We start from the raw sequence: 101405 nt of genomic DNA on the forward strand, positions 1-101405 counted from the left end.
AAGATCGCAGGGCTCACGGCGGACCATTAGCCTGTAGGTAACCAATCCACGAATAACAGAGTGGCCACATGCCGGGAACTGTTAAATCAAAGCTCTTTCCAGATGCTGTCAAGAAAATACAAATGTGACATGCCGGGAGATGAAACTTTCTTGTAATCGCCTCTTGACAACGGTCACTTCATAACAGGCTTTGCGGGGGATTCGTGCACCAAGTCCACGGCGGCCGCGTCTTGAAACAACCCGCAGACTTGGTGCAAAGCGAACGGAAGAACAAGGCCTTGCGGGGATTCGTGCACCAAGTCCACGGCGGCCGCGCCTTGAAACAACCCGCAGACTTGGTGCAAAGGGAACGGAAGAACAAGGCCTTGCGGGGATTCGTGCACCAAGTCCACGGCGGCCGCGCCTTGAAACAACCCGCAGACTTGGTGCAAAGGGAACGGAGGAACAAGGCCTTGCGAGGATTCGTGCACCAAGTCCCCAGCGACCCCACGCCGAAAATGGCCTGAGACTTGGTGCAAAGCGAACGGAGGAACAAGGCCTTGCGGGGATTCGTGCACCAAGTCCCCCACGGCGGCCGCCGTCTAATCCTACAAAAGACCCCCTGCATTTCTGCAGGGGGGGCTTCCGAACATCATTCAATTCCGACGGACCCAAGTTCGTCCCGGATGATTAATAATTCTTGTAATCTCCGTCGTTCAGAGCTCTCAGTGCACCCAGAGCCAGAGCCTTCATCTCTTCTTCGCCCGGGATACGGATGATCGGAGCAATCTTTCCTACGTAGGAAGTGATTTCCTCGCAGAAACGTTCACTGTAAGCCATTCCGCCGGTGTAAACGATAGCGTCTACATCGAAACGCAGAACAGCTGCCATAGCACCGATATCCTTTGCCAGCTGATAAGCGATTGCCTTGAATGCGCCCATGCACTCTTCATCGTGCTCATCAAATGCCTTGTTCTCAACGGTACGGAAATCCTTGGTTCCGGTGTAGGAGAATACGCCGGCTTCACGGCCGATGATTCTCTTTACTTCATCCTTGGTCTTTCCGGAGTAGCACAGATTTACCAGTGCGTTTGCCGGCAGGCTTCCGCCTCTGTCCATACCCATAGCACCCTCGTCCTTAACGTTGTTCAGGTCTACGGTCTTGCCATGCTTGTGTGCAGCAACGGATACGCCGCCACCCAGATGAACACCGATGATGTTCAGCTCTTCATATGGCTTTCCAATCTGCTTTGCCGCTTCACGGCAAACAGCCTTCTGATTCAGTGCATGCCAGAAACTCTGTCTTTCCATGCCCTTCAGACCGGAGTAACGAGCAACGTCTTCCAGTTCGTCAACGGCAACCGGGTCAACAAAGAATGCCGGGATGCCAACTTTGTCTGCCAGTTCCTTGGAAATGTAGGAACCCAGGTTTGCTGCGTGCTCACCGTAAGGCGGGTTCTTGATGTCCTCGATTACTGCATCAGTTACCTTATAAGTACCGGATGGGATGTGCTTGAGCAGTCCGCCTCTTCCGCAGATTGCATCAAAATCTTCCAGCTTAAAGCCCTTCTCTTCCAGAGTCTTCATGATGATGTCACGACGGAACGGCATCTGATCAACGATCTTTTCGTGCTTGTCCATTTCTGCAGCATCGTGATCGATACCAACGCGCATTACCTCGTTCTCATCCTCATAAACTGCGATCTTAGTGGATGTCGCACCAGGGTTGATTACCAGAATTCTTTTCATTCGTAAAATTTCTCCTTTCACCTTGTGAAAAATAGTGTTTCGTTTAATCCCTTACCCTTCTCCAGACGTTATTATATTATTATTCTTCGTCATTCGCAAGTGTTTCTAATGTAGCAATGAGCTGACCCGACTTGACGCTATCCGCTTCCTTTACATACATCTTCTCGATGACGCCGTCTCTCAGGGCCAGTACGTTGGTCTCCATCTTCATGGCTTCGATAACCGCAATCGGTTCACCCTTCTTCACTTTGTCTCCGGCTTTGGCGATGACCTTGACAATGGTGCCCGGGATATTGGCGCCGATTTCGTCCGGATCGTCCTCGCTGGCGAACTGAATCGCACTGCCCGCCATTACGGAAGTGGTAAGTGCCTGCTTATCCTTCACAGAAATCACTCTGCGATTTCCGTTGATGGTAAAGGTCAGGTCTCTCATTCCTTCCGCATTCGGTGCGCTGACATCTTCCAGGGTGATAACCATAGTCTTTCCTTCGGTCAGCGTAATCTCTGCCGTCTGACCCAATGCGATTCCGTGGAAGTATACATCGGAACCCATATTCCGGAAGTTGCCCTTCTTCTTCAGGTCTTTGACGTAATCGTCGAATACCTTGCTGTACATCGCATAGCTGAGCTGCTGCTGATCCGTTCCTTCCAGACCCAGGTCCTCTACAATATGACGCTTAAATTCTTCGTAATCGTCATCTTCCAGCAATTCGCCCGGTCTGCAGGTGATCGGCTCTCTGCCCTTCAGCACAACCTTCTGCAGATCTTCCGGGAATCCGCCTTCCGGCTGACCGATCATTCCCTCGAAGTAGGAAACAACAGAATCCGGGAAGTCGAAATCGACACCCTTTTCGACGATGTTCTCCGGTGTCAAATCGTTTCGAATCATGAAGATCGCCATATCGCCCACCACCTTGGAGGACGGAGTAACCTTGATGATATCTCCGAACATCTGGTTTACCTTCACGTACATATCTTTTACATCGTCGAAACGATGTCCGATACCAAAGCTTTCTACCTGAGGTTTCAGATTGGAGTACTGTCCTCCCGGAATCTCCAGACGGTAAATCTCTGCAGTGGTCGACTTCAGGTCGGATTCGAACTGACTGTATACCGGACGAACGTCTATCCAGTAATCGGAAATTCTCTGCAGGCCTCTCTGATCCATACCGGTATCCCGATCCGAGCTTTCCAGCGCAGCAACGATGGAATTCAGTGCCGGCTGTGAGGTAAGTCCGGACATACTGTTGAATGCGGCATCCGCAATATCCAATCCGGCAGAAGCAGCCATCAGAACCGTTGCCACACCGTTTCCGGATGTGTCGTGGGTGTGCAGGTGAATCGGAACAGTCACTTCGTTCTTCAGTGCACGTACCAATTTCTCCGCAGCCACCGGCTTCAGCAGACCGGACATATCCTTGATTGCGATGATATGCGCACCTCTCTTCTCCAGTTCCTTCGCCATGTTTACATAGTACTTCAGGTTGTACTTCTCTCTGGATTCATCCAGGATATCTCCGGTGTAGCACATGGAGGCTTCCGCAATCTTACCCTGATTCAGGGTCTCATCGATAGCGATTTCCATGCCCTTAATCCAGTTCAGGGAGTCGAAGATACGGAATACATCGATTCCGGACTTCGCGGACTGACGGATGAACTTCCGAATGGTGTTATCCGGATAGTTCCGGTATCCTACCGCATTCGCACCGCGGAACAGCATCTGGAACATAACATCCGGAATCTCTTCACGCAGGGTTTCCAGTCTTTCCCACGGATCTTCGCCCAAGAAACGCATCGCTACGTCGAAGGTCGCGCCGCCCCACATTTCGAAGGAGAAGAAATCCTTCCCGTAAGTGGCCATTGCCGGTGCAATCTTCACCAAATCCTTGGTTCTCATTCGAGTGGCAATCAGTGACTGCTGTGCATCTCGGAACGATGTATCCGTCAGCAGCAGCTTCTTCTGATTCAGCGCCCAATCCGCAACCGCCTTCGGGCCCTTCTCGTCCAGCAGCTGCTTCGTTCCGCGGAAAGAAGGAATCTGACTCTTATCTACCTTCGGAACCACCGGAACGTTATAGTCCATTCTGTGGCCCTTCGTTTCGTTTACATACTTGTCACCCAGGAATTCCAGAACCTGCAGCTCTCTGTTGGTTACCGCACGGATGTTCAGCAGTTCCGGATTGTCGTTGATGAATCCGGTGTTGCAGTTTCCGGCACGGAATGTCGGGTGGTTCAGCACGTTCAGGAGGAATCCGATGTTGGTCTTTACGCCTTCGATACGCATCTCCGTCAGCGCACGAACCGCCTTGTTGACGGTGTCGTTAAAACTACGAGCGTGCGAACATACTTTTACCAGCAAGCTGTCGTAGTACGGGGAGATTACCGATCCGGTAAAACCATTTCCGCCGTCCAGACGAATTCCGAATCCCGCTGCGGAACGGTACTCCGTGATGGTACCGGTATCCGGTGCAAAGTTGTTGGCCGGATCCTCAGTGGTGATACGGCACTGGATGGCATAACCGTTCATGGTAACGTCCTTCTGGGACTTGATGTTGATTCTCTCGGAATCCAGGGCATAACCCTCGGCAATCAGAATCATATCCTGAACGATATCGATGCCCGTTACCAGCTCCGAAACCGTATGCTCTACCTGAACACGGGTGTTCATTTCGATGAAGTAGTGCTGACCGCTCTTGTCCAGCAGGAACTCGCAAGTTCCGGCACTGCGGTAATCCACTGCTTTTGCCAGCTTGATGGCATCATTGCAGATGGCTTCTCTCTGCGCGTCGGACAGGCAGAGCGCCGGTGTGAACTCGATGACCTTCTGGTGTCTTCTCTGTACGGAGCAATCTCTCTCATAAAGGTGTACCAGGTTGCCGTACTTATCGCCCAGCACCTGAACCTCAATATGCTTCGGCTCTTCCAGGTATTTCTCGATAAAAATATCTCCGTTGCCGAATGCTTTTACCGCTTCGTTATGGGCACTGCGGAACTGCGGAATCAGTTCTTCGCTGCTGCGAACGATTCTCATTCCTCTTCCACCGCCTCCGGCAGCCGCCTTCAGCATTACCGGATAGCCGCACTTCTCTGCAAATTCCAGCGCTTCATCCTCGGAAGAGATGGCCTTATCCACGCCCGGAATGGTGGGAACGCCAACGCTTTCCGCTACCAGCTTGGACTGGATTTTATCGCCCAGCGCGTTCATCATCTCATGTGTCGGTCCGATGAATTCGATGCCGCTCTTCTCGCAGGCTTCCGCGAAACCGGCATTTTCCGCTAAGAATCCATAACCCGGGTGAATGGCATCGCAGCCCTTTGCCTTTGCTAAACGGATAATTTCGTCAATATCCAGATACGCATCGATTGGGCTCTTTCCTTTGCCGATTTCGTAGGATTCGTCCGCCTTGGTGCGGAACAGGGAATTCTTGTCCTCTTCCGAATAAATCGCAACAGAACGGATTCCCAGCTCACGGCAAGCTCGAATAATACGAATTGCAATTTCACCACGGTTTGCTACCAAAACCTTTTTAAATTGCTTAATTCTTCCCATTTTTGTTTTCCTCACTAACTTTAACCGATGATAATTTATTAATAAAACCAATCCATTATAGCATATTAATAAATAATAAGGCAATTCCCTATTTCCATAATTATATTTTATCGGTTTGCCCGTCTTCTTTCCAGCTCGTTCAGATATTTCTTCCGGAGACGGATATCGTCCGGCGTTACCTCTACCAACTCATCGTCGTTGATGAATTCCAGCGCTTCTTCCAGTGAGAATACTCTCGGTGGGGTCAGCTTGATGGTATCGTCACTGCCGGCCGCACGCATATTGGAGACTCTCTTTGCCTTGCATGGATTTACCACCATGTCATCGTTTCGGGCATTCATTCCGACAATCATTCCCTCATACACGTGAGTACCCGGTTCTACGAACATCTGGACCCGCTCCTGAATATTGAAAATCGCATACGGGGTGCAGTTTCCCTCTTCCTGAGCGATTGCCACACCGTTCACACGCTGCGGGATTTCCCCTTTATAAGGCTCAAATCCTTCGAACCGGCGAACCATGGTTCCTTCACCGTGGGTATCGTTGATGAACTCACTCCGGTAACCCATGAGTCCGCGGGTCGGTGCCAAATATTCGATTCGGGAATATCCGTTGCCTTCGCTCATCATCTGCGTCATCATACCCTTTCGAATATTCAACTTGGAGATGACGGTGCCGGAATATTCATCCGGTACGCTGATAACCACTTCTTCCACCGGCTCCAGCTTCTCGCCGTTTTCACCGGTCTTGAAGATAACCTCCGGCTTAGACACGCCCAGCTCATATCCTTCTCTTCTCATGTTCTCGATGAGAATGGACAGATGCAGCTCTCCTCGGCCGGATACCTTGAAGGAATCCGTGGAATCCGTCTCCTCTACCACCAGACCCACATTGACTTCCAGCTCCTTGTCCAGACGTTCCCGGATGTGACGGCTGGTAACGTATTTACCGGACTGTCCGGCAAACGGAGAGGAGTTGACCATGAAGTTCATGGACAGGGTCGGCTCTTCGATGTTGATCATCTCCATGGCTTCCGGATGGTCCGGTGCGCAGATGGTCTCGCCAATGGAAATATCCGAGATACCGGATACGACCACGATATCGCCGCATTCCGCTTCTGCTACCGGCATTCTCTGGAGACCCCGGTAGACGAAGACCTGGTTGATTTTATTTTTTGAAATGGTACCGTCTTCCTTGCAAACCGCAACCTGCTGGGCTTCCTTCAGTGTGCCTCTGGTGATGCGGCCGATTCCCAGTCTGCCGATATAATCATCGTACGCCAAGGAACAAATCTGCAGCTGCAGCGGCTCTTCTCTCTTGTCCGGGAACGGCTCCACGTGGTTGACGATGGTCTCCAGCAGCGGCTCGATGTTCAGGTCGCCGTAACCCTTCGGGCTCTTCTTAATTTTGCCGGCGCCCTCTCCGATGACCACTTCATCCGCATCGGAAGGCTCTCTGACCGCGATACCCTGTCTGGCAATACCGTAAAGAATTGGGAAGTCCAGCTGATCGTCATTGGCTTCCAGATCCATGAACAGCTCATATACTTCGTCCACGACTTCGTCGATTCGCGCATCCTTCTTGTCGATTTTGTTGATGAACAGAATCGGGTTCAGGCCCTGTTCGAGAGACTTGTTCAGCACGAAACGGGTCTGCGGCATCGGACCCTCGCTGGAGTCCACCAGGAGGATAACGGTATCTACGGTTTTCATAATACGCTCTACCTCAGAACTGAAGTCCGCGTGTCCCGGGGTGTCGACGATATTGATTTTGTAATCCTTGTACATGATGGAACAGTTCTTGGAATAAATGGTAATTCCACGTTCTCTTTCGATGGCATCGCTGTCCATGACGCAGTCCACTACTTGTTCGTTGTCTCTAAATATGTGAGACTGTGCCAGAAGTGCATCTACCAGAGTGGATTTTCCGGCATCAACGTGAGCGATAACGGCAATATTAATTATTTTTTCTTTTTCTTTCATTAGAAAATTCTCCTTCTTCTATTCGTCAGATGATAATCATTTTCTACAGTACGGCAGAAGGTCTTCAAATCCCTCGCCACCTGTTCGGTACGTTTTCGAGCATGACCGATTACCATGGTATTTCCTTCCGCCTTTTCCTCATAGAATTCCGCGCCCTTAGCACCGATCCACCGGAATTTTCTCGCCCACAGCTCCTCCTGAGAGAATGCCAGGGCGTACGGAAGCATTTCATAATAATAGTCCGGATGAAGCAGCCCAGCTTTCGCCATCTCGACACCATTCGCCTGACCGATGAAATTCTTCATACACAGAAGCCGTGTAACCAGCTCTGCATTTCCTTTTCCGCGCTTCTTCATCAGCAATGTGAGAACCAGCGCTGCCAAGCCACACAAGAGTGCCGCTGCTCCCACCAACAGGCTGCCGCCTTGCATGTAGAATCGAATGCCGCCGAATGCAATTACGCCGGCGTAAACGGCAAACAGAATCATCATGCTGGTGCGATAGGAACTTCGATCCATATCATATCTTCTGTCATACCGAATATTAATCGCAATCAGAATCAATGCGATGATTCCCGTCGGAGCCAGGAAATCCGTCACGCCGATTTCCTGATAGCTGAACAGCCGCGTCAGAACGCACACGCCGCCCATGCAGGCGGAGAGGAGCAAGATGCTCAGGACCCGCAACCCCTTGGAAATTCCGGTGCAGGCTTTCATGTTCGGTGCATTGAATCCGTTCTCAATGCTGACACCGATATTCTTCCGCACCGCACGAAGTCTCGGGTGCACCATCTTCGGTTCCAGCGGTCTTCCTTCGTACACATCTTCAAAAAGAATATTGTATGCCGTCCGGATGTACCGCTCTTCGTCCTTTGGTTCTGCCAGCGGAACCAGCGTATACTTTTTTGGTCGATATTCCACAATCTTGAGATACCCCTTGGTTGCCAGGTACACAATCAGCACTGCGATATCCCGAATCCGAGTGTGCCCGTAGAACAGGTACCCAATATCCGCCGGGGTCACGCCTTCAATTGGATGCATTTCCACCGTCTTTCCCACCTTCGGATCTCTTCCGCCGATGAACCAGAACAGGAAAATCAGAAGCAAGGTGATGGACAGAAGGATGATGCTCATCTGCACCGTCCAGGAATTATCCAATGCGCCCTGCCAGTAGCCATTCTTCTGCTGTGCCTTGAAGGTGATGCCGAAGTTAGCCGGCAGATGGGTTCCGGTCATGTGGAGCGTTCCGTCTTTCATCTTATACTTCAGCGTGTTCTGCACGTTCTGTGCGCCGTACTGGCCGCCGTAGTACTGCAGGTCCGACAGATCAAAGTCGGATGGGAATACCAACGTCAGATTCAGTTTCTGAATCGGCACTTTCCAGTTGGTCGGAAGCGCGTCGTACAGAAACATGTCGTATTTTTTGTTTTCATCCTTGTATTCCTGAATCAGATAGCGGACGGAGAACAAGTTCTCCCCTTCCGCAAACTTGTTGTCTTTGGTATCCGGTTTCAGCTGAATGTAGTAATTGCTGTTAGCATCTTTCATCGCTTGTCCGGTACAGCCGACGGTCTTTACATCCGTCAGGGAATACTTTCCCGTCGGAAGATTTACCTTTACGGAGCTCAGCCCCTTCGGTGCATTCACCCGCAGCTTCAGCGTCACTTCGTACTCGTGGGATTTCAGAATTTGAGTCTCCTGGTTATATTCCAAGAGCTCATACCCCTCCGATTTCGCATCCCCGTATATTGGGATAGCAATATTCAAAAATACCAAGCAAAAGAAGGCAAGCACCATGGCCACCTGCATATAATTTCGGATACTTCTTTTCAGAGTGCTCATATTTTTTCTCCTTAGACAATAATCGTATTATTATACAACATTTGAGCATTCTTATCAAATGAACGGCTATACGTCTTCCAAAAAGAACACGTTCTTGTGCTTGATAACCGCAATCGGGTATTGTAGAATAATTTTATAAATTGTTGGGAAAATACGGTCAATCCCAACGGAACCAAAAGGGGAACAAACAGAATGAAACGAACAGATTATATTTCTTGGGATGAATACTTCATGGGGGTTTCCCTGCTGGCAGCAAAGCGCAGCAAAGACCCCAACACACAGGTGGGTGCCTGCATCGTGAACCAGGACCACATCATCATTTCCACCGGATACAACGGTTTTCCAAAGAATTGCTCCGACGATGTTTTTCCATGGGAACGCACCGGTAAAGACACCAAGTACGCCTACGTCGTCCATGCGGAACTCAACGCCATTCTCAATTCCGGCGGCCAGTCGCTGAAGGGGGCCTCTCTCTACGTATCCCTCTTCCCTTGCAATGAGTGCACCAAAGCCATCATTCAGTCCGGCATCCGGGAAATCGTCTATCTCAGCGACAAGTACGCAGATTCCGATGCCACTCTGGCTTCCAAAACCATGCTCCGTGCAGCGGGTGTGCAGATGCGTCAGCTGAAGCCCCACACGGAACAAATCGTCCTGGACTTCCGGGTGGACAAATAGAATCCGCACCAATAAGATTCAACCAAAATAAGATCATATTTCAGTTGTAAATACAATCACGCAGAAAGGAAGGTTATATTATTATGAAATTGATTGTCGTTGGACCAAGAGGCAAAATGGGAAAATTCATCACCGAAATCGCTTCTCAGCGGGAAGGCATTGAAATCGTTGCAGGCGTCGGCCCTGTAGGAAGGGATTACATCGGCAAGGACATCGGTGAAGTGGCGATGCTGGGCAAAACCATCGGTGCGCCGGTGGTCGATGATCTGGAGTCCGTCATCGATAATTGCAACGTTATCATCGATTTCTCTACCGTGGAGATGGGTATGCGCAGTTTGGCTGCCGCAAGAGCTCACGGCAAGGCGCTGATCTGCGGCTCTACCGGCTTCACCCCGGATCAGGTAAAAGAATTCCACGACGCGGCCGCCGATATTCCGGTAATGCTGGCAGCCAACACCTCCAAGCTGGTAAACATCATGTTCAAGCTGATTCAGGAAGCGGCAGAGCTGTCCGGCGATGTGGACGTGGAAATCCTGGATATGCACGATAATACAAAACTGGATGCGCCAAGCGGCACCGCGAAGGAAATCGGTGAGATTGTGGCCGATGCCCGCGGCGTCTCCCTGGAAGAGGAAGCGGTATACGGACGCTGCGGAGTCAGCCCTCGCCGGCACGGAAACATCGGTTTCCATTCCCTGCGCGGCGGAGACATTCCGAGCAGCCACACCACCTACTTCGTGGGAACCAGCGAACGCCTGGAGATCACCCACCACTCCGGCAGCTTCAAGTCCTTTGCAGCCGGTGCAGTAGATGCAGCGGAGTTCATTCAGGACAAGCCAAAGGGCTTCTACACCATTAAGGAAGCATTTGGACTGTAAAAGCGTTAAGGAAACTTTCGGACTGTAAAAGTGTTAAGGAACAAAACCTGCACCGGTCAGCAATGTCAAGTTGTTGCTGACCGGTGCAGGTTTTTCATTTTTAGACGCTTGTTTGAAAACTAGAATTTTCCAAGCGAGATACCATTGGACTACCCCTCAACCCTATTCCGGTTTCGCAAAAGTCTCAATCACGTGATAGGCCGCCCGGATGCCGTCGCAGGCTGCGGAGGTAATTCCGCCCGCATAGCCTGCGCCTTCACCGGCCGGATAGATTCCGCGGATTTCACTCTGCCCACCTTCATCCCGGAGGATTCGAACTGGGGAAGAGCTTCGGGTTTCCACACTCTTGATTTTAGCGTCCGGCAAATCATAGCCCTTAATCTTGCGGGCAAAATGAGGTACCGCTTCCCGCAGTCCTTCCACCGCAAAATCCGGAAGGGATTCCGTGACAAAGCGGCTGTTTCCCGTGCCGGTCAAAAACTCCTCCATGGTGCACTCCGGTGCCCGGAAAATCTCTCCGTGTTCTTCCAGCCCTTTCTCATACGCCAGCCGCTCGTATTTCTCCTGGAAACGAACGCCCGCCAGCACATCGTCGGACTCAAAATCCGATGTGCGCACATCGCAGAGAATACCGCTGTTGGCGGTGCCGCTGTCCCGCTTGCTGTTGCTCATTCCGTTCACACAAAGTTCCTTTTCCCGGGTGGAGCAGACGATGACTTCGCCGCCGGGGCACATGCAGAAGGAATAGACCCCTCTGCCGTTGGAGGCGCGGTAGGATACTTTGTAGTCCGCCGGGGGAAGTCGCCGCTCCTCTCCGTACTGGGCCCGGTCAATCAGGACCTGCGGGTGTTCCATTCGAACTCCGATGGAGAGCGGCTTCTGCTCCATCGGCAGTTTTTTCTCGTAAATCATTTCGAAGGTATCCCGGGCGCTGTGACCGATTGCCAGAATCAGCGCATCGGTCACAAACTCTTCCCGGTTTCCTTCATCGTTCACCAGCAACGCGCCGGTGAGCCGGCCCTCTTCTGTCTGAAGGGACTCCAGACGGGTTCCGAACCGCACTTCGCCGCCCAGAGAAAGAATTTTGTGGCGAATATTTACAATCACTTCCCGAAGCACATCGGTGCCGATATGAGGGCGGTGTTCGTACAGAATTGCCGGGTTGGCGCCGGCCTCCGCAAAGACCTCCAGCACTTCCCGAATGTGCCCGTTCTTAATTCCGCTGGTGAGCTTTCCGTCCGAAAAAGTCCCGGCGCCCCCTTCTCCGAACAGCACGTTGGATTCCGGATTCAGCAATCCCTTCTGCCGAAAGGCTTCCACATCCGCCACCCGTTCCTCCATGGCCTGTCCTCGCTCAATAACCACCGGCCGGTATCCCTTCTCCGCTAATTTCAATGCGGCAAAAATCCCGCAGGGCCCGAAGCCCACGATCAACGGCCGTCCCTGAAGCTTTTGGGTTCCGGATACCGGTTCTGCCGGTCGTTCCTCCCCCACTTCCTGAAGATTTTTGTTCTTACGCCGAACGGGTTTTCGGGTAAAAAAATCCACCGTATAGACCAGACGGATGTCTGACTTGTTCCGGGCATCGATAGACTCCCGACGGATGTCGTATTTCTGAATCACATCCGAAGAAATTCCCAGCATCTTCACGATTCGCCCCGGGATTCGGTTCTTGGGTTCTCCGATGGCTAATTTTATCTGATTCACTCTATAATGATACATTCTCTATATCCCCTTCTATCTTCCATTCATCCTACACTTTCCCCCGGCATCCCTTCCGGCGGCGCTGCCGGTTAGCCAGGCGTGATTCAAATTGTATCCGCCGCACGGGCCGTCATAGTCTTGCAGTTCCCCGGCGATGTACAACCCCGGGCAGAGCTTGGACTCTCCGGTTTTTTCATCCAATTCCGAAAGTACCACGCCGCCGGATGTGCACTGCGCTTCCTTCCATCCCCGTACCCCGGTGGGATGAAACGCCAGCCCATGCACCTGAGCACAGATGGTACGGCATTCCGCTTTCGTCAGTTCCCCGATGGTCTTGGCCGTGTCGATTTCGGATCTCGCCAAGACGTAGGCGGCCAACTTTTCCTTCAAAACAGAGGTGAGAAGCCATCCCACGTTCAGCTCCGGCGTGCGCACTTTCCGGTCCGCGATGTATTCCATCAAATTCCGTTCCGGGCACAGGTCGACTTCGATTCGAAAATCATCGATGCCCCTTCCCGGCTTAAACCGCATGTACCGAGTCATGTTGAAGACACAGATTCCGGAAATCCCGAAGGACGTGAACTGAATCTCTCCCGACTCTTCAAAAACCTTCTTCCAGTCTTCTCCCCGGTGCTCTTTCAGCGTGACCGTTCCTTTGGCACGGGTTCCCCCAATTAAATTGCAGCCGTCTCCCTTGCACTCCACCGGTGTGAGGATGGGAACCGGTGCCGTCACCGTATGTCCCAAATTCCGCATCATTTTATATCCGTCCCCTGTGGTTCCGTAACGCGGGCCGGCTTTTCCGCCGACCGCTGCGATGACCTTGGATGCAGTGATGCGCTTCGTGGAGTCGGCAGTTTCCACCGTCAGGAGAAAATCGGACGTTTCCGGACGCGGCGAAATTTCTTTTATGATGGTGTCGGTCCAAAGAGATACCCCCCGGGTCTTCATCTCCATCGTCAGGAGGTCCGCCACGTCCCCGGCGGATTCGGAGTAGGGGTACATGAGGCCGGAATCCAGCGTCCGAATCGCAATACCCCATTTCTCCAGAAGCTGCACCGCCTGCCGGCTGTTCTTCGCTTTTTCGTTGGAAATATTGCATCGTCCGTTGCCCGTGGCGCGGATTTTCCGCCCCGGCCGGTCGTTCTTCTCCACTACCAGGATTCGAGCCGCCGGATTCACCTCCGCCGCCTCCAGGGCCGCTGCCATGCCGGATGCGCCGGCGCCGATAATGCAAATGTCAAATGATTTTTTCATAGTATCGTCCGTTTCTACTTCAAAAGGCGCAAGCCCCATGGGTGACTCACGCCTTTCGTTTTCATTCCCGCTTCCCGTAAAAACAGGATTCACCGATGCTGTTTTTACCGGCAATGCCGCATTCTATTTGTAAGCTTCTGCCGCCTTCTTCAGCACCTCTGCCCGGTCCGTGTTCTCCCAGCGAACGCCCAGTTTGGTCCGGCCGAAGTGTCCGTAAGCCGCTAGCTGTCTGTATTGCGGGCGCAGGAGATCCAATGTCTTAATGATGGCACCCGGTCTCATGTCGAAGTGCTCACGAACGATCTTTACGATGTCCTCGTCGGAGATGATTCCGGTTCCGTAGGTATTCACGTAGACGGATACCGGCTCCGCTACGCCGATGGCGTATGCCAGCTCGATTTCCACCTTGCGCGCCAGTCCGGCTGCCACGATGTTCTTTGCAATGTAACGAGCCATGTACGCACCGCTGCGGTCCACCTTCGTCGGGTCCTTTCCGGAGAACGCACCGCCGCCGTGGCTGGCATATCCGCCGTATGTATCCACGATGATTTTACGGCCGGTAAGACCGGAGTCGCCCTTCGGTCCGCCGATAACAAAGCGTCCGGTCGGATTCACGAAGTACTTGGTATCCTCGTCGATGTATTCCATCGGCAGAACCGGTTTTACCACGTACTCAATCATATCCTTCCGGATCTGCTCCAGGGATACGTCCGGGTCGTGCTGTGTGGAAATAACCACGGTGTCAATTCGAACCACGCGGTCGTCATCATATTCTACGGTAACCTGGGTCTTTCCGTCCGGACGGAGGTAGCTCAGAGTTCCGTCTTTCCGAACCTTTGCCAGCTGCAGCGCCAACATATGAGCCAGTGCAATCGGCATCGGCATCAGTTCTTCGGTTTCGTCGCAGGCAAAACCGAACATCATGCCCTGGTCTCCGGCGCCGGTAAGAGCGTCCTCATCACTGCTCTTTCCTTCTTTCACTTCCAATGCCTCGTCTACACCCTGTGCGATGTCCGGGGACTGCTCTTCAATCGCAACCAGAACGGCACAAGTGTTTCCATCGAAGCATACATCGCTGCAGTCGTAACCGATATCGGTAACCACCTTCCGAACAATGCCTTCTACATCGGCGGTGCAGGTGGTGGAAATCTCACCGAATACCATTACGAAACCGGTCTTTACCACGGTCTCGCATGCAACGTGTGCCCGAGGGTCTTCTTTCAGAATCGCATCCAGGATGGCATCGGAAATCTGGTCGCAGACTTTATCCGGATGTCCTTCGGTAACGGATTCAGAGGTAAAAAGCTTTTTCATCACAATCTCCTTTGTATCTCCTGAATATTTGTCATGGGTCCAAATATCCGTATGTTCAGTAATAATGGATAAAAAAAAACGCTCTCCAAACAAAGAGAGCTTCCACTCTCCTTATCTTCCAGATTCCGCCGGTTCTCCGGGGAACTGTGGGATTTGGCACCTTCGACTGTTATTGCCGAGGTTGCCGCGAGTTCATCGGGCCCATTCCCTACCTCGCTCGTAATAAGGATTAGTCTATGGTCATTATAATCATTTATGCCGGTATGTCAAGGGAATTCCCCCTGCTTTTTATTGATACTTTCTTTGAGAATAGTGTATAATAGCATAATATGCAAAATGATATAAGAAAGGGTTTAAAAAGCCAATGAATGAACTATATGCGGTGGAAGGAAAACAATCCTTCCTCTACAATCATTTCAAAGACTGCAAATGGGACAGCTGTGTGGCCACAGACACCCGCCTTATGGGCGTTATCGCCATGAAAATTACCTGGAAATCCGGACGCAGCAAAATTTACCAGATTCTGCATCTGGATTTTTCCGAATACGGCATCGACGATTACCTGGAATACTTCACCGACCCGACCATGGCGGAGGTGAGCATGCTCCACAGTCGGTACGAGTGTCAGGAACAGTGGAAGCGAGTCTCCGAAAGTCTGGGAGGCAGAGAAATCTCCATCTCCCTTGGAGCGGCCGTTCGACTGATTGAAATGGTCATCGAAACCAATAAGGGATACTTCCACTACCACGATGTGGACATTCAGGAGTTCCGTAGGGATACGCTAAAAAGAATTCGCCTCATGCTGGAGGCAGCCAAAGAAGATTCGGAATACGAAGAGTGGACACCAGAAGAGGCCACCCGAGCAGTCTGCCTCAAAAACGTCTCCATGTACGAAACCATCAACTACTTCGTCATGCGGATGTGCGATAAAGATTACATCGGCGCTTCGGTGCTCTCCACGATGACACCGGAAATGCTTCAGAGCATTCCGAAATGGCAGTACCGAATGATGACCTTGATTCACAACCGAACAACAAAGGGAAAGGCGCCCGGAGAATTCTTCTGCACCTCTCAAATGGAAGCCGATGACGGATACTTCTACGCACGCTTGATTCTCCGGCTGGACATGACGAAGGGAAAGCGGATGGCGTTGGTATCTTCGATGGAATGTACCTATTTCAATCGTTTCTCGGAAATCGAGATGGCAATGCAGATGCGGCGTCCGGAATACGTTTCCGCGTACAAGATTGTCAAAGATCCGGAGCACTTCGACCTGGACCGCTCCATGATGGCATCGGATTCACAGATTTCCCCGGTTCCCAACGGGATTCTCTATCTTCTGTACAACAACGACAATACCCACGTGGACACGTCAAACTATTACATGAACAACGACGTATACGGTGCATATCTGATTACCCGTGCCGACGAACTGGTCATCATGAGCTCGGAAGTGATGAAAATTTCTTCCATGGAAATGGATCTCGCAGCGACCTTCATTTCCGGAAATCTGGAACTCACCGGAAGGTACAAATTCGACTCTCAGGTGTTCCAGACATTCTGCGAAATGCCTGGAGCCACCTTTGAGGATATTCTCCGGTAAACACTTATCAACACTTTGTAAAGTGCTTGATTTCAAGGGATACGATTTTTTCCACAGGATTCGGAAAAATTGTATACAATTTATTGCACATTGGCATGTTGGAAACTTTATATATTTTTATTTCCTTGTATTTCAAATGTTTCACATGTTTCACACTATTTCTAATGAAAAGTTTTCCACAATTTAGACGATATTAATCCGTTATTTTCTTCTCTCCACAGAAGAAAACGGATGCAGGAGGTTATTATGACAACAGAAAAATATTATCAGCACGACGTCGACTGCCACGAGCTGAACGGCCGAATTGAAGCGATTCAAAATGACGGCAAAAGCACCCGGATTATCATGGACCGAACCGTTTTCTTCCCTACGGGCGGAGGTCAGCCTTGCGACACAGGTACAATTGTGACCCCGGACGGCACATCCGTTTCCGTCGTCGATGTTCAGGAAGATAAGGAAAGCGGAATTATTTCTCACACCATCGAGATTGACCCCTCCGAGACTGATGCCCTGCAGGTCGGCATGACCGTCACCCAGAAACTGAACGAAGACCGCCGCCGCGTAAATACCCAGCGCCATACCGGCGAGCATATTCTCACCGGTGCGTTCATTCAGCTCTTCGGCGGAGCCAACAAAGGATTCCACATGGGCGGAGAATACGTTACCATCGATATGGACTACGACGGAAAGAAGCTGACGGAAGAGCAGGTTCGGGCCGCAGAAAAACTGGCCAACGAAGTAATCTGGGCAAACCTTCCGGTGACCGTATCCACCTTCCCGAACCGGGAAGAAGCTTCTGTCATGCCAACCCGGAAACCGGTCACCCAAGACGGTGAAATTACCATCGTCACCATCGGCGATTTGGCATCCCCGCACGACTGCGTCGCTTGCTGCGGCACCCACTTCCACCGCACCGGTGAAGTGGGACTGATCCGGATTCACAAATTCGAACCCAATAAGGGAATGAACCGCATCTATTTCGAATGCGGCGACCGAGCATTGGAAAGCATGCAGTCCGACGATACACTTCTCCGCTCCGTTCAGGAACGCTTCTCCGCCGGCAGCCACGACCTGCTTCAGAAGATGGATATTCGGGATGAAAAAGAAGCCGAGCTCCGTCAAGACTGCACCGGCCTTCGCCAGTACTACCGGGATCGGGAGATGGCGCGAATCACCTCCCTGCTCCATCGGGACACGCCGGACTTCTATCAAGATTCTTTTACTCTGGTATCCCCGGACGACCTGCTAAAGCTCGGTTTTGCCATCATGGAAGATGAGGCCGCACCGGCCCTCATGGCGCTGGTACACCGGCCCAGCCATACCGTCCTGCTCTTCTCCGACGGAAGCCGAAACTGCGGCGCCCTGGTAAAAGAACATGCGAAATCCTTAGGCGGCCGAGGCGGCGGCAGACCGGATCAGGCCCGGGCGCTGATGCCGAACGAAGATGCTGTGGAGAAATTCATCGAATCGTTAAAGGAATAACGCCAAAGCTCTTATGAATTCATTCCAATTGTGGTATAATAATTCTAACTAAAGGATAGGAGGTCATCGCTATGACACAGAATAAAATCATCGTAACCATCGGTCGCCAGTTCGGTAGCGGCGGACACGAAGTGGGCCGCAGACTGGCGTCGGAACTGGGTATTTCATTCTACGATCACGAATTTGTAGATATGGCCGTGAAGAAAACCGGTTTTCACGCAGACTACGTGAAGGATAATGAAGAGAAAGCTCCGGATTTCGTTTCCGGCGCCATGTTCTCCGGAATGGAAATGTATCAGCCATCTCCATACGACCGCATTCAGGCCGAGGAGTACAAGCTAATTCGAGATATCGCCTCTAAAGAAAGCTGTGTCATCGTGGGCCGAGCTGCGGACTACATCCTCAGCGATCAGTCCCATGTCAGCATCTTCCTGTTCGCACCGATGGAAGATCGGGTAAAGCGTAAAATGGCCCTGCTAAAGCCGGAAGATGCGGCGAAGATGACTCCGTCATCCATGGAAAAAATCGTAAAACAGATGGACAAACAGCGGAAGAGATACTACGAATACTACACGGATATGAAGTGGGGTGCTCGAGATTCCTACGACCTTCTGATCAACACCAGCCAGTCCGGCATTGACGGTGCGGTAAAGATTATCCGCACCTACATCGATGAATGCCGCGGCGAAAGCATCATGCCGAATTAATTGAAGTAAAGTTTGGACATATAATTAAGCAGGAGACTAACCACTAGATGTTAGTCTCCTGCTCATTTTTTTCAATTCTAAGCATACGATATCCAATACCAATATGAGTCTGTATGTAATGCACCCCATTTTTCTCAGGTTCCAGTTTTTTTCGAAGCGTTGCCATAAAAACCCGAAGTGAGGCAACATCGTTTTCCGAACACCGCCCCCAAATCTGCTGGGTAATATACGTATGCGTCAGGACCTTTCCCACATTACGGGACAGGAGGCAGAGCAGTTTATATTCAATGGGGGTCAAATGCAGTTCTTCTCCCTTCAGATATGTGCAGCCGGCCGTATAATCTATTTCTAATTCACCATTTTCAAAAACCGAAGTCTCTACCTTTTCCCCCGCCTGTGTTATGGCAAGCCTTCTTTGTGTGACACGGATACGTGCAAGTAATTCCTCCACAGAGAATGGTTTTGTAATATAATCATCAGCGCCTGCATCCAGAGCCTCTATTTTGTCCGTATCCTCACTTCTGGCGCTGATTACAATAATCGGCATGTTGGACCAGGTACGTACTTTCTTTATTACCTCCACTCCTTCCATATCCGGAAGGCCGAGATCCAGCAGAACAATATCCGGATTGTGGGAGGAAGCCTCCAAAATAGCCGAAGATCCGTTTTCTGCCGCAAGGTACTTATAGTCATGTGTTTTTAATGCAGTGACAATCAGGCTTCGTATGGGTCTGTCATCCTCCACCACAAGAATTACTGTCTTATTCATTTAATGTCACCTCGCTTAATGGTAAAGTAAAAGTAAAATTGCATCCATGCGGATCACGGTCCGTCAGAATCAGTGTTCCGTCATGTGCTTCTATAATAGAGAGGCAAAGTGCCAAACCAAGTCCCAGACTCCGATGGCTATCCGCCACCGTTGTTTTCCCTGTATAAAACATCTCAAAAATATGCGGCTTCATTTCTTTCGGAATTCCGGGGCCGTTATCTTCCACGCTTATCTGCGCTTTCCCACCGGATTTCTTTGCCCGAATACTGATTACAGAACCCGGCGGAGTATACTTTATGGCATTATCTATTAAATTCACTAGAACCTGTATAATAAGGCGGACGTCCATACATGCAAGAACCAGCTCTTCACAATCTACCACAATTTTATAATCATCATGTTTCCTGCTGATATGCCGAAGTGCCTCTGCAATCACCTCATCCAAAAGCTGATCTGTGAACTTAAATTTCAGTCTTCCATCATTCAGTCTGGTAATGGAAAGCAGGTTCTCCACAACTCCGATTAGCCATACTGAATCATCATAGATATCAGTATAAATCTGATTCTTTGTAACTCCATCCAGGCGGTCGCTATTGTTAAGAAGCATATCTGCATTGCCGGAAATGGAGCAGAGGGGAGTCCGAAGATCATGAGAGATTGCCCGAAGAAGATCTGCACGGAGCTGCTCATTTTTGGCCAAAACTGCATTTTTCTCTTTTTCAATAGCATTTCGTGCATTCTCCATGGCAAGCGCACACTCATTTATCACAGAAAGCAGGATACTGTATTCAAAAGAATCCTGCTTTTCCTTTTGCATCGGTATCCCAATTACGCCATAAACATTATTCCCGCTTCGGATTGCAAGATATAAACATTTGGCCTGGGGAAAATGTTGTGTGGATGCACCGGCACGCCGCCTGTTTTCATAGACCCATCGAGCCACATTCTGCTCTTCTTGTGTTAAAAAATCTTCAGTATCTTCTTTTTCCCCGGGGAAAAGTTTCCCCTCTGATAAAGTTCCATCTTTCACAATATATGCTGTAATACTGCGGTTTAATAAACGAATCAGCTGTGTACAGGTAACTCCAAGAATCTCCGTTTCTCCTTTTTCCCTTTGCAGTAGGCAGTCTGTGTCAAACAGAACTTGTGTACGAAAGGCAAGCTGTGCGGAAAGTTTTGCATGTGCTTTCAGCTTTGCTGCAAGTGTTCCGGTAAGCACGGACGAAATAAGCATGATAAGAAATGTTACCGGATATCCTACCGCATACGTCTGAAAAGACATTCTCGGCTCTGTGAGAAAAAAACAAAATAAGAACACGCTTAAAAATGATCCGGCTATGCTGCAAAGATATCCATCTGTCACAATTGAAGTAAGTAAAACCCCAAAAATGTATATAGTTACGATATTTATATCCGCAAAATTCAGCTTTTGGAATAACAAACCGATTAAAGTGCATACTGCAAATATTAAAGCTGTCAGGAAATAGTCTTTTGCAGATGGTTTCTCCGTAGCTCCTGTAACGGACCGTTTCGAATAAGTTTTATTTTTTTCCGCATCCTGAATAAGATGGATATCAATGTCCGGTACAATTTTAATTAACTTTTCCGTCAGAGTGGATTTGCTGAAAAAGTGATTTCGTCCGGCATTGCTTTGTCCGATAACAATCATTGTAACATGAGAAAGTCTGGCATACTCCGCAATCTGCATGGGCACGTTTTCCCCATGGGTCATTACGATTTCTGCCCCTAGATTTTCCGCATACCGGATATGTTCTTCCAGCTTTTCCTTATCCATGGCTTCTGCTTTTGTACCGGCCTGCACATACAGAGCTGTAAAACGAGCCTGCAGCGCATTAGCCATCTTTGCCGCGGCAGCTATTATTTTTAAGTTCGAGGGTGCTGCAGACAGACAGACAAGGATATGGTCGTCCGCCTTTTGAGTATCATCTTCCATTTTCTGATTCATCTTGACTATCCCCTTTTTCTGCTGTTTGGAAATTATATCATGCGACTGTGTTATGGTCAAAATGCGGTCTGCCTCTTTGTATTGACTTTTACACTCAGGAACCTCTTTGTTCGTCACTCCGGCAGTTTAATTATATACGGACGCACTTCTGAAGTGCCTTGTATTCTCCCAGTACCAGCAATTTGTCCGTCTCTGTAAAAGTTGTATCCGTGGAAATTGCAGCATTGAATGTTCTTTCACCCTTTACCGCCAGGATATTAATGTTGTAACGTTTCCTTATATCCAGCTCACCTATTGTCTTTCCAACCCATCTTGCCGGTACTTCTACCTCAAAGATTGCATGAGATGCATCCACCTCCATATAGTCAAGGATATGGTCATCCGTGTACCGGATAGCGGCCCATTTTGCAACCTGTTTTTCGGGATAGACCACTTTGTCGGCACCATTGCGTAAAAGAAATTCTTCCTGGACACCACGCTCCGCCCTGGAGATTATCAGTTTTGCTCCCAACTTTTTTAGAAGTAACGTTGTTTCAAGGGAATTCTGGAAACTTCCCCCAATGGTCACAAAACAGATATCATAGTTGCCAATCCCAAGGGATTGTAAAAATTCTGCATTCGTGCTGTCACCGATCTGTGCATTGGTCACAAATGGCAACACTTTGTTCACCCTTTCTTCATTCCAGTCAACCGCCATAATTTCATGTCCCATTTGGCTTAACTGCACAGCAATATTTTTTCCAAACCTTCCAAGTCCAACAAGCAATACGTTCTTCATAATTCTTTCTCCTTCTTATCCAACTATAATCTTCTCCATAGGCAGCTTTGCATTCCAATTGTTTCCTCCGGAAAACACCGCATAAATTAATGTTAGACCGCCCACACGTCCCAAATACATCAATATAATCAGCACAGTTTGTGAAAAAACATGAAGCCTCGGGGTAAGCCCCAGGGTCAGCCCTACCGTGTCTACAGCAGAAGCCGCTTCATACAGACAATCCAGAAGCGGAAAACCTTCATATACACTGATTGCGATTCCGCCACAAAAAAACAGGATAAAATAAAGCATCGCTATCGTTGCTGCATTTTTTATCACATTATATTCCAATCTTCGTCCAAAAGCCCCTACATTTTCCTGACTTCGAAATGTGGCAATTGCATTTAAAATAAGCACCGCAAAGGTTGTCGTTTTCATTCCACCGGCTGTAGAACCCGGCGAACCACCGACCAGCATCAACAGAATCATAACCGTTTGTGACGCCGCACTCATATCTGAAATATTTATCGTATTAAATCCTGCGGTTCTTGTCGTTACCGATTGGAACAACGCAGCTAACAAGCGTTTCCCTGCGGATAAATCATTCAAATCACAGACGAAGAAAAAAATGGTAGGAAATAGAATCAGACCTGCAGAAGTTATCAGAATAATCTTGCTTTGCATACGGTAACGTTGAAAGTTCAGTTTATTCGTATAAATATCATCCCAGGTGAGGAAACCAATTCCCCCTACAATAATCAACAGCATAATTACAACATTTACAAGGACATTTCCGGAATACCCGATTAAGGAAGGAAATGGATCGTCGGCCGTTCCCAGAATATCAAACCCGGCATTACAAAAAGCAGAGATTGAATGAAAGACTGCCATCCAGATTCCTTTTCCACCATATTCCGGTAAAAAAACCGGCAGTAACAACAGCGCCCCTGCCGCTTCCATCAGAAATGTCCCCTTTATAATAAATCTCGTTAATCTGACAATTCCGCCAACTTTAGGCGCTGATATCGCATCCTGCATGGTGCTTCTTTTCATAAGAGATATTCTTTCTCCGGAAAGAAGGGAAAAAGATGCTGCCACTGTTATCACGCCGAGCCCACCAATTTGTATAAGTGCAAGAATAATCGTCTGTCCTGCCATGGACCAGTAGCTTCCGGTATCCTTCAGCACAAGACCTGTCACACATACTGCCGAAGTGGCTGTAAAAAGGGCCTCATGAAATGGAGTTGGTACTTTATCCAAAGTGGAACATGGAAGCATCAGCAAAACGGTTCCCAAAAGTATCACTCCTGCAAACCCCAGAATTATTAACTGAAATGATGTTAGATGCTTTTTCTTATATGTTTTTTTTGGCATAAACGATCAGAACTCCTTATTATTGATTCTAAAATAATGCTGCCTTTGAATTCTTTTTATTATATACAGTTGCTTTCAAAGATGGTATAAGAGTCTCTGTTTCTGTATTAAGATTCTATAAAGGTTCAATCTAAAATAAGGAATTATTCCCGGAAAAAGCCACTATCTTGGCACACATGAAGAGTCCCGGGACGCTTTCTCGTCCCGGGACTCTTCCGATGTAACTTACCCGATTCAAATTACTCTGCTTCCGGAATCGGTTCTTCTTCCCTGAATACCGGTTCTTCTCTCTTTTCTTCCTCCGTCTCCGGTTCCACCGGGTCGTCCGGCGATTCATTCGATGCGAAGACGGATTCTCCGGATAACTCTGCCTCGAAACCCGTTTCTCGCGGGACGGGTTTCGGTACTCTTTGTGATGCCGGCTTCAATGCCTGTGCCAGCATCCGTTCCAGTCGTTCCGCTTCTCCTCGGGTCAGTGTCACACCCTTTGCCATCTTCTCATGATTGGGAGCCCAATCGCGAATGTCCATCTTCGGGGGATTTCCGTTCCAGGAAATTAGATTCAGTTCTTTAGTCCAACCTTTCGGCGATGTGGACAGATTCCCGTAATGTCGCTCAATTTTGTACTCAAATGATGCCATTTCTATTCCTCCTATTCGATACTTGATACACAACCATTTGATGGTTAAATTATATCTTCTCTGTTATGGAGGCGCAAATTTCATACGACATGCTTTTAAACCGAAATCCCCCTTTTGCGGGACAGAAACGGCAAAACATAAACTTTCGAAAAATTATTTTTCCGCAAGTCGGGAAACATTGGTAAACGCCTTGTAAATGGCCCGTATAGCATTCTTGTAATCCGATTCGTTGACGCCAATCTGCATGCTGATTCGCTCCGCACCGTGATCGGCGAAGCGGAGGTTGATGTGCTCATTGGCCAGGGCTTCAAAAATCCGGAGGGATACGGAAACGGTTTTGCTGATGTTCCGTCCCACCACTGCGATGGTAGCCAGGCCGGTGGATACATCGATATCCTCTGCACCGGTCAGCTCATGAAGTTCCTGAATCACCTGCTCCTCGCAATCCCGGAAGGAAGAAGCGTTTACCACCAAGGAGACAGAATCCAGCGCAATCTGTTCTGCCGAAATCTCCAGTCCGTGGTTTCGGAAAATCTCATCGATTCTGGACTTCATCGCCGAATCCTCCGTCAGGCGCTCCCGCTCAATCAAGACGGAGCAGTAGCCGGTCTTTCCGGAAATGCCGGAGACATCCAGCACCGTCTGATAGAAATCTGCATTCTTTACAATCAGAGTGCCCGGCTTCTTCGGCTCCGATGTGGAGCGGATATTGATCGGAATGCCCCTTCTTCTGGCCGGTGCCACCGCATCCTCATGCAGCACTTCCGCACCGCACAGGGAAAGCTCCCGCAGCTCCCGGTAATTGATGACCGGTACGCTCAGCGGATTCCTTACCACCTTCGGGTCGGCCATGAGCATTCCCGGCACATCCGTCCAGTTCTCATAGAGATCCGCTTTTACCGCCTCTGCCACCAGAGAACCGGTAATGTCCGAACCGCCCCGAGAGAAGGTGTAAGTTCTGCCGTCCTCGGTTCGGCCGTAGAATCCCGGAATCACCGCATGCTCCCGATCCTTCAGCACTTCTGCAATCCGGTTCCGAGTGGCTTCCAGATTCAGGGTGCCGTCGTTATGGAAGAGAATCAGCTCTTCTCCATCTACGAAATCATATCCCAAGTACTCCGCCAGCAGCTGTGCACAGAGGTACTCGCCGCGGCTCGCCAGGTACGGAAGCGGATTGCCGCCACTCTCCCGGATTTCCCGGAAATCTTCGCGAATCCGATTGATTTTTGCGGAAATATCCACTGCGAGATCCAGATCCTCGGCAATTCGGCAGTAGCGGTCTGAAATGAGCTTCACATTCTCATCGAATTTCTCCGGCTTCTTCGCAGCCTCAATCAGCAGATCCGTTACTTTTACCGTATTTTCCGCACTGCGGCCGGCCGCGGAAGCCACGATGTATTTTCGAGCCGAATCCTCCTGGACGATGGACTTCACCTGACGGAATTTCTCCGTGTCGGCAAGGGAAGTTCCGCCGAATTTCGCCACGGTGAGATCCGAATTGTTCTTCAGCACCGGTGCCAAATCCTCGTTGTCGATCATATGAATATCGTACGGTGTGGACTGATATACGAAATAGTTGATCCAGTTGGAATAGATCAGGTTCGCGCAAGAACGCCATTTGACGATTGGTGTCCGGGTATCGTCATCATCCGGGAAGTAGTGATCCGGTACATCCGGATTCAGTCCCGCATTCTTATCCCGGACGTATTCCTTCAGCAGCGTGTTCCAGTCGTATTCCGAGTGGCCGGTTACGAAGATCTGACGGTCGTTCGTGGATTTTACGCAGAACACCCCCGCTTCTTCGGAAGATGCCAGCACCTTCAGCTCCGGCACCGCTTCGATGTCTTCCCGGTACACGGTGGTATTCCGAGAATGAGGTACATAGAATTCATCGTCAAAGCCGCGGAACAGCATGCCGTGCTTCTGATCCAGATGATGCAGGTACACGCCGGACAGCTTCTTCGGCAGCATGTGCTTCTGAATACCGTAATGGTAGTACAATCCGGCCTGGGCACCCCAGCAGATGTGGAACGTGCTGTGGACGTGGGTTTTGCTCCACTCCATAATCTCGCATAGCTCTTCCCAATAATCCACTTCTTCGAATTCCATCTTTTCCACCGGTGCGCCGGTGATGATCATCCCGTCGAAGTATTCGTCCTGTATTTCGCTAAAGGTCTTATAGAACGCAATCATATGCTCCTGAGACACGTTGTGAGCCTTGTGTGTCGCCGTCTGCAGCAGCTCCAGCTCAATCTGCAGCGGAGTATTTCCCAGCAGGCGCGCCAGCTGTGTCTCCGTATCGATCTTTGTCGGCATCAGGTTCAGCAGCAGAATGTGCAGCGGACGGACGTCCTGGGTCATCGCCCGGGTATCCGTCATCACGAATACGTTTTCCTTTGTCAGCGTATCTATCGCCGGAAGATCGTTCGGTACTTTAATAGGCATAATTTAATCTCCTTTTACTCTAGTCTTTGTTCAATAATATTCCATCCGCGCTGTTTTATCAACACGAAATTTATTTACAGACGGGCGGCGATGCAGCACCAGTCTCCTTTTTCTGCAGTTTCCAGTACGGTAAAACCAAGTTCTTCCAATGCTTGCACAACCGACACCTCTTGCTCCACTAAAATGCCGGAGGTAACGTATCGGCCGCCCGGAAGCATGTGCTTCGGAATATCCGGACTGAGGCGAAGCACCAGATGGGTCAGCAGATTGGCCACCACCACGTCCGCTTGGAAATCCACCCCTTCCGTCAAATCTCCCATTTGGAAGCGGGCGATGTCCATCACGCCGTTCCGTTCGCCGTTTTCTTCCGATGCGGTGACCGCTTCGTCGTCGATATCGATGCCCAGCACCCGGGATGCACCCAGGCGCGCCGCGATGATGGACAGGATGCCGCTTCCGCAGCCCACATCCAGCACCGTCTCACCCGGCTCCAGGTATTTCTCCATCAGCAATGTGGTGAGGGCGGTGGTTTCATGGGTTCCCGTTCCAAAGGCCATACCCGGATCGATGGAAATTACCACTTCCTCGTCCGATGCCGGTTCGTATTCCTCCCAGCTCGGGCAGACCACGATGTGTTCCGTAATCTTTGTGGGCTTGAAGTAGGCCTTCCACTTGTCCTTCCATTCCTCATCTCCCCGAAGGGTCAGCCTTATCTTGCCGCTTCCCAGTGAGTCCGCATTTAAATTCTCTCCGTATACGCCGGAAGCCAAGCGGTTCCGAACCGCCGGCATCCAATCCTGAAGCTTTCGGCGAATCGCCTCCGCTTCCTCCAAGGTTTCGGTGTATACGGTTACCGTGGCGCTGCGGTCCTTCCGTGCCAGTATTTCCTCCCGGTCCACGTACTCGGTACCCCAGGCCTCATCCATCATCTGTATGTCCAGATTGGGGTCGTCTACTGCGAACTGGGTGATGCCCAGTTCCGTCAATTCGTTTTCCACCAGTTCCACACCGGGCCCGGCGGTTTCAATTTGAAGTTCGTAGTAATTCACTTAACGGTTTTCCTCCTTCTCGGAATTTCTTTCCCGAATGGCTTCCCGAAGCATTCGGATTTCCGCGCCATATCCCTGCAGATCCTTCTGCGGGGTTTCCAAAATACACGGAAGCCCCTGCAGTGCCGGATGACAGAGAATCTTTACCATTCCCTCTTTTCCGATGGCTCCCTCTCCAATCCGGGCGTGCCGGTCTTTGTGGGCCCCCAGCGGATTCATGCTGTCGTTGATGTGAAGCGCTTTCAGCTTCGACAGCCCGATGCACCGATCGAATTCCTCCAGCACCTCATCCAGATGGTTCACGATATCGTATCCCCCATCGTTTACGTGACAGGTGTCCAGGCAAACACCCACATGATCGCTCAGATTCACTTGCCGAATAATTTCTGCCAATTCCTCAAAGCGGCCTCCGATCTCGCTGCCCTTTCCCGCCATGGTCTCCAGGAGTACGGTGGTCTTCTGTTCCTCCCAAAGCATTTCGTTCAGGGTGTCGGAAATCATCCGAATTCCATTCTCTGCGCCCTGCCCCACATGGCTGCCGGGATGAAAGTTATAATAATTTCCCGGGAGAAGTTCCATCTTCTCCAGATCCTCTTTCATGCACATCCGGGCAAATTCCCGAACACGCTCGTCCTTGGAACAGGCATTCATGGTATAGGGTGCGTGCGCCACCAGCTTTCCGAATCCGTTCTGCGCCATGATTTTCCGAAGCTTTGCCGCATCTTCCGGATCTGCCTTTTTGCTTTTACCCCCTCGAGGATTTCGTGTAAAAAAAGCAAAGGTATCCGCCTCGATCTCCAGTGCCCGCTTTCCCATTTCTTCAAAACCACCTGCCGAGGACAGATGGCATCCGATATATACGCTCATTTTTTATTCTCCTTTTTTAATACCTTATATATTAGCATTTCTGATGGAATTCTGTAAAGACACATTGCATGATGAGAAAAAAATTTGTAAAATTTAAGAAGATTGAAATCAGGAGGAATGGAATGATACATCAGAATTCACGGACAGCACGGGTAATGGGCTCGGAAGCATTGGAAACCCTGGCACAGAAGCACGTTGCCATTTTCGGCGTGGGCGGTGTCGGCGGCTACGTAGCGGAGGCACTGGCCAGAAGCGGCGTGGGCACCATCGAGATCATCGATAATGACGATATTTCCTTGACCAATCTGAATCGCCAGATTATCGCCACCCGGAGCACCGTGGGGCAAGTCAAAGTTACCGCCATGGCAAATCGAATTCGGGATATCAATCCGGACATTCAAGTGATTGCCCACCGCACCTTCTACATGCCGGAACAGGCCGAGCATTTCGATTTCAGCGCCTTCGATTACGTTATCGATGCCATCGACACGGTGACCGCCAAGCTGGACATCATCCGCCGCTGCTGCGAACTGGGAACACCCATTATCTCCGCCATGGGATGCGGAAACCGTTTCGATCCCACCAAGCTGGTGGTTACGGATATTTACAAAACCCAGATGGATCCGCTGGCGAAAGTCATTCGCCGGGAACTCCGAAAGGATGGCATCCGAAAACTGAAAGTGGTCTATTCCACGGAGGCCCCGATTCCGCCCTACGAGGATGAGGAGGAAACCACTCGCCGCAACCTTCCCGGTTCTACCCCGTTCGTACCGGCAGCCGCCGGACTAATCATCGCATCGGAGGTGGTACGGGAACTCACCGGATTCGACCCTTCGGATCGTCTCCGAGGCGGACGCCAGAAGTAATGGAATCCGACCTTCGTCTGTGCTAAAATGAATTATATTGTTATTTGAAAAGAGGCGTAGTAATGAACGATAGAAAATATCTCAACAACGAGTGGAAATTCACGGAGGATGCGGAAACCGATGCCACCGTGTCGGTTCGAATTCCCCACACATGCAAAGAGTTTCCCTATCACTATTTCAATGAATCCAAGTGCCAGATGCGCTGCAAATACGAGCGCCCCCTGTTCATCCTGGATGAGTGGAAAGGCAAAACCCTCCTTCTCACCTTTGAAGGTGCCGCACACAACGCCGAGGTGTTCATCAACGATGAGCCGGTATACGAACATCGCTGCGGATATACTGCTTTTACCATTGATATCACCAACCACGTGGAATACGGTAAAAGCAACCGCATCCGTGTCATTTTGGACACCCGGGAAAGCCTGAATATTCCGCCATTCGGAGAGCATTCGGACTTCCTGGCCTACGGCGGCATCTATCGGGACGTGTACCTGGATGTCAAGGAAAAGATGCACATTCAGGACGTGTATGTACGCACCCATTTTCCAAAGGGTCGGGCGCAGGCCATCAGCCGGGTGAAGGTTGCCAACCCGGAACCGGCGGTGCAGATTCGTCAGGGAATTCGCATGCACGGATCCGATAACGACTATACAGATGTGGGCTACGTATCCGCCACGAAAGGAACCATGGCTTTCTCCATGGGAAGCATCCGGCGCTGGGAACCGGATGACCCGGTTCTGTACGATCTTCGGACGGAACTGCTGGCAGAAGGGAAAGTCGTGGACACCGTGATTACCCGGGTGGGATTCCGAGAAGCGGAATTCCGCAAAGACGGCTTCTATCTGAACGGAAAGAAAATCAAGCTTCGGGGGCTCTGCCGGTCGCAGGCTTTCCCATACGTTGGTTATGCCATGCCGGATTCCATGCAGATTGAGGATGCGAATATTCTGAAGAACGAACTGGGGGTGAACGCTGTTCGGGCGGCAAATTACCCGCAGTCTCCGGCCTTCCTGAATCGCTGCGACGAGCTGGGTCTTCTGGTTATCTGTGAAATCCCGGGCTCCCGCTACATCGGCAATATCAAATGGAAAAATCAGGAACTGCAGAACACGAAGGAGATGATTCTTCAAAACCGGAACCACCCTTCCATCATCCTGTGGAGCATTCGAGTGGGCGAATCGGAAGAAGACGACGACTTCAATCGGCGAATCTCCGGGCTGGCACGCAAGCTGGATCCGGATCGGGCGACGACCGGCGTCCACCGGAAACCGAAAGAACACATGGCAGAAGATGTGTATGCCTATAACGATTTTGCCGCAGGTCTGAATGGCGCTGCCTGCCGCCGGAAATCCGACGTCGTTTCGGACATGGAGAAGCCGTACCTGATTTCGGCCTTTGGCGGTGTTTCCTATCCGGCAAAATCCGGCGATGATGAAGCGCGCCGACTGGGTCAGGCCCTGCTGTATTCCAACGTCCTTCACGACGTGGAGCAGCACGTGGATGTTCTGGGCAGTTTTGGCTGGAACATGACGGATTACAATGCCCATCAGAATTACGGCAGCGGGGACCGCATCTGCTATCACGGCGTGATGGATATGTTCCGGAACCCGAAGTTGGCAGCCGCAGCCTATCAGATCTACCGGGACGAGGTACCGGTACTGGAGCTGTCCTCTTCCCTCTCCTTTGGAGAAAATCCGATGCATTCTCTGGGGGATGTGTACGCATACACCAACGCGGATGTTCTCCGCACGTATCGTAACGGAGAACCGATTCAAGAATATGAAGTAGCCAAGGGAATGCCGGTTCGAATCGATGATTTTATCGGAAACTGTTTAGAAGCGGAATCTGATTTTACCGAGGAGCAGCGGAAGGAAATTCGAAACCAATTGAATCACAAAGCCTGCACCGGCAGCTTTATGGAAGTTCGTGAGAAGAAAGGGTTCTTTGGCGGAAAGAAGACCGAAAGCGTGGACGAAAGTACATTGAACCGTCTCTACGAAAAGTACATTCTGGGAAATACCGGTCTGGTTCCGGAGTACCGCTTTGACGGTGTGAAGGACGGCCGAGTTGTGTCCAGCATTACCCGCGTTCCGATGAAGATGCACGACCTGGAAATCCGAGTATCGGCAACGGAGCTTCGCGAGGGCAAGACCTACGATGTGGCTTCCGTTCGCTTCCGGGCACTGGACGAGAACGGGAACATCCTGCCGTATGCCAACAATCCGCTGGCACTGAAAGCGGAAGGCAGCATCGATCTTATCGGTCCGAAATTCATCACCCTTCAGGGCGGCATGGGAGGAACCTATGTGCGCACCAACGGAAAGATGGGCATGGGAAAACTGATGATTAGCGGGCTTCAGAATCTTCACGGAAATCCGAAGGATCACCGCGGGGACGGCACGCCGTACAACAACCTGAACGGCGGCCGAGGCTACGAACTGATTTTCCATGTGAAGTAGCAAGCGAGCATTCCGCACCGGGAGCGATTATCGGTGTTCAAAAGGACACGTTATCGGCTCCCGGTGTTTTTGTGTTTTTTTGCACAGTAGAGATGGCATCCGGCCGGGCGGCATGGTGCCGTAATCCGGATGGCATGGCCGGACGATTTGGTGCCACGAAGCCGGATGGGCTTCCGGCGTCACGGGCGTGGTGCCTCACCGCCCGCTATCCCTTGTTTCTTCGTCGCCGGGCACCACGCTCCCTGCTTGAATCGGGGTTCGAGGCCGGACGACGTGGTGCCTCACCGCTCGCGAGCCCTTGTTTCTTCGTCGAGGGGCACCACGTCGGATGGGCGAATCGGAGCATGGGGACGAACGGCGTGGTGCCTCACCGCCCGCAAACCCTTGTTTCTTCGTCGAGGGGCACCACGTCGGATGGGCGAATCAGGGCACGGGGACGGATAGCGTGGTGCCTCACCGCCCGCTATCCCTTGTTTCTTCGTCGCCGGGCACCACGTCGCATAGGCTAATCAGGGCACGGGGACGGATAGCGTGGTGCCTCACCGCCCGCTATCCCTTGTTTCTTCGTCGCCGGGCACCACGTCGGATGGGCGAATCAGAGCACGGGGACGGGCGGCGTGGTGCCTCACCGCCCGCTATCCCTTGTTTCTTCGTCGAGGGGCACCACGTCGGATGGGCGAATCGGAGCATGGGGACGAACGGCGTGGTGCCTCACCGCCCGCTAGCCCTTGTTTCTTCGTCGCCGGGCACCACGCCCCCGATTTCCTCCAACCGAACAATTCCGGGAACCCGCCCCGGGTTCCCGGAATTCCCATCTATGCTCTGCTCTGCTGAATTTTCCAAAAAATAAAAATGGAGCGGAAGACGAGATTCGAACTCGCGACCCTCGCCTTGGCAAGGCGATGCTCTACCCCTGAGCCACTTCCGCAACATTTATTATATGATATCACTTTTCATTCTTCCTGTCAACGTTTTTTAGTATTATTTTTCAAATTTTCCGACGTTCCGGAATGCTGACAGGCATCCGCCCGGACGAAGCTATCGGCGGGCGGACGCACATGATAAATTATCGAAGCTCAGATCCGGTGGCAGATGCCCGCACTCTCTCTATTTATCGAATCTGAGCATCGCTTCGAATTTCCAGTCCGTCTTCTGTCACCTTGCACGGCAGTTCCAGGATTTGAACGCCGGCAGCCTTGGCTTCCGTCAGGGCTTCTCCGAATTCCGGATGGGTTTCCACGTTGGGCAGCACCTTCGTCACTTTAGGCATGGAAATGACGAAGGCCAGCATGGCATGGTACCCTTCGCCGGCAGCTTTTATCAGTTCGTGCAGATGTTTTACGCCGCGCAGAGTCGGAGCATCCGGAAAATAGCCGATTCCTTCTTTTTCCAGAGTGCACCCTTTAACCTCCAGAAGATAGCGTTCCGAAGTATTTTGTGCAGCTTTCATCCGTTCCATATAGAAATCCATTCGGGAGTTTCCGTAGGTGTACTCCGGGTGAATCACATCGAAGCCCTGTGCTGACAGCCACTCCTTCATCACCTGATTGGGCGCCTGACTGTCGATATTCACAAGACCCAGGGACTCCTTGTACACCGCCACCAGGTCATAGGCGGTTTTGCGGTTGGGATTATCCGAATGGTTCAGGATGACGCGGCTTCCCGGAAGGAGCAGTTCCCGGCAGCGCCCGGTGTTTTTCACATGCACCGTCTCCGGATGCCCGTTAATCTCCACATGGGCTACAAATCGATTGGGCCGGTCGATGAATTTCCCTTCTGCAATATCCGGATATCTCATTCTCTGCTTCCTTTCTTCACCGGCAATACAATCCGGTAGAACAATCCGTGTGTTCCTCGGCTGCCGGTAAATTCACTCACCGCAAGGGCGGTCTCTTTCTCATTCAAAATGGAAATCGCACCTCCGTGGGCTTCTACAATTCGCTGAGCCACGCTCAGACCCAGACCGGTCCCCTGACCGTTGCTCCGGGACGGCTCCGCTACCACGAAGGGGTCCAGCAGCACCGACTTCATCTGCTCCGGAATGCCCGGACCGTTGTCGCCGATATGGATGATGATGTTTTTTCCGTCGGCGGATTTCATCAGACGGACGAACAGGGTGGTGCCCTTCGGCGTGTATTTGACCGAATTGCTGATGATGTTCTCCCACACCCGATTCAGCTGATGATGGTCGAAGGCGGTTCGAATGTTCTCCTCCGGAATGTCCGCTTCCATGGAATACCCTTGAATATTCAATTCCTGATATCTGCCGGCGATGTATTCCCGCAGGTACTCCGCCAGATTTCCCTCCGTCATGGTATAGGCGAAATCCGGATGCTCCAGCATGCTGAAGTCGCTCAGGCTGCTGATCAGATTTGTCATGGTATCCACTCGTTCCTCGATAATCGCCAGGTAACGGTCCCGGTCCTCCGGCGGTACCAAACCGTCCCGAATCGCGTCCACATATCCTCGAATTACCGTAATCGGCGTCTTCAGATCGTGTGAAATGCCGCTTAGCATCTGCTGCTTTTGATTCCGGAGGGCCTGCTGCTTTTCCTCCGCTTCCACCAGCTTCTCCTCCAGCTGGTTAAAAGCGTCGATAACCGTGGTCACCTCCCTCGGTCCGGAATAGTCAACAATGGGACTTCTCTCCCCTTCTCGGAATCTCGCAATGGCATGTTCCAGGTCGGCCAGCGGCCGGCGCACCTTGTTCACGATGTACAGATCCATCAGCAGAATCGTGACGATGACCGCCAGGACGAACACCAGCAGACTGATAAAGAAGATTTTGGAATAGATTTTTCCCAGCTGCATTCCCACGCTTTCCGTGTGAATCAGTGCGGTTCGCGTCTCCCCATCCAACGTGGTAAAAGGAAATTTCTGAAGAATATTGCCGGACACGTCTTCTCCGTCGTTACTCTCTATCAGGTATCGAATCTCATCCTTTGTCAGCTGCTTTTTTCCCAGGTTGATGTTGGAATAGATTACATTTCGCTTGGAATCCAGCAGTGCGGTTCCCGAAAGATACTGTTCGGATTCGTCATTCCAACGGTACTGAAAAATCAGGTATCCGCTTTTCTTCAGCTGGTATCCGGAACCGATGCGCTGAACGCCGTAATATACATCCGGATAAATCTCGGAAATGTAACGCAGGGAATCTTTGTGGTATTTTTTGTTGGTTTTGCCGCGGCTATCATAGATGACTTTGGCATTCTCGTCCAGAATTTCCAGGTACCCGGTCTTGCCGAATGTCTTGGTCACCGGAACCCGGTCGTACTTCTCTTCTTCCAGAATATTGGTGTAATCCGCAATATCATAGGATTTCGGCATTACCACAACCCGGCGCGGAAGGAAATAGTTCACCCCGTAGAGAATTCCGGCAAGTCCCACAATCACCAGAAACAGAAGGATAAAACCCTTCATGAAAACCATATACAGGCTTCCCTCTTTACTTTTCAGTTTCTTCATCGCTGACCTTCTGTTCCTCGCAGAATTTATAACCGATGCCCCGCACCGTCTGGATGTAACGGGGCTCCCGTTTGTTCGCTTCGATCTTCTTCCGCAAATTGGAAATGTGCACCGTTATGGTATTTTCATCATTGATGTAATACTCTCCGTTCAGAAATTCGTATATCTGAATTTTGGTGTACACCCTTCCCGGATGGCTCATCAGGAGCTCCAGAATTCGGAACTCCGCCGGGGTGGTGGACACGATTTCCTCATCCACGTACAGCTTTCGAGTGTTTCGGTCCAACCGCAGGTTTTCGAACCGGATGTCATCTTCGGTCCGAAGCGGTTGGCTGCCGCCTTCTTCTCCGGCATCGGTCGAGAGGGAAGGATCCGGCTTCTTATCGAACTCGTAGCATCGCCGCAGCACCGAACGCACCCGGGCCACCACTTCCAAAGGGTTGAATGGTTTTACCAGGTAATCGTCGGCACCGATGTTCAGACCCACAATCCGGTCCGCATCTTCTCGCTTCGCCGATAAAACGATAATCGGGACAGCCGAAAACTCCCGCACCCGCCGAATGAGCTCGTATCCATCCATCCGAGGCATCATGATATCGAAGATACAAAGGTCCGCCGGCTGCTGCTCCATGATTTCCAGCGCCTCCGCCCCATTGGGAGCGTGGAGAACCTCATACCCCTCATTATTCAAATACAGCTTCAGCACCTGAACGATGTCCCCATCGTCCTCGGCAACCAGTATTCTGTAAGCCATTCTTTATGCATCCTCTTGCAGTCTTTCCACCATCTTCCACAGATTGGCCGCAGAGTTGAAATTCTCCGGCGTCATCTCCGCCGCATCGATGGAGATGTCAAAGGCATCCTCCAGCTCGCTCACCAGGGAGATAATCGCAAAAGAATCCAGCAGATGGTCGTCAATCAGGCCGGTTTCCGTTTCATAATCAATGGTATCGTCGATTTCATTCAAAATTTCCAGTAATTCGTTCATCGTATTTCTTCTTTCTCGCGTAACGCGTCATTCGTTAAATTAATTGCTTCGCACCGGGGTGTTCAGCGGGTGGGTCTGCATTTGCTTCCGCACCTCTGCCAAACCTTCCTTCTCGCTGTAGAGCACCACGCCCGGCAGCTCGTGGGTCAAGAACAGACTCATGCCCTCGTACACCGAATAGGCACCGGTTCGGGTAAAAACAATCAGATCGCCCTCCCGAAGCGGCCGGCAGGCATAGTCGCCAATTAAGATATCGTTGGTGGTGCACAGGGATCCGCAGATGGAATAGTGCACCGTCTCGGCACATTCGGCCGCCTCCGGCTTGCCCGAAAGTACTTTTACCTCCGGCACGTACATGCCTCGAATCTGCCCGTCGTAGTGGAGCTGGTGAATTCCGCCGTCGGTGATGGCATAATTCTTTCCGGAATTGGTCTTCACGTCGCACACCTTGGTGATGTAGTAACCGGTATCGTACGCCAAAGCGCGCCCCATCTCCAGGGTCACCGCCCCTTTCCAGCTCATCTGTGTTATTATATCACGAAATTCCGAAAGCTGCTCCGGCGATGTCACATCTTCTTCCTGCCCTTCGAAATACGGCACGCCGAAACCGGTTCCGTACTCCAGCATAGGCACCCGGAAACCCGCTTCCTCTTCCAGTCTTCGGAAGAATTCATCCAGCTTCTTCAGCTCCTTCCGATGCTTTGCCAGGCGGTGTTTCTGGGTGCCGGAAAAGAAATGAATTCCGTGGAATTCCACGCCCCTGTATTCCGCCCTTCGTTGGATTAAGGACAGTACGGTCTCCTCATCCATTCCGAATTGGCTGCCGTTTGTGAGCCGCGGGAGAACCCTCAGTACCAGATTCCCTTCGATTCCCATTCGGTTCAGCAATTCCAGCTGACTCGGGGACTCCGCGGTGTACAGCGCCCGGTCCCCGCAGTAATCCAGAATTTCTTCCAGATCTTCTGCTCGTTTCAGCACCCCGGAAATCAAGAGTTTTTCCGGGGGAATTCCCAGGCTTCGGCATACCCGAAACTCCCCGTCGGAGCACACCTCAATTCGCTGGGTTTCCGGAAGGGATGCCGCGGTGAGAAACGGATTGGTTTTCATGCAGTAGGTCAAACCGATTTCATCCCCCAGGTGTTTTCTAAAATATTGAAACCGCTCTAACAGGGTATCCGTATTGAAAATATACAGAGGGGTGGGATATCGCTCCGCCGCCTCCCGGATTATTCTATCTGAAAGCATCATTCTGTTTCCTCCAGTTCTGTCAACACCTTTCGGTCGATTTTTCCGTTTTTGTTCAGGTGAAATTCCTTGACGTGGTGGAATTTCCACGGAACCATGTAGGCCGGCAGCTTATCCTTCAGCTGCCGGTGCACCTCCGAAGCGGCCGCATCGCCGGTGTAATAGGCGGAAAGCCGGCTTCTTTTGGCATCGTAGGAACAGCAGCTCTGGCGCACCCCTTCCAGCGCATTCATCTGAAGCTCAATTTCCTCCAGCTCGATTCGATGCCCCATATGCTTGATCTGGAAATCCTTTCGGCCGGCAAAAACCATCTCTCCGTTTTCATCCAGCACCGCCAGGTCCCCGGTGCGGTACATCCGTCGGGTGGTTCCGTCGTCCTCCGTATACCGGACAAAATGCTTCGCCGTCTGCTCCGGATTGTGGTAGTATTCCCGCGCCAGGGATTCCCCCATCACGCAGATTTCTCCGGGCAGACCGGCCGTCTTCACCGGACGGTCCTCTTCGTCCAAGAGCACCACACTCCGTCCCGGGAACACCTTTCCCAAAGGCAGCTTTTCTTCCTTCCCGTACCGGCGCTCGATTGGGAAATAGGTGCAGTTGCAGGTGATTTCCGACGGCCCGTACAGGTTCACAAACTTCGTCTCCGGCAGATTTTCCTGCCAGATGGTGAGCTGCTTGATCGGCATCACCTCACCGGAGAACATCACCCGCTTCAGTTCCGTCGGCACCCGGTACCCGAATCCCTTCAGGCCGGAAATGATGCACAGCGCCGATACCGCCCAGGTCAGATTGGTTACGTGATTGTCGCAGATGTAATCCAGCAGCCGCGGCGGCGTGGAGAAGTATTCCCGCGGAATGAGGAGCAAAGAGGCCCCGGTCATCCACGCGGAATAGATGTCTTTTACCGATACATCAAAGTCAAAGGGCGCCTGATTTCCGATGACATCCTCTTCCGTGAATTCGAAAATCTCCACAAAATGCCGGATAAAGTCCATCACAGACTGCTGTTCCACCAGCACGCATTTCGGCGTTCCCGTGGACCCGGAGGTAAAAATACCGTACAAGGGATCGGTGCTCCGAATTTCCCGGCGAATCTTTATCAGCTTCATCATGGCCGCTTCCGACGTATTTCCTGCTTTCGCCTTTTCAACCAAGGCATCCAGGGACAGGGTTTTTCCTTCGTACCCCGCCCGGGAGAGTTTTTCCGTCTGTTTGTCTTCCACGATGACCAGGCGAGGCTCCAGAACGTTTAAAATGGAAGAAATTCGACTTTCCGTTTGCTCCGGGTTGATGCAAACGTAGAAGCTCCCCGCATAGATGGAAGCCAGAACCGCCGCCAGTTCACTGCAGCTCTTCTCCGCCAGGATGGCAATTGGAAAACCGGTCTCCACCTCCCCATCCTCTTCCGGATACAGGATTTCTCCCACTTCCGCCGCCATGCGCTGGGCCTGTTCAAACAGTTCGCCGTAGGTGAGCTCCCGAACCGGATCCTTCGCCGCCAAACGCTTTCCGTGAATCACTGCGGTATTCTCAAAGATGTCCAAAATGGTTTTACTCGCATTATCGATGTTTCTCTTCATATCTTTTTCCTTATCTTAATCTTGAACCTCTTTTTTCGTTCCGCCTTCCGCCAGCAGATTCTCCAAAGAATTCATGGTATCATCCCCGTTGATTTTCTTCATCTTTTTCTTCTCGGCAATCTCATAGTTGCCATATATTCGATTCCACTTGGCGGAAATTAGGGGGTCGTTCCGGCGATCCTCCAGGTTGCAGTTCTGAACCAAATAGTCCCGAAGGTAACCGGTGGTTTTGATGGCGCCGGAGATGTTCAAAGGATCTCCCCGGTCCCTGGTATCCGTTGCCCAATCGATCTGAAGTTCTTTTACCCGGCGATTCAAGTCCACATACGGGACGTTGGTTTTCTTCGCCAGCTTTGCCAGGGCGTTGCACCGCTGAATGTTGTAGTTCTTCGGGGACGGTGCGGAATAGAGAATCAGCTGGATTCCGTGCTTCTCACAGGTCTTCCGAATTGCGTCAAAATCCCGGCGATTGGCCTTGCTGATGGTATTCTGAACCTTATCCTTGTCCTTCGAATTGACCGTCGGTGCGCCCTCCGGTAGATTCATGTAATCCGCCGGTCCCGTGTACGGCCGAACCTTGCTGCTGATGCCGAACCCCTTATAAGTGGCGTGCATCTTCTGTGGAAATACCTGTTTCCAGCTGTTGTGGTAACGCAGCACCGGAAAGGCATTATATAATTTTTCCGCCAGGGCCGACTGCTTCCGGAAGGCTTGGCTCTTCCGGTTTCGGAATAAACTGTGGGTTTCCAGCAGGATGACCTTCGGCTTCTGGGATTCCAACGCGGTCTTCAGCACGTTTCGGGTATCCGCCAGATTGGCCCCCGGCTGTCCTGCCGCGTAGACCGTGTATCCGGTTTCGTTCCAAATCTTCATGGGGGAAATGCTGGTGTAGCTCTCGCTGTCTCCCATCACCAGCACATCGATGGTATTCTTCGGTTCGTTGGCAATGCGGGAATACACCGCATTTCTGCCGGCGCCCAGGTGATATTTCATGACCACCTTTGGGGTCAACACCAAACCCGGGAGGAAAATCAGGAGAAACAGAATCACCAGGAACAGACATGTTCTCAGCATATGCTTTTGTTTTTTCATAGGTTCCTCCTCCTTTCTAGAATCCCGCATAGATCAGATCCACGGTCTGGTATCCCGCCCCGTAGGCTCCGAATACGATAATAAAAACAATCAATCCGTAATACACGCTCCACCGCCAGAAGGTGGGAATCTTCGGAAAACGCTCGAAGAGATCCGGCTTCTTTTCCAGCAGGTCGTCCACGATGAACACCAGAACGGTTCCCACAATGACCACGAACCAGTCCCCCGGATCCAGTTTCAGGCTCAGCATGGAGGTGGCCAGGTTGTCGCTGATGAACGGTCCCCGGAACATATTGCGGCACATGGACAGAAACTGCCCAAAGGATTCCGCCCGGAACAGCATCTCGCCCATGACGATGATCACCCAGGTGCGGACCATATGCCACTTCTGAATAATCGGGTTGTCATCGGACACGTGAATCAGCCGCCGCATTTTCTCGCCCAGCGGTTCCAATGCCACTTCCGCCAGCAGAATGATGAAATAGTACACTCCGTACAGGATGTACGGCCACTTCGGTCCGTGCCAAAGCCCGTTCAGCATCCACACCGGGAACAGCGCCATCGCGCTGGTGACCACCATGGTGATGTATTTTCCGCAATGTTTCCGTCCGTACTTTCCCCATTTCTTCACCAGCGAAGAAGTGGTGACCGGATAGAAAATATAGTTCTTGAACCAGCGTCCCAAGGTGATGTGCCATCTCCGCCAGAACTCCGCGGCGCTCTTAGCCTTGAAGGGCTGACGGAAATTCTCGGGCAGCTTCACCCCGAAAATCCGTGACGATCCGATGACGATATCAATGGTACCGGAGAATTCCAGATACAGCTGAATGGTGGTAACCACCGCCGTCAACACGATCATGAATCCGCTGTAGTGCGCCTCCGGCCGATACAGCATCAGCACCGCCGTGTTCAATCGGTCCGAGACGATCATTCTTTTAAAAAGCCCCCAAATAATCCGGAAGCATCCCAGCCCCAGGTTCTCTCCCTGAATCGGTTCGCCGCTATACAGCGTGTCCTTCGTGTCGCTCCACTGAAGAATCGGACCTTCCATCACCGTCGGGAAGAAGATCAGGAACAGGAACAGCTTAAAGAAATTGGATTCCGCCTTCTCCCGCTTCCAGTACACGTCCAGCAAATAGCTCACCGCCTGCAGGGTATAGAACGAAATCCCGATGGGAACCAGAATCCGCCCCACGCTGAAATTTCCATTCCCGCCAAAATATCGAACCACCTGCATCGTCGTCTCCACGGTAAAAGCAGTATATTTCAGTGCCCCCAGGATGCCCACGGTCCCCAGCAGTCCCAGCTGCAGAATCTTCCGGGATTTCTCCTTCAGAGCGTTTCGCCGTTCCTTCTCCGAACGGTCAATGGCTTTAATCTGAACCTGTGTGCGGTCAATCCATCCCGCAATGCTGTAGGTAATCCCGGCGGTCACCACCGCCCAAAGGATAAGCTGCCGGCTAATCAGCCAAAAAAATACCACGCTGGCCCCCAACAGCACCCACCATCGCCGCTCCTTCTTCACCAGCTGGTACAGGAGTGCCACCGCCGGCAGGAAGATAAAATAGGAATTAACATTATATGCCATAGTATTTACCTTTCATTTTCAGTATCGGCATTATTATATCACGCTTGTATTAAGATTCTATTAAGATAGGGTTTTTCAATTCTTAAGATTTCTTAAGAATTCTTAAAGCTTGGATGATTTGTTCGCGAAACAAACGTTTCACACAAAAGGAAGCGGTGCCAAAGCCGGTTCTCACCGCTTTGGCACCGCCGCCATATTTCTTTATTTATAACCCTTTTCGCTTCAACATCCGCATGGAATTCAAAATACAAATTACAGCGACGCCCACGTCGGCGAACACGGCCCACCACATTCCGATAATGCCCAAAGCACCCAGAATCAAGAACAGAATCTTGATAAACAGTGCGAAAGCAATGTTCTGGTAAGCGATGCCCACCGTCTGCCGGGCAATTCGAATGGTGCGCGGGATTTTGCCGATATCGTCATCCATGATGACCACGTCCGCAGCTTCAATGGCCGCATCGGAACCCATGGAGCCCATGGCAATTCCCACATCCGCCCGGGAAAGCACCGGCGCGTCGTTGATTCCGTCCCCGATAAATGCCAGCTTCTTCTTGCCGTTGCTGCCGTCTTTCTTGTCGCCGGACATCCGTGCCAACAGTTCTTCCACTGCCTGCACCTTGTCCGCCGGCAGAAGCTCCGCCCGGAATTCATCCACGGACAGTTTCTCGGCAACCGCTTCCGCAATTCCCTTCCGGTCTCCGGTGAGCATCACGACGTGCCGGACGCCCTCCTGCTTCATCTCACGAATTGCTTTTACCGCACTATCCTTAATCTCGTCGGAGATGAGAATGGCCCCTTGGAATTTGCCGTCCGCCGCCACGTAGACGACGGTGGACTCTCCGTCCTGAATCTCTCGGTAGTCGATTCCGTTCTCCTCCATCAGCCGTTTATTTCCCACGTAGACCGTGGAATCACCTACTTTCGCAATGAGGCCCTGACCGGAGATATTCCGCGCATCCCGTGCCAGCCCCGGCTCCAAAACTTCGGTGTACGCTGCCTGAATGGATTTGGCGATAGGATGGGTAGACAGGCTTTCCACGATGGCGGCGTTCCGAAGCATCGTTTCTTCCAAAACACCTTCCGCCGGAACCACTCGAGTCACGTGAAAAACGCCTTCCGTCAGTGTGCCGGTTTTGTCCGAAACCACCGTGTCCAAATGCGCCATCTGTTCTAAATAGTTGGAGCCCTTTACCAGCACGCCGATGTTCGACGCCGCTCCGATGCCGCCGAAAAAAGACAGGGGCACGGAAATGACCAAAGCGCACGGGCAGGAGATTACCAGGAAGGTGCAGGCACGCATCATCCAATTCATCCAGTTGCCCGTAAAAATAGGCGGAATGAGGGCCAGTATCACCGCACCGGCCACCACGATTGGCGTATAGTACCGAGCGAACCGGGTGATGAAATTCTCCGTCTTCGACTTCTTGGAGGACGCGTTTTCCACCAGCTCCAGAATCTGAGCCACGGTTGAATCCTCGTACTTTTTCTCCGCCCGAATCTTCAGGAGACCTTCGCCGTTAATACATCCGGAAATAATCTGATCTCCCGGAACCGCCGAACGCGGCACCGATTCTCCGGTAAGAGCCGATGTGTTCACCATGCTCTGACCCTCCAACACCGTGCCGTCCACCGGAATCTTCTCCCCGGCACGAATCACCAGGGTGTCCCCAATCTGCACTTCCTCCGGATCCACTTCCTCGATGGATCCATCGGCTCTCTCCACATTGGCAAAATCCGGGGCGATGTCCATCAGCTCCGTAATGGATCTTCTGGATTTCCCTACCGCGTAGCTCTGGAACCATTCACCCACCTGGTAGAACAGCATCACCGCAACCGCCTCGCTGTTTTCACCGGTCACAAAAGCGCCCACCGTCGCCAGGGTCATGAGAAAACACTCGTCCAGCAGCTGCCGGTTCTTTATGCCGAGAAAACATTTTTTTACCACGTCCCTACCGGCAATCAGATACGGAATTAAATACAGCACCAACTCGCCCCACCGGGTACCCAAAATCCCCGGAAAACCGCAGGTGTGCTCCACCACCATCAAAACCGCAAAGATGGATAAGCCAATCAGAATCTGCTTCAGTTGTCTTTTTAATCTCTTGCTCATACCCTCGTCCTCAGAATGATCTTCTATAAAAACAAACTACCGAATAACCTCACAGTCCGGCTCGACCTTGGCAATCACCTTGCAGGCTTCATCCAAAATCGCTTCGAAGGAGTCATCCTCCGCTTCCAGCGTCATCTTCTGGGTCATGAAATTGACCGATACCTCTTTAACACCGTCAATTTTGCGGATGGCATCCTCCATCTTTGCCGCGCAGTTTGCACAATCCACTTCATCCAACTTAAATTTCTTCTTCATGATAACCTCCTCGTTACTCTTCGATGTGATCTTTGCCCATTGCGATAATCGTACTTACGTGGTCGTCCGCCAGAGAATAGATCATGGACTTCCCCTCCCGGCGAGCGCAAAGAAGCTTGGCATTTCGAAGGATTTTCAGCTGATGAGAGACCGCCGATTGATTCATTTCCAGATCCTCGCAGATTTCCGACACGCTCTTCTCTCCCTGAGACAGGTCGACCAGTATCTTAATTCGTGTGGAATCCGCAAACATCTTGAACAGATCCGCCAAATCCATCAACTCATCTTCATTGATGCCTCCGATTCGGGCTCCCTTCTCTTCCTGATATTTTCGTTTCGTCATGTCTTCACTCCTTTCATACACGTTATCGTTTGTTCATATGAGTATATTATCATATATTCATATTATGTCAATACCCTTTTTCATTTTGTGCCGCGCGCTTACCGGCGCCGAAGGAATGGGATTTCCGCCGGCGATAAAGCGTTTTCCGCCGCCGCCCTCTGTGAAGATTTTGCTCCCCCGAACGGATCCGTAAGCCTTTGCGGGCGGCAGGGAGCAAAGGCGGCGGCCGGCGAGCCGGCAATAGGACGATTTCCGCCGCCGCCCTGTGTGAACTTTTTGCTCCCCGAAACGAAGCCGTATGCCTTTGCGGGCGGCGGGGAGCAAAGGCGGCGGCCGGCGAGCCGGCGACAAAGCGTTTTCCGCCGCCGCCCTCTGTGAACTTTTTGCTCCCCGAAACGGAGCCGTATGCCTTTGCGGGCGGCGGGGAGCAAAGGCGTCTGTCGGCGAGCCGGCGATAAGGCGTTTTCCGCCGCCGCCCTGTGTGAACTTTTTGCTCCCCGAAACGAATCCGTAAGCCTTTGCGGGCGGCGGGGAGCAAAGGCGCCTGTCGGTGAGCCGGCGATAAAGCGTTTTCCGCCGCCGCCCTCTGTGAACTTTTTGCTCCCCGAAACGGAGCCGTAAGCCTTTGCAGGCGGCGGGGAGCAAAGGCGCCTGTCGGTGAGCCGGCGATAAGGCGTTTTCCGCCGCCGCCCTGTGTGAACTTTTTGCTCCCCGAAACGGAGCCGTAAGCCTTTGCGGGCGGCGGGGAGCAAAGTCCGCGGCCGGCACGCCGGCAATAGGACGATTTCCGCCGCCGCACTCTGTGAACTTTTTGCTCCCCGAAACGGAGCCGTAAGCCTTTGCGGGCGGCGGGGAGCAAAGGCGGCGGCCACTTAACCGGTGCCCCGGGTTACACCCGGGACACGAACAGATGAAAAGAGACGCACGAAAGAATCTCTCCGATCTTCGTGCATCTCTTCTCATCATTGTAATTCCGAAAGGAAAGAATTGACGACGAACACCCACATTTCCCTCCTTTCGTCGTCAATTCTAATCTTCCAATCGTGTCTGCCACTCTAATTTGCATTCGGCCCACAAAAAATTGACGACAGACCCTCGCTCTTGAGCAGTCTTTCGTCAATCTAGTTATTTTCTGTCCAAATTGCTCCAATGCAAATTCGACAGAAATTCGAAATCACTTCTTCATACCCGAATTTCCTGCTTTCGAGACCTCATCTCACCCTTCCTCCGGGCATTTAACTCTAATCCACCCGGCGGCCGCGGGGAAATTGACGACGGAACCTCGGGGGAGAGCGTTTCGTCGTCAATTTCTTCCGATTTCTTGAAATTTCTTGAAAGAGTCACAAATTAGAGGTTGTACGTACTATAGTGTACCCATAGAAGCGGACACTTTTACAAATTGAGCACCTTGAAGAAAGCCATTCAATTCGGACGCCCTCGTATGGTGGACAGCCGAAAAAGTAAGGATTTGAAGGGAGACCGATGCCAGTGCCAGCATCGGCACCCGGCGGCCGGAGAAATCCAAAAAAATAAAAAAGAGACCGCCGCACCATTGTGCAGCAGCCCCTTCTGATAGCTACTTACCACTTAAGTATTCTTTAACAACCTTCGAGACGACAGCACCGTCTGCCTGGCCTTTCAGCTCTGCCATAGCGGCTTTCATCATCGGACCCATACTCTTCATCGAGCGGTCCAATCCGGATTCTTCACAAATTCGCTCCACAGCGGCGCGAACAGCTTCCTCCGACATTTCCTCCGGCAAATACTGCTTCAGAATATCGATTTCTGTTCTATAACTATCGAGTAAATCCTGTCTTCCTGCCTTTTCGAAATCAGCAATCGCGTCAGTACGCATCTTAAGCTGTTTCTTAATAATCGGAACGATGTCGGCATCCTCCAGAGTTACCTGCTGATCAATCTCATGTTGCTTAATCGCGGCACGAATCAGATTAACGGTTTCCTTCCGGGTGCTGTCATGCGCCTTCATCGCTTCCTTATAATCGGTAAGCAATTGTTCCTTAAGACCCATTGAATACCTCCTTTACCAGATTAATACTTTCTGGCTTTCTTTCTAGCAGCTTCGGATTTCTTCTTACGCTTTACGCTTGGCTTCTCGTAGTGCTCTCTCTTTCTGAGCTCAGACATAACGCCATCGCGAGCGCAAGATCTCTTAAATCTCTTAAGAGCGCTCTCTAAGCTTTCGTTTTCTCTAACGATAACCTGTGCCATATTCCGATTTCACCTCCTACCGTACTCAGAATGTAAATGGAACAGAATCGTCCATAACATTGTAATTGTATCATCATCAATCTATTTCTGCAAGTGATTTTTTAAAGAAATTTCACAACTCCTTAGAAAATACTTTCGACGATGTCTCCGGCCATCATCTTCCGGCGGGAATCCTCGTCCACTGCAAACTTATCCGCCGCCATGCCGTGAATCATCACGCCGTACAGCAAGCTGTTGTTCTCCGAATTGCCCTGAGCAATCAGGGATGCAATTACCCCGGAGAGCACATCCCCGGATCCCGCCGTCGCCAGACCGGAATTGCCGGTGACGTTCAGGTACAGCCGCTGAGTACCATCTTCCTTAATCAGGGAAACCAGCGACACGTCGGACTTCACCACCATGCTCACCCGGTATAGCTCCGAGAACTTCTTTGTAAAGCCGATTCGATTTTTTTCAATCACCTGGATGTCTTCTCCGCAGAGCCGCGCCATCTCACCCACGTGCGGCGTGATGATGCACGGGCATTTTCTTTTACGGAACGGCTTCAGATTCTTGGAAATCAGGTTCAGTGCACCCGCATCCAGCACCACCGGAGTCTCCTGTGCCAGGATTTCTTTGATAATCAGGCGTCCGGTTGCATCTTCCTTCATGCCCGGTCCCGCCAGGACCACGTCTACGCTTTCCACAAAATCATCCAGCGCTCCAATTACATCGTCCGTCTTGTACGGCACCACTACCGCTTCCGGGATGGATACATTGAAGAAACCGGTGAATTTGTTCGGGCAGAAAATCTTTACCAGCCCGCAGCCCGCTCTGTAGGAAGCTTTTGCCGAAAGCATCGCCGCCCCCATCATGCTACCCGGGCTCACCACGATTCCCACGGTTCCGTAGGTGCCCTTATGGGAAACCTCCGTTCTCGGAATCAGTGCCATATCCTTGGTTTTTCGGAAGAACTCCCGGTCGCACACGAAAATACGATCCGGAATATCCCGATATCCTCGTTTCGCCAGACCAATGTCTACTACTTTTACCTCGCCTGAAACCTTTCGTCCTTCGCAGAAGAACAGACCGGTCTTGTAATTTCCCATGGTTACGGTAAGGTCGGCCCGGAATACCGCGTTCATAATCTGACCAGTGGTGGCATTCAGTCCCGACGGAATGTCGATGGCCACTTTGTAGCCCTTCTTGGAATTCACATACTCCAGGAACTTCACAAAATTATTTCCGAAGCGGCGATTGAGTCCGGTTCCGAATATACCGTCCACCAGAACGTCGTATTCCGAACGCAGCGCCTTCAGGCTTTCCGCCGCATCTTCCGTTCCGTAGATTTTCAAATCCGGGAACATGGAGGAAATAATCCGAATCTGGCGCCGGAATTCTTTAGAAGTGCGGTTGGGATCTCCCACAAAATAGAGTGTGACGGAATAGCCCAAATGAAGGAGCCAGCGAGCAACGCACACTCCGTCTCCGCCGTTATTTCCCGGTCCGCACATAACCAGAACCCGCGTATTGGTATCCGGAAAGCGCTCCGTAATTTCGTTCACCACACCTCGGGATGCATTTTCCATCAGCACGGAACTTGGAACACCTTTGTCCATCGTGTATTCGTCCATGTATTTCATGGATTTTGCCGTTAATGCATACATATATCTACTCCTGCTTATACAGTTTTCTAACTAATTATACAGAATGCAATCTAAAAACACAATACAGCAAAGCTGAAACCCTTGTAAAATAAGGATTTCATTCTGTTTTGTCAGTTAAATTTGTTTCTTGTATGTAACTTGTAGGAAAAAAATACTATAAGATTTTTCGTTTTTTTCAGCTATTGTTTATTTGTTATTTTAGCACATATAGGCTTCTATATCACGTATATCACGCAAAAAATCGGGGCAGAATTAACTCCTGCCCCGTTCCAAATCGTCTATTCTATGGTTTGCAACCTTCATCTTTTCCTCTGCCAGTGCCGTCTTGGTTTCCACAGCGTAGAGCCGTTCAACTGCATTATTATGAAGCTCAACCTTCTTTGTCAGTTGATCCAGCTTATACTCTATCATGCGGATTGTTTCGTCGTGTTTTCGCTCCGCTTCTTCAGCCACACTTTTCTGCTGAGCTTCAAACCTTTCCTGCTGGCAGTGGTTATTGATTAGGCAGACAATGACCGCCCCGCAAACCGAAATCAATGTTTCTACCATCCTATTTCCCTTTGTAAACGGGCTTACCGGCACTGTTAAAAACGGTGTAGCCGTTTTTATCGGCACAAGCCTTAGCGTTGGCCAAACTACGGAATGCGCCCTTCTGAGATTTTTCGTTATCCCAGCTTTTTCTTACACGGTACACTTCTTTTTTCTTTTTCGAGGAATCACCCTTGAACGGAATGCCAAGATACTTGCAAATTCCCTCTGCGATTCCTTTACCGTACGCCTTCTGCTTGCTCTTCATCTTCGCCAGGTCTGCCTTAATAGATCCGCATTCGAAGATTACTGCCGGGGCATTCGTTGCGTTAAGCTCATACAGATCAGTTCTGCGGCCAACGCCACGAGTTTTGATACCTACGTACTTCATTACGTACTGATTCATCAGCTTTGCCGCCTTCTTGCCCTTTGCAGAGGTATACAGCGGAATCGTACCGGACGGCGCCTTAGAGTAATCACAGTGCAGGGCCACATGCAGCGAAACACCGGCAGCGTTGGATTTCGCAACCTGCTTAACCATGTTAATGTTGTTCGCCGGGTAGTCAGTAATCACCTTAACCCCGGACTTCTTTAAGTAGCTAATGGCATACTTGGCAATGCCCTTCATCAAACCCGCTTCGGTATACTTTCCATAGGTGCATCCGGAATCCCATCCGCCATTGGTGCTGGTTCCATGTCCCACGAACAGCGCTACAGTTTTACTCATACTAAATCACCTCGCATTCCTTTACTTCATCCACAGCTTCCGCTTCATCGTCTGTAGCTTCTTCATCCGCTGCGTCTAGTGCAGCCTGTGCCTTGCATTCCGGAAGTCCATTGACAGATGTCAGCAGTGACAGCACACCCGCCAAAACAGTCGCAGATCCTACCATCTTCCAGTCAACGCTGGTCACCATTGTCGCGGTCCCGATTGTCGCTACGGCAGTCTGTGCCATTGTCTTCACTGCACGGATTCCCGCAGCCTTCCACCAAATCTTGTTAAACATTTGTTCCATCCTTTCTTTTTTGCATATAAAAAAGCAGCCGGTATTGGCTGCTTTGGTTGATATATTTAATTGTTCAACTAATTGTTCAACAGTTCAACAAGGTCCTTGTACTCTTCGTCTGTCAACTTTCCAAGCGTATACAAGAGGTCAATTCTCTTCGCCAAACCGTCCGTTCTTCCAAGCTCTATAAGTCTTTTTGCAATGTTATACATGATATTCCCCTTCCGTTATTCAGTAATTCCGATTTCAAGCATTGAAACCCTGCATTCCTGGTCAATAACTGCCTGCAATCCGTCCACTTCCAGAATCGTTGTTCTTTCGTCAATCGTTTTTGCGTTCTGCTTTGATTCGTATGTTTCGCCGTTCAATTTGGCGATTTCCTGCCTTGCAATCTCACGGGCTGCAAGTTCATCCTTGCAATCTTCTGTGGTCAGGCTGCCTTCCGTCAGTTTTAAAACAATATAGTCTGTAAACCTTAAAAAAGTTTCATACCATAAAATCTTTGCAAACCATTCCGGTTCTTCACTATTTTTAACATAATCTTCCAGCACATCCATTTCATATTTTTTGGCGATTTTGTTAATATCCATGTCGCACCTCCCTTAGTATCTCACTCTAAAAGCTCTAAAGGTCGCTTTAACTTTTGCCGTAGAACTTCCTGTATTTATACATTTAATCACAAATTTATCTCCGTTAGCGTTGATATACGCCCCGTATACATGTACATTAGAAACATTCTTCCCCGAAGATGTAGCATTAGAAAGATACCAACCCGCAAGAATACTAGGGCCTGCCATACCGAAATTATAAGTGAGTTCTTTTGATTCTCCAGCCGCTATCGTTTGATTGTCCAGCACGTAATCTGAAATGTAATATGCAGCATAGAAGTATTCTTCATATGATTTAACTCCGGTTCCTCCTTCGGCTACCGGCAAAGCTTTGTTATCAAACAAATTCTTCCGTGCGTCCGTAGAGGTTGCTGCCCCGGTGCCACCTTGTGCAATCGGAATCAGGCCATTGATTCTACTTGCTGTAAGCCCGCCGCTTGTGCGATCCAATGGCAAAGTCCCAGTCACTCTGTCCATCGGCAGCGATCCGTCGATTTGATTCATTGTGTGTTTGTGATTTGTCCCAGCGTCCCATACGGAAAAGAGTTTGTCCAACCCGTCAAGATTGATTCCATTCAATCTCACACGATACAGCGGGAATTCATGCACGGAATCACCGTTTAAGATATTCCCCTCTACTACATCTGGGTCCTTAGGTGCCCCTGTGGTCGGGGTGCCTTTCAGCACTTTCAGCACCATACTCTCGATGCCATCAGTTTCTTCGTAATGGCACACGATAATGTCGTTGCGCTTGTATCCGGATGTGCCGTTGTCAATAGTAAGCTCGTCATATGTGCCGTGCGGGATCCTTGCATGCCGTCCGTGAACCATTACATCACCGCTCTTGATTCGGATTCTCGTTGTAGCAATTACTTCTGCCTCCAGCTGATTCTCAATCGGCAGCACAAATTGACTTGTACCGAAGAGTGCAGCGTATAATGCACCATCATCCGCTGCATTAACGTGCGCCTGTCCGGTTGCACCTGTGATTATTTTCATTTGTTCTCGCCCCCTATGCTATAGTCGATATTAATTACATCGTTCTGGATTGTAACAATCATGTTCGTAATCTTCTCACACAGTTCTATGCCGGTAACATCATCAATGCCACCCACAACATCGCCGATATCCGCCTCAAAATCCTCCAGTGTGACCTCCTGGCTTTCCGTATTGGATAGTGATTCAAGGCGGTCGATTCCACCGTTCACCAGTTCGGCGTAATTATCGTTAACAAGCGCATAAAACGCACCGTTATCCCAGGTCGGCGCTGCTTCCTCCATGTAGTAATACATGCCAGATACCCATGTCGGAGCGCCGCTCTTCTCTACCTTCTTCCGGTGATATCCATTCTTGAATGCCGGTGGTTTTTCATTCGAATACTGTGTATAATATTTGTTTTTCTTCCATGCAGGGGCCTTGTTTTTCTTCTTTCCCATACCCTTGACAGAAGTGTAGTGCTTTTTCCCCTTTTTGTCTTTGGTTATAACGTAATAGCTGCTGTAATTCTTTGCCCAGTCCGATGGCTTTCGAGTTTGCTTCTTGTAGGTGTTGTAACTGATTCCGGATACCGATGGATATGTCACCTCTACACCATCATCGAATCGATAATAATAATTGCTGTAGTTTTTCGCCCAGTCCGATGGCTTGGTGGCTAGCGTAGGATAAGTAGTGCTGATCACAACAGAATCTACCGCCCTATAGTCAGAATCAGACGTATCTGAATCGTTTTTTTGGTAATAGTTCTGATATGTCTTACTCCAATCTCCCGGCTTGGTATCGAGCGCAAAGTACTCCTGCTGTGGCTCCACACCGGTATAGCTCTCGTGCTCATCAGTGCTGCTGTCGCTTAGCTTAAAGTAGTTTTTGAAGTTCTTCGCCCAGTCGTGCGGCTGACTTGTAAGCGGAATATAATTCTGAGTCAGTCCTGCGTTAGACAAATCATAAACCTCTGCGATTTCGTCGAGTCCAATCATCACCTGCATTGATTTGTCCAGGATATAATCCGTATCTTGCATGGGCGTGTCTGTTGTAGCGTATGGCTGCAGGGCGCCGAATTCATCCGTAAAAAGATGTATCACATACCGTTCTTTCAGTTCGCCTTGACCGAGACAGATTAGATGGTTGACGCCACCCTTGTTAGACGATATTTTGAAATTCACGGTGTTATCTTTGCAATAGGTGAGATAGTCGCTGTAATCATCTATAAGCTCCGCCCAAATGTGACACTTTGAATCAAGCGCACTATAGCGCAGCTTCAGCTTGCAGTTTACGGAATCCAGCATTTTGATAATCCCTGAATATAAATCTGTATACCGGTCAAACTGGTACTGGTTGATTTCAATATCGGATTCGTTCGCAACAAACAGGTCTGACAAGCCCACCTGTGCGATCAGCATGTTCAACACGTCCTGCGCATTTCCGTCTACAACAACATAATCTTCGCCGTTCTGCGGCTCCACCACCCTCGTGGCGAGAATTCCTCTGAAGTTCCGCCCAGTGTACACAATTTCATCAGATTCGGTATCATGAGATATCTTGTCGATAATACCGCCGTATTCCGTGCCATCGATATACCACCAGTACTTTTCTTGCAGAAGGTCTCTGTTGTCCGTCAGTGTCTTAATTTCAAAATCCTTCTGGTCCGCCAAATCGATATCTAACGCATATTCACTTAGAACACCAAGCTCGAACCGCGTATGGTCGAGGAATATTAATTCCATTTTGGTTCCGTCCTTTCCTCGTATAGTGTTACCGTGAATTCAAACGCGCCGTTCCACGACACAGCGTTGTTCCCCTCCGGAATCTTTGCGAAAAGGTCATGCTCTTTATTTCGGTAACCGAAAACCGACTCACTGTTTCCGGCAAGATCTACCAGCACGGCCTCCTTGTTCAGTCCGTCAATCTTCAAATATTCGCCCCGCTCTACGGTCAAATCGAATTCATACAGGTTGCTCCCAATCCGCACCGAAGGGTTGTACGCATAACCGTTGATAATGATTACTACTGCAGCGTCTGTAATAGCGTTGTTGGTTATTGTCATATGTGTGCTATCCTCTGCCAGATAGTCGTATGGGTATCCATATGGTGGGGATTTTAATCCCTTTGCAGTCCCGGAAGCCTCGCTCGTTTCGTGGCTTGTACTCAAGAATTCTGTTTTTAGTTCTTTAATCCATACAGACTTTTCGGCGACAAAACTAAGGTTAATATTTGCTTTCAGTCCCGATTCCAAAAAAGCAGAGGGCTCGGACGAAAAGAAATACCCGTTAAGGTAATAGTCACCGATGTAGAGCTTCCCTTTCTGCTTCTTCTGTACATCGTAATCAATTACATCATGCAGGTGGTTCTTCGCAGCTGTACAATCCGCTGCATCACCGGCAATAATGACAACAGGAAGCTGCCTTTCGGACAGCCCCCTGTTAAACCGCGCGATTCTGTTGTAGCTCTGGTAAGTCTCATAACTCCATGAATACTTTCGGATCTCGTTGTACTTAATATAATACGGTGCCTGCCCAAATAAGATTGTCTGACCTTTGCTGTTAACATATTTCATCTTATCGAGCATAAGTTCTCACCATCCTTCCAAGCTCTCTGTCGTTCCATAGGATTTTCTGATTCTCCACGTTCATGGTTAACTCTCGAAGCAGCGCAAGAATCTGCATCAGAATTTCATCTTGATTGCTTCTACCGGATACCGGAATCATAGGGTTTCCGGACGTATCAACGCTAACATCGCTGCCCATAGAATAGGTTGCCTTGACTTTCGCCGCATCGATCATATTCTGCGCGGCAGCCTCAATGGTTGGAATCTCCTGTTCCATTCCGACAGCGACACCTTTGGCCAGGAATACGCCGACTTCGTCACGGAAAACACGTGATGGTGACCTAACCTCAGCTCGCTTATTAGCGGCACTCTTAGCTCTATCGATTGCGGACCGTGCAGCAGATTCGATGAAGTGCGTTCCGCTGGTAATTCCGGATGCAATACCTCTTGCAAGGTTTGAACCGGTATCATTCATCTTTACCCCTCGTGCGCCCTTCTTAGCGCTTTCCGCTGCGGATTTGCCGGCCTTCTTGTTTTCCCCGGATGCACTCTTTACCCCTGTGGCGAGCTCCTTACCATGCTTCTTTCCGGTCCCGCTTAAGCTCGTCGCTCCGGCCCCGGACTTCGTTGCACTGGCAAGGGATTTACCTGCGGATTTTGAAGTTGATTTCGTCGAGCTTACACCGGTAGCATAGCCTTTTCCGCTTTTCTTTCCGGCTTTTTTTGCCGTAGACGGAGCTTTATCCATCTCCTTCTTCATCGCCTTATTCAGCTCCGCAGTTGCTTCTTTGACGGTCATGTTTCCGGATGCAAGCTGCTCCTTGATATTGTTAACCGCCTTTTGCGATGATCCTTTTGCATTCTCCGCCATTTTATCGAACTTAATCAGTGCATTCAGTTCGGATACGGTTGCCGGAATCTGATACGTACCGTTCTTGATTCCCCTTGTGAGAGATGCTGGAATTTCTTTACCTGCATAGCCTGCCTTCTTGATAATTTGGTCCCATGCTCCTGTCGCAATCTGCGCCATATTCTGCTGCTTCTGCGCTTCCTGAGAATACGTAGCCGTCGCCTTAGTAAGATCATCTACTTTCGCCTTTGCTTCGCGCAGTTCACGCTGCATTTGGTCGTTTGTATAACCTTTTTTTCTGGCATCGCTTACTTCCTGTTCCTTGGTTTTCAGCGCTTCCTCTGCTTCTGCAAGCTTTACTTGTGATTCGGCGTATTTATCAAGGGCTTCCTGCCCCTGTTTGATATACGCGTTCTGAATCGCTGCTTCCTTTTGCGCCTGTATCTTTTTATGGATTGCTTCCGAAGTCTGATTAAGTTTATTTTTCTCTTCATCATACTTCAGGTTCAATCCATGCACGGAATGATTCAGCTTATCAACGTAGGTCTTGATGAGCTTCTTATCATTCGCAGATTGATGTTCTTTAGACATCAGCTGATCCAGGCGTTCCGAGTAGATTTCCGCAGATTTCGCCTGTGATTCTGCCTGGTTCCTGGTTGAAACTACGGTCTTAGCGTGTTCCTTCACCATGTCGTTGGCTGCCATGGTAGCCTGGTGTGTACTCTGATATACTTTATAGAATGCAAATGCCAATCCGCCGGCTGCAGCTGTCACCCCGGCAATGGTCAATGCCATCGGATTGATTGCGATAGACAACGACGACAGCTTCGACCACATCCCGCTGAGGACCACATTAGACGCTGTAATCTGCCCGGTAAGAACTCCCTGTGCAACCGACATGCCCTCTGCCGCCGCCTTAAACTTAGCCATCGCTACGTTAGACCTAATTACGGACCCGGCAAGCTTCAGCGCCGGACCTGCAGCCAATGTAAACGCTGCGCCTGTCACCTTGACGCTTGTCGGTAGAGCCTTAAATATTTTTACGGTTGTTCCAAACACGGAACCAAAGGTTTTACCGCACTTCTTCGCTTTCTCTTCAGCACCTCCAAGCCATTCCTTAGCGTCGTTCATTGCCGCCACGAGCTGGCTGGAGAAGGTCCCGGCATCATCCGATGCACCTAAGAAATTGGCTCCCACTCGTCCAAGAGCGGCGCCAACATTTTTCATGGCACCTCTTACGGTTTTCCCGCCGTTCTGGGCCGCTCCGCCCATGCCCTTCTCAATAGCAGTTTGGAATTCTCCGATTTTGATACTTCCGGAAGAAACCTCTTTTCGCACCTGATCCATAGATTTCCCGGTGGATTCTGCCAATAACTGCCAGATAGGGATTCCTCGGTCCGCAAGCTGATTCATTTCCTCTGCAGATATCTTTCCGTTTGCCGCAACCTTATTGAAGATAGAGCCCATGTCTCCCATGTTCGTCCCGGCTATTGTGGCAGCATCTCCCACAAGGGTCAGATATCTTTCCAGCTCTTTACCCGGTTTAATACCTGCTGCCACTGCAGCCGCTGCCGTAGTGGCCGCCTCATCCATTCCGAACGCCGTTCCTTTTACGGCAGTCATAGCGTTCGCCATGATGGTCTTTACGTCCTTCGCCGAATTTCCGAGCCCGGTCAGCTTTGCTTTCGCTTCGTCGATTTGGGTCATTCTTGACCAACCTTTATGGATCACCATACCGGCAAGAGCCGTAGTGGCAATCATAGCCGGCTTCGTGATAAAGTTGGTCAGCTTCCCGCCCACCTTCTGGCATGCCTTCCCGATTCCATCGGTAACTTCAAGCGAGCGCTTCTGTGCTTCAGTGAGCCCTTTTCGTGCCGATTCGCCGATACCTCCAAAGGCTTCGCTTGCGGATTCTCCGATGCCTTCCATGGACTTGCCGGAAGCCTTCTCCGCTTCCGACATTGAATTTTCTATTTGTGCTGTTGCGTTTTTGGCTTTACTGGTCGTTTCGTCCAGCTTCGCCGTTGCCGCTGCGTTATCTATTGCAATTTTGCCAAGTAGCTGGAATAATTCCATGAAACGTCCCTTTCTAATTTAAGCTGAAATTCTCTAGTATGTTCATTGATTTTTGTACAGTAACCTCAACCTGCTCCATGTCTACCGGATCAGGTTCTGTTCGTTCAACCTCCCCGAGAAATTCCGCATAGGTCTTTCCTTCCACCTTTGCAAGGAAGAATTCCCACATGGTTTTATCCTTCATTTCTTCCTGCAGGATATCCAACAAATCATCCAGGTAATCCGACAGCTTCCTGTTTCGAATTAACTGATTAAGCAATGCTGTCGGGTCACCGTACCGCCGATAAAGCAAGTCCCATATTTGTGTATCCCCTAAGCAAGCAGCCTTAACGCAGCCCCGAAAAAATCCCGGAATTCCTCCTTCTTTACGATGTTCATGATAATCTCAAAGAAAGTCGTAATCGGAAGCTTCCCCACCTTCTCAGCCGGGATACCTGTAAGATCTGACACGAACCGATACACGTCATGCTTGCATGGCTCCATGTTATTCAGAATGATTCCCGCAGCGTCGAAGAAAACGTTGTATCCAACTGTTTCCTGCAAGCTCTGATCACCATCTAATACAGCTGCAGCAGCAACATTAATCAGTTCAGGTGTGAACAAATTCTTGAACTCTCCTACGCCAATCTTTCCCAAGATTGTTGTGATAGTAAAGAAATCATCCGCCTGCAGTTCTCTGAGAGTATACTTTTTTTCGCCCATTTTTTAATCCTCCGTCTTATTTTTGTTATCATTGTCATTTTGTGCAACCTTATTTCCGGGCCGCACTACTCCCGCCGCCACAAGCTCGTCATAGCGCTTCCGGGGGACGTCCAACACATCCCCCACACCATAACCAGTGTCCGGCTTGTTCTTGTCCCTAAATGGGGCAATTACAACCGCTCTCATGGTTTATCTCCTATGCCGTAATGTTTGGCACATAAATATGATACGGCAGTGTATCTGTCTGGCCAGCAGACAGTTCCGCATAGCACTCGAAGGTTGCCGGTGTTACGGCTGCTTCTTTATTCTTGCCTTCTGCCTCCAAGCCGGATGTGCAGAGGGCATAATCAAAGATGATTACAATCGGTGTGCCGTCTGTCATGAATCCAACATAACCAAAATTCTCAACGTAACTAGCATCGCTAATGTGTGCATCCGATTCGATTACTGTGAATCTGCTGTCCTCAGACGCGCCTTCCTTACCGATTACGACCGCCTTAATCCAGTCTTTCGTAAGCTCAACCATGTTTGTTTCGATGGTTGCCTTTTCACCCGTCTTAAAGGACAGTCCTTTTGCCTTAACGAGAACACCATCCACGTCAACGTCTGTGATCTCCGGTGTAATAGACAGCTTTGTTCCGCCGGATGTGGCGCCAATAATTTCGCCTGCCCAGCTGCCCTGTCCTCCGGAGCTGCCTTTTGTGAATGTAAGTCCACGGTACAGAGTACCGGCTCCGAGCATGATAGACTTCGGCGTGTTCGCGGTAACGCCGGAAACCTTGAAATCTTTCCATTCTGCCATGGTTTAATTCCCCTTCCATTCTTTTATCGTTAGTATTATTTGAATCTTCTTAAGCTCTGCATCCCCCGTCGGAATGTTGGCCAAAGAATATGCATAAAAAATAACCACCACGCCATTCGGGGTGATGGTCCTACGTCCCGCAATTGGGTCGAAGTAACGTTCAATTTTCTCTTTCGCTGCTTCCAGATCTTGATATCCTTCTCGGGTAAAGCCTTCCAACGTAAATGTGACCTCTTGCATTCCGTCTTCGTTTTGCGGTTCGCTTTCCTGGTAATCACCTACGAAATACGGATACTTTAATGGTCCCTTCCACTCTCTGAACTGGTAGTTCAACCCGGCGGCTTTCATCCCATCCGAAACAGCACTTAAAACTGCTGTGCTCATTTCATTTGTGCTCCAATCGTCAACTCTGCAAGCTTGATGATTTTCGGCTTGGTCGATGTGTATGCCGTGAAAAACGCTCTGGTTGGAGTCTTCCCCTTTGTACAATGCCAGTTTCCATTACGGTCACGGTATTTCCAGCCGCCTTTTCTGCCGTCTCCATGGATTGCATATTCACCCGTGCCAAATTCCTCCCAGATTGCATTTTCCAGAGGGTTTCCGATTGTGGCAACGGTTATTGTCCCGGATTTGGCAACGTTATACTGCCACGCACCTTTGGTTTGACCGGTATCGACTCTCGTGTTCCGCTGCGTCTGTGATGTCAGTTCACCTGCAGCTTCGTGCAGAAAGGCCTCGATAGCCCCATTCAGAGCCGCTTTAACGGCCGCGCTGTTGTCATGAAACTCCACATTTGCCATTGCTTACTGCCCTCCGGTGTACTTGAGAAATATTTCCAAATGCTTATGCAGCCCCATCGGGTCATCAATCAACTTGATATCGTACACGGCGCCGTCTATCATCATGCGGCTGTTCTCTTCGGTGATTTGGTCATCCAGGGCCACATAGTCACCGATGAAAACATGCGTGGCTTCTTTTACCTTAGCATCGTAAGCTGTATAGTCTGCTTCACCGCCGGAGTAATCCAGGAAGCCGGTTAATGTGCCTACATCTTCCCAGACGATTACAGCTTCACCGATTGCATTTACTTTGTCAGCACGGCACATTTGGATTACCGCCTGTCTATTTCCGCCAATCATACTCAGAACCTCGCCTTCACATATGGCCGTAAGAAACCCATTAAAGCCCTTGGGTAGCCCTGGACGTAGTTGTCACCGTTCGCATCTGCATAGGTTACGGAGTGTCTGCTGATGGTTTCTGATTGGATTCCAATCTTGTCACGGTTGTCCATGTCCCATTTCAGCAGGTTTATCGCACCGAGTTTGATATCTGCAGGATAGTTGATTTCGCCGTTATTTGCGTACTCATGAAAATTATTGTGCGTATGATTCTGCACAATCTTTTCGACTGCATCCAGCTTCATCTGCAGCATTGCATCGGTCTCTTCCGTGGTAATGTATGATCTAAGCTCTGTGACAGTCATAATCATACGATATCACCGCCTTATTTACCTTCTTCTGCTTCGTCCTCAGCCGTTTCTTCAACAAACTCAGAAACGCTGTAACCTGCATGTTCGCCGAACCAGTTGGCAAGCCGTTCATCTTCGATGATTGCTTCACCGTGCGCAAACTGCACTCCGCCGGCATCTACTCCGCAGAAGCCCGGATTTGTGTCAACTGTGATTCTGTACTGCTTCTTTGCCTTTGCGGCAGCCTTCTTGGTATTTGTTGCCATAGTTCCTTTCCCTCCTATAAATCCGGTGTGGCAGAGGCCCGCCACACCGTCCGCATTGAAAAACTAGCCAATCTTAATGTTCCGAAGAACCCCTGCGTGCTGCGTGTTCTTGAGAACTGTAGCTGCAACCATCTCGACCTCTCCATCCTTCACGGCGCCCGGATCATCGAAATTTGGAACATAGGTCTTAATGCTTGCATCCCCTGTCAGAGTAGCCGCATGGAAACCATCGTTAATGTCGAACTTCACGCCGTAGATGTCGGTAAGTCCGGTCTTCTCGCTACCGCCAACAGAACGCTTCAATCCGGATTTCACAACACTGTTTGCTGTAGCAGTATCGCCGGAAACTGTATAGTGATTACCAAGGTCCATGAATCTTACACCATCCATGGAAACAACCTTTCTGCCGAACGCTTCCTCAGACTCGGTCTTGTAGCCAAGCGTTCTCGCAAGCGTCTGCACCTTGCCCAGCATCTGAGTGTTCATCAGCAGCGCATCTGCATCGGTCATTCGTACGAGGTTCATCAGTTCCTCGTAGAGCTGATCTGCGTTTGCTCTGAGTGATGTAATGTTGGACACGTCAATGATGGATCCGGTATTGAATTCTGTAGATGTACCTACAAGCATCTTATCCAGTCCGTCAAACTCTTCCGTTGAGGTTGTGCTGTTACCATTAATAAGTGTGTGATGGAACAGCGAGATTGCGGCTCTAATCTTCTCTTCCATCTGGAAGCTCAGATTATTGTACCGTCCCTCCGCTGTCTTCAGCACACGGTCCATCGTGAACTTTCCTCCGAAAATTTTGAGGTTTGCGCTCTTCTGTTCTACGGTTGCCTGAGATGACTCATATTCCTGGTTCAGCTGTCTGAACGCTGCTGTGGATGGAAGCTTCTTCTGCAGGTACGAATATGTCAGAGTGCTGCCTCCGCTCGGAGATACAGTATCATCAAATGGCAGCATCTGCAGAATTTCGGATTCCCGAAGGAATGTATCCACTACCTGCTGAGCTACCTTGTCGGACATTCCGGCTCTCATTTCGGCCAATGTCATTGCCATAAAATCACCTTTTTCCTTTCTTTACTGTGCGCCATCACCTTCATAGTGCATCTTTAATGCTTCTGCAAGGTTCTTAGGCTCGGGTTTGTTGTTGTTGCCGCCCTTCGGCAGCTGACCACCACCAAGCGGCTTTAAGCCGCCGTTGTCGCCGGAGTTAAACATTGTCGGGAATGCAGTCTTGAGTGTTTCAATCTGCTTATCCCATCCTTTAATGGAATCATTTTCATCCAGTTCCAATGTTTCCCCGTTTTTCTTAAGACTTTCGTCTAATTTGAATGTGAGGTAATCAACATCAACTGCATTTTCTGAAAGAAGCGCTACTTTGATTGCAGATTTCAGCTTGGTATCTGCCAGCTGCTTTTTCAAATCCGTCACCTGTCCTTCGTAGGCTGTAATCTTTCCCTGCAGTTCATCATTGCCTTGAGTGTCAGCCTTCAGCTGAGTAATCAGAGTGTTCGCCTTGTCCAGTTCGTCCGTCTGACTGTCATATTTCGTCTGTAAGGCATCGTATTTGCCTCTGCCAACATATTCTCCTTCAGAGAGGTCGGCATAACGTACATGCTTCAGTTTGTCCGGTTCATTGGCGTTCACCTCATCCATCTTTGCCTTCACCTTTTCAAAAAGTTCACTTCCTAGCAATTCTTCTAATTTCATCACAATTCCTTTCCGAGCACTGTCTTTGCGTGCTCTCCCGATAGTTTTTAAGACTTAACTGGTCTGCTCTGCGGATAGTTTAAGAGCCATAACGCATTTTTGGGCAATAAAAAAGCATCCTGCCAAGGTTGGCAAAATGCTTGTAAACAGTATTTAATTGTGCCGTCTTACATGAACGGCGTAATCTCTTTTATGTCCTTTAGGAATTGCTTCGCCTTCTCCATAAATGAGTTGTCGCATAAATAGTCAATTCCCTCCGGTGTGATTCTTGTATTCTCCAGCATCGTGGCATAAGGTGTTTCCTGTCCGTCTATGTCTACAAAAACGATTCCTTCAATCAGTCCCATGCGGTGCATATTGTATATGACATATGCCCAATAGGATTTGTTGATTCTAAGCAGTTCGCTCCCATAGTTCAGCTTATTGCCGTCTATCGGTTCCCCCTTCTTTAGGCACTGATATAGATATGCCAGGAGCTGATACACTATCACATGGTAATCGTCTTTTGCCATTTTAGCCCCAACTTACCTCATTTTCGCATAAAATCAAGAAGATTCGCCCAATCCGGGTATTCCTTGTCAAAAGTTTCCTTTTCTTCTGCTGTCAGTTTATGTGGGTAATCTTCAAACAAGTCAAATTCGTTTTTCTTATCAAAACTAATTATATATTCCCAGAATTCATCGCCCGTATCTTTCCACCAAACTTTATCATTTATATTCCATTTAAGCCATCCATCTGATGTGACTGCCGGGGTCTTAAGTGTAGGAGGCTTTTCCCTTCCAAAAATATCGAGATCATCAATTACAATACCTCTACTAAGTGCTTTTTCATAATATTCATAATCATTCATCTTCAAGGGCCTCCTTCATTAACTCATAGAAAGCCGGGTACTTTGATTTGAAACTTTCCGGCGCTTCCATGTATTCTCGATATGGTTCTGAAATGAATTCAAGCATCCTATCAATTCGCAAATCACCGTTTCCATCAAATGCATCTTCCTTTTTGTGAACATAGATTCTTCCTTGATATTCAGATATAAGCTTATCACTTTTTACAAGCAAAACATCAACAGCATCGCCATTGGTTCTATGTTTTGTTTCTGGTATTATATCAGATGAATTCACATCTTTGAATATAGCTTTTTTTAATGCTGTCACTTTTTCTTGGTTCATTACTTTTGCATCCACCAAATGCCCGATTTCGTGATACACTTCATCTAACGTTGCACCTGCTGCGATATACATAATATCCCGTTTTTTATCATAAGCACTTCCTCCACCACCAACCACAATCGTTGTTGATTTCATTGCATCAACAACTTTTGCCGGTGTATTTTCGATTGCCTTTAAGATAGTTATCTGTTCATTTACAACATTTCTTGCTCCAGGTGCCTTCTTAAACAAAAAATCGACTAAACCATCCGGAACATCCAAATACGCTTTTCTAAACGCTTCAAAATCTTTCGCCTTATCCAGCCCGAAATATTCGGCTCTGGCTTTCAGCCGTTCCAGCTCGTCATCGTCCAGCGCCCACCGTGCCCGCTGCAACAATGCACACCGGCAATTAATATCCTGTGAAGCAAGTCCAAATGCGGATGGATACATTACTTGTATTCCTCCAACATCAAATGGTTCATCCAGTTCCTTGATTTGCCCGTCCAATTCCCTGTGTAGCGGCCGTGTCCTTCCGTCCAATGTGGCATCCCATTGTTTCATGATATCTGCCCCGGCAGCCATTGCTTTGTGCTGTGCATCGAATGCAGCCGTACACTGAACACGATGCCCTTCTGTCCTAGCAATTCGCATGGACTTATTGAATCCGATTTTTGAAGCGTTGCTGATGTTTCGTGCAATGTTTGCATAACTGTCTGCTGTGGCAATCCCGCGGCTCACTTCGTTCCGAATGTGCTTGCTCAATTGATGCACATATTCGCCATACAACCGTTTTGACACCTTCGGGCTAAGCTGCACTGCTTTTACCATAGCGAGTTGATTTATTGGCATAACAAGCGGAATTCCTTGCCCTGCTAGGTCATACATCGTACCGGTATAGCCTAGCTCGTAACTGTTTTTTAGATATCTATTTATGCTCTCATAATTCTTATTGTTCAGCTCCGCTATGATGTTATCAATCTGCTGTTTCAAAGATTCCTGAAAGTGTTTCTGATAGATTTTCGATTGCAAGATAGACAGCTGCACCTCATCCAGTTCATCGATATCCTTTAACAAAATATCAATTTCGCGGCTCTTCAGGTGAATCTGTTCGCTTACCCGCTTAGCAGCTTGTCTGTAGTCTCGGCGCAGCCTTGCAAGCACTTGCCCTTCTGCAGACAGCTTAGCCTTTTCCACTTCAAGTTGTCTTTTATTCAATTACCTCACCACCAGCATCCCATTCCGGCTCTATCCCATCAAGTGCTTTTCCGGCGCTGTTAACACCCGCTGCAGCTTCGTCTGGGTCAAGCAGTTTGCCCTTTATATCCTCATAATCCAAATCAAGGACTTCGCAAATCCGCTGGAGAATTAAATCATTGTCCATATACGCTGCAAGCGCCAACAGTGTATTGATGTCAGTCTGTCTGATTTGGGCCTCCTTCAATCGGATGTCCGCATTTTCTCCGGCGTTGGCCATTAGTTCAGGGTTGATATCGATGTAAACCTGATCTGCAGTGTATCCAGTTCCATTCTTTTCATTAATCTCTGCAATCACAATCTCTACTAGGTCGGAGAGCAGCAGCTCTAACTGGTCAATAATCTTACTGCAGCGCATCTCTAAGAGCGAATAGCTCTGCTTGATTGCAATATTGGTCGTTGCATTGGTATCCTTCATACCAGATAAATTCAACCCCATCCCGAAGCGGTAGATATTGGTCTCATCGATGTCTATTTTGGTCTTTCGAGCCTCATATGGGATTGCAATGGTGTGCACTTCCAGACCGGCATTACCTTCATCCGGGACGCCGATGCGTCTCTTAGTCCGAAGGTTCGTCGTGAGCTCTTCCATGCTCTGCCCTTCGAATCCTTTGACAACATAGATTGGATTGTCAAAATCTCCGATGTTGTTGGATAGGCCGCATGACATCATGTCATAGTCATCAATGAGCAGCTTCACCGTGTGCAAGTGGCTGAGCTGCTTCTTGTTATAATCAATCCTATGAAATGGCAGGAAACCTAGGTTCTTTGAGCTGAGGTTCCCATCCGCATCTTTGTACACAGCATGAGGCCGCGGATTAATTTGAACTGAATCGTCATAGACAATTTCCCCGTTGTCCTCTTGCTTGTAGTAATAGGTGTTTTCATCATCAACAACAAGCACCTTGAACTGCATCTTGCCCGCCTTATCAATACGGTCCTTGTATTTCCAAATGATTTGGTCCTTTCCATCATCGGCAAACCGTCCCTCTACTTCTACTACGCCAAGGCTATCTGCATTCTCAAAGCAGAGGCGGTCATCCTTGCCGAGATAGGTGTGGATGTAATCCCATCCCTTAACCTGCAAACCTGTGATTGTGTCTGATAACTCTACCTTGAACCGCTTGTTTGAATTAAAGTACTTATCCAGTTCCGCCTGCAGCTTCGGATCATCCGACATTACGAATCCGCTCTTATCGGACATGATTAGCTGCGTCGCCTGGTCCACAAGCTCTGTGAAGAACCGGTGCGGTATTTTGGCATTGGTTCGTTCGGTGTCTTCTACAAGGTTTCCGTTATCATCGAAGTAGAACATCCGATAACGCAGAATATCGTGTCTACCTTCGTAATACGCTTCCCCTGCCCGGGCCTGTCGTTTGGCTAACGAACCGGCATCCGCTTCAAGGAAGACTTTTATTTCTTCTTTTGTAAGCATGTAAGTAATCTCCTTCTTACTGCATAAATGTGCACCACCGTGCCAGCAGGCAACGTGCCCTCAACAATAAAGCCGTCGATAGTGTTAAAATCTATTTGTGCTATGTTTTCCCCCGGTATGGATGGAACTCGCAGCACTGAGTTGTTCACTCTTGTCCCACTAACGTATCCACCGATTGACGACAGTTTTCCGTTTCGGACCTCTGCATCAAGGATAGCCTTCATTTCTTCTCCAGGAGCGATTCTAAACGTGCCAGCGAGCTTTCTCCAATCGAAATTACCCCCCCATTTAACGATAAAAAGATGGTTTCATTTCGGTCGCTTTCCGGCGATTCGAGAATAATCCGAATTCGGGAAAAATCATATTTCTTCCCATCCGGTTCGGTATCCCGAGATAGGTTTGCGATTGGCTCGTCTGCGGATACAGTTTCAATCAGTTCCATTGGCTTCTCTTGCAGTGCCTCTTCAATTGCTGTTACCCTCTCTTCGATGGTTGCCTGCGGTTTGAATTTTTCTTCTCCAATCAAATCGTATATTTTTTGAATGTCTGCCATTTATGTCACCTCGTTTAGCTTGCGAACAAATGATACTTCTGTTTTTGCAGGTTCTTTCTTGTCAGTGTATTGTCCGCATAACATTACAATTGCTCCCGCATCTACCTCTATCCACTCTTTTAATGTTTCCGCCACCGTTACGTATTCCGTTGTTGGTGTATTGAGTTCATAATGCAGTGTAGCACCAGACAACGCCGATACTACTTCGTCTTCGGTTGAATATCTATCATCGTATATCCATACACTTTCACCTGTTGTCGAATGCGTCGAGATGCCTGTAGCCCCTTCAAAAATCTCGTTGATTGTTTTCGTTTTATAGATATTGCACAAATCGTCGTTCATTCTATTGAAAGTCCCACATGGCTTTGCTTTCGCTGGCAGTGTTGCAAAAAAAATACCGCTGTCATTTTTCTTCCATTTAAGGGCTCCAAGGTTTACAACGCCCACGTTCCGTGTGATGATTCCAGTGTCAACGTCAAGCGAGTCTCTCGCAATATTGGCACTACGCAGTTCCGGGAAACTGCACTTCGCAATCACTGTTTCGGAATATGGCGAAAACTCTTGTTCGCCTAAGGTTATTTGTATATCCTTTATTTCGACGTTTTTGGTACTTGAGGTATAATCAGCCCGAATTTTGTAAACGTCTTTCTCAATCGTCCGCACGAACTTCTGAAATTCTCCGTTCGATATGATATAAGGCGATGTTGTCGTTCCGTCAGTGTGGAAAAGTTTGAACCGAACATTATGACCTTCAGGGCACTTGATGCTATAGCTAAATGTTTTCCCCGCCGGGATGAAGACATCTGCTCCATGCTCTGTTCTAATACTCTCTTTCGGTGTAAGCACCCCGTCCACAATATTGAAGTCATCTCCAAAAGCCTTCAAGTCTAAAGTGTTCCTTCCTGTTGTCACAACATGTGTAACTGGTGCTTGCAACAGCATATAATCCGAATACTCATAACATTTTTCAGGATAGGTTCTCTCAAATTCGTAATATGAAGCAGGTTCCTTTCCTGCTCCATACAGTGCCGTGAGGTTTATCACGTTAATTGGCGCTTCCACATTCGGAACGTAAAAATACGAATTGTCGATATTTGTATAAGTTTGACATAATACTTTCGAATCCTCTGTTACCGAAAAAATCGCCCAGCATATATCTTTGGTATAGCTGGGAACCCCCTCGCCTCCCGCTATCATTTTTACAAATTCCCCGTATATTTGCGGAAAAACATCCGCAGAGTTATAACGAACGGCCACATACATTAAGTACTTTTGCTCGGATTGCACATTTGTGCCTATTTCGTGACCGTCTTTGCTCGCACCAAACCTAGCAACTGGACCGGTCAGTGAAATTTTCTTCAGATTTCCAACTTCTGCAACAGTTACGTTTCCATTGGTAGCCCATCTCTCCGCAAGCTGATTCCACACAACCGTTCTTCCTAAGATTTTGTCTATGCTGATATAATTCGTTCCACTTATAACATCAATACTAGACGTCCCTACGGAACGCACAACATCGTACGTCTGCCCCTTGTTTAGCTTCATCAGCGCATCTATTCTGCGCTCCTGCTTTCCTGCCTCTGCTCTGAACGTTGTGCCTTCGGCTTTAAGATTGTTCACTTCCGTTTGCAATTCGGCAGCATGAGCATCGAATTCTGCGGTCTTTCCGGCAGCGTTGGCATCGTATGCCGTCATTTTTTCGGTATGATTATCGTTGTACGCTTTAAGCTTTTCGGCAGCGTTACTGTCGTATACGCCCACCTTTTTCTCGGCATTGGCATTGTAGTCATTGGTTTTCGCACTGCTGTTCTTATTGAAGCCATCGGTCGCACTATCCACGACTTCTCGGAATTCTCCGATTGCTCCGTCTGAAACGCGCTGCATCATCTCATTCTTTTCGGATTCGGTGAAATAGTCCTTCCCTTTCACCGGTGTATAACCATCAAACTCGCCTGTGTCAGCTCTACGGATGATATCGGCTACGGTATCCTCCACCTTCTGCACCAATCCCTCAAATGTCAGCTTTTCTGTTGGGGTATACACATAATCCGGAGGCAGAGGGCGAGGTACCACTGAGAAAACAAATTCCTGCAGCGTACTATCTGCCATGCACTCATACGCGGTCTGATTGCCTGGATGCTGCAACAGTTCATCAGGAACTATGCACTCGCCGTTCACAACATCACAGCGGTATACCTCTCCGGAAATTACAAAATCCACGAAAACACCTCTGCAGTCCGTCAGCTTCTGCCCGGCATCCCACTGGTAGAGAATCTTATTCGTTTTCATTCTGTTTTTTCTCTCCTTCCTCGATGCTTATGCCATATGCAACCGATTTCAACCGGATGCACCTACGCTTCTTACACTTGTGTGTTCGGATTAAGCCATCGGTCAAATACCCGTCATAACGCGTACAGAACGCCGTTGGCTTCCGCGTCCAATTATCATCAATCAGTCGATACCACCATGTTTTTTCGTCATTGTCATTCATATCGTCCACCGCTTCATCTTTCTCCATCCTTCCACGCCATAACGTAGTGCTGCCATTGCATCATCCTGGAACGGAACCGGCTGATCTAGGTATTCCCCGGTCCTATCATCACGCTTCCATTTCCACTGCTGCAGCTCTTTGATTGTGTTGGTGCAGGATGGATGCACGTATATTTTCCTGCCTATTACCTTGCTCTTATCGTTCGGGTCCGTACTGCCCTTGAGCCATTCTATTTGTGCCTTCACAGAGCCGGCAGAACCGCCCTTATTTACGCCCTTCGCACGGTAACCGGCATCCTTCCACATCTTAATTCGGTCCGGCTCCGCAGAATCGCACCACATTACACGGTTCTTCGGCACGCCGGCATTATTGGCTTCCGCAATCCATTCCGCAGTATCCTTTTCGAATCCGTACAGTTCTCGTAGGATGTAGATATCCCCATCCTTCCACCCCAAAAGCAGAATTGCGTTGGCATGGTTAAATCCAAAGTCCTGCCCGATTGCGAAATCGTCGTAATCGTTGATGTTCTGGCTAATATCTTGGGGTTCCCAATTGTGCAATATAAGACCGCCAATTTCGCCCCATTCTCCGAGTCCATAGATTTGATACCCTTCCGGATCCACCTTCTTCCTTCGCTCCATTCTCTGCTTGTAAGCATCGTCAATGAAACGATTGGTAAGGTAGGTGCTGTGATGGGTTAATACGTTCGGATCCGGAATATCAAAAAAGACCTTCTTAATCCAGTGATTCTTGTTCACCGGGTTGAAGGTCATTCTGATTTGATAAAATTGTCCTTCCGGCAGCTCTCCCCTAAGACGGTCGTCTATGATTTCGAGGTCTGCCTGTGTAAATTCCGTCGCCTCTTCGAGCCACACATCAGTCAGTTTTCCCTTTGGGAATGTGATTGATTTCAGCTTCTCCCGCTGCCGATCATCGTTCATGCCGCGGAAGATAATCTGATTTCCATTGCTCCGACACGTAAGCATCTGAGGGCTTCGATTTATCTTCCAATACAAATCTGATTTGTCCCCAAACATCCGGTACACGGCACCAGTAAGCTCTGCAAAGGTGCTGTCTCTGTTTGTGATGTCCGATTTACGCATGGCGACTAGGTTCCTGCCTTTGTCCTGCATCAGCCTGAGAATATAGTTCTGCGCCGTGTCAACGCTCTTTCCCGATCCGGCCGAGCCTTTCATCACAATGTATCTCTTCTTGCTGTTGTCAACCTCTTTGAAGCATGGATTCGCCTGTACCTCGATGTTCATAAGCACCCCAATTCTTGGAACACCTTGAACAGCTTTGGTGACTGAATAGCAATCCAGTCGGTAAGTGTTTCATCCATCCCCCAGGTTTCAACCGTACCGCTGCAGTTCCAAATTCCGGATTCATAGAAAAACGCATGTGTTATTTCATGCCGTAAAACTTTCCTGCCATACGCATTCAGGTCCTGCACAGAATCCCGGGCGGGTTCAAGCCTCGCTATTTTGATTGTATGTGTGGTTACATCAATGCAGCCGTCAGCTTCTTCCGGCATTTCATTTGCCGGAACATCGAACTGTATTTCGTATTGTGTTCCAAGAATATCAATGTATCTGCGCTTACTTTCTGCGCCCGATACAGGAACAGCAACATTTACGTGCTCGCTCATTCTTCATCTCCATAATCAATGCTAATGTTCAGCTCCATATCGACCTGCTGCTCGACTTTTTCGGTGTATAATCCGTATCTTTTGCCCAGAAGCTCCGCCGCTTTCAATCTTTCTTTTTCGTCCGGGGACTTTCCCATTGCTCTCGCAACAGAGCAGCCTTCTCCGACACCTTCGACAACAACTACTTCTGACTGGCTTTCACCTCGCAGCACAGCAGTTAGGTATTTCAGTACTTCGTCCTGATTCGCAATAAGCTCAGCTTCCTTCTCGGCCATGCGCTCGTCGATATATGCCCGAATGTTTGGTTTTGCCATGTTCTCAGCTCCAATTCCCCTTGCACTCTTTGCTGAATACCCCGCCCGGATTGCAGCCTGTGTTGCATTGAGGTCAATCAGGTATTCATCGCAGAAACGCTTCTGCTTGGCTGTCAGTCTTGCCATTCTGCAACACCGCCTTTCTTAATAAATATTTCTTTCTCAACAAGAAAACGACTGGCACAATGCCAGCCGCTTCCAAGTATAAAGAGAGTGTATCATACCGGAGGTAAAACGGTACATTCGGAAATGCGCTATCCACAAATCCCACCGTAATACTATCACAGGTTATCAGTCAAAAAACTTACAGAAATGTCAAAATATTTGCAAAAATGTCAAATCATTCGCAGAAATGTCAAAATATTTGCAAAAGTGTCAAAATCTAACTGAAAATAACTAGGCAGAATAGCGAAAAACCAAAAGAGCCTTTAGTTATCACCGCCCTTCTGGTTTAGCATCTTCTGCACCTTCGACAATGCGCTGCCGTGTAACGTGGTCACGGTTGAATACGATTTGTCGATTGCGTCTGCGATCTCGTAGAAATCCATCCCCTGGACATATTTCTTGTGCAGCACATCGTATTCCGCAGCGGGGAGCTTCTCGATGGTACCGATCAGCTCCGCACGCTTTGCAATAAGTGTATTAATCATTCCGGCAATATCCGTTTGCAGGTCTACATAATTGCAAACAGCCGATTCCATTCTCTGCTGGTTCCCCGACGTCTGCACCCTCTCATTCCCGGAAAACCCTGTGATGGACGTCGCCATCAATCGCCAGTGTTCAAGTTCTTGTATTTTGTTTTCAATCAGCTTATCCAGCTTGTTAATCTGATTCAGATACTCTTTTGCGGTCAAGGTTCCCCCTTTCTTTTCCTTCCGGTCTGCATTACTCATGAAAACACCTCTATGGCCACTAATATGAGCCCTAGCGCGGATAAAACCATCAGAGTGAAATTCCATCCCAGAGCAAAAGGCGAATCACCTTCGTCAAGTTCAATCCAAGCCAGCAGATACATGGTGAAGCAAAGTGTGAATATTACTGCCGCAAGGCTAATCACGAAACACGAACTGAACATTTATCCCCTCCTTTGCCCCTTGTGCATCCTGTTCATCAGCCTTCCGCAGGCACTCTTCTTTGCTATTCATAAATCCTCCTTTTCAGCCTGTATCCCCTTCAACATCCGATCTGTTTCCCAGAAATCATTTTTCAAGTTGATTCGTCTCACCGAATAGCCCTCCACCTTCACCGGATGGCACCGTTCTATAATCCGGTCATAGATTCGTCCCTGTTCCAGTGTAACCGGTTTCTTCAGTTGGTCCGTTGTCAGGTTCGTTGTAATAATCATAGGCTTTCCGGATCGATACCTTGCATCAATCACATTGAAAACCTGTTCTTGCATATAATCCGATTTCCGCTCTGCCCCCAGGTCGTCAATGATTAACAATGTACAGCGGGTGAGCCGTTTAATATAATCCTGCCTGCCTTCAAAGCTTTCCTGCAGTTTGTTAACCACAGTTGCAAAATTGGTCATGATAACGGTGTATCCTAAATCCAGTAATCCGTTTGCAATACACGCAGCCATATGGCTTTTACCCGTTCCAACAGGACCGGTGAATATCAGCCCCTTTCCTGTTTTCAGGAAATAGGGGAAATTCTTCACATAATTTTTCGAAATATCCAGAATTTCGTTCCCATTGGATTCTTTGAAGGTGCATCCCTGTAAAAGAAAATCCGTTTCCCCGAAACACCGCAGGCGGTTCCGCTCGATAACGACATTTCGTTGTGCTGCTTCCTCTGCATCCCGTTTCTGCTTCATGCAGGAACAAATACATCGAACCTTTTTAAAACCGTTTAAGGAGTTTATAATGCATTCCAGCGGGTCCCCGCAAGTGGTACAATGTAACAGCCCATCGGTTCCCAGATATTCATTTTCGCTTTCCGGTGCGCTTTCCGTAAAAGCATTTATTTTATAATTTTCCATACCCGATTATCTCCTAAAAATATCCATCCAAATCATCCTGATTTTCGATATAGCCTAAATCGTCGAAATTTCCGTTTTGAACGGCTTTTTTTGATTCAACATAATTCTTATCCAGATAATCAATATAACCGCTTCTGAAGAACGTAGAGCCGTTTTGCTGGTGTCTCCACTCTTCATCTAGGGCTAATTCTTTCTGGTAACGCTCAATCGCCCGTTTCATCTCGTCATATCCGATAGCATAGAGTTGTTTTTTCTTGCTATCAGTTATCTTTCCCTTTCCCCGTTTGTTCGGGTAAAGTTTCCAGATAGATTCAAAGAATTCATCAATTTCCGCCTTGGCTGGCTTGGATGACCCCAAATTTGCACCGTGCGATTCGTCAGAATTGCACATAGTATTATTATCTTGTACTATACTACCCTTACCTAACCTATCCTGGGTATCCAGTTGGTATACCACATGGTTGTCACTTGGTATACCAACTGGTTGACACAAGGTATACACGTTGTTATCCTTCAGTTGCAGCGCGTTTTTTTCTTCCTGGTACACAGTTCCTTTGTACCTATCGGGCCGGATATAATTGTGCACTTTCCAGTGCTTTATAACCACAATCCCGGATTCAAACGGGATAATGAAGTTCTTAAGTGTCAACAGTTTCAAATCGTCTTCAGACGCTCCGATCATCCGTTGTATCTTTTTCGGGCTATTGATGAATCCATCATCATCTGCACGCATGGAAAGGTGGAAATACAAGCATTGTGCTGAAAGTGGCATGTCGAGGAACGCATCAGAATCAATTATCGTCTTGGCAAACATCCGCCTCTCTGCCATCTGCCTCACCTTCCTTCTCTACATTTTCGCCTTCGCCATCTTCGATTTTCCGAATGATTCCCTGCTGGAGCAAGTCTACATCCGCATAATACGTAATACATGGGTGAATCTGCGCCAGTTTCGCGCGTTCCTCTACCTTAGCATCTTTAACCGGCGCAAGTGTTTTATGGCGCTCACTTCCAGCAATCTCGCTGATGTCTTCGCTGGGCCACCACCCAAGGCCCGGGCACTTAATCATGGTCACCACCCAGGGCCCGCTTACACTGCTCAAAACAGCCTATATCGGGCACAGGACAGCTTGCACAATCAAGAACACACTCATCAGCGCACCGCAGGGGATCTCCTCTGAACATGGCAACCTTATCAATAGCCTCGTATGGATTTGCCGCAAACACGAGGCACATAATTTCGAAATCAACATGTTCTACCGAATACAAGCCTTTCTCGTGGTAGAACGCAAGGTATCCGTTCCTCACAGTTCGCCCGCTGCACTCTGAATAATCCTCTCCCATCAGATGATGAAGAGCTTCTTCCATATGGGCTCTGTCCATTACTCTTCTTGTCATAAGTCCCCTCCAAAGTACGCCGATGCGATGATGGTCATGCCACTGGTTAATACAGCCGCACCGAGTATTGCCACATATGGTGTGCCGCAAATCAGCAGCAATGCGGATTGTGCAGCCAACATCAGCATGAAAATCGTGATAAAAATAATGTCCTGGATCAGCAATTTCTGCCCCCTTTCTTGATAATAAAACTCTATACTAGCATTCCTTCCGTTCTGCAGAGAACAGCAATGAGATGCCCTCTGCACCGAAACAATCTTTGCACAGCTTCTCGCACATTCTGCAGATATCCAAATATGCCTCCACACATGCGAACTTGTCCTCTGAATTCAGCACCTTCTTGGCCAATGCCTTGATTTCTGCAACGTCTTTACAGAACGCACGAACACTTACTTTATTCATCCCGTTCCTCCTAAATTTCCCGAATCCGGATGCCATGCACATGCAGCATCAATTTTCGCTTGATGATATACTCCTTCGTCCGATATCCTTTAACGTCCTCTACGACAGTCTCACCGCCCTCTGTATAGACGAAATCAGCCTTGTACGAGCATTCACGTTCAATTACCTTCCCGGTCTCTTTACTCCGCTGAGACGGAATAAGCACATATTTAACCTGTGTCCGCAGGTCATGAATTGCCCCCGCTCTTTCGAGCAGAAGCAATTCACTGTACCGATTCGCCTCCTTCTTCGAATCGAAGGTATGGCCGTTCACTATGGTTTTTCTATTGTGATACTTCATCGGTGTCCTCCACCAATTCGCAGTAATTCCAGTGCTCGATGTAGCCGCTCCCTGTTACGCTCGTCGCACCATCAGCAAATACCGCATAGTTATGCCCATCCCGGTAACCAAAAGGTTTCTCGTCGAACCTATTAAAATACCGCAGTAACCACTCGCCGTTCTCGTCGTCCCGTACCCGCACCAGTGTATCCACCGGCACATTGACCCAATCTGTAGGCGGTTCGACATATACCCCATCCTGCCAGAACGCAAACATCTTCGAGCAATCTGCGCAATCCAGTTTGTCGCAGAATTCATCAATTTTTCTGCTGTCAACGAGTTCCGGAATCACAATATCGTGCATAAAAGAGCACAATGAACTGCTGATGATTGCCGTTAGAATTTCATCGCTGTATTTTTCCCGATTTTTCATTTTCCCTCCCACGTTGCGCATGGGAATGCGCAATATTAATATTCTTATTCTTTATCTTATTCTGTTGCGTGACATTAAAATGGGATATCATCATCAACGGCTTGGAATGCATCAGGGAAGCTTTCCTTGTCGCCAAATGAAACCTGCTCCGGAGCTCGTGCCCTCTGCTGCTGACCGTTCTGGCGGCTATTGTTCCCATTAGCAGCGCGGTTTGGTTCTCCATCGTTGTTGCTTCTGGATCCAAGAAACTCCACACGGTTCGCGATGACGTCAGTGGTGTACACCGTCTGACCTGTATCGTCTTGGTAGCTTCCGGTCTGAATTCTCCCGCTTATGGCCGCCTGACTGCCCTTCTTCAGGTATCTATCAACCGCTTCGGCCTGCTTCCCGAATACAGTGATTCGGATGAAGTCCGCCTGACGCTCCTGTCCGGAAGCCACCGGTCTGTCAATTGCCAGCGTGAAACGTGCTACGGCAGTCTGAGTATTCGGTGTATAGCGAAGCTCCGGATCCTTTGTTAATCTCCCGATTAAAATTACGTTATTCATGGCTCACCTTCTCACTAACCGAACAGCGCCTGCTGTACTGCATTGGCGTTATTCTTGCCCGGGTCTTCTGCGGATTCATCGCTATCAACCTCTACAGCTGCTACATGGTCACCTACTACATCGCCATGGCCACTAGAGTCGATGTTGTCCACGTAACTGACATGGCCATTAGAATCAATCACGCCCATGTCAGCCTCATATGCCTTCTGAAAGTCGATGGACATTACACCCCACTTACTAATCAGCTGACGCAGCATCGTCTTGATAGCCATGGAATCAAAATCCTTTTCCCAGAAGGTGTATCCCTTTCTTGCCTTGTAGCCTTGCGAATAGGTCTCTGCATGAGCCACCATCTTCTCTTTGGACCAATACAGCGTTTTCTTGAATCCGTTGAGATATTCGAACATTGCATAGTAGCCAACTGTTGGGGCCTTCTCTCGTTCCGAATCGTCTTCAATCAGCTGCACCTCGATTTCTTCATTCAGCGCATCGTAGCGAATCAGCTCGCCTTCTTTGATGGCCAGCGCGTTGAGCTTCTTGTACTGCCCCGATCTAATCGCCAGCTGAATATAGCCTTTATAACCGAGCTGGAACTGTGCAACCTTACAGCCCCGCTTCCGGTCGTTGAATGGAACGAGATAGTACTGTCCAAGCTGCGGAGACGGTGAGAGCTGCAGCGTCTCCCCCAGGAGCCCCGCCGAAAGAATCGTCGAAGCATCGCATTCCTGCAAAGATGGATTAATGCTCACAGCGCTTGTAATCGCCGTAACGAATCCCGCTGCTCTTTTTGGGTCCCCCAGCGTATTATTAATGAGTCGCTTGTAGCCGTCCGATTGGATTGCAACAGAGAATTTCTGCTGCTGATTTCTATTGGTCAATGAATTGCTAACTGCCATTTTGTGCCTCCCTTCTATGCGATTGGTCTGAACTGAATTCCTTCTTCCTCGAAGAAGTGTTTAAGCTTGTAAGCCTGTTCCGTGGTCATGCACGCCTCGAATCTGATCCATGTTGCGGATGCATCTGCAGGTTCCGGATCCGGCTCAATCATTGCCACAGGTTCAGCCGGTGTAATCACTTCCGGTTCAATTTCCGCCTGTCTAATCTCGGCTTCTTTCTCCGCTGCCTCCGCTGCAGCCTTCCGCATTGCTTCTTCCTGTTTCCGCCTCTGAATGTCCGCAAGGCGCTGCCCCTCTGCAATGGCTCTGTTCACATCGAGCGTATTCTTATAAACCTCCACCGCTTCAAACGCAAATTCAGTAAGGCTGTTCAGCGTGGTGAGCTCGGTGTTAATCTGAGTCAAGCGCTCTGTGATGGCGTCCTGCACCTGCTTCAAGCTGAAGGTTACGTTAAGCCAACGGTTATCGAAGATCATGTTGCATGAGAGCCATTCCGGATGATCCGATTCCTCCCAAATTGCTTTAATCTGATCCAGCTTCTCCGCCTTTCGCTTTTCGTCGTAGGCTTTTACCTGAGAATCAATCAGTTGCACAGGCTCATTTACAATAGCCACAAGCTCCTTAATCTGCTTCTCAAAATCCTCATACGGCTGCAAGCACTGTTTCTTGACGTCCTTCCGCTTGTCCTCCAGGACCTTAATGAACTTGTTCAGCGTGGCCTTATCAGCCTTCGCCTCCTTGATAGTGTCTTCGGTGTACACCATATTCTTGTACAGTTCAGCCTTCGCAGTGATTTCCTCCTTCAGCTCCGCAAAGTTGAATTGAATCACCTTCGGAAACTGCACCTCTTGCATTTTAAGTTCCATTCTCGTTCTGTTTCTCCTTTCTAAAGCTCCGGCAAAATCAGTGCCGGCATTGTGTCATTGATTACGTGCTGCCAAAACTCATGTTCCTTCTCTCGCAGATAGTCGATTTCGCCGATTACATCCTCTCGTTCGATGTGGTAGTGTTTTGTCTTACACCAGCGGTTATCATCGATGTCATATTTAAGCTGCGCCTTCAGGACCACGAAATCGAACTCTGTGACCATCAGGTAATGCATCACCTGCACGTAATAGTTATCCGGGATTTTATCGCCATCCCATTCGGCTGCCTTAATGGCGCTTGAGATGTCCGATGTCTTAATCTCAAGAATGCCTTTGCGGCCATTTTCATCTTCCAGCCACCCGTCCAGTGATGCGTGTGCCCATGGAAACCTATCATTCCGCCACATATTCCCGTCTTGGTAGAAAACCTTGTATTCCGGGAAATCCAGAGCGAAAAGGTCTCGCAGAGGCTGTTCGGCTTCATTTCCGTAGCGCACATAAGGCTTATCCGAAATATCTTCCTGCTGCCGTCTGCCGGTCTTCAGCTCCCACAGCTGCACATTGGTTCGCCATGGGTTCAATCCGATGATGGATGCAGCATCAGATCCGCCGATTCGTGTTCTGTGCTGAAGCCATTCTTCATGGCTCCCGAACGTTGTCATCTTTACCATGCCGCACCTACCCAATCAGCAAGCCGAGGAACATTCCCCAGCAGAAAGCACCAATAATGATGCCCATTACCTCGTCACGCAAATCTGCATGTGTTTCTGTTCTAGTCTTCATTTTCTTCTTCCTTTTCGTTACCGAACATCAGATATTCAATGTTCGCTTCTGTAGCACCCAGCTCTGCGAGCTCCTTACCACGTTTCTCAAGTACTCGAAGATTATACATATACTGCCGCCTCCTGTTCTTGATTCGGGTTTCTTGCTTTGCCAGTTTCACATCATCGGAATTCAGCAATCTGCTAATTTCCTCTTCCACCTGTTCATCCGTCAGGAATTCACGCTTCATTCCGCATCTCCTTAATTAAACGTCTCTTTCAGGTCCTCAAGTTCGCTCTTCAGCCATTCCAGCATTCCATCCAGGTCATCGGCTTCCAGTACTGTTGCCTTTACAGTTCCTTTTTTCGCGGAGGCCTTTCCCTCTGCCTGCGCCGATTCTTTCTCTGCTTCCGGTTCCTCATCCACTTCAGAATTGTCTGCATTGAATTCATCATCGGATTCTACAAGTTTTGCCACGATTTTGGCCACGTTGATTGCGGCGTGCAGTTCTTCCACCGTGAACGGAGTGTTCTTCAGCAATGCCTCTACAGTTCCAACAAAATCTAATAAAAGGTCCAGTAAAGTTCCGTCGATTTTCGTCATTCCGTTTTTTGTCTTAATCATTTTGATATTCTCCTTCCGTAAATACTCCTGCATACTCTTTCAGTTTTCCTGGATAAATAACGTATTTGTAGTTTTTGTTGTGTTCGTCCATCTTGAATGCAACACCGAACGGGAAAACTCCCTTCTGCAACCCGATTCGGATTGTTGTCGGTGTTACACCAAGCAATCTTGCAGCTTCAGCAACTTTCATGTGGTTCACCTCACTTTCGTGATTGGTAATATTATTCCTGATGGCACGTATTCGCCTACCAATCTTTGCCGCCGTTATTTTGTATATCTCTGCACTCAATTAAAAAGAAGCGTTCTTTATCCAATAATGGTTGCTTTTGTAACTACTTTGATAACTAATGCAGCCATAAAGTAGTGAGTACCGAAACAACAACGCTTACAATTGTGACTGTGAAAAGCTCTAGGATTTTCCGGCGCCTTTTTCGCTTGTCATTAACCTTCATGACGTGCCTCCTCTTCTGGTTCGCCATCGCCCCAGTCTTTCCGGAACTGTTTAGCTTCCCAATCATCCCAGAACTGTTCAGCAGTCTTTTTCGTGAACCCCGGCTTCGGGATCCCCTGCTGAATTCTGTAAAAAGTTGCCACCGCACCGTTCGCAATCGCAGTCATGATGTCCTCCACCGCGACCGTAGGATTGGATGTGCGTTCATAAATGTTGTGCGCAAGCAGGTAGATGTTCAATGTTGCCGGCGAAGCGGAATGTGGGGAAGTGAAAACAAGTGCTTTAAACATATTGTCGAACTCTTTATTGCTCCCCTTGTCAAACCACCCGCGCTCTCTGCACAAGTCTCGAATTCTACTGGCTCGCCACACCTTTGTTTCCTTGATGCGCGTACCGTCTGCTAAATAAATCTCTCCCATTGTGCCTAGCCTCTTTCCGCTTCTTCGTTCAGTGACTCTTCCAGTGCAGATGCGAGGAATCCGGTATAGATGTCGATGATTTTCTCTGTGTCGTCGTTCATCTTATCGATGACAAGGCTAATCATCACATCGAGGATTCCGTCAATCCGCTCATGAATGGCTTCACATCTTCCGGGTTTGTCACCCCATTTTTCGCCATCCGCAAATGGTGCTGCAGCGGTTACCCGAACGAATGTCTCCAGTCCATGGTGCGTTAACACATCAATCTCGACTTTTGCTTTGCACTCGTTCTTACTCCCTTTCTGCTCCGTGGTGAAATGGATGTTCTTTTCAATCCTCTTGATTTCGTTCACATTCACCAGGTCGCCGCTAGTCAGTTTCAAGAATTTAATCATTTTTACCTCCCTCTCCATAGTTTTAGCTTTTAGCTAATTTCATCTTCAAAAAAAATACCATCCATTGGCGTATTGTACAGGCGACACAGCTTCACAAACTGTGAAAGCTTAGGAGACGTCGTACCATTCTCCCAGTTACGAACGGTAGATAGCGCGACATGCATGTTATCAGCAACGTCCTGCTGTGTGTATCCTGCGTTCACTCGTGCGGCCTTTAGCGTTAGTTTTGGCATCTATAATCACCTCTCTTTCGTCCATTATTAGCTATTGGCTAATTATCGTTTTCTATATGTTACTATCATCATGACATTTTGTCAATAGCTCATGGCTAATTTTTGAATAGTTATCATTTACTTTTTGGCTAATACAGTGTAAAATTTAAACGTATCAACAACTGAATTATTTAATTATTGGAGAAAACATATGGATAATAATAAAGAATGGACGATGGACGTTTTTACTGCAAACTTACGTCACTACATGGACTTGCATAAACGAAGTCAAAAAGAAGTCGCTGAAGCTGTTGGAGTATCTGCTCCAACTTTCCACGATTGGCTAAAAGGGAACAAAATGCCACGAATGAAAAATGTGCAGAAGCTTGCTGACTATTTTGGCATTGCGTTATCCGACCTAATAGAAGAAAAACCAAAGGCAGAGCAGCGGAAGCTTCCGCCGAACATCATCACGCCTGCAGCACATCCGATTCCTGTTCTCGGAACGATATGCGCAGGCGACGGAACCGTTGCAGAGGAAAACTTCTCGGGCCAGTTCTTCGTAGACTCCAGTATCCATGCAGATTATGCCCTCCGTGTTACTGGGGATAGCATGATTGAAGCAGAAATCTATAATGGCGATATGGCATTTCTTCGCAAAGAGTTCGATTTCCGTGCCGGCTGGATCTATGCAGTAGTCCATGGCATAGATAGAGAAGCCTCCCTCAAAAAAGTCTACCGGCAGGAAGATAAGCTGATTCTCCAACCTTGCAACTCCGATTACGCTCCTATTGTCGCAGACCAACAAGATTGCTACATCGTCGGCGAGCTTGTTGGTGTATATCATGCTTACTCCGATATGATCGATATGATTAAATAACAGGTACGCCTGGCACTAAACCATGAGAAAGGAGGTAACACAATGAGAAACCCTAACGGCTACGGGTGCATCCGGAAGCTCTCCGGGAAAAGGAAACGCCCCTATGGAGTATACATTACAACTGAGTTCACGATTGCCCCGTCAGTGCCCGATATCGGCTTTCTGGCGGGGATTCTTACACCCGATCTATATAATCAAGTAGAAAAACAATACGAGGCTTATAAGGGCAAACAGATACCTCAGGCGAGGCAGAAACAGAAGTGTATTGGCTACTACGAGACGAGGCCGGATGCCATGATTGCACTGGCAGAGTACAATAAGAATCCTTTCGACATCGACAAGCGGAACACCACATTTGGACAGATATACGAAATCCTGCTGAAAGAGAAATTCAACAAGATGAAAACATCTACAAGAGCAACATATGTTACCGCATACAGATACTGCGATTCCATCGCCAACATTCGGATGGTGGACCTCCGGAAGGCACACATGCAGAAAATCGTTGATGATAATTCAGACAAGTCCAAATCGACACTGAATAATCTGCTGAAGCTCTTCCATGCTGTTTATAAGTTCGCGATAGAGAATGATATCTGCGAAAAGAATTATTCGGAATTTGTTACGGCAGAATCTGAGAAAGCAGCAAGACAAAAGGAGCCATTTAGCCGCGAAGAAATTGAAACCCTATGGGATAATATTAACTGGGTTTGCAACCCGAAAAAGCCTAAAACAACCAGTGGTAAGCCTTACATTGATATGGTGCTCATTCACATCTATACCGGAATACGACCGGGCGAACTATTCAAGCTCAAGAAGTGCGACGTTCATCTTGAAGAACGTTGGATAGATGTGAGAGGCACGAAAACGAAAGCGGCGAAGAGGATAGTCCCGATCCACAAAAAAATACTGCCGCTGCTGGAAAAACGGATGCATGGAGAGAGTGAATATCTGTTTACATCCGGATCCGGGAAACCATTCGAAAGCACAGTGTACCGAAACAGTTTTTTTGAACCTATGTGCAGCCACTTCGGAATGAACCATACCCCGCATGAGTGCCGGCACACGTTCGCGACTTTCGCAACAGCTTCCAACATGAACAAAGTGCTGATTAAAAAAATTATCGGGCACTCTTCCGGAGACTTGACAGAAGACGTTTATACACACGCATTCATTGAGGATTTGGTCGAAGAAATCGACAAAATGAATATATAAATTTGTTACTTGTTTGTTACTTGTAGCATGAAAAACGACCTGTTTTTTGCCACTTTTCGAAGGAATACAAAAAGGATGTAACCATTGAAATCAATGCGTTTCACGATGGTTTACATCCTCTTTCTTTTCCATAGGCGATTATACAGAATATATTATATCATTTTTGACATCATATGCAACTCGGGTTTTACCGAGAATCCTTGAAACCGTCACCGAATCAAGTTACAATATACGTACTGATTTTTCATAAAAAAATACTTCAAGGGAGCGTTTATGTCCGTACAGATTACCGACGACGAAATCCGGCAGATTATTCTCCGGAGAAAGCAAAAAGAAAAAGAGCGAAAAAGAAGAAAGAAACGAATTGCTTTAGCCATCTGCCTGGTTTTCCTTGCCGGAATTCTGGGCTTTTCCTTCAGCACCGGCGGCGGCATCTTCACTTTGTTCCAGACCCGCGGCGTCATCTTTATCGATGCGGGACACGGCGGTGAGGATCCCGGCGCAGAGGCTTTGGGACGCAAGGAAAAGAATGACACCCTGGAGCTGGCCTTGAAGGTTCGGAAATACCTCCGGCGAAAACGCTTTAAAGTGGTGATGTCCCGAACGGATGACGTGAACGTGGACCGCCCGGAGCGAGCTGAGATGGCCAACGAGGCAGAAGCTAAGCTGATGGTTTCCCTCCACCGGAACCAGTCCGACGGAGAAGGTCAAGGTGTGGAGGCCTGGATTCACTCCGGAGGGAATTCCTCTGCCACCCTTCTGGCGGACAACATACTCCGCAATCTGGAGAAAGAAGGCTTTACCTACCGAAAAATCGGCACCGGCACATTACCGGATGCTTCTGACAATTATTCCGAGAATCGATACTCCTCCATGCCGTCCTGCATCATTGAGGTGGGATTCATTTCCAATGAATCCGATAACCAACGCTTTGACAGCAACCTGTCCGGCAATGCCAAGGCCATTGCCAACGGCATTGAAACCACCTACGAAACCCTTTACGAAAAGGACTCGGAAGAATAACTCCAATCGAAAACCCGGAAATCCACCGCATCTGCAATGGATTTCCGGGTCTGCTTTTATCTCTTCGCTACGTGCTCCGTATCGCAGTACTCACAGCGATACACTCTCCGCTCCGGATCCACCAGGCGGAACCGCTGCGGCACACCTCGTTCGATGGATGTGATGCATCTCGGATTCTTGCACTGAATGACGTTTGTCAGTCGTTCCGGCAACGCCATATGCTTCTTGTCCACCATCTTTCCGTCCTTCACGATATTCACCGTGATGTTCGGGTCCACATAACCCAGCACATCGAAGTCCAGATCAATGAGCTGATCGATTTTGATGATGTCCTTCTTGCCGTATTTTCCGCTCCGTGCGTTCTGAATCACCGCAACAGAACAATCCAGATTCTCCAGTTCCAGAAGTTGATAGATCAGCAGGGATTTGCCTGCCTGGATATGATCCAAAACAATTCCGGTGCTTACACCGTCAATATTCATCACATTTCCTCCTTCCATCTAAGCAGCGTTGCAATCAGAGCTTTCCGAACGTCTTTGCCGTTCCGAACCTGTTTGAAGTACACCGCTCTCGGATCCCGGTCCACATCCACGGAAATCTCGTTAATACGAGGCAGCGGATGCATTACGATCATCTTTTCCTTGGCCAATTTCATTTTAGCCCGGTCCAGAACGTAGGTATCTCTCAAACGAATATAATCCTCTTCGTTGAAGAAACGCTCCTGCTGAACACGGGTCATGTAGAGAACATCCAGATCCGGAATCGCATCCTCCAGACTGGTGGTCTCCGTCCATTTTATGCCGGCTTCCGTCATACTTTCCTTGTTGTATTTCGGAAGCTTCAGCTCATCCGGCGAGATGAGAACGATTTCCACCCCTTCGAAACGAAGCAGGGCTTCAATCAGAGAGTGTACCGTCCGGCCGAACTTCAGGTCTCCGCAGAATCCGATTCGAATATTATCGATTCGGCCGAATTCCTTCCGAATGGTGAACAGGTCCGTCAGCGTCTGAGTCGGATGGAAGTGTCCGCCGTCACCCGCGTTGATGACCGGAACGCTGCAGGCATTGGATGCCACCAGCGCCGCACCTTCCTTCGGGTGTCTCATCGCAATGATGTCTGCGTAGCACTCGATAACCTTTACGGTATCGCTGACACTTTCGCCCTTGGACGCCGAGCTGCTGTTTGCCGAGGCGAAACCGATCACATTACCGCCCAGTTCCAGCATCGCCGATTCGAAACTCAGTCTCGTCCGGGTACTCGGTTCATAGAATAACGTAGCGATTTTCTTATGGGCGCATTCCTCGTAATACTTCTCCGGATGCGCAACCATGTCGTCTGCCAGATCCAGAATCTCGCCAACTTCTTCCTGGGTCAGGTCCGTAATGTTGATTAGATCTCTCTTAGCCATGAAATGATTCCCTCTCCTTCATCTGCCTGAATGTAACCTTCTTCTACCGCTGTGTCAATCATGGTCTCCACGCTGCACAGGCTGTATTTCTCCACATTCGCTTCCGCAAACTTCTCGTCTGCCTTTTTGGTGTTGTAGGTAAAAATACTGATTACGCCAAGGACATCTGCTCCGGCTTCTCTCAGAGCTTCTACGACCTCGATGGAGGAACCGCCGGTGGAAATCAGGTCTTCAATAACGACCACCTTATCTCCCTTTTCCAGCTTTCCTTCAATTCTATTGTTCCGGCCATGGGTTTTTGCGCTGCCGCGAACATAACCCATCGGCATATCCAGAATATGTGCGGCGATTGCAGCGTGTGCAATTCCGGCGGTGCTGGTTCCCATCAGCTTCTCGCATTCCGGATATTTTTCTTTTACCACTCTGGCCATCTCATTCTCTACGGTGTTCCGAACTTCCGGATCCGTCAGAACCAGACGGTTGTCGCAGTAGATCGGGCTCTTGATTCCGCTGGCCCAAGTGAAGGGTTCGTTCGGTCTCAGAAAAACAGCCTGAATCTTCAACAGACCTTTTGCAATTTCCTTACTCATTTCCCATGTCCTCCTTACATCTCGCATATGCAGCGACCGGGTCGGCTGCCTTTGTAATACTTCTTCCAATAACCAAATAGTCCGATCCCAAAGCTTTGGCCTTTGCCGGCGTTGCCACACGGCTTTGGTCTCCCTTGGCATCTCCTGCCAGACGAATTCCAGGTGTAATCGTCCGGAAATTGGAAGCCACCCGCTCATGAATCATCGGGGATTCCCAGGCGGAGCAAACTACTCCGTCCAGACCGGCTTTCCGAGCATTTTCTGCATAGTGAACCACCACGTCTTCCATCTCACCGTTCACCAGAAGTTCCTGATGCATCATCTCCTCATCGGTGGAGGTGAGCTGAGTTACGGCAATCAGCATCGGAATCTCCGAGCCGCCCCGCTCCTGAACGCCTTCCATCAGACCTTCTTTCGCGGCCTGCATCATCTTGATGCCGCCGGCGGCGTGAACGTTGGTCATATCCACACCCAGTCTCGCCAGTACTTTCATGGCGCTTTTCACGGTGTTCGGAATATCGTGAAGCTTCAGGTCCAGGAAAATCCGATGGCCCCGCTTCTTGATTTCTTCGATGATGGACGGACCTTCGCTGTAATACAGCTCCATGCCCACCTTTACAAATACCGGCTCTTGGAACCGATCCAAGAATTCCAGTGCTTTCTGTCCTGTTGGAAAATCCAACGCAATCATAATTGTTGGTGTCATCTCTATACTACTCCTCTGATTTCTTCCAGGTTACGGATACCCAGTTCCTTCATTCTTTTCGGCAGCGCATCGATGGTCTTCTGGCACGTCCACGGATCCACCAGATTGGCGGAACCGATTTCGATGCCCGTCGCGCCCGCCATAATCATTTCCAGCACATCGTCGGCACAGGAAATTCCGCCGATTCCGATAATCGGCAATTTGCATGCGTGGTACACTTCGTTCACCATGCGCATCGCAATCGGGCGAATCGCCGGACCGGACAGGCCGGCATACGTCTTGGACGTAATGGTCTTCCGAGTCTTCAAGTCAATCCGCATAGCCTTGAAGTTATTAATCAAGCTGATGCCGTCGGCACCGCCGCTTTCGCACGCCTTCGCAATCTCGGTGATATCCAGCACATTTGGAGTCAGCTTCATAAAAATAGGTTTTTTTGTCACGTCCCGAACCGCCCGTGTAATCTCTTCCGACAGCTTCGGATTCGAACCGAAGGCGGAACCGCCGTGATCCACATTCGGACAGCTGATATTGATTTCCAGAATCTCCACCTGCTCTTCCCGGTCCACCTTCGCGGCAACCTCCCGGTACTCATCCACGCTGAAACCGCTGATATTCGCAACAATCGGTCCCCGGTAAATCTTCCGAAGCTCCGGCAGATCCACTTCCCGGAAATGCTCCAACCCCGGATTCTGAAGGCCGATGGAATTCAGCATTCCGCTGGTGCATTCCGCAATTCGCGGCAGCTCGTTTCCGTAGCGCGGTTCCTTCGTAATACTTTTGGTTACCAGGGCACCCAGCTTGTTCAGGTCAAAGACATCCTTGTATTCCTGACCGTAGCCAAAGGTTCCGCTGGCCGGCATCACCGGATTCTGCAGCCGAACACCGGCGAGTTCTATGCTCATATCTACAGGGTTTCCCATAGCAGCACCTCCTTATCAAATACCGGGCCTTCCTTGCACACCCGCTGGGATCCTACTTTTGTCTGAATCGAACAGCCCATGCAAGCGCCGAAGCCGCAGCCCATGCGCGCTTCCAAGCTGAACTGGCCCTTCCGAACCTTTCCGTCCAGCGCCTGAAGCATCTTCAGCGGTCCGCAGGCACAGGCGTAATCCAAAGTGTCGAAGGCATCGGTGACGAAGCCCTTCTGTCCGTAAGAACCATCCGCCGTCATCACCGTAATGTCGTCCGTAAAATTCTTAAATTCATCTACCAGGAAAACCTCGTTGGCCGTATTAAAACCAAGGATCACCCGACATTTTTTTCCGGCAATGACCAGGCTCTTGGCCAGTCCCAGCATCGGCGGAATTCCGATACCGCCCCCAATCAAAGTGCATCCGTCCGGAATGGTGTCCACATCGTAACCGTTTCCCAGACCGGTGAGAGAGGAAATCTTCTCTCCCGGTTCCATCCGGCTCAACTTTTTCGTTCCGTCTCCAACCACCTTATAAATCAGAACGTAGCGATCGCTGTCGTAGGAGCTGACGGAAATCGGTCTCCGCAGGAATTTCTCCGGAACCTCCAGCATGGCGAACTGCCCCGGAGCCGTGAACGCGCACTCCGGCGTCTCCAGCGTCATTTTATAGATGCCGTCCGCCAGCATCTGGTTTTCCAAAATCGTGCTTTTATCTCTCTTCATATTCTATACCTCGTAGACAATCTTTCCGTTCCAGAAGGTCATCTGCGTCTTCCCGTATACCGTCCAGCCATCAAACGGCGTGCACTTGCCCATAGACAAGAACCGGCTGCTGTCCAGAACGTACGGGTTCTCCAGATCCATCACTACGTAATCGTCGCCCATCGGAAGTCCGAAGCGTTTCCGCGGTACGATTGCCATCATTTCCACCAGACGCTCCAAAGTCATCACCCCCGGACGCACCAGTCCGGTGTACAGAACCGGGAACGCGCATTCCAATCCGGTGATTCCGTTCAGGCTCTTTTCAAAACCCTTGGTCTTCTCTTCCGCACTGTGGGGTGCGTGATCCGTCGCAATCATATCCACCGTGCCGTCCAGCGCACCTTCAATCATGGCTTTCCGGTCTTCCGGATCCTTGATCGGCGGGTTCATCTTGAAACGGCCGCCGGCCTCCGAATTCTCCGCAATGCCCTTTCGCACATCTTCGGTATCCAGCACCAGGTAGTGGGGAGCGGTTTCGCAGGTGACGTTCACGCCGCTTTTCTTCGCATCCCGAATCACTTCCACGCTTTCCTTGCAGGAAATATGGCATACGTGGTATCCGCAGCCGGTTTCATCCGCCAGCTTCAGATCTCGCTCAATCTGCCGCCATTCGCTTTCCCGCACTTTACCTTCCCGAAGAAGGGATTCATCTTCGCAATGTGCCACGATCAGCTTGTTCAGGCTCTTTGCCACGTTCATGGCCTCCCGCATCAAGCCGTCATCCTGCACGCCCTTGCCGTCATCGGAAAAGGCCAGCACGTGATTCGCCATACCTTCCATATCCGAAAGAGTTCCGGTACCGGACTGATCCTTGGTAATGGTACCGTATGGGATTACTTGAATCACCGCATCCCGATCGATGATTTCCTGCTGCACCCGGAGAGAGTCCATATCGCAAGGTGCCGGCTTCAGGTTCGGCATGGTGCCCACCACCGTGTATCCGCCTCTGGCTCCGGCCAAGCTTCCCTGCCGGATGGTCTCCTTGTATCCGAATCCCGGTTCTCTGAAATGGACATGCACATCACAGAAAGATGGCAAAATAAAAGAGTTATCGAGTTCGATAACTCTCTTTTCGTCACAATCATTCATATTGGTAACATCGCTAATTTCAAAAGAACCGTTATCCGTCAGTGCTCCGTCTTTATACAGTTTTCCGCCTCTGAGTACTGTCTTCATGTTACCTCCTTAATATAAACCTAGTAGATTATAGCACTTTTTCTTCTTCTTGTGTAGAAGTAAAATCAGGTTCTGTCAGGTTTTTTTCAGGTTCCGGCGTTTCCGGAATTTCCACCGATTCGTCCGGCATTTCCGGCGTTGCAACCCGCTCCGCCTCCGGGGCTGCCGGCTTCACTGCGTTTTGCAAATTCTGCAGGATCTCCATTCTCGAATCATCGGCTTCCGTCGGCGCCTGCATCACAGTTTCCTCCGGAGCGTGAACCGGTTCCTGTGCCGCTTCCGAAGCGTCTCCGCCGCTGGGATTGTCTTCCGTAAAGTCCACAAACGTCTTCTGCGGAACCGACGGCTTCTCATCAATTACATACGTATCCAGAATTTTGTCGTGCCAACCGCGGTTGTATTTATCGATCAGAATCCAGATGTAACCCAGCCACAGGACCGACGAGGATGCCTTTTTTACGATAATTTCCCGCAAAAGCATTTTCGCAAATCCAACGGGACGACCGGTTCGGGCATCCACTACTCTCAAGCCCAGAATGGCCTTGCCGATGGTCTGGGAACGGGAGAAGAAATACAGTTCTGCGCCCAAGAAAATCAGCATCAAAACGATAATTACGGATGGGTACGATACCCCGCCCGTCACGTAAGGCTGATTGTTGTAGTAGGATCCGTATTCGGAGAGGCTGTTCATGGCATCCTGAATCAGACTCATTATGCCGCTGACAACCTGTCCAAAGAATATAATGGTGATGAAAGCCACCGGCACCGAATCAATCAGGCCTGCACCGAATCTCTTTCCTCTCGTCGCCAATTTCATTACGCGTTTCTGTGACATATTAATTTACCTCGTTTTCTTTAAACTCCCAAACATCGCCACACATTTCTAAATATTGTAGCACAGACTGCCGGCGGCAATGTGAATCCTATCTAAAAAACAAAAGCCTGCAGCCGATATCAATCCCGACTGCAGGTCTTTATCTAATCATTAATTACTCTTCGTGTGGCTTGAAATCCTTGATCTCCTCCGGAAGTTCCAAACCCTTTCTGGTGTAGTAATCAACCAGTGCGGATTTGATTGCTTCTTCTGCCAGTACGGAGCAGTGAATCTTTCTTGCAGGAAGTCCATCCAACGCTTCCACTACGGCCTTATTGGACAGCTCCAGCGCTTCCTGAACGGTTTTGCCCTTGATCAGCTCGGTAGCCATGGAGCTGGTGGCGATGGCGGAACCGCATCCGAAGGTCTTGAACTTGCAATCCACGATAACGTCATTCTCAATCTTGAGGTACATCTTCATGATGTCGCCACAGACCGGGTTTCCAACTTCACCGACGCCGTCTGCATCTTCGATTTCACCAACGTTTCTCGGATTTTTGAAATGATCCATTACCTTTTCGCTATATAACATGTTCTCTTTCTCCCTTCTCTAACTCTTCCCAAAATGGGGACATCTTTCTGTAAAGCGCCACAATCTCGTGCACCTTCTCGATGATGTAATCTACTTCTTCTTCTGTATTCTCTTCATTCAGGCTGAAACGCAGGGAACCGTGAGCCGCCTCTACCGGAACGCCCATTCCCATCAGCACGTGGCTCGGATCCAAGGACTCACTGGTACATGCGGATCCGGAGGAACAGCGAATGCCTTCCTCATCCAGCGCCAGAAGCAGGGATTCACCCTCTACGCCTTCGAACGAATAGTTTACATTACCCGGCAGTCTCTTCACCGGATCTCCGTTCAGCTTAGAATGCGGAATATCGCTCAAACCCTGAATCAGACGATCCCGAAGCGCTGCGGTCTTCTTTGCGTTCGCTTCCATGTTGGCAACGCCCTCTTCCAGAGCTGCTGCCAGAGCGGCATTACCCGGAACGTTGCATGTGCCGGCTCTCTTTCCTCTCTCCTGAGCACCGCCTTCAATCACGTTTACCAGACGGATTCCGTTGCGGGCATACAGAACGCCCACGCCCTTCGGTCCGTGGAACTTGTGTGCCGACATGGACAGCATATCGATGTTCATTGCCTGTACATCGATTGGCAGGTGAGCCGCCGCCTGAACCGCATCGGTGTGGAACAGAACGCCCTTTTCCTTGCAGATGGCACCGATTTCCGGAATCGGCTGAATGGCACCCATCTCATTATTGGCGAACATGATGGACACCAGCGCGGTATCTTCGCGAATGGCATCCCGCACCTTATTCACATCTACAATGCCGTTGCTCTCCGGAGCCAGCAGTGTGACTTCAAAGCCTTCCTTCTCCAGCTTCTTCAAAGTATGGAGAATCGCATGGTGCTCGATATTCAAGGATACCAGATGCTTCTTACCCTTGTCCTTCAGCACTCTGGCCGCAGACAGAAGCGCCTGATTATCCGCTTCGCTTCCGCCGGAAGTGAAATAAATTTCATTCGGATTTGCCGCATTGATGGCCTTTGCCACCTTCTCTCTGGACTCCGCCAGCTTCTCTGCGGTAATCTGACCCTCTGTATGGAGGCTGTTCGGGTTGCTGTTGTAATTCTTCAAGCAATCCACCAACGTGTTCATCGCAGTCTCACTGATATATGTGGTCGCTGCGTTATCTGCATATACTCTCATAGAACCCTCCCTCTATAAAATATAGTGTGTGTATTCTTTGTATGTCGAATTAAAAATATCATATAATCCCTATTAAGTCAATAGGAATTAATGAATCCTCACCTATTTTTCAATATCCAGAATCTTCTCTCGGTTTCCGTCCAGCAGATCCTGCAAGGTGATGTTCTCCAGGTAGTTGGAAATCAGCCGATCCAGTCCGATCCACAGAGGAAGCGTAATGCAGCCCTCCGAATTGGCACAATCCACTTCGCTGTTCTTCACGCAGTCCACCGGCGCCAGATTTCCCTCGGTCAACTGAAGGATCTCGTTGATGCTGTACTCCGAAGGTTCTTTTTTCAGCCGATAGCCGCCGTTCTTCCCCCGACAGCTCTTCAGCAGACCGCCCTTGTTCATCATGGCCACCACGATTTCCAGATATTTCAGGGACAATTTCTGCCGCTCCGCCACCTCAGACAGAGAAACGAAACCATCCTCCTGATGTTTTGCCAGGTCCGTCAGCACTACCAGCGCGTATCGGCCCTTTGTCGAAACCATCATCTGTCCATCCTCCTTTCAAACTTACTTAATTAAAATACCACCTGTTCACTAGGAAATCAAGTAATTCCTACTAATTCGATAGAATTTAATTTTTTTGTTAAATATGGTACAATCCCGGTAAGGAGAAATACCATGAATTACGATTACAATCAACTTTTTGCAAAAGAATACTCCGGCTACTCCCGCATCCGACACGGTGCGGAGGAAGCCTTTCGCGCATTGGAGGGATGCCGCCTCACCGCTTGGCGATCCGCTGCTTCTCTGGGAATCCATGCGCTGGAATTCGGTACCAAATCCCTTCTCATCTGGTACAAGGATTCCGATCACTGTAAAATCAGAATCGGTCCGGCTGCCTCGTCCGGCGAACCCTCGGGGCTTTCGTCTTTCGATGGGCTGACGGACTGCGCCGGAATGGAACTCCACGATTTCTATGTGCTGATGGGAGAAGAGCCCATGCTCTGCCTGTCTTTTTCCGATGCCTTCTTCCACCCGGAGAACCGGCTGCTCCGGCAATACATCATTTCATCGGAAGAGGGAGGCTATGGAATTCAGTCCACCGCCGTTCCGGATGAATCCCCCTTCCGCCGAATTTCTACGGAACGGGTTCCCACCACCCGGCACTTCCGCAAAGTAATTCGAAATGAGGAAACCGAGGAGCAGTTCGTTTCCCTGTCAGACGAGGACGGAGGCACCCTCATTCCGCCAATCTATAACGACATCGAACTGTTTTCAACGGAGAAGGAAATCTACCGGACCAGCATTCGAAAGATAATCCCGGGAGGAACGGATTATGACCTTTTCGGGTTGTGCGACGAAACGGGAAAGGAAATCATTCCCTGCATCTACCCGGACCTCTATTACATGGCCAACGGTTTCGTCCTGGTGATGGATTATCGCCACAAATGGTGGGTTCTGGACGAGCAGAACGAAGCCCTATTCGGTCCTCACAATCAGGGCGTGGATATTTACAGCCGCAACCGAGAGTACCTCTACTACATCGAATACAACAAAGATGCCCAATGCGAGGCACTGGGCATCTACAGCGTAGAACTCCGCACCGAGTTAACGGATGCGGATTATATCCGTATTCAATATTTGGGAGACGGCACCTTCCGTGCGCAGAAAATATTCGGTCCCGGCGACGTTCGCACCGTCCTTATGGATCCTTACGGAAAAATCATTCCGGAATCGCTATAGCTCATACATGTGATACATGTGAGCATATATTCCGTCCTTCGCCATCAGCTCATCGTGGCTTCCTTCTTCCTGAATGCCGTTCTCCGTCAGAACGATGATTCGGTCCGCATTCTTGATGGTGGTCAGGCGGTGTGCGATGGTCAGCGTAGTTCTTCCCTTGGCCAGTTCTGCCAGAGAAGACTGCACCAGACGCTCACTTTCGTTATCCAATGCCGAAGTGGCCTCATCTAGAATCAGAATCGGCGGGTTCTTCAGGAACACCCGAGCGATACTGATTCGCTGCTTCTGGCCGCCGGAAAGCTTCGTTCCTCGTTCTCCCACATAGGTGTCGTATCCCTCCGGCATTTCCCGGATGAAATCATCGGCACCGGCTAATTTTGCCGCCGCAATAATTTCTTCCCGAGTGGCACCGGGACGGCCATACTCAATATTTCCCGCAATGGTGTCGGAGAACAGATACACGTCCTGCTGTACCATTCCAATCTGGGAACGGAGAGACTGAATCTTCGCCTTTCGAATATCTACTCCATCCACAGAAATGCTTCCGGATGTAACATCGTAAAAACGCGGAATCAGGTTGCAGAAGGTGGTTTTTCCCGCACCGGAAGGTCCTACCAGCGCGATGTTCTCTCCTGCACGGATATGCAGGTTGATGCGATTCAGGATTTCCTCACTGTCGTTGTAGCGGAAGGATACATCCTTGAAATCCACCTCGCCCTTCAGCGGTCCCAGTGTTACCGCATCCGGCGCATCATCCACTTCTACCGGTTCGTCCATCACTTCCACGAACCTCTCAATTCCGGTAATACCCCGCTGGAACTGTTCTGTGAACTCCACAATCCGGCGGATGGCTTCCAGCAGCATGTTAACATAGAGAAGATATGCGATGAAATCGCCGGCGGTAATGGTGCCTTTAATCAGGGAAATGGATCCCAGCAGCACGATCATCACGTACATCAGCCCGTCAAACATCCGGGTCACGCTGCGGAATCCCGCCATGCTCTTGTATCCGATGCGCTTTGCATCCAGGAACTTGACATTTCCTTCACTGAACTTTTCTTTTTCAATATCCTCGTTAGCAAAGGATTTGGCCACCCGGATTCCCAGCAGGCTGTCCTCCACGTGGGAGTTTACTTCACCCAGCTGGCTCCGCTGCAGCTTGAAGGCGGAACGCATCTTGGTCCGATACTTCATGGCAAAGTAGATCATCAGCGGAATCATGGCGAAAAGCACTAATGTCAGCGGCACATTCACCCGGATCAGTATGATGAACGAAATGATGATTTTAACCGCCGCGATGAAATACTCTTCCGGACAGTGGTGGGCAAATTCCGCAATGTCGAACAGGTCTGTGGTGATTCTGGAAACCAGCTGACCGATTTTGTTCTCACTGTAGTAGGAGTAGGACAGTTCCTGGAAATGGCGGAACAGATCCCGCCGCATGTCCGTCTCGATCAGCGCGCCCATTACGTGGCCCGTGTTCTGCATGTAGTAGTTGGACAGCACGTCCACCCCGCGAAGTACCAGATACAGCGCAGACAAGCGTACCACCATGTTGATGGTGAGGTCGGCCGGATGGTAGGATACCGTGTTGGTGATAAACCGGATGATGACCGGCAGCACCAGGTCGCAAACGCTGGTGAAGGCGGCACAAATCAGGTCAAAAATAAAAATCTTTTTATAAGAGCTGAAGTACGGCATGAACCGCTTCAGCAAATACCCGGTGGGCAGTGTATGGTTTTTCATATTCTTCCTCCTTATCATATTGTAACAAGTTATTGTACACAATCGTTTGGAAAGTTGCAAGAATTATCCGTTCAGTTCTGTTTTTTTTATGGAGATAATGTATAATTGTCATATTTAAGGAATTGTATTTGGAGTGTAATTGGGAAAGGAAGAGGGTCATGAAACCGAATAGCTTGATTCCATCGAAATATCGTCATTTCATCGAGCAGAACGCCTGGATGGTCGGCGGCAATATTCTCTTTGCCATCGGCGTCAATATGATTGTCACCCCGCTGGGACTGTACAATGGGGGTTTTATGGGCCTGGCGCAGCTGCTGCGCCTCCTCTGCGTCAACGTGCTGCACATTCCGGTGCCGGCCGGCTTTGACCTGGTGGGTATCATCTACTTCCTGGAGAACGTGCCGCTGTTCTTCGTCGCCTATAAGGTGGTGGGAAAAGAATTCTGCTTTAAATCCCTGGTGTCCATCGGCATTGCCTCTCTGGCGCTGGCATTGGTTCCCGTGCCGGCCACACCGATCATGCACGATACCCTGGCGGCCTGCTTTGTGGGCGGCGTCATCGCCGGAAGCGGTGCCGGAATGGTAATGCGCGGAGGTTCCTCCGGCGGCGGGCAGGATATCATCGGCGTGTGCATGGCCATTCGCCATCCCAATGCCAAAGTCGGAATTATCAGCATCATCATGAATGTTTTTATCTACGGTGTCTGCCTCTTCATCTTTAATGTGGAAGTGGTCATCTATTCCCTGATCTACACCACGATTCTGGCGGTGTTCCTGGACCGGATGTTCATCCAGAACATCAACGTGCAGGTGATGATTTTCACCAAGAACCCGGGAATCTCCGACGTAATTCTCACCGAGATGGAGCGCGGCGTTACCGACTGGACCGGCCGAGGTGCCTACACGAAAGAGGATTCCTACATCCTGGTGACCATGATTTCCAAGTACGAAATCGAGCGGCTGCTGAGCCTGGTGCGCGGCATCGACCCCCACGCTTTCGTCATCGTGACGGAAGGCACCAAAGTGTACGGGAATTTCCAGAAAAAGCTGACGGATTAATTCTTCGGCAACAGCTTCGTCTCGGGAAAATCCGGCTCCTGTTGGCGCGGATTGACGGTGAAACAAGACTTTGCGGGAAGGCCCACGCCAACAGGGACGGCGCCGGCACGGGAAAATCTGGCTCCTGTTGGCGCGGATCGACGGTAAAACAAGGCCTTGCAGGGAGGCCGACGCCAACACGGGCGGCGCCGTCCCGAATTAGATTCGGGCCGCGTTCACATGAAAAGTGATGCACGGAAGGCGCTCGCCGGCCTTCGTGCATCACTTCATATCATCATAATTCACAAAAGGAAAGAATTGACGACGAACGCTTCATCTTCTCCCGTTCGTCGTCAATTCTAATCATTATCTTGTGACTCCTGCTCTAATTTACATTCTCATCAACAAAAATTGACGACCGCCCCTCGCTTTGGGGTAATCTGTCGTCAATCTAATGCATTCTTCGCGCTCAGGATCTAATTGGAATTCAACGAAGTTTCAAAATCACTTCTTCTCATTCGAATTTCCTGCTTTCAAGACCTCATTCTGCCCTCTCCACCGGGCATTTGACTCTAATCTACCCGACGGCCGCGGGGAAATTGACGACGAACTTCCTTTCTGCCCTCCTTCGTCGTCAATTTCTTCCGATATTCCAAAAACGGCTTGAATTAGAGGCCTTCATGAATCACTATGAGATAGTTCGCAGAAACTATTCTTCCCTTTTTCCTCGATATGAAAAATTATCCAATATCTGCCTCGTCATAATTACTACCACTTCATACATATTTCTTTGATCAGCGAATAACCTTCAGGCCGTTGATCTGAAACACCTATAACGTCTCCAAGCCATTCTCCCGGTTCAGTAACTCTTCCATAACCCATTAAAATTGGCAGTGGATCTCCATAATCATTCTTTGTACGATCCAGAAAAAGCATGTCTGTCTCAGCAAAAGTGTAATAAATCTTCTTTGTGTGGTTAATCGTGAACATACGTCTTTTCGCAGTTTTTAGGAACAATCCTTCATACGGATTATCCAGATCAATCCCGTATTCGTTGAAATGATCAAGCTTACCGTTTTCCCTGTACTCCTCAAGATCATCCTCTATCCATTCACGGACGTCTTTTTCAGCTTCCTTGAACAAGCATGATACGTTTCTGTACGATTCGCAGATCATATCAAAAGCATCCTCCGGATATCCAAATTCTACCGACTGTTCATACAGCGTTTTTATCACTCCGTTTGAAGACTGTTCCGGAACAGAACACTCATCACCAAACCAAAGGACACGGTCGCCCTTCCACTCATCTGTCAACAGACTGTGAAGCGCATGAAGTGGAGTACTATCCTTGTGCATAGATTCGTAAAATTTACTCCCGTAATCAAAGTCCGCCGGACAGATATATTCTTTTTTATCGACATTTACCCACTGATAATATTCGCCCATGATTCACCTCGTCATTCGCTCATGCTTTACCCGAACTGGAAACAGTATTCCTCTGCTCTGTTCAACTACGAGATATCCGCATTCCGGTTGATATCCCGAATCGTGCCCATGATTCCGCTCCACACATCTTGGGAATCTCCGAACAGTTCGATGATATTTCCGCGGTCCGTGAACGGAGAATCCTGGAGAACCGAAACGTCTTTCATGATACCGTTTCGAACGATATATTCCACAATCTGGTTCACGAAGTAGATCTGCCGATCATTCAGGTTCGCATTTTCCAGGTAATCTGCAAATGCCGCTTTGGCCGCATTCATATCCATTCCCACAATTTCACGAACCAGTTCCCCCAGTGGTTTGTCGCCGTACTCCTTCTCGTAATCCTCTTTGGAACCCACCTCGCTCCAAAGTATTTGCTCCAGCTGTTCCACATCCATTTTGGTCAGCGGAATATTGGACTTGAGTTTCCCGATTACCAGGTGATCCGGATGCTGGCGAATGTATACCTCTGCATCGTGACGATAATCCTTCAGGTAATCGTTCTCCAGTTCGCCGCCATCCCATTTCATTTCCAGAATTTCATCTTCAAAATCCGTATGATGTACTTTGATCTTTGGCGGCTGGTAATATATCATCAGCTCCCGAAGGTTCTTCCGAACGGATTCGAAATCGTTCATGTCCGCGTCACTGACCCACTCTGTATCCAGAACCCGGTCAATCCACATTTTCTGAGCTTTTACCGCAGGAATCGTCCCGGCTTCTTTTGCCACACGACCCACACGATTCTGGAGAGACTGAATTCCGGCACTCATCTTCTTCCCTTCCAGATGCGCCAATTCGATGCCGTACATCAGCGAATCAAAGCGAAGAACCCGCGCATCTTCCGTGTCGTCCTGCAGCAGCGGAGCGATTTCTTCCTTAACGTACGACTCGTCTTCATCGGTTATGATTTTGTAATTATCCTTATTTAAATATTTTTCGATATACCGCAAATGCTGTCGCGCCGCAAAACCTTCCTTATTGATTCCCCGGACCTTTTCCAGCATCTCATCCACCAGATTATTTCGAAATGCCATCAACGGCTCCGTCTGGTACTCCAAATTCTGCAGCTTATGAGACAGGGCGAATTTAATCCGGTACAACTGACCCTGCAGCGTTCCGGAATCCTTCACTTCCCGGCCATTTGGATTCAAGCGGAAGAATTCGAAATTTCCACAGAAGTCGAAAATGTAGAAATTCTCCTTGTCCGCACCGTCCAGCAAGCCCTCACACAGCCGTGTCCCCCGGCCGATCATCTGCCAGAATTTCGATTTGCTCATCACCTTCTTGAAAAACACCAGGTTCAGCACTTCCGGCACATCAATTCCCGTATCCAGCATATCCACGGAAATCGCAATCTGCGGCAGCTTCTTCGGATTGGAGAAGGTATCGATGGCCTGCTGCGAATTCTTAATCTGATTGTCGATGACCTCCGCATAGCCGGTCAGCTTCGGATATTCCTCGTTAAATACTTTTAGGATTTCCTCTGCATGCCGATGGTTCTTTGCAAAAATAATGGTCTTGCCGATATCTTTTCCGAAATGAACGCGGTGGCCTTTCGTCATGAGGATGTCCAGCACTTTTCGGATGGTGTCCTTGTTGAACAGCCATTGATTCAGCGCCGAGGAATCGATCTGCTTCGGGATAAAATCCTCATCCTCAAAAGTATCTTCGAATTCGTCTTGCTCTTCCGGGGTAAGATCGTCGTAGTTGATGCCATTCTCCATGAATTGCAGCTTGCTTTCCACAGACACGTAATTCACCAGGTATCCGTCCGTCACCGCCTGAGCCAGTTCGTAGCCATAGGTCGGCTGCCCGGCTTTCAGGTTAAAAACACCGTAGGTATTCTTGTCGATTTCGTCCTTCGGGGTTGCCGTCAAGCCCACCAATGGTGCGTCGAAGTAATTAAAAATATCCCGGTATTTGTTATAAATCGACCGATGGGCCTCATCGCAGATCACCAGGTCGAAATGGCCCGGCGTAAACAATCTTTTGCCATCCTCGTCATTTACCGAATCGATGCAGCCGATCATGGTCTGGTAAGTGGCAAAGACGCAGGCCGCGCCGTAGTTTTCTTTATCCTCACAGAGATTGGTTACCGATAGATTCGGCAGCTGATCGCCGAAGCTTCTTTTAGCCTGAGTGACCAGTGCGGTTCGGTCGGCCAGGAAGAGGACGTTTTTCACCCAACCCTTTCTCTGGAGCACTTCTACCAGGGATATTACGGTTCTGGTTTTTCCCGAACCCGTCGCCATGACCAGCAGCGCCTTCCGCCGGTTCTCTTCGCCCAACGTACGGCAGACTGCTTTTACCGCGGCTTCCTGGTAATACCGGCCGGCAATGTCCCGGCGAATTCGAATATCCGTCAGCGGTTCCCGCATCCGTTGGAGATTGTGAAGCTTCTCCAGATCGCGCTTGGAATAGAATTCCGCAACCGGCCGCTCCGGGTACCGGTTGTCGATGATTCGCATCTCGAAACCGTTGCTCAGGAAGACCACCGGCCTGCGCCCGTATTCTTTCTCCATAATATCCGCATAGAGCCGGGCCTGAATTCGGCCGTTTTCCACGTTGACGCTGGTGCGCTTCGCTTCCACAACTGCCAGCGGCCGGCCGTCATCCCCGTACAGCACGTAATCCGCAAAACCTTCGCCGGAGGCGTTCGGCATTCCTTCCAGCCGCACCTCCTCCAGCCAGTCCTTGCCTTTCGTCCAGCCGGCAGCGGCCAGCATAACGTCGATGTATATTTTTCTCGTTTTGAATTCCGTCAAATCCAGCGGCTTTGGAACATAATTCTCCATCCGCTCTTCCCGTCTCGCACTCAGTTCGTCTTTCAGTGCCCGGTTCTCTTCGATAAGCTTCTGGATGTTCAGTTCGTACTGCTGCGTTTTCTCCTGGGCGAGGGCTTCCTTCTTCTCCAGCTCATTCTCTGCGCCGAGAAGCTCCCGGTGGAAATCCGGCGCATCGTAGGTTCTGGAATAACTGCATGCCACAAAATCCATGAAGTAGAACAGGTTCTCTATTCCCAGCGCCGCCTGTTCATAGGTAATCTGCACGCCGGCATGCGCCGCATTGTTTCCCAGCGCCCGCACATACTGAATCCGCCGCATCAAATCATCCGGCACCAACTCCCGAAAGCGATTGGTATTGATCATCGCAACAAGGGTTTCTTTATATGGCATCCGAAGAAAATGGTCCGCCGTGTACATCCATTTGATGGCAAATTCCATCGCCTTTCTGCACCCGATGGCGCACGCTTCCGGATCGATTCCCAGCAGCCGTTCCGCCCGAACAGCCATATCCGCAAAAGACTTAAATTGTGCATCCTCTTTAAGGAAATCAAAGTTACCCATTGCTTCTCTCCGATAATTATACTAACTGCAGCACCCTCTTCACGGGTGCATTCCAAAGTCATTTCATTATATCGTATTTTCCATCTCCCTGCCAACTGAAGATTCCTGCCAGAATTGCACCACTGTTCCAGTAAACGGGTACCGCAATTCCTGAGATATGGTACCGTTGTTCCTGCAACTGGATACCACATATATAAATCCTTAAAATGAATGTATGCATCTT

Annotated in this window: 103 protein-coding genes, 1 tRNA gene and 1 riboswitch; of the genes, 12 read left to right on the plus strand and 92 right to left on the minus strand. The window is 49.4% G+C overall.

All coding sequences use genetic code 11. The annotated features are described in order from the left end of the window. Positions 1-669: 669 nt before the first annotated feature. The 4 genes from buk to FYJ65_RS04480 all read right to left on the minus strand — a co-directional run bounded on the left by buk (position 670) and on the right by FYJ65_RS04480 (position 9101). The gene (buk, locus tag FYJ65_RS04465; protein ID WP_154554161.1) at positions 670-1728 is read right to left on the minus strand and encodes a butyrate kinase; all 1059 of its coding nucleotides are present in this window, start codon (positions 1726-1728) and stop codon (positions 670-672) included. 79 nt (positions 1729-1807) lie between these two features. Beyond that, the gene (locus FYJ65_RS04470; RefSeq protein ID WP_154554162.1) at positions 1808-5278 is read right to left on the minus strand and encodes a pyruvate carboxylase; all 3471 of its coding nucleotides are present in this window, start codon (positions 5276-5278) and stop codon (positions 1808-1810) included. Positions 5279-5385: 107 nt separating this feature from the next. After that, positions 5386-7260: a translational GTPase TypA gene (gene typA, locus FYJ65_RS04475; protein WP_154554163.1), complete on the minus strand. Its 1875-nt coding sequence runs from the start codon at positions 7258-7260 to the stop codon at positions 5386-5388. Further along, on the minus strand, positions 7260-9101 hold the full coding sequence (locus FYJ65_RS04480) for a DUF2207 family protein (RefSeq protein WP_154554164.1): 1842 nt from the start codon (positions 9099-9101) through the stop codon (positions 7260-7262). The genes typA and FYJ65_RS04480 overlap by 1 nt, the downstream gene beginning before the upstream one ends. 192 nt (positions 9102-9293) lie before the next feature. Here FYJ65_RS04480 and FYJ65_RS04485 point away from each other — a divergent pair, with 192 nt between their 5' ends. After that, positions 9294-9779 carry a deoxycytidylate deaminase gene (locus FYJ65_RS04485; RefSeq protein WP_154554165.1) on the plus strand — a complete coding sequence of 162 codons (486 nt, stop codon included), beginning with the start codon at positions 9294-9296 and terminating at the stop codon, positions 9777-9779. Between the two features lie 83 nt (positions 9780-9862). Continuing rightward, complete coding sequence (gene dapB / locus FYJ65_RS04490) at positions 9863-10657, plus strand: 4-hydroxy-tetrahydrodipicolinate reductase (RefSeq protein ID WP_154554166.1); 795 nt, start codon at positions 9863-9865, stop codon at positions 10655-10657. Between the two features lie 162 nt (positions 10658-10819). On the opposite strand, the gene FYJ65_RS04495 is transcribed toward dapB, so the two are convergent. The 3 genes from FYJ65_RS04495 to metK form a co-directional block, all read right to left on the minus strand. Continuing rightward, on the minus strand, positions 10820-12379 hold the full coding sequence (locus tag FYJ65_RS04495) for an NAD(P)/FAD-dependent oxidoreductase (RefSeq protein ID WP_154554167.1): 1560 nt from the start codon (positions 12377-12379) through the stop codon (positions 10820-10822). Between the two features lie 15 nt (positions 12380-12394). Then, positions 12395-13618 carry an aminoacetone oxidase family FAD-binding enzyme gene (locus FYJ65_RS04500; protein ID WP_206157310.1) on the minus strand — a complete coding sequence of 408 codons (1224 nt, stop codon included), beginning with the start codon at positions 13616-13618 and terminating at the stop codon, positions 12395-12397. A gap of 123 nt (positions 13619-13741) precedes the next feature. After that, positions 13742-14935: a methionine adenosyltransferase gene (gene metK / locus FYJ65_RS04505; RefSeq protein WP_328603038.1), complete on the minus strand. Its 1194-nt coding sequence runs from the start codon at positions 14933-14935 to the stop codon at positions 13742-13744. Between the two features lie 105 nt (positions 14936-15040). Next, positions 15041-15161: riboswitch (SAM riboswitch) on the minus strand. A gap of 135 nt (positions 15162-15296) precedes the next feature. On the opposite strand from metK, the gene FYJ65_RS04510 reads away from it, so the two are divergent. The 3 genes from FYJ65_RS04510 to FYJ65_RS04520 all read left to right on the plus strand — a co-directional run bounded on the left by FYJ65_RS04510 (position 15297) and on the right by FYJ65_RS04520 (position 18724). Continuing rightward, positions 15297-16535, plus strand: coding sequence for a hypothetical protein (locus FYJ65_RS04510; RefSeq protein WP_154554170.1), 1239 nt, complete (start codon positions 15297-15299; stop codon positions 16533-16535). Positions 16536-16781: 246 nt separating this feature from the next. After that, positions 16782-18017, plus strand: a complete 1236-nt coding sequence (locus FYJ65_RS04515; RefSeq protein WP_206157311.1) for an alanyl-tRNA editing protein — start codon at positions 16782-16784, stop codon at positions 18015-18017. A 71-nt stretch (positions 18018-18088) separates the two neighbouring features. Beyond that, complete coding sequence (locus FYJ65_RS04520) at positions 18089-18724, plus strand: cytidylate kinase-like family protein (protein WP_154554172.1); 636 nt, start codon at positions 18089-18091, stop codon at positions 18722-18724. Positions 18725-18767: 43 nt separating this feature from the next. Here the strand turns inward: FYJ65_RS04520 and FYJ65_RS04525 are convergent, their stop codons facing one another. The 8 genes from FYJ65_RS04525 to FYJ65_RS04560 form a co-directional block, all read right to left on the minus strand. Then, complete coding sequence (locus FYJ65_RS04525) at positions 18768-19493, minus strand: response regulator (protein WP_154554173.1); 726 nt, start codon at positions 19491-19493, stop codon at positions 18768-18770. After that, positions 19486-21459 carry an ATP-binding protein gene (locus tag FYJ65_RS04530; protein WP_154554174.1) on the minus strand — a complete coding sequence of 658 codons (1974 nt, stop codon included), beginning with the start codon at positions 21457-21459 and terminating at the stop codon, positions 19486-19488. The genes FYJ65_RS04525 and FYJ65_RS04530 overlap by 8 nt, the downstream gene beginning before the upstream one ends. Positions 21460-21589: 130 nt before the next feature. Then, complete coding sequence (locus FYJ65_RS04535) at positions 21590-22237, minus strand: potassium channel family protein (RefSeq protein WP_154554175.1); 648 nt, start codon at positions 22235-22237, stop codon at positions 21590-21592. A gap of 15 nt (positions 22238-22252) precedes the next feature. Continuing rightward, on the minus strand, positions 22253-23590 hold the full coding sequence (locus tag FYJ65_RS04540; RefSeq protein WP_154554176.1) for a TrkH family potassium uptake protein: 1338 nt from the start codon (positions 23588-23590) through the stop codon (positions 22253-22255). Between the two features lie 239 nt (positions 23591-23829). Beyond that, positions 23830-24231 (minus strand): YdbC family protein, encoded by a 402-nt coding sequence (locus FYJ65_RS09835; RefSeq protein WP_154554177.1) that lies wholly within the window; start codon positions 24229-24231, stop codon positions 23830-23832. Between the two features lie 153 nt (positions 24232-24384). Then, positions 24385-26676 (minus strand): homoserine O-acetyltransferase MetA, encoded by a 2292-nt coding sequence (metA, locus tag FYJ65_RS09785; RefSeq protein ID WP_154554178.1) that lies wholly within the window; start codon positions 26674-26676, stop codon positions 24385-24387. A 74-nt stretch (positions 26677-26750) separates the two neighbouring features. Continuing rightward, complete coding sequence (gene prmA, locus FYJ65_RS04555; RefSeq protein ID WP_154554179.1) at positions 26751-27725, minus strand: 50S ribosomal protein L11 methyltransferase; 975 nt, start codon at positions 27723-27725, stop codon at positions 26751-26753. Beyond that, positions 27726-28592, minus strand: a complete 867-nt coding sequence (locus tag FYJ65_RS04560; protein ID WP_154554180.1) for a deoxyribonuclease IV — start codon at positions 28590-28592, stop codon at positions 27726-27728. Positions 28593-28714: 122 nt separating this feature from the next. Between FYJ65_RS04560 and FYJ65_RS04565 the strand changes: the two genes are divergently transcribed. Both FYJ65_RS04565 and FYJ65_RS04570 read left to right on the plus strand, forming a co-directional pair. Further along, on the plus strand, positions 28715-29458 hold the full coding sequence (locus tag FYJ65_RS04565) for a tRNA threonylcarbamoyladenosine dehydratase (RefSeq protein ID WP_154554181.1): 744 nt from the start codon (positions 28715-28717) through the stop codon (positions 29456-29458). A gap of 62 nt (positions 29459-29520) precedes the next feature. Next, positions 29521-31917 carry a glycoside hydrolase family 2 protein gene (locus FYJ65_RS04570; protein WP_154554182.1) on the plus strand — a complete coding sequence of 799 codons (2397 nt, stop codon included), beginning with the start codon at positions 29521-29523 and terminating at the stop codon, positions 31915-31917. Positions 31918-32770: 853 nt separating this feature from the next. On the opposite strand, the gene FYJ65_RS04575 is transcribed toward FYJ65_RS04570, so the two are convergent. The 63 genes from FYJ65_RS04575 to FYJ65_RS04880 all read right to left on the minus strand — a co-directional run bounded on the left by FYJ65_RS04575 (position 32771) and on the right by FYJ65_RS04880 (position 80592). After that, a tRNA-Gly gene (locus FYJ65_RS04575) sits at positions 32771-32845 on the minus strand. 183 nt (positions 32846-33028) lie between these two features. After that, entirely contained in the window at positions 33029-33715 is a 687-nt protein-coding gene (sfsA, locus tag FYJ65_RS04580; RefSeq protein ID WP_154554183.1) for a DNA/RNA nuclease SfsA, read from the minus strand. Beyond that, entirely contained in the window at positions 33712-35382 is a 1671-nt protein-coding gene (locus tag FYJ65_RS04585; RefSeq protein ID WP_154554184.1) for a HAMP domain-containing sensor histidine kinase, read from the minus strand. The genes sfsA and FYJ65_RS04585 overlap by 4 nt, the downstream gene beginning before the upstream one ends. Beyond that, positions 35363-36136 (minus strand): response regulator transcription factor, encoded by a 774-nt coding sequence (locus FYJ65_RS04590; RefSeq protein ID WP_154554185.1) that lies wholly within the window; start codon positions 36134-36136, stop codon positions 35363-35365. The genes FYJ65_RS04585 and FYJ65_RS04590 overlap by 20 nt, the downstream gene beginning before the upstream one ends. Positions 36137-36139: 3 nt before the next feature. After that, complete coding sequence (locus tag FYJ65_RS04595) at positions 36140-36370, minus strand: acyl carrier protein (RefSeq protein WP_154554186.1); 231 nt, start codon at positions 36368-36370, stop codon at positions 36140-36142. Positions 36371-36409: 39 nt separating this feature from the next. Further along, entirely contained in the window at positions 36410-37618 is a 1209-nt protein-coding gene (locus FYJ65_RS04600; RefSeq protein ID WP_154554187.1) for a diaminopimelate decarboxylase family protein, read from the minus strand. Next, positions 37615-39195, minus strand: coding sequence for an amino acid adenylation domain-containing protein (locus tag FYJ65_RS04605; RefSeq protein ID WP_154554188.1), 1581 nt, complete (start codon positions 39193-39195; stop codon positions 37615-37617). Before FYJ65_RS04605 ends, FYJ65_RS04600 begins: the two co-directional genes overlap by 4 nt. A gap of 15 nt (positions 39196-39210) precedes the next feature. Continuing rightward, entirely contained in the window at positions 39211-40287 is a 1077-nt protein-coding gene (locus tag FYJ65_RS04610; RefSeq protein ID WP_154554189.1) for a hypothetical protein, read from the minus strand. 16 nt (positions 40288-40303) lie between these two features. Beyond that, a complete protein-coding gene (locus FYJ65_RS04615) occupies positions 40304-41875 on the minus strand; it encodes an MBOAT family O-acyltransferase (RefSeq protein ID WP_154554190.1) in 1572 nt (523 codons plus the stop codon). 205 nt (positions 41876-42080) lie between these two features. Next, the gene (locus FYJ65_RS04620; RefSeq protein ID WP_154554191.1) at positions 42081-43988 is read right to left on the minus strand and encodes a heavy metal translocating P-type ATPase; all 1908 of its coding nucleotides are present in this window, start codon (positions 43986-43988) and stop codon (positions 42081-42083) included. 36 nt (positions 43989-44024) lie between these two features. Next, the gene (locus FYJ65_RS04625; protein WP_154554192.1) at positions 44025-44243 is read right to left on the minus strand and encodes a cation transporter; all 219 of its coding nucleotides are present in this window, start codon (positions 44241-44243) and stop codon (positions 44025-44027) included. A 13-nt stretch (positions 44244-44256) separates the two neighbouring features. After that, positions 44257-44586, minus strand: coding sequence for an ArsR/SmtB family transcription factor (locus FYJ65_RS04630; protein WP_154554193.1), 330 nt, complete (start codon positions 44584-44586; stop codon positions 44257-44259). A 1576-nt stretch (positions 44587-46162) separates the two neighbouring features. Next, positions 46163-46615, minus strand: a complete 453-nt coding sequence (locus FYJ65_RS04635; RefSeq protein WP_154554194.1) for a GatB/YqeY domain-containing protein — start codon at positions 46613-46615, stop codon at positions 46163-46165. Positions 46616-46635: 20 nt separating this feature from the next. After that, positions 46636-46815: a 30S ribosomal protein S21 gene (rpsU, locus tag FYJ65_RS04640; protein ID WP_092088778.1), complete on the minus strand. Its 180-nt coding sequence runs from the start codon at positions 46813-46815 to the stop codon at positions 46636-46638. Between the two features lie 122 nt (positions 46816-46937). Beyond that, a complete protein-coding gene (locus FYJ65_RS04645) occupies positions 46938-48461 on the minus strand; it encodes an NAD(P)H-hydrate dehydratase (protein WP_154554195.1) in 1524 nt (507 codons plus the stop codon). Between the two features lie 252 nt (positions 48462-48713). Continuing rightward, positions 48714-49010 carry a hypothetical protein gene (locus tag FYJ65_RS04650; RefSeq protein ID WP_154554196.1) on the minus strand — a complete coding sequence of 99 codons (297 nt, stop codon included), beginning with the start codon at positions 49008-49010 and terminating at the stop codon, positions 48714-48716. A 1-nt stretch (position 49011) separates the two neighbouring features. Continuing rightward, on the minus strand, positions 49012-49716 hold the full coding sequence (locus FYJ65_RS04655) for an N-acetylmuramoyl-L-alanine amidase (RefSeq protein ID WP_154554197.1): 705 nt from the start codon (positions 49714-49716) through the stop codon (positions 49012-49014). Between the two features lies 1 nt (position 49717). Further along, a complete protein-coding gene (locus tag FYJ65_RS09790; protein WP_154554198.1) occupies positions 49718-49996 on the minus strand; it encodes a holin in 279 nt (92 codons plus the stop codon). 77 nt (positions 49997-50073) lie between these two features. Then, entirely contained in the window at positions 50074-50208 is a 135-nt protein-coding gene (locus tag FYJ65_RS09750) for a hypothetical protein (protein ID WP_268890079.1), read from the minus strand. A gap of 15 nt (positions 50209-50223) precedes the next feature. Next, positions 50224-50586, minus strand: a complete 363-nt coding sequence (locus FYJ65_RS04665) for a hypothetical protein (RefSeq protein ID WP_154554199.1) — start codon at positions 50584-50586, stop codon at positions 50224-50226. Between the two features lie 12 nt (positions 50587-50598). After that, positions 50599-51603, minus strand: a complete 1005-nt coding sequence (locus FYJ65_RS04670) for a hypothetical protein (RefSeq protein ID WP_154554200.1) — start codon at positions 51601-51603, stop codon at positions 50599-50601. Next, positions 51600-53252 carry a hypothetical protein gene (locus FYJ65_RS04675; protein WP_154554201.1) on the minus strand — a complete coding sequence of 551 codons (1653 nt, stop codon included), beginning with the start codon at positions 53250-53252 and terminating at the stop codon, positions 51600-51602. Before FYJ65_RS04675 ends, FYJ65_RS04670 begins: the two co-directional genes overlap by 4 nt. Positions 53253-53314: 62 nt before the next feature. Continuing rightward, positions 53315-54166 carry a hypothetical protein gene (locus tag FYJ65_RS04680; RefSeq protein ID WP_154554202.1) on the minus strand — a complete coding sequence of 284 codons (852 nt, stop codon included), beginning with the start codon at positions 54164-54166 and terminating at the stop codon, positions 53315-53317. Next, positions 54156-57071, minus strand: coding sequence for a tape measure protein (locus FYJ65_RS04685; RefSeq protein WP_154554203.1), 2916 nt, complete (start codon positions 57069-57071; stop codon positions 54156-54158). Before FYJ65_RS04685 ends, FYJ65_RS04680 begins: the two co-directional genes overlap by 11 nt. Before the next feature lie 13 nt (positions 57072-57084). Beyond that, the gene (locus FYJ65_RS04690) at positions 57085-57330 is read right to left on the minus strand and encodes a hypothetical protein (protein WP_154554204.1); all 246 of its coding nucleotides are present in this window, start codon (positions 57328-57330) and stop codon (positions 57085-57087) included. Between the two features lie 53 nt (positions 57331-57383). Next, positions 57384-57773, minus strand: a complete 390-nt coding sequence (locus FYJ65_RS04695; protein ID WP_154554205.1) for a hypothetical protein — start codon at positions 57771-57773, stop codon at positions 57384-57386. Between the two features lie 3 nt (positions 57774-57776). Next, entirely contained in the window at positions 57777-57959 is a 183-nt protein-coding gene (locus tag FYJ65_RS04700; protein WP_154554206.1) for a hypothetical protein, read from the minus strand. A gap of 10 nt (positions 57960-57969) precedes the next feature. Next, entirely contained in the window at positions 57970-58575 is a 606-nt protein-coding gene (locus tag FYJ65_RS04705) for a hypothetical protein (protein WP_154554207.1), read from the minus strand. Between the two features lie 3 nt (positions 58576-58578). After that, positions 58579-58959: a hypothetical protein gene (locus tag FYJ65_RS04710; protein ID WP_154554208.1), complete on the minus strand. Its 381-nt coding sequence runs from the start codon at positions 58957-58959 to the stop codon at positions 58579-58581. After that, on the minus strand, positions 58956-59375 hold the full coding sequence (locus tag FYJ65_RS04715) for an HK97 gp10 family phage protein (RefSeq protein ID WP_154554209.1): 420 nt from the start codon (positions 59373-59375) through the stop codon (positions 58956-58958). Before FYJ65_RS04715 ends, FYJ65_RS04710 begins: the two co-directional genes overlap by 4 nt. Before the next feature lie 3 nt (positions 59376-59378). After that, a complete protein-coding gene (locus tag FYJ65_RS04720) occupies positions 59379-59714 on the minus strand; it encodes a phage head completion protein (RefSeq protein ID WP_154554210.1) in 336 nt (111 codons plus the stop codon). A 2-nt stretch (positions 59715-59716) separates the two neighbouring features. Further along, positions 59717-60064 (minus strand): head-tail connector protein, encoded by a 348-nt coding sequence (locus FYJ65_RS04725; RefSeq protein WP_154554211.1) that lies wholly within the window; start codon positions 60062-60064, stop codon positions 59717-59719. 14 nt (positions 60065-60078) lie between these two features. Then, positions 60079-60309 (minus strand): hypothetical protein, encoded by a 231-nt coding sequence (locus tag FYJ65_RS04730; protein ID WP_154554212.1) that lies wholly within the window; start codon positions 60307-60309, stop codon positions 60079-60081. 63 nt (positions 60310-60372) lie between these two features. After that, positions 60373-61365: a major capsid protein gene (locus tag FYJ65_RS04735; protein ID WP_154554213.1), complete on the minus strand. Its 993-nt coding sequence runs from the start codon at positions 61363-61365 to the stop codon at positions 60373-60375. A gap of 21 nt (positions 61366-61386) precedes the next feature. Further along, positions 61387-62019 carry a phage scaffolding protein gene (locus FYJ65_RS04740; protein ID WP_154554214.1) on the minus strand — a complete coding sequence of 211 codons (633 nt, stop codon included), beginning with the start codon at positions 62017-62019 and terminating at the stop codon, positions 61387-61389. A gap of 167 nt (positions 62020-62186) precedes the next feature. Then, complete coding sequence (locus FYJ65_RS04745; protein ID WP_154554215.1) at positions 62187-62531, minus strand: YjcQ family protein; 345 nt, start codon at positions 62529-62531, stop codon at positions 62187-62189. A 17-nt stretch (positions 62532-62548) separates the two neighbouring features. Further along, positions 62549-62869: a DUF7675 family protein gene (locus FYJ65_RS04750; protein WP_206157312.1), complete on the minus strand. Its 321-nt coding sequence runs from the start codon at positions 62867-62869 to the stop codon at positions 62549-62551. After that, positions 62862-64388 carry a phage minor head protein gene (locus tag FYJ65_RS04755; protein WP_154554216.1) on the minus strand — a complete coding sequence of 509 codons (1527 nt, stop codon included), beginning with the start codon at positions 64386-64388 and terminating at the stop codon, positions 62862-62864. Before FYJ65_RS04755 ends, FYJ65_RS04750 begins: the two co-directional genes overlap by 8 nt. Next, positions 64381-65862: a phage portal protein gene (locus FYJ65_RS04760; protein ID WP_154554217.1), complete on the minus strand. Its 1482-nt coding sequence runs from the start codon at positions 65860-65862 to the stop codon at positions 64381-64383. Before FYJ65_RS04760 ends, FYJ65_RS04755 begins: the two co-directional genes overlap by 8 nt. A 220-nt stretch (positions 65863-66082) precedes the next feature. Beyond that, positions 66083-66415 (minus strand): hypothetical protein, encoded by a 333-nt coding sequence (locus FYJ65_RS04765; protein WP_154554218.1) that lies wholly within the window; start codon positions 66413-66415, stop codon positions 66083-66085. Then, entirely contained in the window at positions 66416-68704 is a 2289-nt protein-coding gene (locus FYJ65_RS04770; protein ID WP_154554219.1) for a hypothetical protein, read from the minus strand. A gap of 198 nt (positions 68705-68902) precedes the next feature. Next, the gene (locus FYJ65_RS04775; RefSeq protein WP_154554220.1) at positions 68903-70171 is read right to left on the minus strand and encodes a PBSX family phage terminase large subunit; all 1269 of its coding nucleotides are present in this window, start codon (positions 70169-70171) and stop codon (positions 68903-68905) included. Then, positions 70168-70554 (minus strand): hypothetical protein, encoded by a 387-nt coding sequence (locus tag FYJ65_RS04780; RefSeq protein WP_154554221.1) that lies wholly within the window; start codon positions 70552-70554, stop codon positions 70168-70170. The genes FYJ65_RS04775 and FYJ65_RS04780 overlap by 4 nt, the downstream gene beginning before the upstream one ends. Next, positions 70551-70994 carry a terminase small subunit gene (locus FYJ65_RS04785; RefSeq protein WP_331469431.1) on the minus strand — a complete coding sequence of 148 codons (444 nt, stop codon included), beginning with the start codon at positions 70992-70994 and terminating at the stop codon, positions 70551-70553. Before FYJ65_RS04785 ends, FYJ65_RS04780 begins: the two co-directional genes overlap by 4 nt. A 302-nt stretch (positions 70995-71296) precedes the next feature. Next, a complete protein-coding gene (locus tag FYJ65_RS04790) occupies positions 71297-71761 on the minus strand; it encodes a sigma-70 RNA polymerase sigma factor region 4 domain-containing protein (protein ID WP_154554222.1) in 465 nt (154 codons plus the stop codon). 248 nt (positions 71762-72009) lie between these two features. After that, the gene (locus FYJ65_RS04795; protein WP_154554223.1) at positions 72010-72849 is read right to left on the minus strand and encodes an ATP-binding protein; all 840 of its coding nucleotides are present in this window, start codon (positions 72847-72849) and stop codon (positions 72010-72012) included. A 13-nt stretch (positions 72850-72862) separates the two neighbouring features. Further along, on the minus strand, positions 72863-73678 hold the full coding sequence (locus FYJ65_RS09665; RefSeq protein WP_235898202.1) for a hypothetical protein: 816 nt from the start codon (positions 73676-73678) through the stop codon (positions 72863-72865). After that, positions 73641-73916 carry a hypothetical protein gene (locus tag FYJ65_RS04805; RefSeq protein ID WP_154554224.1) on the minus strand — a complete coding sequence of 92 codons (276 nt, stop codon included), beginning with the start codon at positions 73914-73916 and terminating at the stop codon, positions 73641-73643. The genes FYJ65_RS09665 and FYJ65_RS04805 overlap by 38 nt, the downstream gene beginning before the upstream one ends. Beyond that, positions 73909-74244, minus strand: coding sequence for a hypothetical protein (locus FYJ65_RS04810; RefSeq protein ID WP_154554225.1), 336 nt, complete (start codon positions 74242-74244; stop codon positions 73909-73911). The genes FYJ65_RS04805 and FYJ65_RS04810 overlap by 8 nt, the downstream gene beginning before the upstream one ends. Further along, positions 74241-74408, minus strand: coding sequence for a hypothetical protein (locus FYJ65_RS04815; protein WP_154554226.1), 168 nt, complete (start codon positions 74406-74408; stop codon positions 74241-74243). Before FYJ65_RS04815 ends, FYJ65_RS04810 begins: the two co-directional genes overlap by 4 nt. A 34-nt stretch (positions 74409-74442) precedes the next feature. Further along, positions 74443-74646, minus strand: a complete 204-nt coding sequence (locus tag FYJ65_RS04820; RefSeq protein WP_154554227.1) for a hypothetical protein — start codon at positions 74644-74646, stop codon at positions 74443-74445. 10 nt (positions 74647-74656) lie between these two features. After that, positions 74657-74986, minus strand: coding sequence for a DUF1064 domain-containing protein (locus FYJ65_RS04825; protein ID WP_154554228.1), 330 nt, complete (start codon positions 74984-74986; stop codon positions 74657-74659). Then, entirely contained in the window at positions 74970-75419 is a 450-nt protein-coding gene (locus FYJ65_RS04830; RefSeq protein ID WP_154554229.1) for a hypothetical protein, read from the minus strand. Before FYJ65_RS04830 ends, FYJ65_RS04825 begins: the two co-directional genes overlap by 17 nt. Before the next feature lie 53 nt (positions 75420-75472). After that, positions 75473-75946, minus strand: a complete 474-nt coding sequence (locus FYJ65_RS04835) for a single-stranded DNA-binding protein (RefSeq protein ID WP_154554230.1) — start codon at positions 75944-75946, stop codon at positions 75473-75475. 14 nt (positions 75947-75960) lie between these two features. Continuing rightward, complete coding sequence (locus tag FYJ65_RS04840) at positions 75961-76842, minus strand: recombinase RecT (protein WP_154554231.1); 882 nt, start codon at positions 76840-76842, stop codon at positions 75961-75963. 14 nt (positions 76843-76856) lie between these two features. Then, positions 76857-77708: a DUF1351 domain-containing protein gene (locus tag FYJ65_RS04845; RefSeq protein WP_154554232.1), complete on the minus strand. Its 852-nt coding sequence runs from the start codon at positions 77706-77708 to the stop codon at positions 76857-76859. A 20-nt stretch (positions 77709-77728) separates the two neighbouring features. Further along, on the minus strand, positions 77729-78379 hold the full coding sequence (locus FYJ65_RS04850) for a YqaJ viral recombinase family nuclease (protein WP_154554233.1): 651 nt from the start codon (positions 78377-78379) through the stop codon (positions 77729-77731). A 101-nt stretch (positions 78380-78480) separates the two neighbouring features. Further along, positions 78481-78720, minus strand: a complete 240-nt coding sequence (locus tag FYJ65_RS04855; RefSeq protein WP_154554234.1) for a hypothetical protein — start codon at positions 78718-78720, stop codon at positions 78481-78483. Positions 78721-78731: 11 nt separating this feature from the next. Continuing rightward, positions 78732-79094 (minus strand): hypothetical protein, encoded by a 363-nt coding sequence (locus FYJ65_RS04860; RefSeq protein ID WP_154554235.1) that lies wholly within the window; start codon positions 79092-79094, stop codon positions 78732-78734. Then, positions 79087-79284, minus strand: coding sequence for a MerR family transcriptional regulator (locus FYJ65_RS04865; protein WP_154554236.1), 198 nt, complete (start codon positions 79282-79284; stop codon positions 79087-79089). The genes FYJ65_RS04860 and FYJ65_RS04865 overlap by 8 nt, the downstream gene beginning before the upstream one ends. Before the next feature lie 251 nt (positions 79285-79535). After that, positions 79536-79964: a hypothetical protein gene (locus FYJ65_RS04870; protein ID WP_154554237.1), complete on the minus strand. Its 429-nt coding sequence runs from the start codon at positions 79962-79964 to the stop codon at positions 79536-79538. A gap of 5 nt (positions 79965-79969) precedes the next feature. After that, positions 79970-80359: a hypothetical protein gene (locus tag FYJ65_RS04875; RefSeq protein ID WP_154554238.1), complete on the minus strand. Its 390-nt coding sequence runs from the start codon at positions 80357-80359 to the stop codon at positions 79970-79972. Between the two features lie 29 nt (positions 80360-80388). Beyond that, positions 80389-80592 carry a helix-turn-helix transcriptional regulator gene (locus FYJ65_RS04880; protein WP_154554239.1) on the minus strand — a complete coding sequence of 68 codons (204 nt, stop codon included), beginning with the start codon at positions 80590-80592 and terminating at the stop codon, positions 80389-80391. 190 nt (positions 80593-80782) lie between these two features. Here FYJ65_RS04880 and FYJ65_RS04885 point away from each other — a divergent pair, with 190 nt between their 5' ends. From FYJ65_RS04885 to FYJ65_RS04895, 3 genes are all read left to right on the plus strand, one after another. Further along, positions 80783-81451, plus strand: a complete 669-nt coding sequence (locus FYJ65_RS04885; protein WP_154554240.1) for a LexA family protein — start codon at positions 80783-80785, stop codon at positions 81449-81451. Positions 81452-81493: 42 nt separating this feature from the next. After that, entirely contained in the window at positions 81494-82666 is a 1173-nt protein-coding gene (locus FYJ65_RS04890) for a tyrosine-type recombinase/integrase (RefSeq protein ID WP_154554241.1), read from the plus strand. Between the two features lie 273 nt (positions 82667-82939). After that, positions 82940-83689, plus strand: a complete 750-nt coding sequence (locus FYJ65_RS04895; RefSeq protein ID WP_154554242.1) for an N-acetylmuramoyl-L-alanine amidase family protein — start codon at positions 82940-82942, stop codon at positions 83687-83689. 56 nt (positions 83690-83745) lie between these two features. Here FYJ65_RS04895 and FYJ65_RS04900 read toward each other — a convergent pair whose 3' ends face one another. The 11 genes from FYJ65_RS04900 to FYJ65_RS04950 form a co-directional block, all read right to left on the minus strand. Beyond that, complete coding sequence (locus tag FYJ65_RS04900) at positions 83746-84171, minus strand: aspartate carbamoyltransferase regulatory subunit (protein WP_154554243.1); 426 nt, start codon at positions 84169-84171, stop codon at positions 83746-83748. Further along, positions 84171-85097 carry an aspartate carbamoyltransferase gene (gene pyrB / locus FYJ65_RS04905; protein WP_154554244.1) on the minus strand — a complete coding sequence of 309 codons (927 nt, stop codon included), beginning with the start codon at positions 85095-85097 and terminating at the stop codon, positions 84171-84173. The genes FYJ65_RS04900 and pyrB overlap by 1 nt, the downstream gene beginning before the upstream one ends. Beyond that, on the minus strand, positions 85079-85687 hold the full coding sequence (pyrE, locus tag FYJ65_RS04910; RefSeq protein ID WP_154554245.1) for an orotate phosphoribosyltransferase: 609 nt from the start codon (positions 85685-85687) through the stop codon (positions 85079-85081). Before pyrE ends, pyrB begins: the two co-directional genes overlap by 19 nt. Continuing rightward, positions 85680-86393 carry an orotidine-5'-phosphate decarboxylase gene (gene pyrF, locus FYJ65_RS04915; RefSeq protein ID WP_154554246.1) on the minus strand — a complete coding sequence of 238 codons (714 nt, stop codon included), beginning with the start codon at positions 86391-86393 and terminating at the stop codon, positions 85680-85682. Before pyrF ends, pyrE begins: the two co-directional genes overlap by 8 nt. A 2-nt stretch (positions 86394-86395) precedes the next feature. Further along, positions 86396-87313: a dihydroorotate dehydrogenase gene (locus FYJ65_RS04920; protein ID WP_154554247.1), complete on the minus strand. Its 918-nt coding sequence runs from the start codon at positions 87311-87313 to the stop codon at positions 86396-86398. Next, positions 87298-88029: a dihydroorotate dehydrogenase electron transfer subunit gene (locus FYJ65_RS04925; protein WP_154554248.1), complete on the minus strand. Its 732-nt coding sequence runs from the start codon at positions 88027-88029 to the stop codon at positions 87298-87300. The genes FYJ65_RS04920 and FYJ65_RS04925 overlap by 16 nt, the downstream gene beginning before the upstream one ends. A gap of 3 nt (positions 88030-88032) precedes the next feature. Beyond that, a complete protein-coding gene (locus FYJ65_RS04930) occupies positions 88033-89244 on the minus strand; it encodes a dihydroorotase (RefSeq protein ID WP_154554249.1) in 1212 nt (403 codons plus the stop codon). A gap of 28 nt (positions 89245-89272) precedes the next feature. Next, positions 89273-90079, minus strand: a complete 807-nt coding sequence (locus FYJ65_RS04935) for an RDD family protein (protein ID WP_154554250.1) — start codon at positions 90077-90079, stop codon at positions 89273-89275. Positions 90080-90233: 154 nt separating this feature from the next. Beyond that, a complete protein-coding gene (nifU, locus tag FYJ65_RS04940) occupies positions 90234-90650 on the minus strand; it encodes a Fe-S cluster assembly scaffold protein NifU (protein ID WP_154554251.1) in 417 nt (138 codons plus the stop codon). Next, the gene (locus FYJ65_RS04945) at positions 90640-91830 is read right to left on the minus strand and encodes a cysteine desulfurase family protein (RefSeq protein WP_154554252.1); all 1191 of its coding nucleotides are present in this window, start codon (positions 91828-91830) and stop codon (positions 90640-90642) included. Before FYJ65_RS04945 ends, nifU begins: the two co-directional genes overlap by 11 nt. A 102-nt stretch (positions 91831-91932) precedes the next feature. After that, positions 91933-92367 (minus strand): RrF2 family transcriptional regulator, encoded by a 435-nt coding sequence (locus FYJ65_RS04950; protein ID WP_154554253.1) that lies wholly within the window; start codon positions 92365-92367, stop codon positions 91933-91935. A gap of 132 nt (positions 92368-92499) precedes the next feature. Between FYJ65_RS04950 and FYJ65_RS04955 the strand changes: the two genes are divergently transcribed. Then, on the plus strand, positions 92500-93564 hold the full coding sequence (locus FYJ65_RS04955) for a WG repeat-containing protein (protein WP_154554254.1): 1065 nt from the start codon (positions 92500-92502) through the stop codon (positions 93562-93564). On the opposite strand, the gene FYJ65_RS04960 is transcribed toward FYJ65_RS04955, so the two are convergent. Then, positions 93559-95310, minus strand: a complete 1752-nt coding sequence (locus tag FYJ65_RS04960) for an ABC transporter ATP-binding protein (protein ID WP_154554255.1) — start codon at positions 95308-95310, stop codon at positions 93559-93561. The genes FYJ65_RS04955 and FYJ65_RS04960 overlap by 6 nt on opposite strands. A gap of 158 nt (positions 95311-95468) precedes the next feature. On the opposite strand from FYJ65_RS04960, the gene FYJ65_RS04965 reads away from it, so the two are divergent. Then, entirely contained in the window at positions 95469-96368 is a 900-nt protein-coding gene (locus tag FYJ65_RS04965) for a YitT family protein (RefSeq protein ID WP_206157313.1), read from the plus strand. Between the two features lie 747 nt (positions 96369-97115). Here FYJ65_RS04965 and FYJ65_RS04970 read toward each other — a convergent pair. Together FYJ65_RS04970 and FYJ65_RS04975 are read right to left on the minus strand one after the other, a co-directional pair. Further along, the gene (locus tag FYJ65_RS04970; RefSeq protein WP_154554256.1) at positions 97116-97793 is read right to left on the minus strand and encodes a hypothetical protein; all 678 of its coding nucleotides are present in this window, start codon (positions 97791-97793) and stop codon (positions 97116-97118) included. A gap of 65 nt (positions 97794-97858) precedes the next feature. Continuing rightward, a complete protein-coding gene (locus FYJ65_RS04975; RefSeq protein WP_154554257.1) occupies positions 97859-101182 on the minus strand; it encodes a DEAD/DEAH box helicase family protein in 3324 nt (1107 codons plus the stop codon). Positions 101183-101405 lie beyond the last annotated feature (223 nt).

The organism is Mogibacterium kristiansenii, assembly GCF_009695905.1.
GTDB classification, from domain to species: domain Bacteria; phylum Bacillota; class Clostridia; order Peptostreptococcales; family Anaerovoracaceae; genus Mogibacterium_A; species Mogibacterium_A kristiansenii.

Coding starts and splice junctions, on each gene's coding strand:
- FYJ65_RS04695 (WP_154554205.1), bottom strand. CDS start 57,773: ATGGGCGAAAAAAAGTATACTCTCAGAGAACTGCAGGCGGATGATTTC.
- FYJ65_RS04525 (WP_154554173.1), bottom strand. CDS start 19,493: ATGAATAAGACAGTAATTCTTGTGGTGGAGGATGACAGACCCATACGA.
- FYJ65_RS04935 (WP_154554250.1), bottom strand. CDS start 90,079: ATGTCACAGAAACGCGTAATGAAATTGGCGACGAGAGGAAAGAGATTC.
- FYJ65_RS04650 (WP_154554196.1), bottom strand. CDS start 49,010: ATGGTAGAAACATTGATTTCGGTTTGCGGGGCGGTCATTGTCTGCCTA.
- FYJ65_RS04920 (WP_154554247.1), bottom strand. CDS start 87,313: ATGGGAAACCCTGTAGATATGAGCATAGAACTCGCCGGTGTTCGGCTG.
- FYJ65_RS04835 (WP_154554230.1), bottom strand. CDS start 75,946: ATGAATAACGTAATTTTAATCGGGAGATTAACAAAGGATCCGGAGCTT.
- FYJ65_RS04810 (WP_154554225.1), bottom strand. CDS start 74,244: ATGACAAGAAGAGTAATGGACAGAGCCCATATGGAAGAAGCTCTTCAT.
- FYJ65_RS04715 (WP_154554209.1), bottom strand. CDS start 59,375: ATGGCAAATGTGGAGTTTCATGACAACAGCGCGGCCGTTAAAGCGGCT.
- FYJ65_RS04595 (WP_154554186.1), bottom strand. CDS start 36,370: ATGAACGAATTACTGGAAATTTTGAATGAAATCGACGATACCATTGAT.
- FYJ65_RS04785 (WP_331469431.1), bottom strand. CDS start 70,994: ATGGCAAGACTGACAGCCAAGCAGAAGCGTTTCTGCGATGAATACCTG.
- FYJ65_RS04865 (WP_154554236.1), bottom strand. CDS start 79,284: ATGAAAGTTGCTGAAGCTGCAAGATTGCTTGGTGTAACACCGACAACA.
- FYJ65_RS04975 (WP_154554257.1), bottom strand. CDS start 101,182: ATGGGTAACTTTGATTTCCTTAAAGAGGATGCACAATTTAAGTCTTTT.
- FYJ65_RS04850 (WP_154554233.1), bottom strand. CDS start 78,379: ATGGTAAAGATGACAACGTTCGGGAGCCATGAAGAATGGCTTCAGCAC.
- FYJ65_RS04625 (WP_154554192.1), bottom strand. CDS start 44,243: ATGAAGAAGAAATTTAAGTTGGATGAAGTGGATTGTGCAAACTGCGCG.
- FYJ65_RS04965 (WP_206157313.1), top strand. CDS start 95,469: ATGAAACCGAATAGCTTGATTCCATCGAAATATCGTCATTTCATCGAG.
- FYJ65_RS04670 (WP_154554200.1), bottom strand. CDS start 51,603: ATGAAAATAATCACAGGTGCAACCGGACAGGCGCACGTTAATGCAGCG.
- FYJ65_RS04870 (WP_154554237.1), bottom strand. CDS start 79,964: ATGGGAGAGATTTATTTAGCAGACGGTACGCGCATCAAGGAAACAAAG.
- pyrE (WP_154554245.1), bottom strand. CDS start 85,687: ATGAGTAAGGAAATTGCAAAAGGTCTGTTGAAGATTCAGGCTGTTTTT.
- FYJ65_RS04900 (WP_154554243.1), bottom strand. CDS start 84,171: ATGAATATTGACGGTGTAAGCACCGGAATTGTTTTGGATCATATCCAG.
- sfsA (WP_154554183.1), bottom strand. CDS start 33,715: ATGAGATATCCGGATATTGCAGAAGGGAAATTCATCGACCGGCCCAAT.
- typA (WP_154554163.1), bottom strand. CDS start 7,260: ATGAAAGAAAAAGAAAAAATAATTAATATTGCCGTTATCGCTCACGTT.
- FYJ65_RS04495 (WP_154554167.1), bottom strand. CDS start 12,379: ATGTATCATTATAGAGTGAATCAGATAAAATTAGCCATCGGAGAACCC.
- FYJ65_RS04790 (WP_154554222.1), bottom strand. CDS start 71,761: ATGAGTAATGCAGACCGGAAGGAAAAGAAAGGGGGAACCTTGACCGCA.
- FYJ65_RS04960 (WP_154554255.1), bottom strand. CDS start 95,310: ATGAAAAACCATACACTGCCCACCGGGTATTTGCTGAAGCGGTTCATG.
- FYJ65_RS04805 (WP_154554224.1), bottom strand. CDS start 73,916: ATGATTAAGTGCCCGGGCCTTGGGTGGTGGCCCAGCGAAGACATCAGC.
- FYJ65_RS09835 (WP_154554177.1), bottom strand. CDS start 24,231: ATGGCATCATTTGAGTACAAAATTGAGCGACATTACGGGAATCTGTCC.
- FYJ65_RS04860 (WP_154554235.1), bottom strand. CDS start 79,094: ATGATTAAGACAAAAAACGGAATGACGAAAATCGACGGAACTTTACTG.
- FYJ65_RS04780 (WP_154554221.1), bottom strand. CDS start 70,554: ATGAGCGAGCACGTAAATGTTGCTGTTCCTGTATCGGGCGCAGAAAGT.
- FYJ65_RS04560 (WP_154554180.1), bottom strand. CDS start 28,592: ATGAGCGTATATATCGGATGCCATCTGTCCTCGGCAGGTGGTTTTGAA.
- FYJ65_RS04765 (WP_154554218.1), bottom strand. CDS start 66,415: ATGGCAGACATTCAAAAAATATACGATTTGATTGGAGAAGAAAAATTC.
- FYJ65_RS04820 (WP_154554227.1), bottom strand. CDS start 74,646: ATGAATAAAGTAAGTGTTCGTGCGTTCTGTAAAGACGTTGCAGAAATC.
- FYJ65_RS04895 (WP_154554242.1), top strand. CDS start 82,940: ATGTCCGTACAGATTACCGACGACGAAATCCGGCAGATTATTCTCCGG.
- FYJ65_RS04720 (WP_154554210.1), bottom strand. CDS start 59,714: ATGATTGGCGGAAATAGACAGGCGGTAATCCAAATGTGCCGTGCTGAC.
- FYJ65_RS04635 (WP_154554194.1), bottom strand. CDS start 46,615: ATGGGTCTTAAGGAACAATTGCTTACCGATTATAAGGAAGCGATGAAG.
- FYJ65_RS04830 (WP_154554229.1), bottom strand. CDS start 75,419: ATGCGCAACGTGGGAGGGAAAATGAAAAATCGGGAAAAATACAGCGAT.
- FYJ65_RS04890 (WP_154554241.1), top strand. CDS start 81,494: ATGAGAAACCCTAACGGCTACGGGTGCATCCGGAAGCTCTCCGGGAAA.
- FYJ65_RS04515 (WP_206157311.1), top strand. CDS start 16,782: ATGACAACAGAAAAATATTATCAGCACGACGTCGACTGCCACGAGCTG.
- FYJ65_RS09790 (WP_154554198.1), bottom strand. CDS start 49,996: ATGTTTAACAAGATTTGGTGGAAGGCTGCGGGAATCCGTGCAGTGAAG.
- FYJ65_RS04600 (WP_154554187.1), bottom strand. CDS start 37,618: ATGATGCTTTCAGATAGAATAATCCGGGAGGCGGCGGAGCGATATCCC.
- FYJ65_RS04775 (WP_154554220.1), bottom strand. CDS start 70,171: ATGAACATCGAGGTACAGGCGAATCCATGCTTCAAAGAGGTTGACAAC.
- FYJ65_RS04500 (WP_206157310.1), bottom strand. CDS start 13,618: ATGAAAAAATCATTTGACATTTGCATTATCGGCGCCGGCGCATCCGGC.
- FYJ65_RS04480 (WP_154554164.1), bottom strand. CDS start 9,101: ATGAGCACTCTGAAAAGAAGTATCCGAAATTATATGCAGGTGGCCATG.
- FYJ65_RS04955 (WP_154554254.1), top strand. CDS start 92,500: ATGAATTACGATTACAATCAACTTTTTGCAAAAGAATACTCCGGCTAC.
- FYJ65_RS04610 (WP_154554189.1), bottom strand. CDS start 40,287: ATGAAAAAACAAAAGCATATGCTGAGAACATGTCTGTTCCTGGTGATT.
- FYJ65_RS04520 (WP_154554172.1), top strand. CDS start 18,089: ATGACACAGAATAAAATCATCGTAACCATCGGTCGCCAGTTCGGTAGC.
- FYJ65_RS04565 (WP_154554181.1), top strand. CDS start 28,715: ATGATACATCAGAATTCACGGACAGCACGGGTAATGGGCTCGGAAGCA.
- FYJ65_RS04875 (WP_154554238.1), bottom strand. CDS start 80,359: ATGATTAAATTCTTGAAACTGACTAGCGGCGACCTGGTGAATGTGAAC.
- FYJ65_RS09750 (WP_268890079.1), bottom strand. CDS start 50,208: ATGTATAACATTGCAAAAAGACTTATAGAGCTTGGAAGAACGGACGGT.
- FYJ65_RS04680 (WP_154554202.1), bottom strand. CDS start 54,166: ATGCTCGATAAGATGAAATATGTTAACAGCAAAGGTCAGACAATCTTA.
- FYJ65_RS04530 (WP_154554174.1), bottom strand. CDS start 21,459: ATGAATCAGAAAATGGAAGATGATACTCAAAAGGCGGACGACCATATC.
- FYJ65_RS04770 (WP_154554219.1), bottom strand. CDS start 68,704: ATGAAAACGAATAAGATTCTCTACCAGTGGGATGCCGGGCAGAAGCTG.
- FYJ65_RS04590 (WP_154554185.1), bottom strand. CDS start 36,136: ATGGCTTACAGAATACTGGTTGCCGAGGACGATGGGGACATCGTTCAG.
- FYJ65_RS04825 (WP_154554228.1), bottom strand. CDS start 74,986: ATGAAGTATCACAATAGAAAAACCATAGTGAACGGCCATACCTTCGAT.
- FYJ65_RS04950 (WP_154554253.1), bottom strand. CDS start 92,367: ATGATGGTTTCGACAAAGGGCCGATACGCGCTGGTAGTGCTGACGGAC.
- FYJ65_RS04885 (WP_154554240.1), top strand. CDS start 80,783: ATGGATAATAATAAAGAATGGACGATGGACGTTTTTACTGCAAACTTA.
- FYJ65_RS04485 (WP_154554165.1), top strand. CDS start 9,294: ATGAAACGAACAGATTATATTTCTTGGGATGAATACTTCATGGGGGTT.
- FYJ65_RS04630 (WP_154554193.1), bottom strand. CDS start 44,586: ATGACGAAACGAAAATATCAGGAAGAGAAGGGAGCCCGAATCGGAGGC.
- FYJ65_RS04735 (WP_154554213.1), bottom strand. CDS start 61,365: ATGGCAATGACATTGGCCGAAATGAGAGCCGGAATGTCCGACAAGGTA.
- FYJ65_RS04925 (WP_154554248.1), bottom strand. CDS start 88,029: ATGAAGAGAGATAAAAGCACGATTTTGGAAAACCAGATGCTGGCGGAC.
- FYJ65_RS04470 (WP_154554162.1), bottom strand. CDS start 5,278: ATGGGAAGAATTAAGCAATTTAAAAAGGTTTTGGTAGCAAACCGTGGT.
- FYJ65_RS04970 (WP_154554256.1), bottom strand. CDS start 97,793: ATGGGCGAATATTATCAGTGGGTAAATGTCGATAAAAAAGAATATATC.
- FYJ65_RS04740 (WP_154554214.1), bottom strand. CDS start 62,019: ATGAAATTAGAAGAATTGCTAGGAAGTGAACTTTTTGAAAAGGTGAAG.
- FYJ65_RS04730 (WP_154554212.1), bottom strand. CDS start 60,309: ATGGCAACAAATACCAAGAAGGCTGCCGCAAAGGCAAAGAAGCAGTAC.
- FYJ65_RS04620 (WP_154554191.1), bottom strand. CDS start 43,988: ATGAGCAAGAGATTAAAAAGACAACTGAAGCAGATTCTGATTGGCTTA.
- FYJ65_RS04655 (WP_154554197.1), bottom strand. CDS start 49,716: ATGAGTAAAACTGTAGCGCTGTTCGTGGGACATGGAACCAGCACCAAT.
- FYJ65_RS04855 (WP_154554234.1), bottom strand. CDS start 78,720: ATGAAGCGTGAATTCCTGACGGATGAACAGGTGGAAGAGGAAATTAGC.
- FYJ65_RS04705 (WP_154554207.1), bottom strand. CDS start 58,575: ATGGCAGAATGGAAAGATTTCAAGGTTTCCGGCGTTACCGCGAACACG.
- FYJ65_RS04570 (WP_154554182.1), top strand. CDS start 29,521: ATGAACGATAGAAAATATCTCAACAACGAGTGGAAATTCACGGAGGAT.
- buk (WP_154554161.1), bottom strand. CDS start 1,728: ATGAAAAGAATTCTGGTAATCAACCCTGGTGCGACATCCACTAAGATC.
- FYJ65_RS04535 (WP_154554175.1), bottom strand. CDS start 22,237: ATGAAGAACGTATTGCTTGTTGGACTTGGAAGGTTTGGAAAAAATATT.
- dapB (WP_154554166.1), top strand. CDS start 9,863: ATGAAATTGATTGTCGTTGGACCAAGAGGCAAAATGGGAAAATTCATC.
- FYJ65_RS04510 (WP_154554170.1), top strand. CDS start 15,297: ATGAATGAACTATATGCGGTGGAAGGAAAACAATCCTTCCTCTACAAT.
- FYJ65_RS04760 (WP_154554217.1), bottom strand. CDS start 65,862: ATGCTTACAAAAGAAGAAATAAAAGTCTTCCTTGAAGCGGATGCCGGT.
- FYJ65_RS04540 (WP_154554176.1), bottom strand. CDS start 23,590: ATGCCAAAAAAAACATATAAGAAAAAGCATCTAACATCATTTCAGTTA.
- FYJ65_RS09665 (WP_235898202.1), bottom strand. CDS start 73,678: ATGGCAGAGAGGCGGATGTTTGCCAAGACGATAATTGATTCTGATGCG.
- nifU (WP_154554251.1), bottom strand. CDS start 90,650: ATGTTATATAGCGAAAAGGTAATGGATCATTTCAAAAATCCGAGAAAC.
- FYJ65_RS04750 (WP_206157312.1), bottom strand. CDS start 62,869: ATGAATGATTATGAATATTATGAAAAAGCACTTAGTAGAGGTATTGTA.
- FYJ65_RS04615 (WP_154554190.1), bottom strand. CDS start 41,875: ATGGCATATAATGTTAATTCCTATTTTATCTTCCTGCCGGCGGTGGCA.
- FYJ65_RS04665 (WP_154554199.1), bottom strand. CDS start 50,586: ATGGATATTAACAAAATCGCCAAAAAATATGAAATGGATGTGCTGGAA.
- pyrB (WP_154554244.1), bottom strand. CDS start 85,097: ATGGCTAAGAGAGATCTAATCAACATTACGGACCTGACCCAGGAAGAA.
- FYJ65_RS04585 (WP_154554184.1), bottom strand. CDS start 35,382: ATGAAGAAACTGAAAAGTAAAGAGGGAAGCCTGTATATGGTTTTCATG.
- FYJ65_RS04700 (WP_154554206.1), bottom strand. CDS start 57,959: ATGAGAGCGGTTGTAATTGCCCCATTTAGGGACAAGAACAAGCCGGAC.
- FYJ65_RS04725 (WP_154554211.1), bottom strand. CDS start 60,064: ATGATTATGACTGTCACAGAGCTTAGATCATACATTACCACGGAAGAG.
- FYJ65_RS04685 (WP_154554203.1), bottom strand. CDS start 57,071: ATGGAATTATTCCAGCTACTTGGCAAAATTGCAATAGATAACGCAGCG.
- FYJ65_RS04745 (WP_154554215.1), bottom strand. CDS start 62,531: ATGGCAAAAGACGATTACCATGTGATAGTGTATCAGCTCCTGGCATAT.
- rpsU (WP_092088778.1), bottom strand. CDS start 46,815: ATGGCACAGGTTATCGTTAGAGAAAACGAAAGCTTAGAGAGCGCTCTT.
- FYJ65_RS04930 (WP_154554249.1), bottom strand. CDS start 89,244: ATGAAGACAGTACTCAGAGGCGGAAAACTGTATAAAGACGGAGCACTG.
- FYJ65_RS04840 (WP_154554231.1), bottom strand. CDS start 76,842: ATGGCAGTTAGCAATTCATTGACCAATAGAAATCAGCAGCAGAAATTC.
- metA (WP_154554178.1), bottom strand. CDS start 26,676: ATGCCTATTAAAGTACCGAACGATCTTCCGGCGATAGATACGCTGACA.
- FYJ65_RS04795 (WP_154554223.1), bottom strand. CDS start 72,849: ATGGAAAATTATAAAATAAATGCTTTTACGGAAAGCGCACCGGAAAGC.
- FYJ65_RS04880 (WP_154554239.1), bottom strand. CDS start 80,592: ATGCCAAAACTAACGCTAAAGGCCGCACGAGTGAACGCAGGATACACA.
- FYJ65_RS04645 (WP_154554195.1), bottom strand. CDS start 48,461: ATGTATGCATTAACGGCAAAATCCATGAAATACATGGACGAATACACG.
- FYJ65_RS04605 (WP_154554188.1), bottom strand. CDS start 39,195: ATGAAGAGAAACATCGATAATGCGAGTAAAACCATTTTGGACATCTTT.
- FYJ65_RS04845 (WP_154554232.1), bottom strand. CDS start 77,708: ATGGAACTTAAAATGCAAGAGGTGCAGTTTCCGAAGGTGATTCAATTC.
- pyrF (WP_154554246.1), bottom strand. CDS start 86,393: ATGACACCAACAATTATGATTGCGTTGGATTTTCCAACAGGACAGAAA.
- FYJ65_RS04945 (WP_154554252.1), bottom strand. CDS start 91,830: ATGAGAGTATATGCAGATAACGCAGCGACCACATATATCAGTGAGACT.
- FYJ65_RS04710 (WP_154554208.1), bottom strand. CDS start 58,959: ATGAGCACAGCAGTTTTAAGTGCTGTTTCGGATGGGATGAAAGCCGCC.